The sequence below is a fragment of the Streptomyces sp. NPDC027185 genome, assembly GCF_055567035.1.
Genome location: NZ_JBVHRF010000010.1, coordinates 54,706 through 170,048, shown reverse-complemented (window position 1 = coordinate 170,048; position 115,343 = coordinate 54,706). Strand labels below are relative to the sequence as shown.

Here is a 115,343-nt window from a genome sequence, read left to right as displayed (position 1 = left end):
CCAAAATAGAGCGGAAGGAGCCCAAGTCAGACTCCTTGTCCTATTTTGGCACGAGGATATGGCTTGGGCGCAAGGCCCGTTGTCAGTGCTTTAGGTCACTACTGAGGCAAACGCCCGGATCGGGACCTACGTCCTGGAGAGCACCAGCCTACGCGACGACGCCCGCTTTCAAGATCATCTCGCGTCCCGGCGCCCGCACCCGGACAGGCGCCGCGTTCCGGCCGCGGCGGCGCGAAAGCCGCCACCCGGCCGCGCCCCACTCCGCCGGCCGCACCGCCGGCCGACCGGGGATCAGCTGGAGAACTGCCGCTCCCGCACCGCCCGCCAGCGGTCGCTCAACTTCTCGTACGCGGCGCCCGCCCGCTCACCGTCACCGTCGCGAAGTGCCGCCAGCCCCTCCGCCACCTCCGCCGCCGACCGGTCCTCGGCGAGCTGCCGCTCGGAGACCGTGTGGACCAGCCCGCCGTAATCCAGCTCCACCAGGGAGCGGGGGTGGAACTCCTCCAGCCACCGGCCCACGTCCAGCAGGCCGTCGATCAGCGGACCCTCCTCCAACGCGTCGCGCAGCGTGCGCAGTCCGCGCGCGACCCGGCGGCGGGCCTCGACCATCGGGGTGCGGTAGCGCAGCAGCGGCCCGTCGGCGCCCTTCGGCTCGTACTCGCGCTCGGCGTCGTCGAAGAGGACGAACCAGCGGACCGGGACGTGCCAGGTGGCGCCCCGGATCCACGGGCGGGCGTCCGGGTTGCGCTCCTGCCACTCCTCGTAGTCGGTGGCCGCCTGGAGGCGCACCACCGGGGGCAGCGCGGCGTCCAGCACCGGCGCGGGCAGCAGCTCCGGCAGGCCCTGGAGCGCCTGCCAGCCGCGCAGCCGGGTGCGCCACGGGCAGATGCAGGGCACCTCGTCGACGTGGACGACGAACGCGTCGGCGCTCTCGTGCACCGGGACCGGGACCGGCGGGGTCGGCAGCAGGTCGGCGAGGGCCTTGCGCTGTTCGTCCTGGGCCGTCGGGGTGGACTCGCGCCTGGCGTACCGCGCCCAGTGGGAGCGCTCCGGCTCCGGGAATGCTGCCAGCGGCTCGTAGACCCGCAGGTACGCCGCATACGGGACCGTCACCGACGACGCCAGGGCCACGCGCGCTCCTTCAAAGGGAAGTCCGCCACCGGGAGTTACCGGAGGCCACGGCCCCTCCGGGCCCGGGACACGGCAAATCGTCGCACGTCCGTCCCCCGCGAGTGGGTCATCCCGTGGACGGGGCCGATCTTCGCTCCCCGGAGGTCTTACGCTCTTCCCGACCGGCCCTCCCCACCCCACAGGAGGGCGTCCCTCCGCGGCCTATGGGAGTCACCACCGTGACCGACGTACGTCCCTCCTCCCCCGAGCAGCCCGAGCCGGGGGCACCCCCCGCCGACAGCGCGCTGCACACCCTGTTCCGTACGGAGCAGGGCGGCCATGAGCAAGTCGTGCTCTGCCAGGACCGCGCCAGCGGCCTCAAGGCCGTGATCGCGCTGCACAACACCGCCCTGGGCCCGGCCCTCGGCGGCACCCGCTTCCACGCGTACGCCTCCGAGGAGGAGGCGGTGCGCGACGCGCTGAACCTCTCGCGCGGGATGTCGTACAAGAACGCCCTCGCCGGACTGGACCACGGCGGCGGCAAGGCCGTGATCATCGGCGATCCGGAGACCGTCAAGACCGAGGAGCTGCTGCTCGCCTACGGGCGCGCGGTCGCCTCGCTCGGCGGCCGGTACGTCACCGCCTGCGACGTCGGCACCTACGTCGCGGACATGGACGTCGTGGCGCGCACCAACAAGTGGACCACCGGCCGCTCCCCGGAGAACGGCGGCGCCGGTGACTCCTCGGTGCTGACCGCGTACGGCGTGTTCCAGGGCATGCGCGCCTCGGCGCAGCACCTGTGGGGCGACCCGACGCTGCGCGGCCGGAAGGTCGCCGTGGCCGGGGTGGGCAAGGTGGGGTACCACCTCGTCGGGCACCTGGTGGAGGACGGTGCCGAGGTCGTCGTCACGGATGTGCGCGACGCCTCCGTCGAGCGGGTGCTCGCGGCGTACCCGCAGGTCACCGCGGTCGCCGACACCGATGCGCTGATCCGTACACCGGGTCTGGACATCTACGCGCCGTGTGCGCTGGGCGGTGCGCTGAACGAGGTGTCGGTGCCCGCGCTGACCGCCACGGTGGTCTGCGGCGCCGCCAACAACCAGCTCGCCCACCCCGGCATCGAGAAGGACCTCGCCGACCGCGGCATCCTCTACGCGCCGGACTACGTCGTGAACGCCGGCGGCGTCATCCAGGTCGCCGACGAGCTGCACGGCTTCGACTTCGACCGGTGCAAGACCAAGGCGGCGAAGATCTTCGACACCACGCTGGCGATATTCGCTCGTGCGAAGGCGGACGGCATCCCGCCGGTCGCGGCGGCGGACCGGCTGGCGGAGCAGCGCATGGCGGAGGCGCGGCGCGGCTGACGCCGGCCCCGGCCGCTCCGGGGGTGTGTTTTCACGCAAGGCCGGAAACACACCCTCGCCGGTACCGGAACGTCGCCTGGCGCGGCCGGCCACCGCGGCAGCGCCCGAAATCTGGCTGGAAATTGCCCCTTGTGCGACCCGCCGACAGGGCCCGGGGAGACTTCTCTCACCACCCGTCGGCGGGTCGCCGCAAGGGACGGGTTAAAATCGCAGTTGACCAGCGCGGACAGGGCGCCTCGCAGGTCATGCCGAGCGGCGGGTGATGCGGGCGACGTACCGTATGGCCGCGGAAGCAGGTACCGTTGAAGCCCTACGGACCGGTCTCTCTGTCGAGAGTCCGCTCTGAATCATGAACGCGTGTCAAGACTCTGGGGCCGTCGAGCCCCGTCGTTGAGGGGGTCGAGCCATGGGGCGCGGCCGGGCCAAGGCCAAGCAGACGAAGGTCGCCCGCCAGCTGAAGTACAACAGCGGTGGGACTGATCTCTCACGCCTGGCCGAAGAGCTGGGTGCATCGCCGCAACAGCCGGCACAGCAGCCGCCGAACGGCGAGCCGTTCGAGGATGACGAGGACGACGACCCGTACGCGCGGTACGCCGACCTGTATAACAACGACGACGATGACGAGGACGAGAAGGATTCGTCCCAGCATCGTCGCCGCGCCTGACGACGCACCGTAGACACTTCCGCGGGAAGCCACCCGCGGTGGTTCTGCGGGCCTCTGTGTGTCCGCTCGCGGATCCGCTCATGGCGTGCACAGCTTTTCCACGGACCCGGTCCGGGGTGTCTCACCTCGGACCGGGTTCTGTGCTGCCCGGAGACCGGCGCGTCAGCCCGCGTAGTCACCGGTCAGGGTCACCGCTTCGGCGTGGTCGCCGCGCTCGACGATCTCACCGCTGACCCAGGCGTCCACGCCGCGGTCGGCGAGGGTGGTCAGGGCGACGTCCACGGACTCCTGGGGGACGACGGCGATCATGCCGACGCCCATGTTCAGGGTCTTCTCCAGCTCCAGGCGCTCGACCGCGCCGGCGGTGCCGACCAGGTCGAAGACCGCGCCGGGCGTCCAGGTGGAGCGATCGACGGTGGCGTGCAGTCCGTCGGGGATCACGCGGGCGAGGTTGTTGGCCAGACCACCGCCGGTGATGTGCGAGAAGGCGTGCACCGGGGCCGTACGGGTGAGGGCCAGGCAGTCCAGCGAGTAGATCTTGGTGGGCTCCAGCAGCTCCTCGCCGAGGGTGCGGCCGAACTCGGGGATCTCGCGGTCGAGGGCGAGGCCCGCACGGTCGAAGAGGACGTGGCGGACGAGCGAGTAGCCGTTGGAGTGGAGGCCGGAGGAGGCCATGGCGATCACCGCGTCACCGCTGCGGATGCGGTCGGCGCCGAGGACCTGATCGGCCTCGACGACGCCGGTGCCGGCGCCCGCCACGTCGAACTCGTCCGCGCCGAGCAGCCCGGGGTGCTCGGCGGTCTCGCCGCCGACCAGGGCGCAGCCGGCGAGGACGCAGCCCTCGGCGATGCCCTTGACGATCGCCGCGACCCGCTCGGGGTAGACCTTGCCGACGCAGATGTAGTCGGTCATGAAGAGCGGTTCGGCGCCGCAGACCACCAGGTCGTCGACGACCATGCCGACGAGGTCGTGGCCGATGGTGTCGTAGACGCCCATCTTGCGGGCGATGTCGACCTTGGTGCCGACGCCGTCGGTGGCGGAGGCGAGCAGCGGGCGCTCGTACCGCTTGAGGGCGGAGGCGTCGAAGAGGCCGGCGAAGCCGCCGAGCCCGCCGACGACCTCGGGGCGGGTGGCCTTCTTCACCCACTGCTTCATGAGGTCGACGGCGCGGTCGCCCGCTTCGATGTCGACACCGGCGGCCGCGTAGCTGGCGCCGCTGGTGCGCGCGGGCTCGGAGGACTCAGGAGACATGGCCCAGAACTTTCGTGTGAGGGGTGTGCGGGCTACGGGCGGCGCAGCGCATCGGCGCCGCCGACACCGGCCGTCAGCGTCCCGACGCCGTCGACATCCGGCTTGGCCCCGCCCGCGGTCTCCGATTCCAGGAGGTGCTTGCCGAGCAGCTCGGGGTCGGGCAGCTCCATCGGGTACTCGCCGTCGAAGCAGGCGCGGCAGAGGTTCGGCTTGGCGATGGTGGTCGCCTCGATCATGCCGTCGATGGAGATGTACGCCAGGGAGTCGGCGCCGAGCGACTTGCCGATCTCGTCGACCGTGAGGCCGTTGGCGATCAGCTCGGCGCGGGTGGCGAAGTCGATGCCGAAGAAGCACGGCCACTTGATGGGCGGCGAGGAGATCCGGATGTGGACCTCCTTCGCGCCCGCCTCACGCAACATGCGGACCAGGGCGCGCTGGGTGTTGCCGCGGACGATGGAGTCGTCGACGACCACCAGGCGCTTGCCGCGGATGACTTCCTTGAGCGGGTTGAGCTTGAGGCGGATGCCGAGCTGCCGGATGGTCTGCGAGGGCTGGATGAAGGTCCGGCCGACGTAGGAGTTCTTGACCAGGCCGGAGCCGTACGGGATGCCGCTGGCCTCGGCGTAGCCGACGGCCGCCGGGGTCCCGGACTCGGGCGTCGCTATGACCAGGTCGGCGTCGGCGGGCGCCTCGGCGGCCAGCTTGCGGCCCATCTCCACGCGGGAGAGGTAGACGTTGCGGCCGGCGATGTCGGTGTCCGGGCGGGCGAGGTAGACGTACTCGAAGACGCAGCCCTTGGGGCGGGCCTCGGCGAAGCGCGTGGAGCGCAGGCCGTTCTCGTCGATGGCGACCATCTCGCCGGGCTCGATCTCCCGGATGAAGGACGCGCCGCAGATGTCCAGCGCGGCGGTCTCGGAGGCGACCACCCAGCCGCGCTCCAGCCGGCCGAGGACCAGCGGGCGGATGCCCTGCGGGTCGCGGGCGGCGTAGAGCGTGTGCTCGTCCATGAAGCAGAGCGAGAAGGCGCCCTTGACCTGCGGGAGGACGCGCGGGGCGGCCTCCTCGACGGTCAGCGGCTTGCCGTCCTCGTCGACCTGGCCGGCGAGCAGCGCCGTGACCAGGTCAGTGTCGTTGGTGGCCGCGACCTGGGTCGCGCGGCCGCCCTCACGGGGCAGCGCCGCGACCAGATCCGCCAGCTCGGCGGTGTTCACCAGGTTGCCGTTGTGGCCGAGCGCGATCGAGCCGTGCGCGGTGGCACGGAACGTCGGCTGGGCGTTCTCCCACACCGAGGCACCGGTGGTGGAGTAGCGGGCATGGCCCACGGCGATGTGGCCCTGGAGAGAGCCGAGCGAAGTCTCGTCGAAGACCTGGGACACCAGGCCCATGTCCTTGAAGACGAGGATCTGCGAGCCGTTGCTCACTGCGATGCCCGCGGACTCCTGTCCGCGGTGCTGCAGGGCGTACAGCCCGAAATAGGTGAGTTTGGCGACCTCTTCACCCGGAGCCCAGACACCGAAGACGCCGCAAGCGTCCTGGGGGCCCTTCTCGCCGGGGAGCAGGTCGTGGCTGAGTCGTCCGTCACCACGTGGCACGCCTTGAGTCTAGGGCAGGTCGCTGATTCATCCGAACCGGGGATGGCCGCCGGTCCGGACGGCTGCTCGGCGGCGGCGCGCGGCACCGGGACGCCGGGACGCCGCGCCGCCCGCCCGCCGGGGGCCCGCGGCGGGCGGACGCGGCCGCCCGATCCCTTGTGATGCCTGGGCTGTGGCGGGGTGCGGTCGGGCGGGCGGGGCGCCGCGGGCACGGCCGCGGGCGGCCTCCGGCGTACGCCCCGCGGCGGCGGGCCGCGCGGGCGCCCGCGCCCGCGTGTGAGATGCGCTACGCCGCGGGGCGTTCAGGACAGGATCGGCAGATATCCGCCGATGTCGGCGCGCTCGCCGCTGGCCGTGACCTGGGCGGCTTCCCGGGCCTCGGCCCAGCTCGTCCGGCCGGTGGCCAGGCGTATCCAGGTCAGCGGGTCGGTCTCGACGACGTTGGGCGGGGTGCCGCGGGTGTGGCGGGGGCCCTCGACGCACTGGACGACGGCGAACGGCGGAACGCGGACCTCGACCGATCCGCCCGGCGCCGCGTCTGCCAGCGCGTCCGCCAGCACGCGGGTGGCGGTGGCGAGGGCCTGGCGGTCGTACGGGATCCCGGCGCCGGTCGCGGCGGCGAGATCGTCGGTGTGGGCGATCAGCTCGACGCAGCGGGTGGCCAGGACGTCGGCGAGGCGCATGGCGGCGGGGCGGACGGCGAGGACCTGCTCGGCCGGGGTCCCGTCGGTGACGCGGGCGAACTCCTCGGCGGTGCGCTCCAGCAGCTCCACCGGGTCGTGGGCGGCGGCCAGGGCGCGGGTGCGGTCGTCGACCGAGGCGGCGAGGGCGGCGGAGGCACGCGGCCACTGCGCGGGGGTGGCCGCCGCCTTCGCCGGCGGCGGCTGCTCCAGACCGCGCGCCACACTGCCGGTGGCCATGGCGAGATGCGCGACCAGCTCACGCACCGTCCACGCCCCGAGCCTGGTGGGCAGGGCGAACTGCTCGGGGGTGAGAGCGCGTACGGCGGTGGTGACGTGGTCGAGCTGGGCGAGGGCGGCCGCGCGGGTCTTCGGGCCGTCGTACCTGCGGGCGCGGGCAGTCGGTGGCATGTTGCTCAGCGTAGGCGGCACCACTGACAAGCGGCCGGGCTCTTCCCATACCTCCGCGGCCACCGGTGGAAGCCGCTGACGGCCAAGTGCGCCGTATGCCGGGAAACGGCCGGGAGAAATGTCTCCCGGAACACGTCCCGCGGAACGGGAACGGGAGGGCGCGGCCACCGGGGCGCCCCGGGCGGCGCCGAGCCGCGCACAGGGGTCTCGTCCCCGGACAGAACGGGAGCAGGAACAACAACGCGCGGAGAAACGGGAACGGCCCGCCGGGAGGATGCCCCGGCGGGCCGTTCCGCGCGGCCCGGCCGCCGTACGCGGCCGGGCGTCGAGCAGATGAGCAGGCTCAGGCGATCAGGCCCGGGATCGTCTCCTCGTGCGCCGCCCGCAGCTCGTCCAGCCCGATGCTGAACTGGCCCTGGACGTCGATCGCGTCGCCGTCGACCACACCGATGCGGGTGGCCGGCAGACCGCGCGCCGCGCACATGTCGGTGAAGCGCAGTTCCTCGCTGCGCGGCACCGAGACGACGGCGCGGCCCGCGGACTCGGAGAAGAGGAAGACGAACGGGTCGACGCCCTCGGGGACGACCAGCCGCGCGCCGTTCCCGCCGCGCAGGCACGACTCGACCAGCGCCTGGATCAGACCGCCGTCGGAGAGGTCGTGCGCCGCGTCGGCCATACCGTCGCGGGAGGCCGAGATGAGGATCTCCGCCAGCAGCCGCTCACGCTCCAGGTCGACCTCGGGCGGCAGTCCGCCGAGGTGGTCGTGGACCACCTGCGACCAGGCAGAACCGCCCAGCTCCTCCTTGGTGTCGCCCAGGAGGTAGATCAGCTGCCCCTCCTCGGCGAACGCCACCGGGGTACGGCGGTTGACGTCGTCGATGACGCCGAGCACCGCGACCACCGGCGTCGGGTGGATCGCCACCTCACCGGTCTGGTTGTACAGCGAGACGTTGCCGCCGGTCACCGGCGTGCCCAGGGTCTGGCAGGCGTCGGCGAGACCGCGGGTGGCCTCGGCGAACTGCCACATCACCGCCGGGTCCTCGGGCGAGCCGAAGTTCAGGCAGTCGGAGACCGCCAGCGGCTTGGCGCCCGACGCGGCGACGTTGCGGTACGCCTCGGCCAGCGCCAGCTGCGCGCCGGCGTACGGGTCGAGCTTGGCGAAGCGGCCGTTGCCGTCGGTGGCGAGGGCCACGCCGAGGTTGGTCTCCTCGTCGATGCGGACCATGCCGGAGTCCTCCGGCTGCGCGAGGACGGTGTTGCCCTGCACGAACCGGTCGTACTGGTCGGTGATCCACGCCTTCGACGCCTGGTTCGGCGAGGCCACGACCTGGAGGATCTGCGCCCGCAGCTCCTCCGGGGTGCCCGGCCGGGCCAGCTTGTTCGCGTCGTCGGCCTGGAGGGCGTCCTGCCAGTCGGGGCGGGCGTACGGCCGGTGGTAGGTCGGGCCCTCGTGGGCGACCGAACGCGGCGGGACGTCCACGATCTGCTCGCCGTGCCAGAAGATCTCCAGCCGGGTGCCCTCGGTCACCTCACCGATGACGGTGGCGATGACGTCCCACTTCTCGCAGATCTCCAGGAAGCGGTCGACCTTCTCCGGCTCGACGATCGCGCACATGCGCTCCTGCGACTCGCTCATGAGGATTTCCTCGGGCGAGAGGGAGGAGTCACGCAGCGGAACGGTGTCCAGCTCGACGCGCATACCGCCGGAACCGGCCGACGCCAGCTCGCTGGTGGCGCAGGACAGACCGGCGCCGCCGAGGTCCTGAATGCCGGCGACCAGGTCCTCCTTGAAGACCTCCAGGGTGCACTCGATGAGCAGCTTCTCCTGGAACGGGTCACCGACCTGCACGGCCGGGCGCTTGGCCGGCTTCGTGTCGTCGAACGTCTCCGACGCGAGGACGGAGACGCCGCCGATGCCGTCGCCACCGGTGCGGGCGCCGTAGAGGATGACCTTGTTGCCGGTGCCCGACGCCTTCGCCAGGTGGATGTCCTCATGCTTCATCACACCGATGCAACCGGCGTTGACCAGCGGGTTCCCCTGGTAGCAGGGGTCGAAGACGACCTCGCCGCCGATGTTCGGCAGGCCCAGGCAGTTGCCGTAGCCGCCGATGCCCGCGACGACACCCGGCAGGACGCGCTTGGTGTCGGGGTGGTCGGCGGCGCCGAACCGCAGCGGGTCGACGACCGCGACCGGGCGGGCGCCCATGGCGAGGATGTCGCGGACGATGCCGCCGACACCGGTGGCCGCGCCCTGGTACGGCTCGATGTAGCTGGGGTGGTTGTGCGACTCCACCTTGAAGGTGACGGCGTAGCCCTGGCCGACGTCGACGACACCGGCGTTCTCCCCGATGCCGACGAGCATCGCGTCGTTCTCGGGCGCCTTCTCACCGAACTGCTTGAGGTGGACCTTGCTGCTCTTGTACGAGCAGTGCTCGGACCACATGACGGAGTACATCGCCAGCTCGGCGCCGGTCGGGCGGCGGCCGAGGATCTCGCGGATACGCGCGTACTCGTCCTGCTTCAGCCCCAGCTCGGCCCAGGGCTGCTCGGCCTCGGGGGTCTGCGCGGCGTGCGTGACCGTGTCCAGCGTCATGCGTTGACCAACTTCTTCAGGATCGAGGTGAAGAACCCGAGACCGTCGGTACGGCCCGTGCCGATCAGCGGTTCCACGGCGTGCTCGGGGTGCGGCATGAGGCCGACGACGTTGCCCGCCTCGTTGGTGATACCGGCGATGTCGCGGAGCGAGCCGTTGGGGTTCACGTCGAGGTAGCGGAAGGCGACGCGGCCCTCCGCCTCCAGCATGTCGAGCGTGCGCGCGTCGGCGACGTAACGGCCGTCGATGTTCTTCAGCGGGACGGCGATCTCCTGGCCCGCGCTGTAGTCGGTGGTCCAGGCGGTGTCCGCGTTCTCCACCCGCAGCTTCTGCTCACGGCAGACGAAGTGCAGGCTCTCGTTGCGCAGCATCGCGCCGGGCAGCAGATGCGTCTCGGTGAGCACCTGGAAGCCGTTGCAGATACCGAGGACGGGCATGCCGTCCTTCGCCTGCGCGATGACGGACTCCATCACCGGCGAGAACCGGGAGATCGCCCCGGCCCGCAGATAGTCGCCGTACGAGAAACCGCCGGGCAGCACCACGGCGTCGACCTGCTTGAGGTCCTTGTCCCGGTGCCACAGCGGCACGGCTTCGGCCCCGGCGACCCGGACGGCGCGCTGTGTGTCGCGGTCGTCGAGGGTTCCGGGGAACGTCACGACGCCGATGCGTGCAGTCATGATCCGGCCTCGACGCGGACGGTGAAGTCCTCGATGACGGTGTTGGCGAGGAAGGTCTCGGCCATCTCGCGGATACGGGCGAGGGCGGCGTCGTCGGCCGGGCCCTCCACCTCAAGTTCGAAACGCTTGCCCTGACGGACGTCGGCGATCCCCTCGAATCCCAGGCGTGGCAGTGCGCGCTGCACCGCCTGCCCCTGCGGGTCGAGGATCTCCGGCTTGAGCATGACGTCGACTACGACGCGTGCCACTGGCACTCCCGGTGGTGTGGTGCGTAAGGCGGTTCCCTCACACTACCGTGTGCGAAATTCTACGCGCATAGACAAGTGACCGTCCCCTCACGGTCCGGTATCGGCCGGCCGTGCACAGCGGGGAAAATCCTCGAAAAGATCCACGGTTCGGATTGCGACATGACACGCTGAAGAAATTAACTGGGCTTCACAATGCATTGCCCGCCGCTGTACAAATGAAAAAGCATTGATTCCTGTCAACAGGATCCGAAGCAACGCCCCACGTCAACACGGGGTTGCTGCACGAAAGGACCGATATCCGTGGCGCAGCGCGTAGTAGTAACGCTCTCCGACGACATCGACGGAGGAGAAGCCGCAGAGACGGTCGCCTTCGGATTGGACGGGAAGTCGTACGAGATCGACCTCAATCCCGCCAATGCGAAGAAACTCCGCGACGCCCTGGAGCCGTTCGTCGAGGCCGGCCGCAAGCGGGCCAAGTCCGGCAAGGCGTACCACCGCACGGCGGTGACGCCCGATCCGGCGGCGGTCCGCGCCTGGGCCCGCTCGCACCAGATGGAGGTGCCGCCGCGCGGTCGCATCCCGAAGAAGGTCTACGAAGCCTTCAGCGCGGCCAACCACTGACCCCCGCACAGGGGTGCCGTGCCCCGCACGGAGCCGACTTGCACGGCACCCCCGGTGATCAGCTAGAGTCTGGAGCACGCCGAGGGGCGAGGCCGGAAGGCCGGGCCCCGAGGAGTCACGCGGGTGTAGCTCAGTAGTAGAGCGCCCTCTTTCCAAGAGGGAGGCGCAGTGTGCAATCCCTGTCACCCGCTCTGACAGTTCTCGTCCTTCAGGCTCAAGCAGCCTTTTCGATCAGGTAGAGTAGCTGTCGCGCCGCTCGGTGAAAGCCGGGTGGATGCCTGCGGACGTAGCTCAGTTGGTAGAGCGCAACCTTGCCAAGGTTGAGGTCGCGAGTTCGAGCCTCGTCGTCCGCTCAGTGAAAAGGCCCCCGGCCGGTGGAAACACCGATCGGGGGCCTTTGTCGTGTCCGGTGGTGATCTCCCTCGGGATGTGGCGGCGGACACAGAAAAGCGGCGGTCCACGGGAGTGGTTCGCGGGGGCGCATTCATTGGCTATAGTGGTCCCCGCACCGCGCGGCGGGGACCGGAAACGGTCACCGGATTCGCCCGGAGCATGCGGACGTAGCTCAGTTGGTAGAGCGCAACCTTGCCAAGGTTGAGGTCGCGAGTTCGAGCCTCGTCGTCCGCTCAAGGAAAAGGCCCCGGCCGGTGGAAACACCGGCCGGGGCCTTTCTCGTGCGATCAGCTCCAGGTCAGACCGGTCAGCCGCTCGTACGCCTCGATGTACTTGGCGCGGGTGGCGTCGACGACGTCCTGCGGGAGGCCGGGGGGCGGGAGTTCGCCCTTGCGGTCCCAGCCGGACGCCGGGGACGTCAGGTGGTCGCGGACGAACTGCTTGTCGAAGGAGGGCTGGGCGCGGCCCGGCTGCCACCGGTCGGCGGGCCAGAAGCGCGACGAGTCGGGCGTCAGGACCTCGTCGGCGAGGATCAGTTCGCCGTCCTTGAAGCCGAACTCGAACTTGGTGTCGGCGAGGAGGATGCCGCGGCCGCGGGCGATGTCGCGGGCACGGGAGTAGATGTCGAGGGTGGCGCGGCGCAGCCGGGCGGCGGTCTCCGGACCGACCTGGCGGGCGACCTCCTCGTACGAGACGTTCTCGTCGTGGTCGCCGACCGCCGCCTTGGTGGCGGGGGTGAAGATCGGCGCGGGGAGTTCGGAGCCGTCGACGAGGCCCTCGGGGAGCGCCAGGCCGCAGACGGTGCGGGACTCCTGGTACTCGGCGAGGCCGGAGCCGGTCAGGTAGCCGCGGGCGACGCACTCGACGGGGGCCATGTCCAGGGAGGTGCAGACGAGGGTGCGGCCCTCCCAGTCGGCGGGGGCGCCGGGCGGCAGCTCGGTGCTCAGGACGTGGTTGGGGGCCAGGTCGGCGAGCTGGTCGAACCACCACAGGGAGAGCTGGGTGAGGACGCGGCCCTTGTCCGGGATCTCGGTGGGCAGCACCCAGTCGTACACGGAGATGCGGTCACTGGCGACCATGATCAGTTCGCCGTCGGCGTTCTGGTAGAGGTCACGCACCTTGCCGGTGTGAAGGTGGGTGAGGCCGGGCACCTGCAAGGGCTCGGGCTTTTCTACAAAACCGGACACGCTGCCTCCGCGTAGGTTGGTCCAGGAGTCCTGCCGATTCTCCCGTACGGGGCGGACGGGCGGCGGGGCGGGGGCGACCGGTCAGGTGCGGGCGGCGTTGCGGGCCAGCGCGGCGAGGGTCAGCAGGGCGAGGGCCGCGGTGCCGGTCAGGACGGTCGCCGGGCTCCGGTGGGCACTGAGCAGGGTCACCGCGTACGGGGCGCAGAAACCCAGGTAGCACAGGGCCCAGAAGCGGGCGGTGCGGTGGGCCAGCAGGTGCGGCGGGGTGAGGGCGGCGACCTCCGTCAGGCCGTACGCGACGCTCAGGCCGTAGCCGCCGCCGAGGAGGGCCGCGGCGCACAGGGCCAGGGCCGGGTCGGTGCGGGCCACCGCGAGGGCGCCGAGGAGCAGTCCGGCGGCGATGGCGGCGAGGCCGCAGAAGGCGGTGGCCATGCGGTGGCGGGCGGCGAGGCGGCGGGCGAGCGGGGCGACGAGGAGTCCGGTGCCGGGGGTGACGGCGGTGGCGAGGCCCGCGTAGACGGTGCGCCAGCCGTCGAGGTGGGCGTCGACCAGCCCCGGGAGGGTGGCGAAGGCGATGGTGGGTGCGGCGAAGACCCAGGGGGCGAGAGGAGCGACGAGGCGGCGGAAGGCGGCCCGATCGGCGGCGGGCACGGGGGCGGGTGCGGGGCCGGTGGCGGGCGTGGGACCGGGTGCGGTGGCGGGGGCCGGGCCGGGCCGGTGGGGGGCGGGGCTCGTTTCCGGGGTGTGGGCGGCGCTGAGGGCGGCGGCCGCGGTGAGGGCGAGGTGGGGGACGTAGGCGAGGATCATCGGGTGCGGGGCCCACTCGGCGATGCAGGCGGCGGCCAGGCCGCCGGAGGCGAAGCCGGCGGAGAGGAAGAGTCCGGAGCGGCGGGCCGCGGCGCCCGGGGTGGGGGCGGTGCCGTACGGGGCGGTGGACAGTTCCTTGATCCAGACGCCGCCGGCGGTGAGCAGGGTGCCGGCGCCGAGTCCGGTGAGGAAGCGGCCGGGCCACAGCAGCCAGACGGCGGCCGGTCCGGCCATCAGCAGGCAGGTCGCCAGGGCGGAGACGGCGAGCGCGGCGAAGGTGACCGGGCGGCGCCCGTGGCGCCCGGCGGCCGGGCCGGCGAGCAGCAGGCCGGGGATCAGGCCGAGCACGTAGACCGCGAAGAGGCCGGTGGTGGTGGCGTCGGTCAGGCCCAGGTCGGTGCGGTAGGCACCGAGGAGGGCGGAGAACTGGTTGGCGCTCCAGCCGGAAGCGGTCATCAGCCAGCCCGCGCGCAGCCAGTGGCGGCGCCGGACGGCCGGGGATGCCGGGGCGGCGGGCCGGGCGGCCCGGAGGGAAGGCGTCGTCATACCGGCCGTTCTACGGGAGGCCCGGGGCGGGTGCCGTAGGCGTTCAGGAATCGTGAACGTGTACGGGCCACCGGGGTGTGCGGCCGTATCGTGGCGCCATGGATCTGCGGCGGCTGTCTTCTTTTCTGGCGGTGGTCGAGGAGGGGCATTTCGGGCGGGCGGCGGCCCGGCTGTTCCTGTCTCCGGCCGCGGTGACCGGGCACGTCCAGCAGTTGGAGCGGGAGTTCGGGACCCGGCTGCTGGAGCGTGGCCGGGGCACGGCGGTGCCGACGGCGGCGGGGCGGCGGCTGGTGTCGCACGCCCGGACGCTGCTGGCGGCGGCCAACGCGGCGGTCGAGGACGTCTCCGAGGTGGCCCTCGGCGGCGGGCCGCCCGCGCGGGGGCTGCGGGTCGGGGTGATGGGGCACGGTTCGGGTGAGGTGACGCCCGCCGCGGTCAACGCCTTCCGGCGGGCCCGGCCCGAGGTGGAGCTGCGGCTCGTCCAGTTGAACTTCACGGAACACTGCAGCGCGCTGCGCGAGCACCGGGTGGACGTCGCGTTCGTCCGCCCGGCGATCGAGGCCGAGGGCATCGAGGTGGACGTGCTGACGACGGAGCGGCGGATCGTGGCGGTGCCGGCGGCTTCGGTGTACGCGGACGCGCGGCGGGAGGGGCTGCGCGTCGCCGATGTCCTGGAACTGCCGTATCTGCGGCTGCCGCGCCACACCCCGCGGCCGTTCACCGACTACCTGTACTTCGGCGAGGGCGAGCGGCGGGCGCCGGACTGCGCGCTCACCCCGCAGGACGTGCTGACGAGTGTGGCCGCCGGGCGCGGGGCGGGCTCCGGGCTGGCGTCGTTCGCGCGGTACTACCCGTGGCCGGGGGCGGTGTACGTACCGGTGCTGGACGCGGCGCCCGCGCACAGCGTGCTGGCGACGCGGGCCGGGGACACCCATCCCGAGGTGCGGATCTTCCGGGCGCTGACGGTGGCGCTGGCGCGGGAGACGGCGCCGTTCGCGGAGCGGGGGCCGGGGGCCGCGCCGGAGTGAGCCGGTCCGGGCGGCCGGGGGCTTCCGGGAGGGCCGGCACCCGGGCGTCGGCCTCGTACGGCGGGGCGTGTCCGGTCTGTCAGTCGCGTTTGCAGATGCGGTCGAGGAGGTTGGCCGTGGCGCGTTGGATGCGGGGGTCGATGTGGCCGGGGCGGTCCAGCGCGGGTGACCAGGCGAAGGTGCCGGAGGCGAAGACCAGGGCGCCGCTGGGGGCGCGGTAGAGCGAACTCTCCTGGTGGCGGCGGTGGCCCTCGGTGTCGCGGTACGGGGAGTGGGCGAGCAGTGTGCGGTCGGTGTGCGCGGGGAGGCTGGTGCGCGGGAAGTAGCGGTCGGCCTCGCCCGCGACCAGACCGGGCAGCTTGTCGCCCTCGCCCGCGCCGGTGGCCTCCCACAGCCAGTGGCCGCCGTTGCGGACGACGAGCGGCGCGGGCTCGGGGACCCGCCCCGCGTACTGCACGCCCATCAGCCGCTGCTCCGGCTCGCCCGTCTCGCGCCAGAGGGCGGGGCGTCCCGGGCCCTGGCGTTTGCGGCAGCTGAGCAGTGCGTCCGGGCCGGAGGGCGACGGGGCGAGGTCGACCTTCCAGTACATGGTGTTGGCGGAGAGGAAGACCAGCGAGGTGCCCTGGTCGCGGGCGGATTCGGCGGTGCGGCGCATCGGCGCCGTCCAGTACTCGTCGTGGCCGGGGAAGATCAGGCCGCGGTAGCGGGACGGGTCGACGCGTCCGGCGTGCAGATCGCGGGCGTCGGCGTAGGCGAGGTCGTAGCCGTACCGCTCGGCCCAGCGGATGAAGTCGTAGGCGTGACCGACGTGCAGCGGCAGTCCGGCGCCGGCGTAGGGGCGGTCGAAGGAGACGGTGGTGGCGGCGTCCCGCTCGCCGAGGAGCGCGCCGTCCTCGTCCCAGGCGTGGTAGAGGCTGGCGCCGGTGCGGCCGTCCTCCGGGTAGAGGTTGTACGCCTGCCAGGTGATGTCGGGCAGCAGGAGCAGCAGGTCGGCGGGGTGGTCGTCGCGGACGGTGAAGGGGATGTGGCTGCGGTAGCCGTCGGCGGTGGTCAGCACGGCGACGTACGCGCCGAGGTTCCAGTACGTGGGGACCTGGAGGCGCCAGGAGAGCCACCAGTGGTGGCAGGAGACGGTGCGCTCGGCGGCGAGCGGGGCGGGCTGGACGATGCCGGAGAGCCGCGGGCTGGTGGTGATCTTGAAGGCTCCGGCGCCGCCGTAGTGGCCGATGCGGTAGATGTCGATGCTGAACGGCTGCGGCGGGTCGACGGAGACCCGGAAGTCGATGGCCTCACCCGGGGCGACCGCGCCGGTGGTGGCGAACCCCTTGATCTGCCGGTGGATGTCGTCGGCGGTGCGCGGGCCGTTGTGTTTACGGGGCGGTGGCACCCGCAGGTCGCCGTGGTCGGTGTACCAGGGCGCGGTGTGGCCGGGGTCGGCGTAGCTCTCGTTGCCGCGCAGCCAGGGCAGCGGGCCCTGTCCGAACGGGTCCGTCACCGCGTGGGCCAGGGCGCCCGACTCCCAGCGCCTGATCTGATCCGTCCCCACCATCAGCTCCCCTCCCGTGTCCCCCGTGGGCCGGCCGGTGCTCCGTACGCCGCCGGCCGGGCACCCGCGGCGGGCCGGCGTCACGGGCCGCCCGCGCAGGGCCGCGACGGCGTGCGGGAGCGGCGCCGCAGAGGTCCCATCCGGACCGACGCGGCCGCTCCCAGCACATCACATTAAGCACTCAGTTCGTCACCCTTCGTCGCGAATTCAACGGACTTGACGAGAGAAACAACCCGACAGGTATACGGAACAGGACCTCACGGGGGTCTCCGGGAATGGGTGTTCGGGCCGGTGGGAGGCGTGCGCGGGGTCAGGGGTGAGGCGGTGCTCGGGGCGGGGCCGGTGGTGGGGGGGGCGGTCCGGAGGTGCGGTGGGTGCGGTCCGGGGCGGCCTGGCGGGGGTGCCTGTCGTGGGGTGGACCGCCGTGGTCGTTGGGTCGCGGAGGGGGCAGGCCCCGTCCGGCGTAGGGCCTCGGGGCCCGGGGCGCTGGGAGGTGGGAGGTGGGGACGGCCGGGCGCCGGGGCGGGGCCGTGCGCGTCCGAGGCGCTTCGAGGGACCGCCGTCGAGAGGGCGCCGTGGGGGCGCGAGCACTGCCGTGAGCAGGGGCGATGCCCGGGGCCGGGGCATCGGGCGGGCCGGAAGCGGCCGGAGACCGGGAGCAGGCGCGCCACGGCGGGCGGCGGACCTCCGGGGCCTGGGAGCGGGACGGCCTTACGGGGTGAGCGGCTGCGGGGCGACGGCGAGGCGGAGCGGGCGGGCCGGTCCAGGGCGAACGGGCGGGCCGGCGGTGCGGGGCGGGTGGGTTCAGGGCCGGGGTTCAGGGCAGGCGGACCGGTTTTTCGGGGCGGGCACCTATGGTCGCGAGCCAGGCGCGGAGAGGGGCGGCGTCGCCGTCCTCGACGAGGCTGCGGACGGGGGTGCCGAGGTCGGTGCGGCGGGCGCCGTCGATCAGCAGGGCGGGGCCGTCCAGCCAGTCGAGACCGGGAGCCGCGCCCGCGGTGTCCACGGCGGTGCAGCAGACCATCGCCGTGACATGGTCGGCGAGCAGGTCACGGCCGGTGCGGGGCGGCTGGAGCGGGAAGAGCGGCAGACCGCCGTCGGTGAGCCCGTCCGTACCGCTCAGGTCCGGCAGCTCCGGGAACTCCGGGAGGGCCGGCCCCTCCGCCCGTCCCGTAGGAGCGGGCGCCTCCGCCCGGCCCGGTGCCTCCGGGGATCCAGGGCGGCCTGCCGCCTTCGCGGAGCCGGGGCGCTCCATCGCTTCCGGGGAGCCGGGGCGGTCCGCCGGCCCCGGGTAGCCGGAACGGTCCTTCGCGTCCGGGGAGCCGGAACGGCCCGTGGTCTCCGGCGCTCCGGGCTCGTCCGCCGGCCCCGGGGAGCCGGGGTGGTCCGCGGACTCCGGGGAACCGGCCGGGTCCGCCGGCCCCGGGGCGGCGGAACGGCCCGTCGGCTCCGGGCGGCCCGGAGCCGAGGGGGAGCCCGAGACCTCCGGAGCCCCCGACGCGCCCGGGGAGGCGTGGTGCCGGGCGGCGGTGCGGGCCTCGTGGGCCATTTCGGCGTCCAGACGGGCGGCTACGAGGTCGCCGGCGCCGGGCTCGCCCGACAACTGGTCGATGACCCGCTCCAGGGTCGGGCCCAGGGACGGGGCGGCCGGGAGCGGGGCGGGCGCGGTGGCCACGGCGGAGGAGCGGTGGGCCGGGGCGCCGGTGACCGCATCGCCGGCGCCGGCCACCGGGGCGGACAGCGGCGCGGAGCCGGGCTCCCCGGGCAGGGCGGCAGGGCCCGCGGAGCCCGGCCGGGACACGGGGGCTTCCTGGGTACGGGCCTCGTGCGCGTCGGCGGCGGGCGGGGGTGTGGCGGGCAGGCCGTCCAGGACGCGGTGGAGGCGGGCGGCCTCCAGTCGCCAGGTGCGGTCCACGACCTCGTCCGGATACTCGCTCCAGCCGACGGGGGACCAACCGGGGCCGGCCGTCGCGGGGCCGCCGTGGAAGAGCCGGGCGGCCAGCAGGGACGCCGCGCCGTCGATGAGACCGGGCTCCTCCAGGAGGTCGCAGGCCGGACGCTCGCCGAGGCGGGCGGTGAAGCCGTCGGCCAGGCGGTCGCGGCGGGACAGTTCGGTGAGCGCGGAGACCACACCGGAGTCCAGGTGCGCGGGCCAGCGGCCCAGCCGCCACGCGGGCAGCGCGACCCGGGTCAGCAGGCGGTCCCAGCCCGCGTACGCCAGGCCGACCTGCTCCTGGGCGACGGTCCGCAGCCGGTGGTCGACGTCCTGGGCGCGCTCGGACGCGGCGGTCGCAACCGCCCGCTCCATGAGCGTGGCGTGGTCGCGGCAGGCGCGCAGCATCAGGCGCGCCGCCAGACCGGCGAAGCGGAGCGCGGGGGCCCGTACGCCCCGGGCGCGGGCGGCGACGGCGACCGCGGCGTCCAGCCCGCGGATGAACCGGCGGGCCGCGGCTATGTCCGGGTCGGCGGCGGGGCCCGTACCGGCGACGACGGGGGCGAGGAGGGCGCGCAGCTCACCGACGCGCATCCACCACAGGAACGGGGAGCCGATGACCAGCACCGGGGCCGTGTTCTTACGGGCGGAGCGGGGGGTGCTCCGGGGCGGGCCGTGGGCGCGGTGCGTACGGTCCTCCAGCCAGCTGTCGCAGTCCGGGGTGAGGGCCAGCGCGGACGGCGCGGGGACGTCGAGGCGGTCGGCCAGCTCGCGGACCAGGCGGTACAGGTCGGGGGCGGACTCCTCGGGCACCGGGACGGAGGGGCTGAGCGCCGGTCTGGCCCCGGCGACGACCGCGCCGACCAGCACGGCGAGCGCCAGCGCCAACGCCGCGAGACCGCTCACCACCAGCCGGGCCAGGCCCCAGCCGGAGCCCGCGGCGGCGTCCGGCGTGCCGAGCCGGCCGGTGGCGCCGCCGACGAGCAGCACCACGGCGACGGCGGCGGGCAGCAGCGCCACGGCGAGCGCCGCACCGCGGATCCGCAGCACGGCCAGGGCACGGGAGCGCGCCGCGAGGACGCCTGTTTCCGGACCAGCCATGAGCCTGCACACCCCCTGCTGTCCTCGTGGAGACGGACGGAGACATCGGAGAGATCACGCATTGCGAGCCGTACAGCGGGAGCGCCCGGCGGCCGTGGCCCGCACGGACACCGTGCCCGAGCCGTCGCGCGCTTCCCACCACTGTGGCACCGGCCACTGACATCGCAATGCCGGTGAGCCACTTGCCGGACGTCTCCGTGACCGCCGTACCGGGGCGGGAGAGAACGCCTGCGCGGCACCCTAGTTGGGGGTCAGGCTCCCGTCAGCAGGTCACCGGATCGGTCACTCGATGGTATGGCTTTGGGTAAAGGTGGGAACTTGTTCCCGGCCGGGCCCCTGGGCTGGTGACCTGCGGCGTCCGGGCCTGGGCCGCGCCCGCTCACGAGCCGCCGCACCCGCCCGCGGACCGGCCTCCGGAAATCGTGCGCCGCACCCGCAGCGCCCCCTCACCGTTCGCCCGAGGGCCGCTGCCCGCCCCTCACCCGCCGGAAGGCCCGGCCGCCCCCGGGACACGCCGACGGCCCCGGTGTCCCGCCGTGGTGGGCGGGGCACCGGGGCCGTCGGTGGTGCCGGGTGGTGTTACGCCTGGGCCGTCGCGGCGGACTCGTCCGCCGCGGCCTTGCGGGCGATGTCCGTACGGTGCTGGGAGCCATCCAGGGAGATCCGGCCGACGGCGCGGTAGGCGCGGTCGCGGGCGGCGGTGAGGTCGGCTCCGGTCGCGGTCACCGACAGCACCCGGCCGCCGGCGCTGCGGACCGCGCCGGACTCGTCCCGCACGGTGCCGGCGTGCAGGACGTACGCCTTGGGGCCGTCCTGCTCGGCGACGTCGGCGAGGCCCTCGATCGGGTCGCCGGTGCGCGGGGTGCCCGGGTAGTTGTGCGAGGCGATGACGACGGTGACCGCGGCGCCGTCGCTCCAGCGCAGCGGCGGGAGGGCGGCCAGCGTGCCGGTCGCGGCGGCGTGCAGCAGCCCGGCCAGCGGCGTCTTCAGGCGGGCCAGGACCACCTGGGTCTCCGGGTCGCCGAAGCGGGCGTTGAACTCGATGACCCGCACCCCGCGCGAGGTGATCGCCAGGCCCGCGTAGAGCAGTCCGGAGAAGGGCGTGCCACGGCGGCGCAGTTCGTCGACGGTGGGCTGGAGGACGGTGGCGAGGACCTCGTCGACCAGCTGCGGGTCGGCCCAGGGCAGCGGGCTGTAGGCACCCATGCCGCCGGTGTTGGGGCCGGCGTCGCCGTCGAGGGCGCGCTTGAAGTCCTGGGCGGGCTGGAGCGGCACGACCGTCTCGCCGTCGGTGACCGCGAAGAGGGAGACCTCGGGGCCGTCGAGGAACTCCTCGATGACGGTCTGCCCGCAGGCCAGGGCGTGCGCGCGGGCGGCCGCGACGTCCTCGGTGACGACGACGCCCTTCCCCGCGGCCAGCCCGTCGTCCTTGACGACGTACGGGGCGCCGAAGGCGTCGAGGGCGGCGTCGATCTCCTCCGGGGTGGTGCAGACGTAGCTGCGGGCGGTCGGGACGCCCGCGGCGGCCATCACGTCCTTGGCGAACGCCTTGGAGCCCTCCAGCCGGGCGGCCTGCGCCGAGGGGCCGAAGACCGGGATGCCGCGCTCGCGGACCGCGTCGGCGACGCCCGCCACCAGCGGCGCCTCGGGGCCGACGACGACGAGTCCGGCCCCCAGGTCGGCGGCGAGCGCGGCGACGGCGGCGCCGTCGAGGGCGTCGACGGAGCGGAGTTCGGCCACCTCGGCGATACCGGCGTTGCCGGGGGCGCAGTACAGCGCGGTGACGTCGGGGTCGAGGGACAGGGAGCGGCACAGGGCGTGTTCGCGGGCGCCGCCGCCGATGACGAGGACCTTCACGGGTGGCAGCCTAGCCGTCCGGGGTTCCGGCCCGGCCCGGCGCCCCTCCGGTCCCGCCCGCCCCGCGGGGTCCGGGCGAACGGCCGGAAGTCGCCCCGGCAACCCCGCGCCCCCGGGTGCGGCAACTCTTTCGGGTGAGAGCGCCCGGTGCCCTATACCCGATGGGCGGCCACTTCCGGGCGGGAATCCCGTGATCTTGTGGGCAAGGCCCACCGTTCGGCGGTAGGAAGGGGTGATCGTCCATCCGCTTTTCCTACGCACCGGGCGCACCGTACGTAGCCGCAACGAGGGAGTCCACGGTTGAGTCAGCCGGAGATGCAGCCGGAGGGGACGCCCGGGGACGGCGGGCGGGAGCAGGAGCCGCGGCGCGGCTGGGCACGGGCCGCCGCCCTGCTCGGGGTCGGCGGCCAGGGGCGCGGGCCCGGTGATCTGACCGGGCGGGCGTTCCCGCACGGCGACTGGGGCGAGCCCGCCGACCGGCTGGACGCGCTCTACGCGTGGACGGAGGAGAGCGCGCTGCGCGCCGCCGACTGGTACCTGAACGACCGGCGCGGCAAGCGGCGCGCCGCGCGGGCGCTGCGCGCCGGTGCCGCCGCCGGGGTCTCGGTGGGCGCCGCGCTGCCGCTGGTCGATCTGGCCGGGGCGTGGCACGGCGGGGCGTCCTGGGGGTATCTGACGCTGCTGATAGGCGCCGTCTGCGTGGGGTGCGACCGGTACTTCGGGGTGACGGCGGGCTGGATGCGGGACGTCGCGACGGCGCAGGCGATCCAGCGGCGGCTGGAGGCGCTGCAGTTCGACTGGGCGTCGGAGAGCGTGCGGGAGGTGCTCGGCCCGGCGGAGGGCACGGCGAGCGAGGCGGCGGAGCGGTGTCTGGGGGTGCTGCGCCGCTTCCACGAGGACATCGGGGAGTTGGTGCGCTCCGAGACCGGTGACTGGATGACGCAGTTCCGGGCCGGTCCGGTGCCCCGTACGGACCGGTCGGCGCTGCCGTGGTCCGGGGCGCGGGCGGAAGGCGCGGGTCAGCCGGGCGGCGGGCGGTTCACGCTGCCGCCGGGCGCCCGGCCGAACATGCCGCGCCAGCGTCCGCCGGAGCCGCCGCGCTGAACGGCCCCGGTGGCGCGCCCCGGCGGGGTGCGCCGCCGGGGCCGTTGGGTGCGTCAGCTGAAGACGATCATGGAGCCCTGGCCGAGGCTTCTGGTCGCGGCGGCGTGCAGGCCGAGCCAGACGTGGCGTTCGCGGGCGAACGGGCCGTCGTCGGTGGGCGGGGTCACCGACCGCTCCTCCAGGCCGGTGGGGCCGGTCGGAGGCGCGGGCGGGGCGGGCGGGTTGGCGGGGTCGATGCCGAGGGCCGGGGCGACCAGTTCGAGGTCGCGCAGGAGGCCGTGGGAGGAGCCCAGGGGGCCACCGCCGTCGAGGAGTTCCTCATCGGCCAGCGGGTGCGGGAAATCGACCGGAACGTACGCCCCGGCGTGGTCGTAGTGCCAGACGAGGTGCGACTGCTGGGCCGTCTGCTCGAACATCTCCAGCAACTGCTCGTAGTCGCCGCCCAGTTCGTCGACCGGGGTCACCTCCAGGCCGCACAGGTGCAGCAGGTAGGCGCGGCGCAGGAAGTGCAGCGCGTCGTAGTCGAAACCGGCGACCGGCGCCACGTCGCCGGAGAGTCCCGGCATGTAGCTGAAGACCGGCACCGGTGGCAGACCGGCCTCCGTCAGGGCCTTGTCGTAGGCGGCGATCTCTTCGGAGAACGGGTTGTCGGGGCTGTGGCACAGCACATCGACGAGGGGTACCAGCCACAGGTCACATGCCACGAGTGAGTGCTCGCTTCCGGTCGGGGCCACTGGCACGGGCGCGCGTGGTGCAGAGAGGGCGGACGGGGTGTGACGGGGCCGGGGGTGGTCCGCGGTGGCGGTGGTTCCGGCCGACGGTCGGGACAGCGTAGTGCTACCCGGGCGTTCCCACGAGAGCGAGGGCGTGCGCGTTGTACTCGGCGATCAGGCGACGCGCCTCGGGCGGATCGTGCCGGGCGACCGCGTCGGCGAGGGCGCGGTGGCCCTGCCAGAGGAGGCCGCGCAGCTCGTGCCGCTCGCGCAGGAGCGGCACGGCGAACATCCAGGTCTGCACCCGGAGGCGGTCCAGGAAGTCCCCGATGTACGCGTTGCCGACGAGGCCGCCCAACTCGCGCCAGAAGCGCAGGTCGTAGCCGATGAGCACGTCCAGGTCGCCGGCGCGGGCGGCGCGTTCGGCCTCCTCCGCGCGGCGGCGGAGGGAGAGCAGCGCTTCGCCGGAAGGGCGCGCCTCCATGGCGCCGGAGCCGCGGAAGACGCCCTCGACGACGAGGGTGCGGGCCTCGACCATGGCCCGGTAGTCGTCGGCGCTGAAGGCGCGCACCCGGAAGCCGCGGTGTTCCTCGATGTCGAGCAGCCCTTGGGCGCACAGGTCGAGGAGCGCCTCGCGGACGGGGGTGGCGGAGACGCCGTACTGTTCGGCGATCTCCTTCACCGTGAAGCGGTGGCCGCACGGCAACCGCCCGGCCAGCGCCTCGTCGCGCAGCGCGTCGGCGATCTGGCGGCGCAGGGTGTTGCGCCGTACGACCGCGCCGGGCCGGTCAGCGGCCATGGTGTGCGTCCCCTTCGACGACCGGTCCGGGCCGCAGCGCCCGGTGGCGGGGCCTGCTCCCCGGAGCCGCGCGGCGGGCCGGCGGCCCCGCCCACGATAGGCGAGGGCCGCCGTGACCTGCCCGGGGGCCGGGGCGGGCCGTTTGCCGGTGACCGGCGACGGGCCGGGCGCGGGCCGTTTGCCGGTGGGCGCGCGCCGCGCGGTACGCGCCCCGGCTGGGCCTGTATGTCGTACGGCGCGTACGGTTCGGGCGCGCGCCCCCTGGTGAGGGGAGCGCGCGGCCCCGGCGTACGCGCCGCGGGGGTGGTGCCTCGTCAGACGGTGTGGGCGTCCGCCGTGTCGAGGGCGGTGTCGAGGAGGGCCAGGCCCTTCTCCGCCTCGGCTGCGGTGATGGTGCAGGCCGGAACGACGTGCGTACGGTTCATGTTGACGAACGGCCACAGACCGCCCTGCTTGCAGGCGGCGGCGAACCCCGCCATCGGGGCGTTGTCGGCGCCCGAGGCGTTGTAGGGCACCAGCGGCTCGCGGGTCTCCTTGTTCCGCACCAGGTCGAGGGCCCAGAAGGCGCCCAGACCGCGGACCTCGCCGACGGACGGGTGGCGCTCGGCCATGGCGCGCAGCGCGGGGCCGATGACCGTCTCGCCGATCTCCGCGGCGTTCTCCACGATCCGCTCCTCGGCCATCGCGTTGATCGTGGCGACGGCGGAGGCGCAGGCCAGCGGGTGGCCGGAGTAGGTGAGGCCGCCCGGGTAGGGGCGGGTGTCGAAGGTCGCGGCGATCTCGGCGCTGATCGCGACGCCGCCGAGCGGGACGTATCCGGAGTTGACGCCCTTGGCGAAGGTCAGCAGGTCCGGGGTGACACCGAAGTGGTCGGCGGCGAACCAGTGGCCGGTGCGGCCGAACCCGGCCATCACCTCGTCGAGGATGAAGACGATGCCGTGGCGGTCGCAGATCTCGCGGACACCGGCGAGGTAGCCGGGCGGCGGGACCATGATGCCGGCGGTGCCCGGGATGGTCTCCAGGATGATCGCGGCGATCGACTGCGGGCCCTCGAAGGCGATGGTCGCCTCCAGGTGGGCGAGGGCGCGCTCGCACTCCTGCGCCTCGTTCTCGGCGTGGAACGGCGAGCGGTAGAGGAACGGACCCCAGAAGTGGACGACGCCGGCCGACGCGGTGTCCGAGGGCCAGCGGCGCGGGTCGCCGGTGAGGTTGATCGCGGCGGCGGTGGCGCCGTGGTACGAGCGGTAGGCCGAGAGGACCTTGGCCCGGCCGGTGTGCAGCCGCGCCATACGGACGGCGTTCTCGACGGCTTCCGCGCCGCCGTTGGTGAAGAAGATCTTGTCGAGGTCGCCGGGGGTGCGCTCGGCGATCAGCCGGGCGGCCTCGGACCGGACGTCGACGGCGAAGCCCGGCGCGATCGTGCAGAGCTTCGCGGCCTGCTCCTGGATCGCCGCGACGACCTTCGGGTGCTGGTGCCCGATGTTGGTGTTGACCAGCTGCGACGAGAAGTCGAGGTAGCGGTTGCCGTCGTAGTCCCAGAAGTACGAGCCTTCGGCGCCGGCGACGGGCAGCGGATCGATCAGGCCCTGGGCGGACCAGGAGTGGAAGACATGCGCGCGGTCGGCGGCCTTCACGGCCGCGCCGTCGGTGGCGGAGGGGGCGGTGGGCGTCGTGGTCACGGTCAGTACCTCGGATCGGTCGCTCGGGTCCGCCGGGGACAGGCGCGGCGAACCTCTCCACCCTAGGGATCACCGGCCGTCCACCGGTACCGACAGTCTGTACGGCAGCCGGGGCGGGCACGGACAGTGTGTCGGCGCGGCAGGGGCCGCCACGCCCGTCCGGACCACCGTGGTCACCGCGGTGCGCCGGGCCCGCGCGCTCGCCGTCCGTCCCCCTCTCCGCCGTACGGTCCACCGCCGCGGGCGGCCTCGTGGGCCGTGCCGCGGCGGCCCGTCGGGGCGGGTTCTCGGCCGCGGCCCGACGTCGCCGGGGCGGGGGCTGGCGTGGCACGGTACGTGCATGCCACATCTTCTTGTTGTCGAGGACGATCCCCAGTTGCGCGGTGCGCTGGTGCGGGCGCTGCGCGACCGGGGGCATGCCGTCGCCACCGCGGCGACGGGCATGTCCGGCCTGGACGCCGCCGTCACCGACCGCCCCGACCTCGTCGTCCTGGACCTCGGGCTGCCGGACGTCGACGGGGCGCAGGTGCTGCGGATGCTGCGCGCGGTCAGCGATGTCCCGGTGATCGTGGCGACCGCGCGGGACGAGGAGCCCGACATGGTCGCGGTCCTCGGGGACGGCGCCGACGACTACATCGTCAAACCGTTCGGCGCGGCCCAGCTCGACGCCCGGATCAAGGCCGTCCTGCGCCGCCTGGGCACCGCCGAGCCGGAGCCCGCGGTACGGATCGGGGAGCTGTCCCTGGACATCGCGGCCCGTGAGGTGACGCTCGCCGGGGCGCCGCTGGACCTGACGCCGCGCGAGTTCGACCTGCTGGCGTACCTCGCGCGCCGCCCCGGCCAGGTGGTCTCCCGCCGCGAACTCCTCGCCGAGGTGTGGCAGCAGCCGCTGGGCGGCGCGGACAAGACCGTGGACGTCCATCTGTCGTGGCTGCGGCGGAAGCTGGGCGAGACGGCGCAGCGGCCGCGCTATCTGCACACGGTCCGCACGGTGGGGGTGAAGCTGGCCGCCCCGGAGACGGCGGGGACGGAGGCGGCGGGCGGGCCGGGCGCGTCCGGACCGTCCGGTACGCCGCCGGGCGCGGGCTCCCCCGACGGGTCGGGCTCCCCCGACGGGGCGGGCTCCCCCGACGGCTCCGCGGGCCCCGGGCCGCGCCGTCCCGCTCCGGGCCCGGCGTAGCCGTGCGCCGCAGCATTCTGCTGGTCACCGCGGCCACCACCGCGCTGATCCTGGCCGCGCTCCTGGTGCCGCTGTCGCTGCTGGCACGCAGTCACGCCGCCGACCGGGCCACCGCCGACGCCACCTCGCGGGCGCACGCCCTCGCCTCCGGGCTCGGCCAGGCGCTCGCCGCGGACTCCGGCGCCGCCCCGGCGTCCGGCCGCGCCGCCGCGACGGCGCTGGTCACCGCGGCCAACGGCCCCGGGCTGCCCCGTACCTCGGTGATCCTCGGGAACGGCACCGTCCTGGGACCGCCCGCGCCGCTGTCCGACGCGGTACGGCTGGCACGCTACGGGCGGGCGTTCACCTACGAACCGCCGGGCGGCGGCCGTACCGTCCTGGTGCCCGTCCAGGGTGTCGCCGGTGGCACCGCCGTCATCCACATCGCGATCGGCGACGACCGGCTCTACGACGGCACCCTCGCCTCGTCGCTGGGGTTCGCGGGGCTCGGCGCCGGGCTGATGGTGCTGGGGCTGCTCTTCGCCGACCGGCTCGGCTCGCGGCTCGTCGGCGCCACCCGGCGGCTCGCCGCCGTCGCCGACCGGCTGGCGCGCGGCGATCTGACGGCCCGCGCCGAACCGTCCGGCCCGCCCGAACTCCGGCTGGTGGCCGGGGAGCTGAACCATCTGGCCGAGCGGATCCAGTCCTTCCTGACCGCCGAGCGGGAGAACACCGCCGACCTCGCGCACCGGCTCCGTACCCCCCTCGCCGTGCTGCGGCTGGACGCCGAGGGGCTGCGGGACCCGGCGGAGGCGGAGCGGATCGGGGCGGACGTGGCGGCGCTGGAGCGGAGCGTCGACGAGGTGATCCGCACCGCCCGCAAACCGCTGCGGGAGGACCGGTCGGGCCCGCCCCGGGCCGACCTCGCCGCCGTGGTCCGCGACCGCGCCGCCTTCTGGCTGCCGCTCGCCGAGGACCAGGGCCGCGCCTTGGAGTGCGCGCTCCCGGACGCACCGGGCGGAGCGGCCGTCCCGGTGCCGGTCAGGGCCGAGGAGACGGAGCTGGCCGCCGCCGTCGACGCGCTGCTCGGCAACGTCTTCGGCCACACCCCGGAGGGCACCGGCGTACGGCTCGCGGTGGCCCGCGCCGCCGACGGCGACGGCGGCCGGCTCACCGTCGAGGACGACGGCCCCGGCTTCCCCGAGGGCCACGTCCCCGAACGCGGCCGCAGCGGCGGCGGCTCCACCGGCCTCGGCCTGGACATCGTCCGCCGCGCCGCCCAGGAGGCGGGCGGCACCGTCGAGTTCACCCGCGCCCCCGGCGGCGGCGCCCGCGTGACGGCGGTGTTCGGCGGCGACGACGGACCGGCGGAGTGCCGCGACCGCACGGGGCCCGGCGACCGGACGTAGGGCCGTACGGGGCCGGCGGCCGGACGGGAGCGATCTGCGGGAAGCCCGGCCCCGTACGGAAGACGTGACCGTACGGGCCCTGCGCGGCGATGGGCTACGGCGAACACGGCCCCTCTGAACGGCTCGTCGGGGGCGGCGGCGCGGAGCCGCCCGGTCGCCGCCCCGGCGCGCCGCCGTGTTCAGCGCCTCACGCCGCGCGGGCCGGGAACGGGGTGCCGGCCGTGCGTTGCCAGTGGTTGGCGGCCAGGTCGGGGCGGAGTGCCGACAGGGCGCCGCAGTACTTGGTGAACGCGGCGGCCCGCAGCCCGTAGCCGTGCAGCAGCCGGTCGGCCTCCGACAGCGGGGCGGTGGTCTTCGTCCCGACGAGGACCAGTCCGCCGTCGGCGCGGACACTGCGGCCGGTGCGCGCGTCCCGGCCGACGAGCGCCGCGTCGCAGGTGATGCGCTGGCCGTCGGCGACGAAGGTGGCGCGCTGGTAGTCGGTGGTCAAGGAGTGGTTCAGCTCGGCGGGGGCGTCGATGCCGTAGGCGCGGTCCAGGACACCGGCGAGGAAGTCCCGCTGGCCGTCGCCGAGAGCCGCGTCGTCCGGCAGCAGCGGGCGGCGGTGCTTGACGGTCCGGCCACCGGTGCCGTTCACCTTGACCTCGAACTGCCGCTCGCCGGTGTCCTGGTAGAGCCGCTCACGGATCTTGAAACGGCGCCCGCGCCCGTGCTGGTCGTCATGGAAGGAACGCAGGTCAGGGGTGTCGTAGTGGACGGAGCGGTAGCGGAACCAGCGGCGGCCGTTGATGCACAGCGACGCGAACGGGCCGCCGGGACGGCGCCGGTCGGTCAGTTCGGCGGCGAACTCGGCGAAGACGTCGACCGGTACGAGATAGCGGTTGTCGTAGCGGGCGAGGAGTTCGGCGCGCGCCTGGACATCGGCGAGCGGAACGGGTCGGGCGCCCATGGCGGCGCGGGCGATGGCGCGTACGGCGGGAATCACGCGGTCTCCTTGGCGGTCGTGCGGCGGCGGCCTGCGGAGCGGAGCCGGAAGGCGGATACCGGAGGCAGGGGGGAATCGGCGGAGGTGACAGGGGCGGCTGGTCGCAGGGCGGCGTCCGGTGCGGTGCCGGGCCCCTCCGTCCCCCGCACCGAGGAGGTCGTACAGATCGGGTGCGGGCGGGTGCACACGGCGCCGTTCCGGGGTGGCCGGCCCACCGGGCGAGGACGCTCCGGGCTCCCGCCCGGACCGGTCCGGCCCGTGGGAGGCGCCGCGCAGCAGGCCGCATACCCGCTTTCCGGTGCCGGGCACCCGACCCGGCGGCCGGATATCGGCGCGGTCCGTACGACGCCGGGCGGAAAGGCGGGCGCGGTGGCCACGGACGGCGCCGGATACCTGACCGCCCGGCCCGGTCCCGGCGCCGGACGCGCCGTGCGGTGTCCAGGACGCGTCATGCCGTTCCCCTCTCCGTGTGGTGCGGCCGCTGCCGCGGGCTGTTCCCCGGTACGTGCCGCACGCTAGGCACCGGCGGGTTAAGCGCGCCCCCTTCCCGGGTTAACGGGCCGGGGGAGGCGCACTTGGCCGGGGTGCGTGCCCCGGCCACCGCCCGGCGGTCGATATCCTCGGGGCGGCTCCGGGGGTGGCTTCGGGGGAAAGGGCGGCGATCGTGGAACTGCACCCGGAACGCGCGGGACGGCCGGTACGCACCGGTGGGCCGGTGCCGCTCAGGGACCAGGACCCCCGTCGGATCGGCGAATACCGGCTGATCGGACGCCTCGGGGAAGGCGGCATGGGCCATGTCTTCCTGGCCCGTTCGGACCGTGGCCGGACGGTCGCGGTGAAGCTGGTCCGCGCGGAACTCGCGGGCCGGGAGGAGTTCCGCACCCGCTTCCGGCGCGAGGTACGGGCCGCCCGGCGGGTCGGCGGCGAGTGGACCGCCCCGGTCCTGGACGCCGACACCGAGGCCGAAACCCCCTGGGTGGCCACCGGATACATCGCCGGGCCGTCCCTTCAGCAGACCGTCGGCCGCGGTCCCGGGCTGCCCGAACGGACCGTCCACATCCTGGCGGCGGGGCTGGCCCGCGCGCTGGAGTCGGTGCACGCCGCGGGCATCATCCACCGCGACCTCAAGCCCTCCAACGTCCTGCTGACCCTCGACGGCCCCCGTGTCATCGACTTCGGTATCGCCCGCGCCCTGGAAGCGGTGACCGACCACGGCGTGACGCGCACCGGCGAGGCCGTCGGCTCCCCCGGCTTCATGGCGCCCGAGCAGGTCCGCGGCGACGATCTCACCCCGGCCTGCGACGTGTTCTGCCTCGGCTCGGTACTGGCCTTCGCGGCCACCGGACGCTCACCGTTCGGCACACCGGAGAGCCAGGTGCACGCCGTGATGTACCGGATCGCCGAGTCGGAGCCGGACCTCACCGCGGTGCCCGAGGGGCTGCGCCCGCTGATCGCCGCCTGTCTCGCGAAGGACCCGGCGGCCCGCCCGTCCCCCGCGCAGATCGTCGCCTGGGCCGAGCGGGACGCGGCGGCGCTCGCGACGGCGGACGACGAACCGTGGCTGCCCGGCGCGCTGGTCGCCCGGCTCGGCCGTGGCGCCGTGGAACTGCTGGAGGCGGAACACCCCGACGCCGGCGCCGACCCGGCGGCCCCGGAGCCCGCCCCCGCCGCCCCCAAACGCCGCCGCGGGATGACCACCGCACTGCTGGCCGTGGGCGCGCTGGTGCTGGCCGGTGCCGGTGCGGGCGGCGCGTACCTCCTGCTGAGGAACAGCGACAGCGCGGCGGCGGAGAGCGGCGACGCGGCGGGCGGTACGGGAGGCACCCAGGAGGCCGCCAAGATCCCGGCGGAGTACCTCGGCACCTGGCAGGCGTCGGCCGACGGCTCCCCGGACGTCCGCCGGTTCACCCTCACCCAGGGCGCGGCCGGGGACACCGTCCTGACGATGACCGCGTCCGGCGCCGCCTACAGCTGCACGTTCTCCGCCGCACTCCGCTCCGCGGGCCCGCCGGTCCGGCTCGGCCCCTCCCGCGTCGTCTCCGGTCCGGCCACCAGCTGCCGCCCGGGGGAGCCGAGCACGCTGGAGAAGACCCCCGAGGGGCTGCGCCGCTCCTTCGACGGGGACGGCGGGGCGCCCGCGCTGACCTACCGCAAGGTGCGGTGAGCCGGTCGTCCGATTCGCGTGCGGTGGGGGAAATCCCCCGGTCAGCACGGGTGTTCCGATACCCGCACCGCCACCGATCGTTCTCCCGTCGTAACGCCCCGGCGGCCGGTGTGCGATACGGGGGCACCTACGCTCGGGAGGGCGCCGGAGAGTGACGGCGCGGCGGCCGGCGAGGACGGCGGGCACGGCAACGACACGGGAGGCGCCCGGATGGAGGGCCTGCGCGGGCTGACGGCCGGCGATCCGGCGTGGATCGGGGACTACCGGCTGCTCAGCCGGCTCGGCAGCGGCGGCATGGGCCGGGTCTACCTCGCACGCTCGGAGGGCGGCAGAACCGTCGCGGTGAAGCTGATCCGGACGGAGCTGGCGACCGAGCAGGAGTTCCGTGACCGCTTCCGGGCCGAGGTGGCGGCCGCCCGGAAGGTCGGCGGCCGCTGGACGGCGCCGGTCCTCGACGCCGACACCGAGGCCGAGGTGCCGTGGGTCGCCACCGGCTACATCGCGGGGCCGACGCTGAGCGAGGTGGTCGGCGGCGGCTTCGGCCGCACCGGACTGCACGGTCCGCTCCCGGAGTACGCACTGCGCCGCCTCGCCTACGGCCTCGCCTGCGCGCTGATCGACATCCACGGCGTGGGGCTCATCCACCGCGACCTCAAACCGTCCAACGTCCTGCTGACCATCGACGGCCCCCGCGTCATCGACTTCGGCATCGTCCGGGCGCTGGACGCGGTCGGCGAACAGACCCAGCCGGGCAGTGGAACGGTCGTCGGCTCACCGAGCTTCATGTCGCCCGAGCAGGTCCAGGGCCACCGCATCGGCCCGGCGAGCGACGTCTTCTGCCTCGGTTCGGTGCTGGCGTACGCGGCGACCGGCCGGGCGCCGTTCGGCTCCATGGACTCCGGTGTGCACGCCGTGATGTTCAAGATCGCGCAGGAGATGCCGGACCTGGCGGCGGCGCCCGCGGGCCCGGTGCGCGAGCTGATCCACGCCTGTCTGGCCAAGGACCCGCGGGACCGGCCGGCGCCGCAGGACATCGCCGCCCGGATAGATCCCCTGCGCGACGGCGACCCGGCCGCGCCCTGGCTGCCCGCCGGACTCATCGCCCACCTGGGCCGTCATGCGGTACGCCTCCTCGACACCGACACCCCGCCCGGCGACCAGCGGCGTACGGCGCCCCGGCCCCCGGAGCGCCCCGCGCCCCGGGCGGACGGGGACGCGACCGTACAGCCCGGACAGCAGACACCCGCCGTACCTCCCGTGCCGCCGCTCACCCCCGCCGCGGGCACCGCGACCGCCGTTCCGCGCCCGGCCGACGGCACGGCCCGGCCCGCCCCGCGCCGCCAGCGGCGGGCACTGCTGATCGCCGCGGCCGTGTGCGCACTGGCCGCAGGAGCGTTCGCGCTGCCGGCGGCGCTGCGCGGCGGTGACCAGGCGGACGGCGACGACTCCTCGGACATCACCGGCCGGTACATCGGCGTCTGGGCCGGGCCGGTCCTGCGCGACGGTGTCCCCACCGGCCAGCGGCGCCGGTTCGTGATCAGCCACGGCAAGATCGGCGAGGTGGTCGCCAACAGCACCAGCCTCGGCGGGACGTACGAGTGCCGCAGCGACGCCAAACTGGTCTCCGTTCACGACGCCGCGAACCGGCCCGCGCTGCGGCTCGACACCCAGGTCGTCCGGTCCCTGCCGCCCGGCCGGTGCGCCGCACTGGGCGAACATCTGCTGCGGCCGGGACCGGACGGCACGCTCCGGTGGACGGCGGCGGGACGCACCGCGACGCTCCACCGCGTCCCTCCGGCGGCGGAGCGGGTGCCGGAGGGCTTCCTCGGCACCTGGCAGCGGCCGACCGGCGGAGGCGCCGTCCAGCGGCTGACGATCGTCCGGGCGCCGGTGGGCAGCAAGGCCGTCACGCTCGTCGCCGACGGGCCCGAGGGCCGCTGCACCGCCCACGCCGATCTCTACTCCGGAGGGAACCAGCTGGTCATCGGCCCCACGGTCGTCGACCACCCCGGGCCGGACTGCCGTCCGGGCCATGCCTCCGCACTCCGGCTCACCGGCTCCGGTGATCTGCGCCGTGACTTCCTCGGCCGCGATCTGCGCCCGAGGAACTACTCCCGCACAGGCTGAACGGGCGCGGTGCCCGTCGTTTCACGTGAAACGACGGGCCCCACCCGCCGGTTGGGGTTTCACGTGAAACACCGAGCAGAGCCACGAAGGACCGCGTTTCACGTGAAACACCGGCCAGGGCACGGGAGTTGGCGTTTCACGTGAAACGGCCGGGCCGGTGGACGGGGTACGTCCACCGGCCCGGCCGTTCGAGCCGCCCATGGGCGGCCATCGGGCTCAGGGCTCAGGAGAGGAAGGAGTTGATCTCGATCGTCTCGTCACGACCCGGGCCGACGCCGATCGCGGAGATCGGGGCGCCCGACATCTCCTCCAGCGCCTTCACATACGCCTGCGCGTTCTTCGGCAGGTCGGAGAAGGTCTTGGCCTTGGTGATGTCCTCGGACCAGCCCGGCAGCATCTCGTAGACCGGCTTCGCGTGGTGGAAGTCGCTCTGGCTGTAGGGCAGCTCCTCGACCCGCTTACCGTCGATCTCGTACGCGACGCAGACCGGGATCTGCTCCCAGCCGGTGAGCACGTCGAGCTTGGTGAGGAAGAAGTCGGTCAGACCGTTGACGCGGGTGGCGTAGCGGGCGATGACCGCGTCGAACCAGCCGCAACGGCGGTCACGGCCGGTGGTGACGCCCCGCTCGCCGCCGATGGTGCGCAGCGCCTCGCCGTCCTTGTCGAACAGCTCGGTCGGGAACGGACCGGCACCGACGCGGGTGGTGTACGCCTTGAGGATGCCGATGACGCGGCTGATCTTCGTCGGCCCGACGCCCGCGCCCGTGCAGGCACCACCCGCGGTCGGGTTCGAGGAGGTGACGAAGGGGTACGTGCCGTGGTCGATGTCGAGCAGCGTGCCCTGACCGCCCTCGAAGAGCACGACCTTGTCCTCGTCGAGCGCGTTGTTGAGGATCAGGGTGGTGTCGGCGACATACCCCTTGATCTTCTCCGCGTAGCCCAGCAGCTCCTCGACGACCTGGCCGGCCTCGATCGCGCGGCGGTTGTAGAGCTTGGTGAGCAGCTGGTTCTTGACGTCGAGGGCCGCTTCGACCTTCTGGGTCAGGATCGACTCGTCGTAGAGGTCCTGCACCCGGATGCCGGTGCGGTTGATCTTGTCGGCGTAGGTCGGTCCGATACCGCGGCCGGTCGTACCGATCTTGCGCTTTCCGAGGAAGCGCTCGGTGACCTTGTCGACCGTGATGTTGTACGGCGTGATCAGGTGAGCGTTACCGCTGATCAGCAGCTTGGACGTGTCGACGCCGCGCTCGTTGAGTCCGCTCAGCTCGGAGAGCAGGACCGCCGGGTCGACGACGACGCCGTTGCCGATGACCGGGGTGCACCCCGGCGAGAGGATTCCGGAAGGGAGGAGGTGCAGCGCGTACTTCTGGTCGCCCACGACGACCGTGTGGCCGGCATTGTTGCCGCCCTGGTAACGCACCACGTAGTCAACGGACCCACCGAGCAGATCGGTGGCCTTTCCCTTGCCCTCATCACCCCACTGAGCACCGAGCAGCACAAGTGCGGGCACAGGCGTACACCCCTTCCGGGCGGGGCATGTCCAACGTGCGTGGATGGCGTGAGCATGCGTGTCGCACGCGGATGTCATCACTGCAGCCGTCGAACCGGTGCCCCGGAATAGACGAAGCCCCTGGCGCAATAGCGCAAGGGGCTCTTGCACCGAGATGCTACCTGAGGAAGGACCGAGGTGTCGGCGCAGCCTTCTGGGCACTCTTCACCGGACCCCGTCCGGGGGAACCCGCTGCTCGTGGTCATCGACCCCGCAGCCCGCACGGCGGACGGCGAGTCCGTCCGGATCGCCAAGGACGTGCTGTGTGCGGGCGCGGGGGCGAAAATCTGCCTTCCGGACGGCCCCGAGGAGTTCGCCCGCGCGCTCTCCCGGCGGGGCCGCCGGCGCCCGGTCGTGATCGGCGACGACCGCGCGCTGCTCTTCGCCGTCGGCCTGCTGCACAAGGAACGGGAGCTGGACGGCGTCGCCGTGTCGATGGTGCCGGTCGGCGCGGCGGAGGCGGTGGCGCTGAGCCGGACGCTGGGGGTGCCCGCGGGCACGGTGGCCGCGGCCCGCACCGTCCTGGACGGCGACGCCCGCGCCCTCGACCTGCTCACCGACGACAGCGACGGCATCGTCCTGGGCGGACTGCGCATCCCGTACGGGGACGGCGCCGCGGCGCGCGGGACGTATCCGCCGCCGGGAGCGCCGTCCCCCGCGTCCGGTGACGGCGGGCGGCAGTCCTGGTGGCGTCCGGCGGCGCGCACCGCGCGGGCCGCGCTGTCGGCGCTCGCGGCGCAGGCCACCGGGCGGGAGCGGCCCGCGGTGCCGGGGCAGCGGCTGCGGATCGAGGCGGACGGTGTGCTGCTGGCGGACCTGGACCGGCCGGTGCAGCGGGTCTCCGTGGTGCCGGGCGCCCTGCCCGGAGGGGACGGAGACTCGCCCGCCGCGACGCCCGGCGCGGGTGACGGGCTGGCCGAGGTGGTGGTGGACCGCCCCGGATCCGACCGTCCGGTGCGGGCCCGCGCGCGGGCGGTGACGGTCTCCGGCCCGGACTTCCGCTACCGCGCGGACGCGGTGGTCGGCGGTCCGGTGCGCACCCGTACCTGGACGGTGCAGCCAGGGGCGTGGCGGCTGACGCTGCCCCGGGAATGACGGCGGCGGTGCGCCGTGTGGCGCACCGCCGAAAAACATCCACAGGCTGTGGACGGTTTCACGTGAAACCCACAGGACCCGGCGCACGCCCCGAGCCCGCCGACCCACGCGGGCCGACGGCCCAGAATCCCCCGCACGGCCGCCGGCCGCCCCGAGGACCACCGGCCGCCGCGCGGACGGCCCGGCCCCCGCTCAGCCCCCCGGCGTGACCAGCCGCGCTTCGTACGCGAAGACCGCCGCCTGGGTGCGGTCGCGCAGGCCGAGCTTCACGAGGATGCGGCTGACGTGCGTCTTCACCGTCGACTCGGCGACCACCAGATGTTCGGCGATCTCGCCGTTCGACAGGCCCTGGGCGACGAGGACCAGGACCTCCGTCTCCCGTTCGGTCAGCTCGCCGATGCGTTCCTGGGCGGGCGCGCGGGGTGTCCCCAGGCGGGAGAACTCCGAGATCAGCCGCTTGGTGACGGTCGGTGCGAGCAGCGCCTCGCCGGAGGCGACGACCCGGACGCCGTCGGCGAGCTGCCCGGCCGAGGCGTCCTTGAGCAGGAAGCCGCTCGCCCCGGCGCGGAGCGCCTGGTAGACGTACTCGTCGAGGTCGAAGGTGGTCAGCACGAGCACCTTCGCGTCCGCGTCGGCGGCGACGATCTCGCGGGTGGCCTCCAGACCGTTCATCTCCGGCATCCGGATATCCATCAGGACGACGTCCGGCCGCAGCTCCCCGACCTTCGCGACGGCCTGCCGCCCGTCCACCGCCTCACCGACCACCTCGATGTCCGGCATCGCGTTGAGCAGCACCGAAAAGCCCTCGCGAACCATCACCTGGTCATCGACGATCAGCACCCGGATCATGACTGCGCCTCCCCCGCGGCGGAGACCGGAAGGAACGCCGCGACCTCGAACCCGCCGTCCTCGGTGTGGTCGGCGGTCATCTCCCCGCCCAGCATCTGCACACGTTCCCGCATGCCGAGCACGCCGTGACCCGCGCCCGGTGACGGGGTGGCGAGCCGGCTGGGCTTGCCGTTGACGATACGCAGCCCGATCCCGCCGAGCACGTAGGAGATCTCCACCCGCGCCTCGGCGCCGGGGGCGTGCCGCAGCGTGTTGCTCAGCGCCTCCTGGACGATGCGGTACGCGGAGAGTTCCACGCCCTGCGGCAGCGGACGCGGGGCACCCGTGATCACCGCCTCGACGATCAGTCCGGCACCGCGCACGCTCTTCAGCAGGTCATCGAGGCGGTCGAGGCTCGGCTGCGGCGCCTCCGGGTCGTTCTCGACGAACGCGTCCGGGTCCTCGGAGCGGACGACGCCGAGGATGCGGCGGAGTTCGGTCAGCGCGGCGACGGCGTTCTCCCGGATGGTGGCGAAGGAGGTCGCCAGCTCCGGCGGGGTGTGCTCGACGCGGTACGGCGCGGCCTCGGCCTGAATGGCGATGACCGACATGTGGTGCGCGACGACGTCGTGCAGCTCCCGGGCGATGGTGGCCCGCTCCTCCAGCAGCGTGCGGCGGGAGCGCTCCTCCGCGGTGGCGGTCTGTGTCTCGACGACGTGCCGCCGCTCCTCGCGCCAGGCGCGGACCGCGGCGGCGGCGGTGAGGATGAAGGCCGAGGGGACCGCGAGGGAGAGCAGTTCGCGGTAGCCCAGGCCGCCCAGCACCGTCGCCAGCACCCCGCCGGCGACGATCGTGACCACCCACATCTCCAGCGCGAGCCGCGGCCGGGTGCGCAGCACGACCAGCGCCATCACGACGACGTGGGTGGGCAGCGACACCATCGGCCACGTCGCGTCGTAGGCGCCGAACGCGGCGTCCAGCATCGCGAGGGCGAACCCGGCGAACGACACCCAGAACGCGCCGACCGGCCGGAAGAGCACCAGCACCACCGGCGCCGCGACCAGCAGGGAGAACACCACGGAGGTCGGGGTCTGGAGGACGCTGTAGTCGTAGTCGTCGTGGTCGATCGTGGCGGTGATCCCCAGCAGGAAGTTCGCGACCGCCGCGCACACCAGCAGGATGTGCGGCGCCCACCGCACGTAGTGCCGGATCCGTTTGGGCAGCCGCTGCCGCCAGCCCGGCACGCCGGGATCGTCGAGCGGCAGCATCGGGCGGAAGGCGAAGGCGTCCTCGAAGAGGTCCTTGCGCAGCAACTGCAGTGCGCCACGGGCTATCCGGGCCTCGGAACGCAGGGCATCCTGCGACTGGGTCTCTCTCACCCCACCACGGTAAACAGCGCGCCTCCCCGAATCGTCCCCACGGAAGAGGATCTGCCGGGGTCCGCCTCAAGTACTACGCGGTGCGCGGACCGGGTCCGCGCAGCTCCTCCACAAGGGTGCGGAACGCCGTGGTGGACGGGGTGAACGGCGCGTAGTGCCCCACCCCGGCCAGTTCCCGCAGCACCACCGGCACGCCGACGGCCCGCGCGGCGGCGGCGAAGCTCCGCGAGAGCCTCGGCGGTACCTCCGGATCGTCCGTGCCGTGCAGGACCGTGACCGAGGCGCCCACCGGAGGATGACGTACGGGATCGGCGGCGGCCAGGCGCGCCGCGAAGCCCGGACCGTCGCCGAGCAGGGCGGTGACGGCGTGGTCGCTCAGCCCGAGGCGGTGTGCCGCCGCGAGATCGGCGACCGGTGCGACCGCGACCACCCGCCCGGCCCGTCCGGGCGTCCGCGCCGCGGTCAGCAACGCCAGCTGCCCGCCCGCCGAATGCCCGGCGAGCACGGGCGCGGGCCCGTCCGGCGGCGAACCGTCCGCCCGCCACACCCCACCGGCCGCCGCGACCGCCGCCGCCACGTCGCCGAAGGTGCGCTCCCCGCCGCCGCCCGCGCCGACCCTGCGGTACTCGACGAGGGCGACCGGCAGCCCCTGCCCGGCCAGTGCGGCGGCGGCCGGGGAGAGGTGCGTGCGGTCGTAGGCGGCGCGCCAGAACCCGCCGTGCACGAGGACGACGTGCGGTCCCCGGGCGGCGCCGGGCGCCGGGTCGTACAGGTCGACGCGCTGGTCCGGATGCGGGCCGTACGCCACCGAGCGGTGCGGCGCCACCGGGGCGAGCCCCAGCAGCGCCGCCTCCTCGTCGTCGGCCACGCTCACGCGGTGGACGCGCCGGGCCCGGAATCGCCGGACCCGGCCGCCGGGCCGGAACCGTCCGGATCCGCGCCGGACTCCGCCCGCTCCCGCAGCACCTCGCCCAGGGTCCGGGCGGCGCGGTCCACGTCGGTGAAGGAGGTGTACAGCGGGGTCAGCCCGAAGCGCAGCACATCCGGTTCGCGGAAGTCGCCGACCACCCCGCGCCGGATCAGCTCCGCCATCACCTCACCCGCCCCGGCGCACTCCAACGACACCTGACTGCCGCGCCGCGCGTGCTCGTACGGCGTCACCGAGCGGACCTCGCCGGGCGGGACGTACGCGGCGACGCAGTCGAGGAAGAAGTCGCTCAGCGCCAGGCTCTTGGTGCGGACGGCCTCGATGGTGACGCCGTCCCAGGCGTCGAGCGCCGCCTCCAGGGCGAGCAGCGAGAGGATGTCGGGGGTGCCCACGCGCCCCCGGACGATGCCGTCGGCCGGTTCGTAGCCCGGTGTCATCCCGAACGGTTCGGCGTGCGAGTTCCAGCCCGGCAGCGGCGAGTCGAACCGCTCCTGGAGGCTCTCGCGGATGTAGAGGTACGCGGGCGAGCCGGGGCCGCCGTTGAGGTACTTGTACGTGCAGCCCACCGCGAGGTCGACGCCGTGCGCGTCCAGCCCGACCGGCAGCGCGCCCGCGCTGTGGCAGAGATCCCAGACCGCCAGCGCGCCCGCGGAGTGCAGCGCGGCGGTGATGCCGGGCAGGTCGTGGAGGCGTCCGGTGCGGTAGTCGACGTGGTTGACCAGCGCCAGCGCGGTCCGTTCGGTGACCTCGTCGGCGATCCGCGCGGGCTCGACCGGGCGCACCGCCAGGCCCGTCATCCGCGCCGCGGAGCGGGCGATGTAGCCGTCGGTGGGGAACGTCGTGGCGTCGACCAGGATCTCCGTGCAGCCGGGGCCGGCCATCCGGACGCCCGCGACGACCGCCTTGAAGACGTTGACGCTGGTGGAGTCGCCGACGACGACCCGCCCGGGGGCGGCGCCGATGAGCGGGGCGATGCGGTCGCCGACCCGCTGCGGCGCCTCCCACCAGCCGCCTTCGGTCCAGGACCGGATGCGCATCTCGCCCCACTGCCGGGCGACGGCGTCGGCGACCTTGTCGGGGACGGAGCGGGGCAGCGCGCCCAGGGAGTTGCCGTCGAGGTAGACGGTGTCGTCGAGGACGAAGCGGTCCCGGACGGCGGCCAGCGGGTCGGAGGCGTCGAGGGTGGCGGCCTCCGCACGGTGGTCGCGGGGCGTGTGGGGCTCGTGGTTCTCGCGGTGATCAGACATGGCTGCGTGCCGTCCAGAGCTCGGGGAAGACGTTCTTGCGGGCCCGCTTCTCCAGCCAGGCCACGCCCGCGGAACCGCCGGTACCCATCTTGGCGCCCATCGCCCGCCGGGTCGCGACCAAATGATCGTTGCGCCACCGCCAGACCAGCTCGGCGACGTCGGTCAGCGCCTCCCCCAGCGTGACGAGGTCGGTGTCCTGCTCCCCGCCGTAGATCCCGGCCCAGACCGCCTCGACCGCCGGATCCGGCTCGTACCGCTGGGCCGGATCGCGTTCCAGGACGGCGGCGGGCACCGGATGGCCGCGGCGGGCCAGCAGCCGCAGCACCTCGTCCCACAGGCTCGGCTCGTGCAGCGCCTTCGCCAGCTCGGCGTACTCGCGCGGCGCGCCGCGGTGCGGCACCAGCATCGACGCGGACTTCTCACCGAGCAGGAACTCCAGCCGCCGGTACATCGCGGACTGGAACCCGGAACCCTCGCCCAGCGCCCCTCGGTAGGCGTTGAACTGCGCCGGGGTCAGCCGGGCCAGCGGCTGCCAGGCGGCGTTCAGCGCGGTCAGCTCGTGGGCGCTGCGCCGCAGCGCGTCCAGCGCCACCGGCAGATCGTCGCGGCGCAGCGCCTCACAGGCGGTCTGCCACTCGTGGACGATGACGGTGAACCACAACTCCATCACCTGGGTGGTCACCAGGAACACCATCTCGCCGGGGTCGTCGGAGAGCGGGTGCTGGAGGTGGGTGAGGACGTCGGCGTGGACGTAGTCCTCGTACGGGGTGGTGGTGGCGGCGCCGATGGTGAGATCCGGGGCGAGCGGTGCGTCACCGGGGGCGGCGGGCGAGCTGTGCGCGGACGGCGAAGGGTGCGACATGAGGGACTCCTCAGGCTGCGAACTCCGGGTAGCGGTCCGCCCCTTCCTGATCGGCTCGGGAGCCCCGGTCCCCTCGGGACGGTTCGGCCGCCCCACTCGCATCATCGGTGCTGGTCGCGGGTGGCGCAAGAGCCGACCGGACGGGCGGCGCGCGACGGCGCGGGCCGCCCGGAGGCCGGCCGTCCGCACGGCCGGCCCCGGGTGGGGTCAGGAGAGGGTGTCCGCCGCGGTGGGCGAGGAGTCACGCAGGAAGGTGGTGCAGCGCTCGTACTCCGCGTCCTCGCCGATCGCGCGGGCGGCGCGGGCCAGCGCGTGCAGCGCCCGCAGGAAGCCGCGGTTCGGCTCGTGCTCGAACGGCACCGGACCGTGGCCCTTCCAGCCCGCCCGCCGCAGCGCGTCGAGCCCCCGGTGGTAGCCGGTCCGGGCGTACGCGTACGACTCGACGGTCCGGCCGCCCTGGAACGCGTCGTCGGCGAGCTGCGCCCAGGCCAGCGAGGAGGTCGGGTACTTCGCGGCGACATCGGCGGGAGCCGTACCGGCGGCGAGCAGCTCGCGCGGGCCCGGGTCGTCGGGCAGATGGGTGGGGGGCGGTCCCCCCAGAAGGTTCTCGTGAATGGCCATGCCCCAAGTCTGCCTGGTCGCGGCGGCGGCCCGGCCAGGGCCCGGAGAGCGGGACGGAGAGGGGACGGAGCTGTGACCGGAAAGGGGCGGTACGGGGCGCCGGGGAGCGCGGCCCCGGGGCGTGTCCGGGCGGTTGCCCCGCCGCGCCCGGGGACGGCCGTCCCCGCCCCGGCCACGCTCCCCGGCCGGCTGCCGGGCCACCGGCGGAGGAACCGGGCCGGGGCTCGCGGCCGGTCCGGACGGGGCATGCGGGTGCCGCCGGTCCGGCCGGGTGCCGCCCGGACCGCCGGACGCCCGGTGCCCTACGCCGCCCCGCCGCCCTCCGGCCCCGTTCGCTCCGGGTCCGACCGGCCCGGCGGCTCCGGCGGGCCGGACGCCTCCGCGCCGGGGCCGGGCGAGCCGCCGGGGCCCGGCGGCATTCCCGCACCCGCCACCGGCTCCACCGCCGCGTCCCCCGGGTCGAGCGGCGGCGCCCCCACCCCGCAGTGGTACGTGCACTCCGGGTGGCACGGCGCCCCGTGGCCGGCCCCGGGACCGGCCGCCACCGCCGCTCCTCCGCCCGTCCCGGGGGTCGCCGTCTCCGCCGCCCCGACCGCTTCCGGCGCCGCGACGGGCTCCGGCTCCGCCGGCACCGTCCGTACCGCCACGCACGCGATCACCGCGCCGACCAGCAGCACCCCGGCGCACCACGGCATCGCCCGGCGGAACGCCGCCTCGAACGCGTCGGCCGAGCGGTACGCCTGCGGGCCCATCCCGGCCAGCAGCGGCAGCGCCGCGACGGCCACCAGGCCCGCCGCCCGCGCCGCCGCGTTGTTGATCCCGCTGGCCAGTCCGGCGCGGTCCACGTCGACCGAGGCCAGCACCGTCGCGGTCAGCGGCGCGACCAGCGTCACCATCCCAGCGCCCAGCACCACCAGCGCCGGAAGCACGTCCACCACGTACGACGCCCCGGCGCCCACCCGCGTCATCAGCAGCATCCCCACCGCGCACAGCAGCGGGCCCACGGTCAGCGGGATACGCGGCCCGATGCGCTGTCCCAGCTCGCCCGAGCGGGCGGAGAGCAGCAGCATCAACGCCGTCGTCGGCAACAGCGCCGTGCCCGCCGCCAGCGCCGAGTACCCGGCCACCACCTGGAGCTGCACCACCGCCAGGAAGAAGAACCCGCCGAACGCCGCGTAGACGCACACCGTCACCGCGTTGACCGCGCTGAACTGCCGGATCGCGAACAGCTCCGGCGGCAGCATCGGCGCCGCCCGCCGCCGCTCCACCACGACGAACGCCACGCCCAGCGCCACCCCCACGACGCCCGGCACCACCACCCCCGCCGACAGCCCCCGCCCCGGCGCCGCGATCAGCGCGTACGTCACCCCGGCGAGCGCCAGCGCCCCCAACACCGCGCCCGCCACGTCGAACCCGGCGCGCGCCGCCGCCCGCTCCCGGGTCTCCGGTACGTACCGGAGCGCGACGGGGACGCAGACCGCGGCCAGCGGCACGTTGAGGAAGAAGACCCAGCGCCAGCCCGCGCCGTCCACCAGCCAGCCGCCGACGAACGGGCCGATCGCCGTGGCCACCCCGCCGAGCCCGGACCAGGCGCCGACCGCCCGCGCCCGGTCGTCCGGCCGGAACACCGTCTGGATCAGCGCCAGCGAACCCGGCGTGAGCAGCGCCCCGCCGACGCCCTGGAGCGCCCGCGCGGCGATCAGCACCCCCGACGTCGGCGCCAGCCCGCACAGCAGCGACGCCACCGCGAACCACACCACCCCGGCGAGAAACACCCGACGCCGCCCGTAGCGGTCCCCCAGCGCCCCGCCCAGCAGGATCAGCGAGGCGAGCGTGAGCATGTACGCGGTGATCGTCCACTGGAGAACGCCCAGGTCGGCGTGGAGATCGTCGCCGATGTGGGGCAGCGCGACGTTCACCACCGTGCTGTCGAGCATCGCCATGCCCGATCCCAGGACAGCGGTCAGCAGCACCCAACGGCCCTGCGGTGAGGCCAGGCGGACGCCCCCGGACGGACTCGGCATCGTCATACCGCGAGCATGCCCACCCCGGCCGCGGATTCCCGCCGGGCGCACGCACGAGGGCCCCGCACCACCCGGGTGCGGGGCCCTCGCAGGAGCGGTGTCAGCTCACTTCTGGAGCGTGGTGCCCGTGGAGCGCAGGTTGGCGCACGCCTCGGTGACCCGCTTCGCCATACCGGCCTCGGCGAGCTTGCCCCAGCTGCGGGGGTCGTAGACCTTCTTGTTGCCGACCTCGCCGTCGACCTTCAGGACGCCGTCGTAGTTGCGGAACATGTGGTCCGCGATCGGGCGGCTGAACGCGTACTGGGTGTCGGTGTCGAGGTTCATCTTGACGACGCCGTTCTCCAGCGCGGTGGTGATCTCCTCCTCGGTGGAGCCGGAGCCGCCGTGGAAGACGAAGTCGAACGGCTGCGAACCGGCCGGCTTGCCGTACTTGGCGCTGACGCCCTCCTGGAGGTCCTTGAGCAGCTCCGGGCGGAGCACGACGTTGCCCGGCTTGTAGACACCGTGGACGTTGCCGAAGGAGGCGGCCAGCAGGTAGCGGCCCTTCTCGCCCAGGCCCAGCGCCTCGGCGGTACGCAGCGCGTCGTCGACGGTGGTGTACAGCTCGTCGTTGATCTCGTGGCTGACGCCGTCCTCCTCGCCGCCGGTCGGGGTGATCTCGACCTCAAGGATGATCTTGGCGGCGGCGGCCTTGGCCAGCAGCTCCTGGCCGATGGCGAGGTTGTCGGCGAGCGTCTCGGCCGAGCCGTCCCACATGTGGGACTGGAACAGCGGGTTCTGACCCTTGGCGACCCGCTCCGCGGAGATGTCGATCAGCGGGCGGACATAGCCGTCCAGCTTGTCCTTGGGGCAGTGGTCGGTGTGGAGCGCGACGTTGACGCCGTACTTCCCGGCCACGACGTGCGCGAACTCGGCGAGCGCCACCGCGCCGGTGACCATGTCCTTGCTGTACTGGCCGCCCAGGAACTCCGCACCACCGGTGGAGATCTGGATGATGCCGTCGCTCTCCGCTTCGGCGAAGCCGCGCAGCGCCGCGTGCAGCGTCTGCGTCGAGGTCACGTTGATGGCGGGGTAGGCGAACTTGCCCGCCTTCGCCCGGTCGAGCATCTCGTTGTAGATCTCGGGAGTTGCGATGGGCATCTGTCCGCTCCTTGTGAAGTACGGGTATGCGTTTAGGCCCTGACCTGGGGGCGACGACCGCGCCGCCCTCATCTTCCCAGACGCCCCGGATCGCTCCGCGGCGCCCGCCGGACCGGACACGCCGAAGGCCGGCTGTTTCACGTGAAACAGCCGACCCCCGAAGCAAAAGCACTGGTCAGCGCGGTGGCGTACGGGAGAGCCGACGCCACCTGCCGGGTCCCGGCCACGCGCGGCGGGCCGGGCGGCCCTGGATTATCAGGCCAGTCCGAGGTCACCGAGGCGGTAGCCGGTGAGGTACGGCAGACCGGCCCCGGCGATGGCGTCGGCGGCACCCCGGTCGACGATCGTGGCGACCGCGACGACCTCGGCGCCCGCCTCACGCGCCGCCTCCACCGCGGTCAGCGGCGAACCGCCGGTGGTCGAGGTGTCCTCGACCACGAGCACCCGGCGGCCCTTGATGTCCGGGCCCTCGATCCGGCGCTGCATGCCGTGGGTCTTCTGCGCCTTGCGGACGACGAACGCGTCCAGGCGGCGGCCGCGCGCGGCGGCGGCGTGCAGCATCGAGGCGGCGACGGGGTCGGCGCCCAGCGTCAGACCGCCGACCGCGTCGTACTCCAGCTCCGCGGTCAGGTCCAGCATCACCTGCCCGACCAGCGGCGATGCCGCGCCGTCCAGGGTGATCCGGCGGAGGTCGATGTAGTAATCGGCCTCCTTGCCGGAGGAGAGCGTCACCTTGCCGTGCACCACGGCCTTGTCCTTGATCTGCTGCAGCAGCGCGCCGCGTACGTCCTCGGTCATGGGCACGAGCTTAATTGGGCCGGTACCAGGGGATTCGCGCCGGTCAGGCGAGCGGGCGCCAGCTGAACGTGGTGGAGACCTCCAGCGGATCGATCGGGGTGACCAGCCGCGGCAGGGTGTTGAGGCCGTTGGGCGGGCCGGACTGCGGCTCGACGCAGACCGCCGCCTCCTGCTCGTCGTAGACCACGACCCACTCGGCGCGGCTGGTGACGGTCAGCTCCAGACGTCCGGGCCAGGTCACGGTCGCGGCGACGCCCTGCGGCATACCGAAGCAGTCGTCCCAGGGGCCGGGCCGCGGATCGATCCGGCGGCCGGTCGGCAGGTGGTCCTCGCCCCGCTCCTCCTGCCACGCCGCGTCGAAGGACAGCTCCACGGGCGCGCCGCCGTCGTCGAGCCGCCGGACGAACCACGGGTGCCAGCCCGCCTGCGCGGGGAACGAGTCGGCCGTCGCCTCCACCCCCAGCGTCAGGGTGAGCGACCGGCCGTCCTCCGCCAGCTCCACGAGCTGCGTGACGGTGCCGGGGTAGGGCCAGGGGGCGGCCGGGTCGGTGAGGTCGTAGGTGAAGGTGGCGGCCCGCTCGCTTCGGCGGACGGTGCGCCAGCGCAGGTCACGGCCGGTGCCGTGGATGGCGTGCGGCGGGGAGTTGACCGGCATCCGGTGCAGCTCGGCGCCGTTGCGGAACTCCCCGTGGTCGATCCGCCCGCACCACGGGACCATCGGGAAACAGCCGTACTTCGCGCCCTGCCGCAGCAGTTCGATGCCACCGGTGCGCAGACCGGAGAGGCGGCAGCCGTTGTCCGGCTCGATGTCGACCTCGGCGTCGCCCGCGGTCAGCCGTACGGCGTTCCGCCGCGCCTGGGAGGTGTTGTCCGTACTCACACCGCCCGACCCTAGGCGATGCCGCCGCGTCCGCCGCGGAACGGCCGTCGCCCGGGGCCGGCCCCGGGGTCAGCGGCGGCGGCGCAGCGCCCGGCCGACGACGACCGCGCCCGCCAGCGCCACGGCGGCGGCCGGCGCCGCCCAGCGCAGCGCCGCGGAGGCGGTACGGGTCTCCGGCGCGGGCACCGGCGCGTACCGGCCGCGTGGCGGGGCGTGGTCGACCTCCTCGGCGCTGCGGCCGATCATCGTGCGCCGTGCGTGCGCCGCCTCGGCGGGCACCGCGTCCTCGTCGTCGCCGTCGAAGTGCTGCCCGTCGTACGTCTGCCCGTCGTAGTTCTCCCCGTCGACGACGCCGTCGGGGCCGTCGGGGAACGCCTCGTCGTCCGCGTCCGGCCCGGAGTCCGCCTCCCGGGCGAGCGAGGACGGCGGGACCTCGGCGTCGAAGATGCCGCCGTGCGGGCGGTCGCCGTCGGACGGGCCGGGTGCGCCGGTCGCGGAGCCCTCGTCCCCGGAGACCCCGGGGCCCTCGGCCTCCGGCCCGGAGGCGGGGGCGGGCGGTACGGCGTCGTCGGGCGCGTCCGCCGCACCGGTGTCCGTCACCGGGTGGCGGGCCAGATCGGCGGCGAGATGGTCGGCGAAGCGGTCGAGGAGGCGGCGGCCGGCGGTCAGCGCCTGCTGGGTACCGGCCTCGGCGAGCCGCCCCTCGCTGCGCACCGTGCCGGAGCAGGAGAGCGCCGTACCGGACTCGGCGGGCGCCAGCCGGACGGACAGGGTGACGGCGACGGTCCCGGCGCCGCGCGCCTCCGTGCCGCGCGCCTCGACCGTGGCGTCCGCGCCCGCCCGGCCCGGGGACGCGACCGTCAGCGTGCCCCGGTAGGTGATGGTGGAGCCGCCGACGCGCAGCCGCAGCCGGCCCTCGGGGCGGTCCGGGTCGGCCTCGGCGTCGAGCTGGGCGCCGGGCACGCAGCGCGCGACCCGCGGCGCCTCGCCGAGCGCCCGCCGGACCGCCGGGACGGGGAACGGAACGTACATCTCGTGCTCCATGGCTGGGAGCCTAATTCCTTTGCCCGCACCGCGGGGAGCCGTCAACGGGTGTCCGCGGTGATGTGGTCCGGACCGTCCGGCGGCCCCGGGGCCCGTTCCGGCGTGGTCGCCCGGCCGCTCGCCGCGCCGCCGTCAGCCGTAGCGCGGATGCATCAGCGTCGACGGCGGCAGCCCGTCGATGCGGGCGCGGGTCAGCGCCCGCGCCCCGGCGCGCAGGGTGGCGCGGAGCCCGGCCGGGAGCCGGGGCGCGGGCGCCGCCGCCTCCCGCGCGCGGTGCCCGGCCAGGATGAAGCCCCAGTCCCCGGAGCCGTCCGGCCCGGGGCCCGGGGGCGCGCCGTCCGGCCCGGGGCAGCGGTACGGCATCGTCGCCAGCCCCGCCGCCCGCAGCGTCGCCTCGACCGTCCAGAACACCCGGGGCCGGACCCCCGGCGGCCCGGCGTGCACCGCGAACCGCCCGTCCGGCGCCAGCAGCCGCGCCACCAGACCGTAGAACTCCTGGGAGTAGAGCTTCGTCCCGGCGGTCGCCCGGGGGTCCGGCAGGTCGGAGACGATGACGTCGTACGGGCCGCGGCACCGGCGTCCGCAGCGGGTGCTCGCCGTGCGCAGCCAGTCGAAGGCGTCGGCGGTGACGAGGTGGACGCGCGGGTCGTCCAGGGCGTGATGGTTGAGCGCGGCGAGTCCGGGGTCGGTGCGCGCCAGGCGGGTCATCCCGGGGTCGAGTTCGACGACGGTGACCGAGCGGACCGCGCGGTGGCGCAGCACCTCGCGGACGGCCAGCCCGTCGCCGCCGCCGAGGACCACGACGCGGCCGTGCGGTCCGCCGGCGAGCGCGGGGTCCACCAGGGCCCGGTGGTAGCGGAATTCGTTGTCCGCGCGGACCTCCAGCCGGCCGTCCAGATAGAGCGCGAGCGGTCCGCCGGAACCTTTCCTCCCGTGTCCCGCACCGCCCGGCTCCCCCACGCCGCCGGTCATCACGACCTCCTGGACGCCGGTCTGCACCACGACCCGGGCGGCCGAGCCGTACACCGCGTGCCGGGCGGCGCGCTCGAACGGCGCGACCAGCAGGACGGCCACCGCGAGCAGCGCCAGCACCAGCGCGTTGACGGCCAGCAGCCGGCGGCGGGCGCGCCGGGTCAGATCACGGCGGAAGAGCCACAGCACCAGCGCGCCGCCCGCGACCGCGTTGACCGAGCCGGTGACGAGCGCCCCGGTGAGCTGGCCGAGCACCGGCAGCAGCAGGAAGGGGAACGCCAGCCCGCCGACGAGGGCGCCCACGTAGTCGGCGGCGAAGAGATCGGCGACCGCGCCGCCCGCGTCCTGCTGCCGCACCCGCTGGATCAGCGTCATCAGCAGCGGCACCTCGGCACCGATGAGTACCCCGATGACCAACGAGAAGCCGACGAGCGCGGGGCGGGACTGGCCGCACCACGCGAAGCAGGCGTACAGCGCCATCGCCGAACAGCCGCCGACCAGTGCGAGCCCCGCCTCGATCGCGCCGAAGCCGACCGCCGCCCGGCAGCGCAGCCGCTTCGCGAGCAGCGCCCCGATCCCCATCGCGAAGACCATCACCGACAGCACGACGGACGACTGGGTGACCGAGTCGCCGGTCAAGTAGGAGGCCAGGGCGACCAGTTCGAGTTCGTAGACCAGGCCGCAGGCGGCGCAGACGAAGACCGCGGCGAGGACGAGCAGCCGGCCGGGCCCGGACCGTACCGGCAGCCGCGCCGGGCGCAGGACCTCCGGCGGCCCGAAGGGGGTGATTGGGACGGGCTCCTGCGGATCGATCATGAAATGAACGCTACGTGACGGTTCCGTGCGCATTCGTCACCCACAAGAGTGCAGTAAGCCTGCTACACACGGGAGTTGGATGATTGTGGTGCACAGGGGGCGCCCGCCCGCCGCCGTGCGCGGGCCCCGCACTTCCCCCGCCGCGCCCCCCGTCCGCCGGACACACCCCGCCCCCGCCCCCGCCGCATCCGGCGGGCTCCGGCTCACACCGGTGCGGGGATCCGCACGCCCACTCTCGTACGGGTGGTGACCAGGCGCCCCTCCTGGGGGTAGGAGTGCCAGGTACGCCAGCACACCTCGCCGTGGCGACGCTGGGCGAGCATCGCGGTGAAGGCGTGCGGTGAGCCGGGGAACGTCCCGGCCAGACCGTGCGGGTGCTCGGAGACCAGCGCGAGCAGCTCCTGTGCGCGCCCGGCGAACGAGCCGCGCGACAGCGTCTCGACATGGGCGGCGAATTCGTACTCCCAGTCACCCAGGCGCTTGGCCACGCCGAGCGGGAGGGGGGTGCTGCTGCCCGGCATGCAGGCGACGGTCTCGGAGCACGTACCGCGCTCCTCCTCCAGCAGCACCTGGTGGGAGGCCCCCAGAAGCCTCAACTGCACCTGGGAGTCGTTCAGTTGGAGATCGAGAACGGCCAGGGCGGGCAGGGGTTCCCTGCCGAGCGCCCAGGCAAGATCTGATGCACGGGTATCGGTATAGGCCGTTGTCAGGGTCGTGAGCATGGGTCGGCTCCGCAAGCACGCAGTGGATGGGTGGGCCGGCCCGCCCCGGAAAACGTCAGGGAATCTGTCTGCCGGCTCGCGCCCACGCGGTATGAGAACTGGGGGATTCTCACTGAAGAGGGAACCACGAATGCCCGGCCCCCACAGCGGAATTTCCCGTCTTCACCGGGTTTCCATCCCTCAGAGGGCCCATCAGATCATTTGTTCAACCGCCAAGCACACAAGGGGTCTTGTGCCGATGAACGGGCCGCCACGACGAGGCGGGCGCCGCGTTCGCGCGGCGGGCCGGGACGAAGACGGTGGCCACGGCGCGTACGCGGGCCCGCGGGACGGACGCCGCCCGGCGGGCGGACGGGCGTGACACCGGCGATACCGCGGCCCCCGGGCCGCCCGGCGCTCCCCGCGACACACCCCAGCGCACGCCGGTGCCCCGTGCGACGGCTCCGCGCCCCGGGCGGAGCGCCCCGCCCCGGGAGCCGCCTCAGGACGAGCCGCCACCACAGGACGAACCGCCACCGCCGCCGCAGGAGGAACCGCCCCCGCAGCCGTGGTGCCCGCCACCGCCGCAGCCGTGGTGCCCGTGATGTCCGCCGAGGTGGCCGGAGCCGGAGTCACCGCCCGCGACCCACCAGCTGCCCGACCGGCTCCGGCCCCGGCCGGAGCCGCGGGACGCGGCGGACACGATGCCGACCACCGCCACCACGATCAGCAGGAAAAGCGCCACACCCATCCGCCCGCACCCCTTTTCCGTTCCCCCGAGCGGGAGCCCCGCGGGCGCGTCGCCGCGCACCGGTGATCCCTCCGTGCCGGGGCTGATGCCCTGGCCTCCGGTGGCTCAAAGCGCAGTTGAGGAAGACCAGAGGTTCGGCGGAGGATGGCGCACATGGACCGACCGCTGCTCAACCGCCGCCTGGCCGAATTCGGTACGACGATCTTCGCCGAGATGTCCGCGCTCGCCACGCGGACCGGCGCGATCAACCTCGGCCAGGGCTTCCCCGACACCGACGGCCCGGAGGAGGTCCGCGAGGCCGCGGTGCGCGCGCTGCGCGACGGCCGCGGCAACCAGTACCCGCCCGCCCCCGGCGTCCCCGAGCTGCGCACCGCGATCGCCGCCCACCAGGAGCGCTTCTACGGCCACCTCGGCCTGAGCCACGACCCCGACACCGAGGTCCTGGTCACCACCGGGGCCACCGAGGCGATCGCCGCCGCGCTGCTCGCGCTGGTGGAGCCCGGCGACGAGGTCATCGCCCTGGAGCCGTACTACGACTCGTACGCCGCGTGCGTCGCGCTGGCCGGTGGCCGGCGGGTGCCGGTGACGCTGCGCCCGCGGCCGGAGTCCGGGACGTACGCGCTCGATCTGGACGAGCTGCGGGACGCGGTCACCGACCGCACCCGGCTCATCATGCTCAACTCCCCGCACAACCCCACCGGGACGGTGCTCTCGCGCGAGGAGCTGGCCGAGATCGCCCGGCTCGCCTGTGAGCGGGATCTGCTGGTCGTCACCGACGAGGTCTACGAGCATCTGGTCTTCGAGGGTGCGCACGTGCCGATCGCGTCGTTCCCGGGGATGCGGGAGCGGACGGTGACGATCAGCTCGGCGGGCAAGACGTTCTCGTTCACCGGCTGGAAGGTCGGCTGGGTCACCGCCGCCCCGGAGCTGGTGGCCGCGGTCCGCGCCGCGAAGCAGTTCCTCACCTTCTCCTCCGCCGGGCCGTTCCAGCACGCGCTGGCCGAGGCGCTGGCGCTGCCCGACAGCTACTACACCGGGCTCCTGGAGGACCTGCGCGCCAAGCGCGATCTGCTCGCCGACGGACTGCGCGCGGCCGGGTTCGCGGTCTACCCGCCGCAGGGCACGTACTTCGTCACCGCCGACGTCCGGCCGCTGGGCCACACCGACGGCCACGCCTTCTGCCGGGCGCTGCCCGAGCGCGCCGGTGTCGTCGCCATCCCCAACGCGGTCTTCTACGACCACCGGGACCAGGGCGCGCCCTTCATCCGGTTCGCGTTCTGCAAGAAGACCGAGGTGCTCGAAGAGGCCGTGGTCCGGCTCAAGGGGCTGACCGCCTGACGGGGCGCGCGGGCGCGCCCCGTCAGGGTGCGGTTCAGCCGGTGACCGTGACCGGGCGGTCCGCGCGCAGTTCGGCGAAGAGGCGGCGGGACTTCGCCTTGTCCCAGACGACGACGCTGCCCTTCCTCGTGCCCACGCCGAAGCCGGAGATGGGCACGTTGAGCTGCTTGCCGCGGCCCGAGGACGCGTCGTGCAGCGCCTCGAAGAGGCGGGTCAGCCGGGGCAGCCCGGTGGACGAGTCCACGATCAGGGTGCCGAGGCCCGCACCGGCGGTGCCGATGAGGGCGGACGGGTTGAGCAGGACGTCCCGGGAGGCCGCCTTCGCGGCGAGGGCGGCCAGGAACTTCCGCTGGTTGCGGGAGCGCCCGAGGTCGCCCTGTTTCTCCTGGTGGCGCTGGCGTACGAAGGCCAGGGCCTGGCGGCCGGAGAGGGTGTGGCAGCCGCGGGTGAGGTCGAGCCCGGACTTCTCGTCGACCACGTGGCGGTCCACGCACATCCGCACCCCGCCGACCGCGTCCACGATGTTGACGAACCCGGCGAAGCCGATCTCGGTGTAGTGATCGACCCGGAGGCCGGTGTTGGACTCGATGGTGCGGACGAGGAGTTCGGGCCCGCCCAGCGAGAACGCCGCGTTGAGCTTGTTGCGGGCGGCCCGGTGGTGGATGCCGGTGCGCGGGTCGACGTAGGCGGGGATCACCACCCAGGAGTCGCGCGGCAGGCTGGTGATCGTGGTGCCGTGGGCGCCGGTGTGCAGCACCATCATCGAGTCGGTGCGGCGGCCCTCCGCGTCGATGCCGGAGCCGGTGTGCATCTCCTCGGCCTGCCGTGCGGTGAGCCCGGCGCGGCTGTCGGAGCCGACGATCAGATAGTTGGTGCCCTTGCCGGGCGCGGGCCGGCCGGGCAGTGCGGACAGGTCGAGCCGGTCGTCCAGCCGGGAGTCGGCCCAGGCGTACGCCCCGGCGCTGCCGCCCAGCACCAGGACGAGCAGGGCGCAGCAGGCCCGGACGGCGCGCCCCACCCGGGTCCGGCGGCGCCGGGACGGGCGGCGCCCGCGCCGGGGCAGCCCGACCGGCGGCGCGTCCGGCAGCACCGCCTCCGCGTCCGCCGGGTCCAGCGGATGCGGCTCGGGCACCCCGGCGGCCCCGGCGTCGTGCGGCGCCAGGGGCTCGGGCACGTACCCGCCGGGCTCCGGGCCGTACGGCACCACCTCACCCGTGGCGGGCGCCGGATACTCCGGGGCGTACGGCGCCGGCGGGTCGGGGGCGTATCCGACGGGGTCCGGGGCGTACGGCGCCGGGGGCTCGGGCGCGTACCCGACGAGGTCCGGGCCGTGCGGTGGCCGGGTGCCGGTGGCGGGGCCGGCAGGGGCGGGTGCGTACGCCGTCAGCGGTTCGCGGGCGCAGGTGCCGGGGCGGTGGGGCGCCGCGGGCTGCGCGAAGTACCCGGTTCCGGTCGGGAACGCGGCGGACAGGGGGTCGGCGGCGGGGGCGTACCCCGGGCCGTACGTTCCGGCGGGGCCCGGTCCGTACTCCCGGCCGTACTCCTGGCCGTACTCCCGGACGTACTCCTGGTGCCCTGCGAAGTGGGGGGTCGCAGGCCACCGGTCGTATCCGGCGGGAGGCAGGTGGGGGTCGGCGGGGGGTGGTGGGTCCGTAGGGGATGTGGGGGATGTGGGGGATGTGGGGGGATACAGGGTCGTCACCTCGTAACGGTCAGACTGCGGCGGTCGTGGGGGCCGCCGATGTGCTGGGCCGCCGCGGCGGCCGTACCGGAGCGGTGCATGCGCTGCCACTTCAGCCGGCTGCCGGTCACGAAGGCGACCACCGACTGGAGGACCACGAGGTACATCAGCTGCCGGTAGACCAGCAGTTGGAAGGGGAGGGCCCACAGCGGACGCCGGGACTCCCCGTCCAGCCGCAGCGCGTACGCCGCCACGGCGATCTGCACCGCCAGGAACCCGAACCACGTCACGACCGACTTCACCGGGCTGTCCGTGAACAGCACGCTGTAGAGCATGAAGACGTCGATGACGGGCGCGAGCAACGGCAGCAGAACCTGGAAGAGCAGGAGATACGACAGCCCGCGGCGTCCGAAGCGGCCGGCGTGGCCGACCTCCCGGAGGGCGCGGCGGTGCTTCCACATCGCCTGGAGGGTGCCGTAGCACCAGCGGTAGCGCTGGCGCCACAGCTGCCGCAGCGTGGTCGGCACCTCGGTCCAGGCGATGGCGTTCTCCTCGTAGACCACCCGCCAGCCGGCCCGCCACAGCGCCATGGTCAGGTCGGTGTCCTCGGCGAGGGTGTCCTCGCTCAGACCGCCGACGCCCATGAGCGCGTCGATCCGGAACGCGCCGATGGCGCCGGGCACCGTCGGCATGCACTCCAGGACCTCGAACATCCGGCGGTCGAGGTTGAACCCGAAGACGTACTCCAGGTGCTGCCAGCGGCCCAGGAGGCGGGTGCGGTTGCCGACCTTGGTGTTGCCGCTCACCGCGCCGACCGCCGGATGGGCCAGCGGCTGGATCAGCCGCTCGATCGCGTCCGCCTCGAAGACGGTGTCCGCGTCGACCATCACCACGTACGGGGAGCGGGTGTACGCCAGCCCGTGGTTGAGGGCGGCGGCCTTGCCGGAGTTGGGCTGGCAGAGCACCCGCACCCGCGGGTCGCGCTCCGCGTACCCCTCCGCGATCTCCACGGTGCGGTCGGTGGAGCCGTCGTCGATGACGAGGATCTGGAGCCGCTCGTGGGTGGAGGCGAGGAGGGAGCGGAGGGTGGTGCCGATGCCCGCCTCCTCGTTGTACGCCGGGACGAGGACGGTCACCGGGTCGGTGATCTGCCGCAGCCGGGGCGCGCCGGGCCGTTCCCGCTCCAGCCGTCTGACGTGTGCGCGGGCGAAGAGCACCAGCGTCACCAGCCGGAACAGGCCGAGGGCGGCGGCGATCGTCAGCACCCAGGTCAGGGCGGAGACGGAGCCGCGGCCCAGCTGCTGGAACCAGATCAGCGCGGTGCCCAGCCAGCGCTGCGGGGCGGCCACCTCGGTCATGGCGGGTTCGGTGGCGCCGGTGCCCGCCGAGACGGTGGTGAAGCGGCGGGCGCCCGGGTCGGCGAGCAGCTGCTGGGTCTCGCGGTAGGCGAGCGAGGTCAGGCTGAACTGCCGCACCAGCCCCTGGGCGGGCTTGCGGCTGGAGCGGTCCGCCGCGACCAGTGTGTAGCCGTGGGCGGAGGCGCGCTGCGCCGCCTGCCATTCGCGACCGCACAGGGTGGCGACCGTGGTGGTCATCGGCATCCGCAGCAGTGTCGTGCGGAATCCGGCCGCCCCGGCGAACGCGCCCTGGGTGAGCCGGAACTCCAGGGCGCGGCGCACCCCGGAGGCGTTGCCGAGGTCGGCGCCGGTGTAGGAGTGGGAGCCGATCTCGTGGCCCTCGGCCCGGATCCGCCGGACGAGGTCGGGGTACTGCGCGGCGTCCGCCCCTTCGAGGAAGAAGGTGGCGTGCGCGTGGTGCTTCTTCAGCAGGTCGAGCAGTTTCGGCGTCCAGTACGGGTCCGGGCCGCCGTCGTAGGTGAGGGCGACGGTGCCGGCGGGCATCGAGGTGGAGCGCGCCGTGTCGCCGTTGACGGTGAGGACGGGGCCGGCGTCCGCCGCGGCGGCGGGCACCGGGCGGGTGCAGTCCTGTTTGGTCTTGGAGCCGTCCACCTCGTTCTCGGTCCAGCCCTGGAAGAGCAGGGCCCCGAAGAGGACGGGCAGGGTCAGGGCGAGGAGGAGCCAGTGGGCCCGGGGGTCCCTCGCCTGTTTGTGGCGGGCCGCGCCGTTACCGGTCGCTTTGCCGCGGGCCGCCATCAGCGGCGGACATCACGGCTGTGCGGGTCACCGTCGGCGCCGCCCGATCTGCTCCGGTCCTGCCGCGGCGCCCGTATTCGCCACCTGGTATCCACTGTCCGTTCACGCATGGCAGGGGAGTGTATCCGGGGCCTACCGGCGAGTTGGAGATCCGGTTCCCGCCATGGTGCGCCGGTACGTTGCGGAACGGGCACCGGCTTCCATATGCGGGGAAAAGCGGGTGTTCACCGCCTGCCGGACATGCCGCGGGCCCCCGGAACGGAGGCGTTCCGGGGGCCCGCGGCAGGCGTCGGGGGCGGGTCAGCCCTCGTCGTCCGGCTTGTCGTCGCCGGAGTCGTCGATCTCGGACTCCAGACCGAGCTGCTCGATGACCCACTTGTCGAACTCGATGGAGGCGCGGACCCAGCTGACGGTGCTCGACACGAAGTGTTCGAGCGCGACACCGGTGCCGACCAGCATCGACGCCTCACCGATCAGCCGGACGGTGCCGTCGTCGTGGGTGTGGGTGTACGCCTTGGGCCACAGGGTGCGGCGGTTCCAGTCGTCGATCGCCTCCAGCAGCTTGGCCTTGTCCTCCAGGCCGTGCGGGCGGTCGTAGAAGGTGCGGACGGAGAAGATCTGCTGCTCCTCCTCGCCGCGGAACATGAAGTACGTGCGGAACTGCTCCCACGGGGCGGCGAGGTCACCTTCCTCGTCGACGACGTACTTCAGCTCCATCTGGTCGAGGAGCTGCTTGACCAGATCCTGGTCGGGCACGACGGGACCCTCAGGCCCGGTCGGCTGCGGTTCGGGCTGGCCCCCGAAATTCGGAATCGAGGACGGGTCGATGCTCACCGTGGAATTCCCTTCGTATGGTCTGCGTCATCCTCCACCATGCCCGCCCCGTCCTGGCAACCCCCGGCGGGGCGGGGCACGGCGCGTCAGTCCCGGGCGGCGGGGACGGACGTCACGGCGAGGTGGTCGCCGTCGACGTCGACGGTGACGGTGTCGCCGTCCAGCACGTCGCCCGCGAGGATGGCGCGCGCCAGCTGATCGCCGATGGCGGTCTGCACCAGGCGGCGCAGCGGCCGGGCACCGTACGAGAGGTCCGGCGCCGGGGCGTCCGCGACCGGCTCCTGGCCGAGCCAGGCGAGCCAGGTCAGGGCCGCGTCGGTGACGTCGAGGGTGAGGCGGCGGTCGGCGAGGCGCTTTTGCAGGTGGTCGATCTGGATGCGGGCGATCCGCTGGAGCTGGTCGGTGCCGAGCGGGTGGAAGACCACGAGGTCGTCGAGGCGGTTGAGGAACTCCGGCCGGAACGACGCCCGGACACTCTCCAGCACCTTCTCCTTCTTCTGCTCCTCCTTGAGCAGCGGGTCCATCAGGAAGTTCGAGCCGAGGTTGGAGGTGAGGATGAGGATGGTGTTCCGGAAATCGACGGTACGGCCCTGGCCGTCGGTGAGCCGCCCGTCGTCGAGGACCTGAAGCAGGACGTCGAAGACCTCGTGGTGGGCCTTCTCCACCTCGTCCAGCAGCACCACGGAGTACGGGCGGCGGCGGACCGCCTCGGTCAGCTGACCGCCCTCCTCGTAGCCGACGTAGCCGGGAGGCGCGCCGACGAGACGGGCGACGGAGTGCTTCTCGCCGTACTCCGACATGTCGATGCGGACCATGGCCCGCTCGTCGTCGAAGAGGAAGTCGGCGAGCGCCTTCGCCAGCTCGGTCTTGCCGACGCCGGTGGGGCCGAGGAAGAGGAACGAGCCGGTGGGCCGGTCCGGGTCGGCGATGCCGGCGCGGGTGCGGCGCACCGCGTCGGAGACGGCGCGCACCGCCTCGCCCTGGCCGATGAGCCGCTTGCCCAGCTCGTCCTCCATGCGCAGCAGCTTCTGCGTCTCGCCCTCCAGGAGGCGGCCGGCGGGGATGCCGGTCCAGGACCCGACGACGTCGGCGATGTCGTCCGGCCCGACCTCCTCCTTCACCATCGACTCGGCGGACGCCTCCTGCTCCGCCTCGGCCGCCGCGGCCGCCTCCAGCTCCTGCTCCAGGCCGGGGATCTCGCCGTAGAGCAGCTTGGAGGCGGTGTCGAAGTCGCCGTCGCGCTGCGCCCGCTCGGCCTGTCCGCGCAGGTCGTCGAGGCGTTCCTTCAGCTCACCGACGCGGTTGAGGCCCTGCTTCTCCTTCTCCCAGCGGGCGGTCAGTCCGCGCAGCTCCTCCTCCTTGTCGGCGAGGTCGCGGCGGAGCTTGGCCAGCCGGGCGACGGAGCCGGCGTCGGTCTCGTTCCGCAGCGCCAGCTCCTCCATCTTCAGCCGGTCCACGGACCGCTGGAGCTCGTCGATCTCGACGGGCGAGGAGTCGATCTCCATCCGCAGCCGGGACGCGGCCTCGTCCACGAGGTCGATGGCCTTGTCCGGCAGGAAGCGGGAGGTGATGTAGCGGTCGGAGAGGGTGGCGGCGGCGACCAGCGCGGAGTCGGCGATGGCGACCTTGTGGTGCGCCTCGTAGCGTCCCTTGAGCCCGCGCAGGATCGCGACGGTGTCCTCGACGGTCGGCTCGGCGACCAGCACCTGCTGGAAGCGGCGCTCCAGCGCCGGGTCCTTCTCGATCCGCTCGCGGTACTCGTCGAGCGTGGTCGCGCCGACCATCCGCAGCTCACCGCGGGCCAGCATCGGCTTGAGCATGTTGCCGGCGTCCATCGCGGAGTCGCCGCCGGCGCCCGCGCCGACGACGGTGTGCAGTTCGTCGATGAAGGTGATGATCTGGCCGTCGCTGGCCTTGATCTCCGCGAGGACGGTCTTCAGCCGCTCCTCGAACTCACCGCGGTACTTCGCGCCCGCGACCATCGCGCCGAGGTCCAGTGCGACCAGCCGCTTGTTCCGCAGCGACTCGGGGACGTCGCCCTTGACGATGCGCTGGGCCAGCCCCTCGACGACGGCGGTCTTGCCGACGCCGGGCTCGCCGATCAGCACCGGGTTGTTCTTCGTCCGGCGGGAGAGGACCTGCACCACCCGGCGGATCTCGTGGTCCCGCCCGATGACCGGGTCGAGCTTGCCCTCGCGCGCCGCCGCCGTGAAGTCCGTACCGAACTTCTCCAGCGCCTTGTACGTGCCCTCCGGGTCGGCGTTGGTGACCCGGCGGTCCCCCCGGGACGCCTCGAACGCGGCGAGCAGCTTCTTCGCGGACGCGCCCTGTTCGTCGAGGAGGGTGCCGGTGGCGCCACCCTTGGCCGCGATGCCGATGAGCAGGTGCTCGGTGGAGACGTAGGCGTCGCCCAGCTCCTTGGCGCGGCGGGCGGCGTCGGTGAGGACGGCCAGCAGCTCACGGTCGGGCTGCGGCGGCGCGACCGTCGAGCCCTGCACGCTGGGCAGCGCGGCCAGGCGCCGCTCGGCGCCGCCGCGCAGCACCGCGGCGTCCGCGCCGACGGCGGCCAGCAGATCGATGATGTTGGCGTTGCTGTCGGCGGGTCCGGCCAGCAGCGCGAGCAGCAGATGGGCGGATGTCATGTCCGCGTGCCCGGCGGTGATCGCCCGCTCGTTGGCGGCGCTCAGCGCCTCCCGGCTCTTGTTGGTCAGCTCGGCGTCCACGGTCGCGGGGTCCTCCTCGTGCTCGGCGTTCTCGTCCTGTACTGCCGGTCCGCCCGGCGGCGGGCGCGTACGGGGCGTATGACGCGTCCGGTACATGCCCTGGTTGGCGTCCAGTAAGTTGAGTATACTTCACTCAAGGCGGAAGTTGAGCGGGATCGACTCAAGAACGCGGGAAAGGGCGGGCCCGGCCGAAGCCTCCGCGGCGGGCCGGACGGGACCCTCGCGTCGGCCACGGCGCCCGGGTTCCCCGGCCCGCGCCTTGCCACACCTACGGGTGAACCGTCCGCATATGCCAATGGCACCCCATGCCCGGCGCCGACACTGGCCTCGACCGCAATGGAGGTGCAGCATGACAGCTATGGCATATGAGCCGACGGCGACCGACCGACAGAACCTCCTGAACGACTTCCTCGGCATGGAAACCCCCCGCGGGTTCCGCGCCGAGTTGATCGAGGGGCAAATTGTTGTGTCACCGCCGACCGACGGGGATCACGAGGACTACCTGGACCTCATCAACGACCAGGTGAAAGCGGCGTCCGCGACCCGCATGCAGATCTCGGGCGGAAAGGGTCTCGTCCTTCCCGGTGCCGATCCCGGCCTCACGAACCGAGTCATCCCGGACGCCACGATGGCCCCCTGGGCCCTACGTCTCTTCCGGGGCGCTCCCCCGTGGATGCCGCCCGACGGCGTCGCGCTGGTGGTGGAGGTGACCAGCAGCAACGCCGAGCGGGACCGCATCGCCAAACGCCACTGCTACGCCCGCGCCGCCCTCCCCCTCTACCTCCTCGTCGACCGCGAGACCTCCACGGTCACGCTGTTCAGCGACCCCGAGGGGGACGACTACCGCGAGTCCCACTCGATCCCCTTCGGCAAACCGCTGCCGCTGCCCGCGCCGTTCTCCTTCACTCTGGAGACCGGCGACTTCCTCTGAGGCAGGCACCCCGAGGAGCCGGGCCGCCCGCACGGGGCCCGGCCCCTCGCCGTACGCGAGCAGGAACCCACCGCCGTACGGGCAGCGGCCCGCCCGTCGGGACGCCTGCGGACACCTCCCGCCCTACGGGGAAACAGGCGCCCCCGACCCCCTCGCTACGCTTCCCCCATGGCCCACGATCTCGCCGACCTCAGCCCCGCCTACCTCGCCTTCTGGAGCGAGCGCGTCGTTGCGACGCTGACCACGCCGCGGGCCGACGGCTCCCCGCACGTCGTGCCGGTCGGGGTGACGTACGACGCGGAGCAGCGGATCGCGCGGATCATCACGCGCGGCGGCAGCACCAAGGCGCGGAACGTCCGGGCCGCCGGGACCGATGGCGCACGGGCCGCGGTCTGCCAGTTCGCGGGGCGGCGCTGGGCGACGCTGGAAGGCACCGCCCGGGTCCGGGACAGCGCGACGGCGGTCGCGGACGCCGAGCGGCGGTACGCCGAGCGGTACGGCCGGACGCCGACCCCCAACCCGGAGCGCGTGGTGATCGAGATCGCCGTGACCCGGGCACTCGGCCGGGCCTGAGCCGACGGGACCAGGCAGCACGGCCACCCCCGGCCCACCCGGAACGCGGCAGGCCCACCGGTCCGGAACGGGCCGCCGACCGGCCCGGACCCCGGGCACCCGGCAGGTGACGGGCTGTTACGACGGCCTCCGTGCGCCGGTATTCTCGCCCGCACACCGACCCCGCCCGGAGGGCACGATGAACCCGGTCCGCGCCACCGCCCTCGCCGCTCTGATGCCGCTGTCCGAACTGGGCGACGAGCCGTTCCTCGTCGACGACCGCGGCCAGCACGCCATGTGCGAACGGTGGGCGGCGGCCCGCGGCTACGACCTCACCGTCCGGCTGAGCCTGCACCGGCTGCCCGCCGGGCACCCCACCCTCTGGCGCGACGCGGAACGCGGACTGGTCGATGTCTTCGTCACGCCGCACCGCCGCGCACTGGAACACGCCGTGGACGACGCCGACGCGTTCACCGCCCGCTGCGCCACCGCCGGCATCCGCCTGGCCACCGCCGACCTCGACGAACCGGTCTACGACCTCGCGATGACCTCGGACGTCCACCGCCGCCTCTCGATGCCGACGGCGGGCTACAGCGGACACTGAACGGACGGCCACCGGGGCGCCGGGCAGCCACCGGACGGCCGGCTGACCGGGCAGCCGGCGCACGGCCGGGACCGACGGGCCGAGCGGCCGAGCAGAAACGGCGCCTCGCACCACAGCCCCGCGCGCCCCGGCCCGGCCCGGTCCGGTCCCGGACATGCGAAAGGGCCAGGTCGCCCCGGCCCTCTCCGCTCACCTCGGCGCTCCTCGGTGGTGGTCACTCGCCCCGCTTGGGGCGCCACACCACCAGCGCGCTGGTCTGCTGCACATCCTGGTACGGGACCAGGTCGCGGCGGTAGGACGCGTGGACCGCGGCCTCCCGCTGCTGCATCGCGCTGGCGGCGCCCTCCAGGGCGCCCTGGAGTTCGGCGACGCGCTGCTGGAGCGCCGCGACCTGGTTCTCCAGCTCGATGATGCGCTTGATACCGGCGAGGTTGATGCCCTCGTCCTGGGACAGCTGCTGCACCGTGCGGAGCAGTTCGATGTCCCGGGCGGAGTACCGGCGGCCCCGCCCGGCCGTGCGGTCGGGCGAGACCAGTCCGAGCCGGTCGTACTGGCGCAGGGTCTGCGGATGCAGGCCGGAGAGCTGGGCCGCGACGGAGATGACGTACACCGGTGAATCTTCGGTCAGTTCATACGGATTCCGACGGTGACCCCGGCTGTCCATCTCATGCTCCCTTCGCGGCCTGGAAAAGCTCCGCCCGCGGATCCTGATCCGCGGTCGCCTCGCGGTAGGACTCCAGCGACTCCTTCGCCTTGTCGCCGAGATCCTTGGGAACGATCACCTCGACGGTGACCAGCAGGTCACCCCGGGTGCCGTCCTTGCGCACCGAGCCCTTGCCCCGGGCCCGCATGGTGCGGCCGTTGGGGGTGCCCGGTGCGATCTTGAGCGTGACGGGCGGGCCGCCCAGCGTCGGCACCCGCACCTCGCCGCCGAGCGCCGCCTCCGGGAAGGTGACGGGCACCGTGACGGTGAGGTTGTCGCCCTTGCGGCCGAAGACGGGGTGCGGCTGGACGTGCACCACGACGTAGAGGTCACCGGCCGGACCGCCGTGCTCGCCGGGCGTGCCCTTGCCGCGCAGCCGGATGCGCTGCCCGTCCGAGACGCCCGCCGGGATGCGGACCTGCATCGTCCGGGCGCTGGTGGCCCGGCCGCTGCCCTTGCAGACCTCGCAGGGGTTCTCCGCGATCAGGCCGCGGCCCTTGCAGTCGGCGCACGGATCGGTGAGCGAGAAGCCGCCGCCCGCGCCCCGGCTGACCTGACCGGTGCCCACACAGGTCGGGCAGACCCGCGGGGTGCCGTTCTTGTCGCCGGTGCCCGAGCACGCCTTGCACGGCTCCTTGCTGGACATCCGCAGCGGGACCGTGGCCCCGTCCACCGCCTCGGTGAAGCTGAGCGTCACCTCGGACTCGATGTCCTGCCCGCGCCGCGGCTGGGTGCGGGCCCCCGCACCGCCGCCGCGGTTGAACAGGCCGCCGAAGACGTCCCCGAGGCCACCGCCGAAGCCGCCGGCGCTCCCCTGCCCCTGCGCACCTCCGAAGAGGTCGCCGAGGTCGAAGTTGAAGCTGCCGCCGCCCCCGCCGGGACCGGGCCGGAAGCCGCCGTTGCCGAAGAGCGCCCGCGCCTCGTCGTACTCCTTGCGCCGCTTGGGGTCGCCGAGTACGTCGTTGGCCTCGGAGATCTCCTTGAAGCGCGCCTCGGCGCCGGAGTCACCGGTGTTGGCGTCCGGGTGGTTCTCCCGGGCCAGCTTGCGGTACGCCTTCTTGATCTCGGCGTCGGTGGCGTCCTTCGGGACGCCGAGGACCTTGTAGTAGTCCTTCTCGACGAAGTCCTTCGTGCTCATCCCCGACGTCCCTCCTTCCGCATCTTCTTCGCTGCCGTCCGCACGTCAGCCCTCGTCCGGGCCACCGTTCTCCTCGTCCGAAGCCTTGGCACCGTCCTCGGAGGCGGACTTGCCGCCCTGGGCGCCGGGCTGCGGCTCGGCGACGGCGACCCGCGCGGGGCGGATCGTCCGCTCACCGATGCGATACCCGGGCTGCAGGATGGCCACGCACGTGGTCTCCGTGACGTCCGGTGCGTACGAGTGCATCAGGGCTTCGTGGATCGTCGGGTCGAAGGGCTCGCCCTCCTTGCCGAACTGCATCAGGCCCAGCTTGGCGACGACGGTCTCCAGCGATTCGGCCACCGACTTGAAACCGCCGACCAGCTCGCCGTGCTCGCGGGCGCGGCCCACGTCGTCGAGGACCGGGAGCAGCTCGGACAGGAGGTTCGCCGCGGCGATCTCCTTGACCGCGACGCGGTCCCGCTCCACCCGGCGCCGGTAGTTCTGGTACTCGGCTTGGAGCCGCTGGAGGTCCGCCGTGCGCTCGGTGAGCGCCGAACGCACCTGGTCCAGCTGCGCGGTGAGCGCGATGTCCTGCGCGCCCTGCTTGTCGTCCCCGGCCGGGGCCGAGCCCGCCTTGTCGGCGGACTCGGCTCGCGCCGCGTCGTCAGCGTTGCCTGCGGACTCGGCGCCGGAGACGTCGGGCTTCTCCTCGAAGCCCGGGGTCTCCTCCGTCACGCCGCACCGTCCTTCTTGGGCTTCTCGTCGTCGACGATCTCGGCGTCCACGACGTCGTCCTCGGCCTTGGCCTCGCCCGCACCGGCACCCGCGGCGCCCGCGGCACCGGCGTCCGCGCCCGCGGCCTGGGCGTCGGCGTACATGGCCTGGCCCAGCTTCTGCGAGACGGCGGCGACCTTCTCGGTGGCGGTACGGATCTCGGCGGAGTCCTCGCCCTTGAGCTTCTCCTTCAGCTCGCCGACGGCGGTCTCGACCTCGGTCTTCACCTCGGCGGGGACCTTCTCCTCGTTGTCCTTGAGGAACTTCTCCGTCTGGTAGACGAGCTGCTCGCCCTGGTTACGGGACTCGGCGGCCTCGCGGCGCTTCGCGTCCTCGTCCGCGTACTGCTCCGCCTCCTGGCGCATGCGGTCGACCTCGTCCTTCGGCAGCGAGGAGCCGCCGGTGACGGTCATCTTCTGCTCCTTGCCCGTGCCCAGGTCCTTGGCGGTCACGTGCATGATGCCGTTGGCGTCGATGTCGAAGGAGACCTCGATCTGCGGGACACCACGCGGGGCCGGCGGCAGACCCGTCAGCTCGAACATCCCGAGCTTCTTGTTGTACGCCGCGATCTCGCGCTCGCCCTGGTAGACCTGGATCTGGACGGACGGCTGGTTGTCCTCGGCCGTCGTGAAGATCTCGGAGCGCTTCGTCGGAATCGTGGTGTTCCGCTCGATGAGCTTGGTCATGATGCCGCCCTTGGTCTCGATACCGAGGGACAGCGGGGTGACGTCGAGGAGCAGAACGTCCTTGACCTCGCCCTTGAGGACACCGGCCTGGAGGGTGGCGCCCATGGCGACGACCTCGTCCGGGTTGACGCCCTTGTTGGCCTCCTTGCCGCCGGTCAGCTCCTTGACGAGCTCGGCGACGGCCGGCATACGGGTCGAACCGCCGACCAGGACCACGTGGTCGATCTCGGACAGCGAGATGCCGGCGTCCTTGATGACGTTGTGGAACGGGGTCTTGCAGCGGTCGAGGAGGTCCGCGGTCAGCTGCTGGAACTGCGAGCGCGTGAGCTTCTCGTCCAGGTGCAGCGGGCCCTCGGCGGAGGCGGTGATGTAGGGAAGGTTGATCGTCGTCTCGGTGGAGGACGACAGCTCGATCTTCGCCTTCTCGGCGGCCTCGCGCAGCCGCTGGAGCGCCATCTTGTCCTTGGACAGGTCGACGCCGTGGCCGTTCTGGAACTGCTTGACCAGGTGGTCGACGACGCGCTGGTCCCAGTCGTCACCACCGAGGTGGTTGTCACCGTTGGTGGCCTTCACCTCGACGACGCCGTCGCCGATCTCCAGCAGCGAGACGTCGAAGGTGCCGCCACCGAGGTCGAAGACCAGAATGGTCTGGTCGTCCTTCTCCAGGCCGTACGCCAGGGCGGCGGCGGTGGGCTCGTTGACGATGCGCAGGACGTTCAGACCCGCGATCTCACCGGCCTCCTTGGTGGCCTGGCGCTCGGAGTCGTTGAAGTAGGCCGGGACGGTGATGACCGCGTCCACAACCTTCTCGCCCAGGTACGCCTCGGCGTCACGCTTGAGCTTCTGCAGGATGAAGGCGCTCATCTGCTGCGAGTTGAAGCCCTTGCCGTCGATGTCCACCTTCCAGTCGGTGCCCATGTGGCGCTTGACCGACCGGATGGTCCTGTCGACGTTGGTGACCGCCTGGCGCTTCGCGACCTCGCCGACCAGCACCTCGCCGTTCTTGGCGAAGGCGACGACGGACGGCGTGGTCCTGGCGCCCTCGGCGTTGGTGATGACGGTGGGCTCACCGCCTTCGAGAACACTGACGACGGAGTTCGTCGTACCCAGGTCGATGCCGACCGCACGTGCCATGTCGATTCCTCCAGTGACTTGAGTGGAACGGACTCAAGCATGCACCAGCCCCCAGAACCTGTCAACAGAGTTGAGTCTTGAGCGCTCAAGTTTTATGTCGGTCTTATCCTCAGCGGAGCAATCAAGGGCGGCGCGCCCCGCGCCCCGGCACCGCCCGGGGCCCGCGCGGCGCCTCACGCGGGGGCGCCCGCGCGACGCAGATCACCGGCCGGGCGGCTTCATGGGGCCCGGGATACTGGGTAACCTCAGCGCAGACCCGAAAAGTTACTGCTTAGTAGTCGCAGTAGTCCCCGCTCTCGCAGGCCCGAGGAGCCATCAATGCAACTCGCCGCGATCATCGTGTCGCTGGTCCTAATCGCGGTCGGCGTCGCGCTGTTCGGCCGTGCCATCGCACAGATCTACCGCTTCGTACGGCTCGGCCAGAACGTCCCCGCCGGCTCCCGGACCGACGACCCGAAGCAGCGCACCGTCACCGTGGTCAAGGAGTTCCTCGGCCACACCCGCATGAACCGCTGGGGCGTCGTCGGCGTGGCGCACTGGTTCGTGGCGGTGGGCTTCTTCTCCCTGCTGCTGACCATCGTCAACGCCATCGGCCAGCTCTTCAAGGCGGACTGGATCCTGCCGGTCATCGGCGACTGGGCCCCGTACAACGTCTTCGTCGAGTTCCTCGGCACGATGACGGCGCTCGGCATCGCCGTGCTGATCGTGATCCGCCAGCTGAGCAAGCCGGACAAGCCGGGGCGCAAGTCCCGTTTCGCGGGCTCCAACTTCGGCCAGGCGTACTTCGTCGAGGCGGTCATCCTCATCGTCGGCGTCTGCATCTTCATGCTGCACGCGCTGGAGGGCGCCCAGCACCATGTGGACGGCTACGAGGCGTCGTTCTTCATCTCCTACCCGGTCGTCAGCTGGCTGGAGGGGATGGACGTCGCGACGCTCCAGAACCTCACCTACTTCTTCGCCGGGCTGAAGATCGCGACGTCCTTCATCTGGATGATCACCGTCGCGCTCAAGACCGACATGGGCGTCGCCTGGCACCGCTTCCTCGCCTTCCCCAACATCTGGTTCAAGCGCGAGGCGGACGGCGATGTCGCCCTCGGCGCGCTGCAGCCGATGACCAGCGAGGGCAAGGAGATCGACTTCGAGGACCCGGGCGAGGACGACCAGTTCGGCGTCTCGCAGATCGAGCACTTCTCCTGGAAGGGCCTGCTCGACTTCTCCACCTGCACCGAGTGCGGTCGCTGCCAGTCGCAGTGCCCCGCCTGGAACACCGGTAAGCCGCTGTCGCCGAAGCTGCTGATCATGGCGCTGCGCGACCATGCCCACGCCAAGGCGCCGTACCTGCTCGCGGGTGGCGGGAAGGACGCCGAGGGCGCGGAGAAGGCGACCGCCGAGCAGCTGGCGGACGTCCCGGCGGCGGCGCTGGCCGAGGCCGAGCGGCCGCTGATCGGCACCCTCGAAGAGGGCGGTGTGATCGACCCGGACGTGCTGTGGTCCTGCACCACCTGCGGCGCCTGCGTCGAGCAGTGCCCGGTCGACATCGAGCACATCGACCACATCGTCGACATGCGCCGCTACCAGGTCATGATCGAGTCCAGCTTCCCCAGCGAGGCGGGCACGATGCTGAAGAACCTGGAGAAGAAGGGCAACCCCTGGGGTCTGGCCAAGAAGCAGCGTCTGGCCTGGACGAAGGAGGTCGACTTCGAGGTCCCGGTCGTCGGCAAGGACGTCGAGGACCTGACCGAGGTCGACTACCTCTACTGGGTCGGCTGCGCCGGCGCCCTGGAGGACCGTGCGAAGAAGACCACCAAGGCGTTCGCCGAGCTGCTGCACATCGCGGGCGTCAACTTCGCGATCATGGGCGGCGACGAGAAGTGCACCGGTGACTCCCCGCGCCGGCTGGGCAACGAATTCCTCTTCCAGCAGCTCGGCGCGGAGAACGTCGCCACGCTGAACGCCGCGTTCGGCGAGGACGACGAGGACCCGGAGACCAAGAAGCCGAAGTCCGCCAAGAAGATCGTCGCGACCTGCCCGCACTGCTTCAACACGATCGCCAACGAGTACCCGCAGCTCGGCGGCGAGTACGAGGTCATCCACCACACGCAGCTGCTCCAGCACCTCGTGGACGAGGGCAAGCTGGTGCCGGTCACGCCCGTCGAGGGCCTGATCACGTACCACGACCCCTGCTACCTCGGCCGGCACAACAAGGTCTACACACCGCCGCGCGAGATCATCGCCAAGGTGCCGGGCCTGCGGAACGAGGAGATGCACCGCCACAAGGAGCGCGGCTTCTGCTGCGGCGCCGGCGGCGCCCGTATGTGGATGGAGGAGCGCATCGGCAAGCGGATCAACAACGAGCGGGTCGACGAGGCGCTCTCCCTCAACCCCGACATCGTCTCGACCGCCTGCCCGTTCTGCCTCGTCATGCTGACCGACTCGGTCAACGGCAAGAAGAACGACGGCAAGGCCAAGGAGTCGGTCCAGGTCGTGGACGTCGCGCAGCTGCTGCTCGACTCCGTCAAGACCCCCGCCGACCCGGCCGACGACGCCCCCGCCGAGGACGCCCCGGAGCCGGAACCGGCGAAGTGAGACCGCTGCCCCGGGTGGCCCCTGGGCGCGCCCCGACGGCCCCCTGACGGCAGGTCCGCCGACGGCCGGTCCGTACCGATACCGCGAGAGCGGTCCCGGGCGGACCGGCCGTCGGCGTTTCCGGCCTTCGTGTCCGGCTCCGTGTCCGGGCCTCCCCTACGGGTTGCGCCCGCCGGGCCGGGGCGGAAATCCGGGCGACGTCCGGGGCGCGGTCCGGCACGATGGCGGCCATGACCTCAGCCCCGGCACCCGACGCCCGGTCCGGCGACGCCGGCGACACCGCGTCCGGTCGCGGCACCGCCGTCCCCGAGGGCACCGCGCCCGACGGCGTCCGCGTCCGCCGCGCCGGCGCCGCCGACGCCCGCGCCATCGCCCACGTCCACCGCGAATCCCGGCGGGTCACCATGCCCTACCTCCCGCCGCAGCGACGCGATCTCGACGCCGTCACCGCCTGGGTCCGCGACCGGCTGCTGCCTACCTGCACCACCTGGGTGGCCGAACGCGGCACGGACGTCATCGGCTACGCCGCCGTCCACGGTGACGTGCTCGAAGACCTCTACCTCCACCCGGACGAACTGCGCCGCGGGCTCGGCACCCGGCTCCTGGAAACGGCGCTCGCCCACCGGCCCGGCGGCCTCACCCTGCACGTCTTCGAGGCCAACACCGGTGCCCGCGCCTTCTACGCCCACCACGGCTTCACCACCGTCGCCACCGGCTCCGACAACATGGAGGGCCTGCCCGAGCTGACCCTCCACCGGGGGCCGGCTCACTGAGGCGCGCCTCCCCTTCGGGGCGTCCCCTAGGGGTCATGGCCGGTTTGGGCAGGTAGCGGTGTCCGGTTACCCCTAGGGGATGTCACAGCTCGGCAGCAAACCCCCTCCCGCCGTCCCGGGCCGTCACCGGTCCGGTGCGGAGCAGGTACGTTCGTGGGCGTGGCTGGATTCAGGATGGGTCGCGGACAAGATCCCCGCGCCGCACAGGACAGGCAGCAGCAGGGGCAGCAGGCACCGTACGGGCAGGGCCCCTACGGGCAGCAGCCCCCGCCCCCGCACGCCCAGTGGCAGCAGCCGCAGTCCGGGCCGTACGGCGGCGGGCCCGGCGCCACGCAGCCGGACCGCCCCGGCGAGCCGGAGTACTTCGGCGACGGCGGCTACCAACAGCAGCCGTACCACCCCCCGTACTCCACCGCCGACGCCCCCGGCCACACCCAGCAGTTCAGCCTCGGCGAGGCCCCGGACGCGTACGGGCAGCAGCCCTACGGGGACGACGACCGGCAGTACGACGACGGCGGCGTCTACCGCGCCGGGCAGAACACCGCCCCGTCCGGCCCCCGGCTGCACTGGAAGCAGCTGCTCTCCGGCATCGTGCTGCGGCCGGTGGCGACGTTCTGGCAGATGCGCGACCACCAGGTCTGGGCGCCCGCGCTGATCGTCTCGTTCCTCTACGGACTGCTCGCCGTCTTCGGCTTCGACAAGGCGCGCGAGGACGTCCTCAACGCCACGCTCGCACAGAGCATCCCGTGGGTGCTGATCACCGCCGTGATGTTCATCGTCGGCGGACTGATCCTCGGCGCGGTCACCCACACCCTCGCCCGTCAGCTCGGCGGCGATGGTGCCTGGGCGCCCACCATCGGCCTGTCGATGCTGATCACGGCCGTGACGGATGCGCCCCGGCTGCTCTTCGCGATGTTCCTCGGCGGCGACAGCCCGCTGGTGACGGTCCTGGGCTGGCTGACCTGGCTGGCCTCCGGCTTCCTGCTGACGCAGATGGTCAGCAAGTCCCACGACCTGCCGTGGCCCAAGGCGCTGGGCGCCGCCGCGATCCAACTGGTCGCCCTGCTCGCCCTGGTCAAGCTCGGCACGCTCTGACCGTACGACCGGCCGGGTGACTGTTTCACGTGAAACAGGCCCGTGGCCCGTACGGACCGAAGGGCCCCGCCCCCGGATCTCTCCGGGGGCGGGGCCCTTCGGCGTCGGCGTGCGCGCCGGAACGCCGGAGGGGCCGCGGCGCTCCGCCACGGCCCCTCCGGGATCAGCTCGTCCGTCAGGCGTCCAGCACCTGGTTGTCCCGGCGGACCACCGGCGGCTGCACGGACCACGGGAAGTTGATCCAGTCGTCGGTGCGCTTCCACACGTACTCGCACTTCACCAGCGAGTGCGACTTCTCGTAGATCACCGCGCTGCGGACCTCGGCGACGGTGTCCTTGCAGAAGTCGTGCACCAGCTTGAGCGTCTTACCGGTATCGGCGACGTCGTCGGCGATCAGCACCTTCTTGTCGCTGAAGTCGATGGCGTTCGGCACCGGCGCCAGCATGACCGGCATCTCCAACGTGGTGCCCACACCGGTGTAGAACTCCACATTCACCAAGTGGATGTTCTTGCAGTCCAGCGCGTACGCCAGGCCACCGGCGACGAAGACTCCGCCACGCGCGATCGACAGCACGACGTCGGGCTCGAAGCCGTCGTCGGCGATCGTCTGCGCCAGTTCGCGGATGGCTCCGCCGAACCGCTCGTACGTCAGGTTTTCCCGTACGTCACTCACGAATCTCTCTCAGACCTTCTCTGTCTTACGCCCTGTGCGCGCCACGCCCCGGGGCGCAAGCCCCGCCTTCGCACGCCGTACGCCACCCCCGCCGCGCACGCTCGCTCCGGCGGGCATGCCTTCACACCTGAGTACGGTGGAAATTCTTGAAGGACCGCGACGGGGTCGGCCCCCGCTGGCCCTGATACCGGGAGCCGTACCGCTCCGACCCGTAGGGGTGCTCGGCCGCCGAGGACAGGCGGAACATGCACAGCTGCCCGATCTTCATCCCCGGCCACAGCTTGATCGGCAGCGTCGCCACATTGCTCAGCTCCAGGGTCACGTGCCCGCTGAACCCCGGGTCGATGAATCCGGCCGTCGAGTGCGTCAGCAGCCCCAGCCGCCCCAGCGAGCTCTTGCCTTCGAGCCGGGAGGCCAGATCGTCCGGCAACGTGATGACCTCGTACGTCGAGGCCAGTACGAACTCGCCGGGGTGCAGGATGAACGCCTCGTCACCCTCCGGCACGACCTCACGCGTCAGGTCTGCCTGCTCCATGGCGGGGTCGATGTGCGGGTAGCGGTGGTTCTCGAACACCCGGAAGTAGCGGTCGAGACGCACGTCAATGCTGGACGGCTGCACCATCGACTCGTCGTAGGGGTCGATGCGCACCCGACCGGCGTCGATCTCGGCCCGGATGTCCTTGTCTGAGAGAAGCACGGGGACGAGGATACGCGCCCGCCCACCTGGACCCCACCTGTGGCGGACGGGCGTGACCTGCGCAACTCCGGCCGGTGATCCCCCCGCGCCATCCGGCGGCCACGGGACCGGGACACGAGGACGGCCCGGCCCCACCGGGACCGGGCCGCCACCCGTCACTCCTGCTTCCGTCGGTTCCGGCCCGCCCCGACACCTGCCGGGCGGGCCGCCGGGCTACCGCTTCGCGTACTCCACCGGAACCGCGTTGCGCAGCCGTGCGCAGCGCGGGCACCGCAGCAGCCGTCCGGGGCCGAGCCGGTCGGTGGTCTGCATCGGGAACGAAGCGGTGCTGAACACGTGCCCCTCGGCACAACGGACGACGGTGCGCTCCATCAAGTCCTCTCCCAACTGCGTGGACAACGAAAGCCACATTAGGGGATCAACCGGGCGCCTTCTCCAGTGGCACTCCGCCACCGGAAAGCACCGCCGAGGACCATGGACGCACCCCGCTCAGCAACCGGGGAACCACCCCACCGTACGCCCCAACTCCCGCCCCCACAGCAGCTTCACACCATCGGAGCCACCGCCCCGCACCGCGGCGCCGCACGCGCCGGCCGGGCCATGGGGTAGAGTGTCCGCAGATATCTCGCCGCACATGCTGGCGATTTCGCGGGTGTAGTTTAATGGTAGAACATGAGCTTCCCAAGCTCAGAGCGCGGGTTCGATTCCCGTCACCCGCTCCAACTGCTCAGGCCCAGCTCAGGGGCACAACCCCCAAGCTGGGCCTTCGTGTTGTCTAAACCAATTCAGGCACCGCGCACCACTTCCGCACCACTTCCGCCTTCCTTCGCCGCCTCAGACGCCTTCTTGCGCGCCTCGCGGACCATCCGGTCAAGGCCACCGGCCACTTCCCGCTGACGGTCAAGATCGGAATGTTGGTAGATGAGAGCAGCCCGCTCGGTGGACTGACCAGCCCGCACCATCGTGTCCTTCAGCGTCGCCCCGGATCGTGTCGAGAGCGTGTGGCCGGTGTGACGAAGGTCGTAGGGCCGGAAGTTGTCCGGCATCCCGACCGCCTTACGAGCCTTCCGCCACTTCCGGCCGAAGGAGGAGCGCCGGAAGGGGGCGCCCTTCTCCCCGACGAACAGCAAGCCGTCCTGGGGCTTCTCCGCGTACCAGTCGAGATGGCGCCGCAAGTCCTTGTGGAGGAACCCCGGGAGCACGATGAGCCGTCGGCCGGCGTCCGACTTGGTCTCCCCGAGTGCGCGCTTCCCGTTCGTCAGCTCCGGCGCCGCCGCCCGGACCCGGATCGTCATCGCGTCCAGGTCCACGTCCTTCCGGCGTAGCTCCGCCTGTTCCTCCGGCCGCATCGGGCCGTAGGCGCCGAGGAAGACCATCAGCCGCCAGCGCGGGCCCACGGCATCGGCCAGCGCGTCCACCTGCTCAACGGTGGCCGTCGGCCGCTCGGCCGCCGATTCCTTGCCCGCGCCACGGATACGGCATGGGTTCCGGCGGATCAGCTCATCATCGACCGCCGTCTCCAGGATGCCCTTCAGCAAGCGGTAGGACTTGGCGACGGTGGTCGCGCCGGTCGCCTTCAGCCGCTCCGTCCTCCACTTTCGGACGCCCGGCGCGGTGATCTCGTCCAGATCGAGTTCGCCGAGCTGCGGCAGCAGATGGAGCCGGAGGAGCCGCCGGTAAAGCTCCTCGGTGGTCTCGGCGAGATCGTGGTCTTCCACCCACTCCAGCGCGTACTCCTGGAAGTTGACCGCGCCCGCGTCGGGCGCCCGCCAGTCTCCTCGGGTGAGGTCCGCCTCGACCTGCGACAGCCAGATCTCCGCGTCCGCCTTTCTGGCAAAGGTCTCGGGTGCGCGGTGCCGCTCGCCGGAGTGGTCCAAGTAGGTGGCCGTCCAGCGGCCGGAGCGGTACTGCCGCACCGTGCCGAACCGCCGCTTGTTCGCGCCGGGCTCCGGGCCCATCTTCGCCATCAGGCGGCCCTCCTGCGGGAGGAGGGGCCCAGGGCCGGGACGGTGCGGGCTTTCAGGTACTCCTCGATGGCGCTCTCCGGGATGAAGATGAGCCGCTTGTCCTTCACGTACGTGATGCGCCGCTCCGCGATGAGACGCCGTACGAACCGTTCGCCGCCAAGGAACTCTGCGGCTTCGCGTACCGACAGGTGACGTTCAAGCACAGCGCTCCCCCTTGGGCGACAGGTCTTCTTGAGCTGGAAAGACATCGGTGAATGGCTCCTGGTCGTACCTGGTGGCGCTGCTGCCGAAGCGCGGGGAGGTCTCCCCGGAACGGGCTCGGTCGCCCCCGAAACGGACTGCGGTGCGCCCGAAACGGCGCGGTCCGCCCCCGAAACGAGGGTCAGTGAGCCCGAAGCAGCGTCCGGACTTCTGCGGGGTTCGGGGGACGCGATTCGAAGTGGTGCAGCGCGGCCCCGAAACGAGTTCGGGTGTTCTCGGAATCCCGGCCGGTGGCCCCGAAACGGTTCGAGGTGAGCCCGAAGTGGGCCTGCCGGCCGGGAGGGGTGACGCGTCCGGGCCGCTGTGTGCGGCCCGGCCCGGTGTCGGCTGCGTCAGGCGGGGAGGCGTGCCGGTTCGCACGTGGGGTGCGTGGTCTGGCCCGGCTCGATGGGGTGGAAGGGCTGACCGCATCCGGCGCACAGCGCGCTCTGCTGCGGGGGCGCCGGGCGGCCAGGAGCGGCCACGGGCGGCCACTCGACAGCCGGACGTGGAGCGGCGCGGGGCGGCGGCGCCTGGTCGGCGTCAGCGGTGGCGAGCGCGACGCCGGTGTAGATGGGCACTTGGCGGCCGTCGGCCCCGCGGGGCCTGCTGCGGCGCAGCTGGGGGACGACGGAGAGGAGGTTGCGCCCGAAGAGGGCCTTCGTGCCGGGCGGAACACCGCTGTCTTCCGCCCACTCCTTCCACGCCGCCCACAAGGCGTCGATGGTGACGGTGTGGTCGGGGCCGGTGGTGCAGCGCTCCCGCAGGAACGCCGACGTCGGGGACGCGGTGTCCTGCATGACGGTGATCTCGTCGCGGGAGGCGGCCGGGACGGTCAGCCGCCCGGTGCTCTCCAGGCGGTCCAGGCCGTCGAGGGCCCAGTTGAGGATGCCGGGCATCTCCGCGTTCAGCTTGTCCCCGAGGCCGGAGTCTTCCCGGCCGAGCCAGGAGGCGGTGGTGCGCAGGACGATGAACCGGTTCGCGATGACCCCGGAGGAGTCCCCGAAGTTGGGCAGTTCGTTGGAGCTGATCATGATCCGGGTGGGCAGCTTCCCCGTCCACGGAACGCGGAACTTGCGGTCCACGTCGATGGTGTCCTGCCCGGAGATGGTCAGGAGGCGTTCCACCACCTGCTGACCGTCCCGGCCGGACAGGCGGGCGTCGGAGATGAGCGCGAGGGACTTCCCCAGGAGCGGGGAGAGACCGAAGTTCGTCGCCAGGCTCGCCAGCGTCGGACCGGCCTTGTTCCCCTCGCCCACCAGCGTCTCCAGGACGCGGGTGATGGTGCCCTTCCCGGACCGCGTCGGGCCGACGAGGAGGAGAATCTTCTGCTGGTCGGTGCGGCCGGACAGGATGTAGCCGAACCACTCCTGCAGGGCATCGACGGACTCAGGGTCCTCGGACCAGACCTGGGCCAGGAAGCTCTCCCAGGCGGGGGCGGTGGCGGTGGGGTCGTAGTCGAACGGGACCGACACCAGGTTGAAGAACCGTGGCGTGAGCGGCGTCAACGAGCGGTCCGCGACGCGCAGCAGGCCGTTGGTGCACGCCACCACCGGCTCCCCCACCGGCCGCCCGCCGCCGTCCCCGCCGTCGGTGAGCCACGCGGGGGCGTCGACGCGGGGGGAGAGGTGGGTGACGGCCGTCATCGCCTGCGTCAAGTTGGCCACCTTCGGGATCGTCGGGGCCCAGTCGCGCACCTCCGGCTCTCCCTTGGGCGTGACGGCCTCGTAGGTGGCGTGCTCCATCTGCTTGTACAGCCAGGCGCGAAGCTCCTGGTCATCCATCTCGCGCCAGTGCACGTCCTCCCACCGCATCCACGTGCCACACCAGTGCCGCAGCACCAGCACACCGCCGCTCTGCCAGTGCTCCACCAGCTGCCGGGCCACCGCCATCGGGTTCGACGGCGGAGGGAACATCTCCTCGCTCATGCCGCGTCTCCCTTCCGGGCGGGGGCGTCGACGGTCCCGTTGACGGGCGTCGGAGTCGGGTCGACGGGCGTCGAACTCTGGTTGACGGGCGTCGACGGGCACACCGCACCGGCGCCGCTCCGGCGGCCGGAGGAGCGGTTCGCGGATGGCCGCGTCGAGGGTCGGCGGCTGGGGGCGTTGACGCCCGTCGAGCACGGATTGACGGGCGTCGAAGGACCGTTGACGGGCGTCGGCGGCGCCTTGACGGGCGTCGAGCGGCAGGCGTGGGCGAGGCGGGCCAACAGCGCCCAGTCGACCGTCCACGGCTGTTCACGGCGCGGGGCAGCGTGTTCACGGTGGAGGGCGGGGTGTTCATCCGTCCGTTCACGAGCCTGCCCGGCGGCCACCGGGCCGTTCACGGCGGCGCCCGGCTGTTCACCGGTGCACGGCCGCTGTTCACGACCGGCCGACCGCCGTTCACGGCAGGCGCCGGGGTGTTCACCAGTGTCCGTGGGGTGTTCACGGGCGGGCCAGTGGGCGCACAGCAGCAGCGCCATCGACAGCGGCAGCCTGTTGCCCTTGGCCTTGTTGCACACGCGGCAGGCAAGGACCAGGTGCCGGGTGTCCCACGTCCGCATCAGGGACATCGGGACGACGTGGTCGAGGGTGGCGTCGCGCAGGTCGGCGGCGAACGGGGTGCGGCAGTAGGTGCAGCGGCGGCCGTCCCGCCGGGCGAGGAAGCTCTTCCTCGCCCGGCGACGGGCCGCGTTCAGGTGCGGCCGGGTGTACTGGGTCACGCGCGCTCCCCCACCGCGACACCGGCACCGGTCGGCGCGTCACCGTCAGGACCCATGACCGAGCTGGGCGGCGTGATGCCGATCGCGTACCGGCCGTCGTTGCGCCACACCATCAGCGGGCGGGTCGTAGCGTCGAACGGCATGTTCACGGCCGCCTCGAAGGCGACGCGGCGGCGCCGCCGGTCGGGCATGGCGGCCAGGTACTCCCGCCGCAGGTCGGCGTCCGGCGCCGGGGTCCACGACGGGCCGAACTCCGCCTTCATGGCCGCGCCCAGGCGCACCATGGTGTCGACCCCGACCCGCGCGATGCCCTCGGCGAGGAGGCCATGGAACTCAGGGGCCTTCAGGAAGGAGCCGACCTTGTGGTTCTGCGGCAGGCTCGCGTGGAAGGCGACGGCCATCAGGTGCTGGGGGATCGGCTCCGAGCTGGCGTCCTGGTACCAGTGCCGCACGCACAGGCTGTACGCGAAGCACCACGCCGTCTGTGCGGCCCGCGCCAGCGACCCGCCGAGGTCGAGGTAGCTGACCCGGTCGTTCACCCCCTCCAGGCCGAACATCAACAGGGCCCGCGACACCGCCCGCAGCAACTGCTCCTCCGTGGGCAGCACCGGCAACGAACCCCGCTGAGTGAACAGAGCAGCGGCCACCTGCTCACGCGTCAACTGCACCCCATCCACCGGCACCCGGGGAAACCGCTCACCGGGAAGACGACGCTCCACCAGCAGCGGCGCCGAGACAGGCCCGACGGGACGTTCTACGAGAGTTGCAGGCATCATGGAGACACCCCTTCGTGGGTCGGGGAGCGGCGTCTTGCTTGGCGGTAGGTGCGCCGCTCCTTGCTGTTTCGGGTCATGACGGCGTAAGCCAGTCGTGGCCCGCTTTCGCGTTCCAATCTGGTGCGCACCAACAGAATGCATCTGGTGCGCACCAGATGCAAGGGGGCTGGTCCCGTGGAGCTCTGAGCCGCGCCCTCCTGGCTGCTTCAAGGGAAGCGCTGAGAGGGGGCTGGCGGTAGCCAACAGTCCTTAACAGTTGACCTGTTAAGGCCCCATGACCTGCGGCTTTAGGGCATGCTGGGTGCAGTTCGTCTGCACCGTGAGGGGGTTGGTAGAGGTGAGTGAGCGACTGAGGGACGCGCGAAGCGCACGAGGGTGGTCGCAGGAACGTTTGGTGCGCGAGATCGAGGCGTACGCCCGGCGTCACGTGCTCGATGTGCCGTCGACCGCCAGCCTTCGCGTCTATGTCTCCGACTGGGAGAACAGCAAGCGCCGAATCACCGCGCGGTTCGCCGCCATCCTGCGGCCGCTGCTTGGGCTCACCGACGATGAGCTGACGGAGAAGAAAACGGCGGTATTCCCGTCGGCCGATGGGTACGGCGAGCTCCTCGCTCGTATCGACTCGGCCGGGAGCGTCAGCCTGGACATGGTGAAGGCGTTCACCGATCAGACTGAGCTGCTGCGCACGATGGACCGGCAGATGGGCGCCGCTGGCCTGGTCGACCAGATGACGGGGCACCTGGGCAGGCTCGAAGACGCGCTGACCTTCGCGGTCCTCCCTGAAACCCGCCGGCCGGTCGCTCAGGCGCTCGCGGCGGCGGCGACACTTGCGGCCTGGCAGGCCCTGGACGCCGGAGCTGTCGAACGGGCTTGGCGGAACTACGAGCTGGGCAAGCGCGCCGCCCAGGAAGCCGAAGAGCCCATGTATCTGGCCCATGCCATGGCAGAGCAGGCGTACGTGCTGTGCGACGCCGGGCGTCCGGAGATGGCCGTATCGCTGGTTCGAGAGGCGCAGAAAGCAGGGCGGGGCCGCATCTCACCGCGTCTTCAAGCGTGGCTCCACGCAGCCGAGGCGGAGATCTGCGCGAAGGCGGGACTACCGGATGACTGCCGTCGCTCGCTCGACAGGGCTGCGGATGTCCTCCCGCCCGGCGTAGAGGCGCGAGACCCCGACATGCTGAGCATCTTCCTGAACGGCACGCACCTGTCCCGATGGCAGGGAAACGCCCTGGCCTTGATCGGAGATGGTGAAGCGGTCAGCAGCCTCTACGCTGCGCTCGACGCGCTCGACGCGACGTTCATCCGCGCCGAATCGGGGCTCCGCTGCGACCTGGCGCAAGCCCACATTGCCCGCGGCGAGTACGACCAGGCGCAAGAGCAGTTGCGGGCCGCGCGGCGGCTGGCGAGTCGCACCGGATCGGTGCGACAACGCCGCCGCATCGACCAGCTCAGCCAACGGCTGTAGATGCTCCCGCCTTGCGTTCCGCCAGCACGTGGAGCAGCGCCACGAGCGTGCCGGAACCCATGAGTTGGCCGCCCGCCATCAGCGCCGGAATCTCCGCAAGAGGCACCCACTCCACGCGGCCGGCCTCTTCAACATCGGTGGGCTCGCCAACCCTCTCCGCGCCCTGGCTGACGAAGATTTCGTGGGGAGAATCGACCATGCCCACCATCGGTTGGTAGGTGGTGACGTGCTTCAGGGCAGTAGGGCGCCACCCCGTCTCTTCCTCGACTTCCCGGCCAGCGCACGTCTTGGCGTCCTCACCCGCGTCGACAATGCCGCCGGGAAGCTCCCACCCCCATTGATCGGGCACGAACCGATAGCGCCACAGCATGAGCACTCGATCCTGGTCGTCCAGCACGGCGGTGATCGCCACGTGCTGGAGCCGCACGACGTGGTGTTCGAAGCGCTCGACTCCCGGCGGTTCGACGTCCATCAGCTCCAACCGGACCCAACGGTTGTTGTAGACCGGCCGATCTCCGTAGATACGCCACGGCTCCAGCTCCCCGGACTTCGCACCCGTGCGCTTCTGGGCCGCGTCCGGTTCAGGGACTCGATACGAACTCCGGCCGCGCACCTCCAGCACCCCTTCGGCCACAAGCCTCGCCAGCACCTGCCGAAGAGCGGTACGGCCGATGCCAAGCTCTTCGGTCAAGGCGCGCTCGGACGGCATCTTGTCGCCGGGAGCCAGCTTCCCGTCACCGCCGACCCATTCCCGGATCGTGCGTTCCACCCGAGCTGTCTTGGTCTCTGCCATTCGTGGCACGCTCCCTGATCGCCATCTGGTGCACACCAGCGTAACGAGTAGAGCTGACGCTCGGCAGGGCGACAGCATCTTCGCATTACGCCAGGGACTTCTCGAATTTTCCCGTCTCACCCGACTCAACCCGTCTCACCGCAGGTCAGAGGCGTGATGAGTGAGTTCGGTTGCCCGTCTCATGCCCGGCTCACTGCCCGTCTCACCCGACTCACCCCCTCCCGCCGGCCGCCGACCGCCCCGCCGCGCCACTCAGGTGGCCTTCCAAGGGGGAGCGTCCCCGTGCTCGTCGTGGGCGGGGTGCTCAGGGGTCGCTCGGTACCCGCTCGAAGGGCGCTCTGAGGACGCTCGCACCCCGCTCGGCACCCGCTCAACCGACCCCGCGTCGAGCGGGTCGCGAGCGGGGTGCGAGCGGGTGTCGAGCGGGTTCCCGAGCAGGGCCCGAGCGACCGCGATGGTCACTTTCCGTGACTCTACTGGGTAGTGGGTACTGGGTACTGGGTAGTGAGGAATCCCCAGTAGATATGCCCTCCGAACAGCCCTAGGGGCGGCGTGAGGGGGTTTAGTGGGTAGTGGGGTGTCACGCCCCACTACCCACTACCCAGTAGCTTTCCGTCACCATCACCCCATGGCGCCGCAGCATCGAGCGGGTAGAGCCGGGAGACGCCTCCCCGGCCCGGAAATGCCCCGCTGGGCCCGTGTCGCTCGCAGGTCTCCGCTCACCCGCTCGCCGGGCGGCCGGCGGGACCGCTCGTCCGGCGCGGTTCCGCCGAGTCGGAGGCGCGGAAGGACGGCTGCAACACGGGGGCGCCCCGCCATGTTGCAGCCGTTGGCACAGCCAATCCCGGCGGACACCACGCGGACGACGTCCCGGCGCCACCTGCCCCGTCCGCGTACATCCGCCCTGTTCGGGGGCTCCAGCGGGCGGCGCGGGATCGGCGGCCGATCGGCTGGCCATCGGCTCCTGATCGGCGCTGATCGGCTGGCAGATGCCGATCAACGCCAATCCCCGGTCGATCAGCGCGCCGATGCTGACCTGCGGAAAGCCGATCAATCCAATCGACCGCTCGCCCCCGCCGGTCGGGGCCGGTGGGCTGCCCGGCGGCGTCCCGGCTCCCGGCCGGCCGATCCGTTGAGGGCTCCCGGGTGACGTACGGCGGTCGACTGTGCGTCACCCCACGGTGGTTACGGTGTGTGCTTGTTGTCGCTTGTAGCGACAAGGCAGAAAGGGCCGTCCGGCAGCCTTGTGTGGGGTGTGGAGGGGGGTTGCTTGTTGTCGCTACAAGCGACAACAAGCGGTTCTAGTGACTCTTAGTTGCCGGATTTCCGGTCGGTGACGTAGCTGAGGTCGCCCAGAAAGGCGTGAGGAGAAAGTCCTCCCGGGCCGCCCCCCTTGGAAGGCCATCCGTACCGCCACGGCGGTCAGGTCTCCGGCGGCCGGCGGGAGGGGTTGAGCCGGGTGAGCCGGGCAGTGAGCCGGGCATGAGACGGGCAACCAGACTCACCCACCATGGCCCTGACCTGCGGTGAGACGGGCTGAGCCGGGTGAGACGGGCAAATTCAAAAAGTTTTCTCCATAGAGCCTGAAACAGCTCTCAAGCTCGCCCGCGACGACAGGCAAGAAGAGCACCGCGGGCGCCGGTGCTCTTCTTCTCCCGGCCGACCGGCGACCGGTGCTTGTGGCGCAGCTTGTGGCTTGTCACCGAACACGCCCCAGGACGGCCGCCAGGCGCCGAAACCGCCCCTGATCTGCGCCGCCACAAGCCACAAGTTGTGGCGCCACAAGCCACGCCACAAGCCGACTACACAAGCCACAAGCGGAAGGACAAGAAGGAGCGGCCTACGGCCGCACGACCCTCAGCCGCCCAGCCGGACACCCCGCCCGCCCCGTCGGCGACTGCGGCCCGCAGACAGCTGCCGGGAGGCTCTTAAGGGGAGCGGCCCCGCCCCTTAAGAGCCTCCGCAGAACGACGCACCCGCAGACGGACACACGCCCCGCAGCTCCCGCCGCGCCCGGCCGCCGTCACGGCCCCCGTGACGGCGTCACACCCCCGTCACACCCCACCGTGACACCCGTGACAACCGCCGTGACGGGCGTGACAGCCCCCGCGACGCCGTGACGGAACCCGTGACGCCCTTGACGTCACGACGAAGAAGAGACCACCCCGCCCCCGCGCCGCGGTGGTCTCTTCTCCACACCGCGCCGCACCCGCCGACGGACCGCACCGCCGGACAACCGCCGCGGCGCCGAGCGCACCCCGGGAGCGGGCCAGCGAGGCTCTTAGTAGGGGCGCCCTCCACTAAGAGCCTCGCTGCGGGACCACCGGGCCGCACCATCCCCACGAGCTGCCCGCAGACGCCCACCAGGCGCCGCCCCGGCACCCCGTAGGCGCCCGAAGGACGCGCGGCCGAAGGCCGCTCCTTCATGCTCTTCCTCTTGTCGCTTGTCGCTTGTCTTGTCGCTTGTCGCCCCGCAGGTCAGAGCCACCACCCCACCGCCAGCACCCCCACGCCGGCCGCAGACGACAAGCGACAAGACAAGCGCGAGAGAAGGGGCGAAAGGGTCTCTGGCATATGCCACTGTCACATGTAAGTTCGAGTTCGTTCACGGTAAAGTGCCCGCGCGCCTAGAGATCTAGATACCGTGTTGGCACAAGAACCAGCATTGACAGGCTGGTTCTTGTGCCGGATGCGCATGATCCGGGGAAGGCCACACCAGGTTGGCAGCAGAACGGGGCCATGGTGGTCGCTCACCATGACCCCGCGCCGACCATTCACATGGTCGATTGGGTTGGCTCGTGGGGTGTCCCTAGTGCCTGATCAGCTCCAACGCGAGGCGTAGAAGAGCGACCAGGAACGTTAAGGGCCCCCACGGGCCTCGCTCCCTTTTCCTTCGACATGGCATCCGCTGTCACCTCCCCTCATGTGCGGAGGTTGAGCGTGACTGCTGCCACTGCCAGGCACGACCATACGGTGTGATCACGGAGCCCATGGCCCGTTTGCAAGATCTGCGAACAAGCACTCCTACGCCGCGCGGAAGCTGCGCGGCAAGCGCGCGGTAGCGCGCGGAAAGCCACCGCCGGGCGCGCGGCACCGTCCAGTTTTCTGGACACCAGCGCGCGGCACCGCGCGGCAGCACACCCACACCGCGCGGCACCCGCGCGGCAGACCCCGGGCACCCGCGCGGCAGGCGCGCGGCAGCGCGCGGCAGGCGCGCGGCAGCCGACCGCACCACGTCGCACCACTTCCGCACCACATCCCACGGGGACTTGCGGTGAACAGCGGTAAATTGCGCGCCCGCGCAGAAGCCCTGTAGCCCGTGTTCGTGCAGGTCAGCACGGGTAACCGCCGTAGTGATCAGGGATTCCCAAGCTCAGAGCGCGGGTTCGATTCCCGTCACCCGCTCCAGAGAAAAGCCCCAGGTCAGTGACCTGGGGCTTGTGTGTTACCCACACTCTGACCTGTGGCAACGCCGAACGGGCAGGTGCTGATCCCGCCCGGACCTCGTTCGGGACGAATGTGGCTGTGGGCCATAACGCACCCACTACCGAGCCGAATTGACGCTCACGCGCCGGATCGGGTGCGAAGAGGCCGGTGTCCGCGGAGCCGGCCCTCCCGTTCGGTTATGGATCTCGCGCTGCCTCTACGTTCCTTTCGCCTGATCTCGTGCGTGACCGCATCTGCTGGACGTGCTCCTGGAGGAAACGGGCGGTCTCAGGGCCGCTGAGATCGTCTACGGCGGTCTTCAACTCGTTCACCCTTCTTCGGGTGTTCCCGGATGCGTAAGGGGCGGTCACTCCGCGGAGACTTCGTCGGGGGGCGCCGAACGCGGCGGAGTTGCCGTACGCCCCGTGCGTTGCGAAAGAGCCGCGCCGGCCAGGATGACGACGGCGCCCACCGGCTGGTGCCAGTTCAGCGCCTCGTCCAGGACGATGACGCCCGCCAGTGTGGAGACGACGGGGACCAGGTAGGTCACCATCGATGCGATGGTGACGCCGGCGTCGCGCACCAGACCGTACTGAATCAGGAACGCCGCTCCCGTGCCCAGCGCACCCAGGATCAGGAGGGAGAGCACCTGCGTGGCCGGGAAGGCCGTGGGCGCCGAGGTGAGGAAGGGGGTGACCACGGCGAGCTCGACGGCACCCGCGATCAGTTGGGCGGCCGCCAGGGGCAGCGCGGAGTGGCCGCAGCCGGTGACGAAGCGCCGGACGTATACCCACCCCGCGCCCATGCTCATGGCTGCCCCCAGAGCCATGCCCGCACCCGCCGGGTCTCCCACGTCGGCACCGTTCCAGATGCCGAAGACCACCAGCACTCCGGCGAATCCGAGGGCCATCCCGACCATCTGGTTACGGTGGGGACGCTCCCCCGGCAGCGCGCTGACCGCCACCAGCAGTGTGAACAGAGGGGTGGTGGCGTTGCAGATGCCGGCGAGCGCGGAGGTGATCCGCTCCTCGGAGTAGGCGAAGAGCGTGAAGGGGATGGCGTTCAGCAAGAGCGCAGCCACGGCGAGATGGCCCCACAGGAGCCCGAACCGAGGAAGCGGCTGCCGTCGGACCACGAGGACGGCCAGCAGGGCGAGGGCACCGAAGGCGACGCGTCCCAGAGACACCTGGAGCGGCGCGAACGCCTGCCCGCTGATTTTGACGAAGAGGAAGCTCAGCCCCCAGACCAATGCGAGGAGAGCGAAGCGCACCCGCCAGTCGAGAGGCGAGTGGGAGGCGCCGGGGCGTTGCGGAGCACCGGGACCGACGCGGTGGACGGCGGCCGCGGGAGCGGCGTGGGGAGAGGAGCGTGGGGCGGGGCGGGGCAAGGAGGTGGCTGCCTCGTCGGCCCCGGGGCGTAGCGAGTCCATGGAGGAAACCCTGCGATCACCGCCCGTCAACGACAAGCAATAAAATGTGATCCGCCGATGTAGGAGTCCTTCACCGTGCTCAATCTCGACCGCCTCCGAACCCTGCGAGCCCTCGCTCAGTACGGCTCCGTCAGCGCGGCAGCGGACGTCCTGTACGTATCGGCGTCCGCCGTCTCCCAGCAGATCCGCAAGCTGGAGCACGAGTGCGGGCACCGCATCGTGATCCGCAGCGGGCGCGGCGTGGAACTGACGCCTGTGGCCCGCCTGCTGGCGGACCGTGCCGCACACATCCTGGAGCTGGTGGACCGTACCGAGGCCGAGTTGCAGGCACACCGGGCAGAGGTAGTGGGCACGCTGACGTTGGGTGCCTTCCCCACGGCGGCCCGGGGCCTGGTCCCTCACGCCTTGCGCCTGCTGGGCGAGCGTGCGCCCGACCTCGAAGTGCGGATCAACGAGCTCGACTCCGCGTCGCCTCTGGTACAGGTGGAACGTGGCGACCTGGATGTCGGAGTGGTCCAGGACTGGGCCCACTCGCCTCTGGCCTGGCCCTCCGACGTGGCAAAGCGGCTCGTGGTGACGGACACCGCCAAGGTGGCCCTGCCCGAAGAACACCCCCTTGCCGGGCGCGCCTCGGTGGGCATCGGTGACCTCGTTGACGAACCGTGGATCAGCCGGGCGCGACGCTCGACATGCCACGAGTGGCTGGTACTCACCATGCGCAGTCACGGTGCGGAGCCCCGCATCGTGCACACCGTCGACGAGCACCCCACCCAGCTGGCCCTTGTCTCGGCGGGAGTGGGTCTGGCTGTAGTGCCCACGCTGGGCCTGGGGCCGCTTCCCGACGGCATCCGGGTCGTAGACGTCGAGCCGACGCTGATCCGCCGGGTGTACGCGACGTGGCGCACGGACAGGTCGGTCCGCCCCTCGGTCCTCGCCGTCGTCGAAGCCCTGGCCGAGGCCGGCGGCACGGGGTGCCGGTGACGCAGAACGCGGCGGCCCGCAGGGAGCCGCCGACGGTGTCGCCGGGTGCACCTCACGCCTTGCGGTAGTACCCCAGGAACATGTCCACCCCGCCTTCCACCAGGCGGTCCGCGAGGTCGGGGGAGAGGCGTTCGCCGTATCCGCTGTGGACGAGGTGCGGGTGGAGGACCAGGGCGTAGAACTGGAGGATCGCCAGTTCCATGTCCGGGATGTCCAGGTCCGGGTGGGACCTCAGGGCGGTGGCGAGCGGTTCGGCGAAGCGGTCCGGGCCCTGGGTGCGCCAGGCGCGGCCCAGTTGGGGGAAGCGGCGGGACTCTGCGGCGATGAGCGCGCGCAGGGCCAGGACCTCGTCCTGGGCGATCCCCTCGACCCAGCCGCGGGCCGCCGCGGTGAGTACCTCGCGGATGTCGTCGTCCGCCGCCAGTTGCCGGTCCATCGCTCGGGCCGAGTCGCCCAGGGCCTGGTCGAGCGCGTCGCCGACCACCTCGGTGAACAGGTCCTCCTTGCTGCCGAAGTGGTTGTAGATCGTCACCTTCGACACGCCTGCCTCGGTGGCGATCTGGTCCACGCCGATGCCGAATCCGTGCCGGAGGAACTGCTCCCGGGCGGCTTCGATGATCGCCGCGCGCTTGCGGGCCGCGCGCTCCCCCGACGGCGGCTTCCGCTTGTTCGTGGAGTCCTTCACCCGTCTCACGTTAGCAAGCAGATGCACTGAACAGTTGAGTTCACATGAACTGCACCGTACAGTTCTGGCCATCTCATCGGACGGCGTCGGCGCCGTCATCCCCACACGCGCCTGTCATGGGCGGGCCGGCCGGCCCGACGTGCCGGTACATCAACGGAGTTGAGAATCCATGAGTCGTCACATCGATACCGCCCCGCCGGCCGCGCCCGCACCGGCCGCCCTGTCGTCGGTCGTCGTGCACGGGGAGGCCGATGACCGATTCGCCGCCGTACGCGCCGCGTTCGCCGCGACAGCCGCCGAAGAGCCGGGGCTGAGCGCGCAGTTGGCCGTACGGCTGGACGGGCGCCCGGTCGTCGACCTGTGGACCGGGCCGGGGGTCACCCGGGATTCGCTGTTCGCCCTGTACTCCTCGGGCAAGGGCGCCGCGCACCTGGTCACGGCGCTGCTCGTCCAGGACGGCGTACTGGAACTCGACCGGCCCGTGGCGCGCGACTGGCCCGAGTTCGCCGCCGGCGGGAAAGCCGGACTGACACTGCGCGACCTGCTGGCCCACCGGGCCGGACTCCTCGGCACGCCGGACGGGCTGAGCATCGCCGAACTCGCCGACGAACGGCGCCTGGCGGAACTGCTCGCAGCGCTCCCCCCGGCCTGGACACCGGGCGAGGGCTACGGCTACCACGCCTTCACCGTCACGGCGCTGACCGGCGAGGTCGTACGCCGGATCACCGGCCGCACGCTCCAGGAGCACTACGGCGAGCGGCTGCGGATCCCCTACGGGCTCGACTTCCACCTCGGGCTGCCCGCGAGCGAGGAGAGCCGCTACCTGCCCGCACAACCCGGCCGGGCGGACACGGACCGGGGGCCCGCCCCCACCGGCCTGACCGCTCTCGCCTTCAACGCGCACGCCGGGCCGCCCACCGACCTGGTGGCGTACGCCAACACCCGTGAGGTGCGCGCCCGGGGTTCGGCCTCCTCGGGCAGCGTCGGTACGGCGCGGGGGCTGGCCAAGATGTACGCCGCGGCGATCTCGCCGGTCGACGGCCGCGCCCCGCTGCTCGGCCCGGACGTACTCGCGGAGTTCACCACCCCGCACACCCCCGGGACGGACCTGGTCACCGGCGAGGTGGACCACTTCCTGCTGGGCTTCGAGGCCCAAGGTGTGCGGTACGGCCGGTCGTTGAGCGCGCGGGCGTTCGGCCACAGCGGGGCGGTCGGCGCGCAGTCCTTCGCGGACCCCGCCACCGGGATCGCCTACAGCTACACCCGCCGCAGCTTCGCGCCGGGAGGCGGTGGCGCCCCGGAGAACCACCGCCTGATCGCGGCGGTCACCGCCGCGGTCGAGGCCGTCGACCGGACGGGACGCCTACCGGAGAGCCGGGCCTGATGCCGATGCCCCGGCCCGGAGCGAGCACCCGCCGAGGGCACCGCTCACGGCCCGACCGGAGAGCGGTGCCCCACCGCGGACCGCGCCGGGAACCGGTGACGGGCGCCACTCCACCGGCCCTTGATCTGGAGCGCACTCCAAGTTCTACGGTCTCTCCATGACCGACGAAAGCGCCGCTCACCAGCGGGAACCGACCCTCACGATCGCTCAGGTCGCCGAGCGGACGGGACTGTCCCCCGACACCCTGCGCTACTACGAGCGCGCCGGGCTGATCGAGCGGGTCGGCCGTACCACCGGCAATCAGCGCCGCTACGCGGCCGCCGACCTCGCCTGGCTGGAGTTCCTGCTGCGGCTGCGCGAGACCGGCATGCCCATCAGTGACATGCAGCGCTACGCGACGCTGCGGGCGGCCGGCGACGCCACCGTCACCGACCGGCTCGCCATGCTCCGCGAGCACCAGGCCGAGCTGGCGGAGCGCATCCGCGGGCTGCGCCGCAACGCCGCCGCGCTCGACGACAAGATCAAGCACTACGAGGCGCTGCTCACCCAGCAGCCGGAGACGGACCGCCCATGAACGCCACCCCCGCCGCGACCACCCGCCAGGACCGTTTCGAGCACGGCATGGAGATCCTCACCGAGGTCGACGGCGAAGCCGGCCGGCGCGTCATCGACGCCCTCGCCGACATCAGCCCCGAACTCGGCCACCAGGTCGTCTCCTGGGCCTTCGGTGAGATCTACGACCGTCCCGCCCTGCCCCCGCGCGACCGCCAACTCGTCACCCTCGGCATGCTCACCGCCCTCGGCGGCTGCGAACCGCAGCTGGAGGTCCACATCAACGCCGCCCTCAACGTCGGCCTCACCCCCGAGGAGATCGTCGAGGCGCTGCTGCACTCCGCCGTCTACTGCGGCATGCCCAAGGCGCTCAACGCCACCTTCGTCGCCAAGAAGGTCTTCGGCGAGCGCGGACTCCTGCCCGTCGAGGGCCGGTAGCCGCAGCCGCACCGGGCGGCCCCGGTACACCGTCCGGGGCCGCCGCCGCGCCGCCTGCCGTACGCACGTCGCTCCCCGAGTGCCGCCGTTGGAGGTGAGTGCGCCCGCCTCCTACGGCGATTCCCGGCCGTAGTGAGGCGGTGCCGGAACGGCCCGAACTCACGGTGTGACGCCCGGTGTTCCGGTCGGGGGCGGGATACGGCGCTGGGGCGGCGGGGCGGTGGCCACGGGCCGGGAAGGGTGGGGAACGCGCAGGTCAGCGAGGTGGCGGGCGGGCCGGGGCGGGAGCGGTTCGTCCGGTGTTCAGGTGGGCTTCGCGTGCGGTGTGGCGGGGTGTCGCCCGGTGGCCGGCGGGCGGTACGCCGGGGCGCGGGTGCGGGCCGCGGGATTCGGCGATCATTCCCGACCCCATTTTGACGGATACCTTATGTGAGGGATCGGGTACGTTGAGCGACGTGATCTCCGGGGTGTTACGAGCCGCACGGCGGCGCGGGCGGTGGCCCGTGGCCGGTCTGTTCGTCGTGCTCGCCGCCCTGGTGCATCTGCTGGGGTGCGCGCACGGGCCGGCGCCGGAGGCGGGGGCGCGGGTCGATTCCCTCGTCGCGTCCGCCCGCTGGGCCGTGGACGCCGTGACGCCCACCGCCGACGCCGTCCACCGCTGCCCCGGGCCGGAGCGGGAGCACTGCCCCGGAGCGGATGTGCCGCCGCGGCTCCAGCCGGGGCAGTCGCTGGTCTTTCCCGACGGTGTGCCGGACGAGCCGGTCGTGGCCGCGTCCGGGGCGGCGCCGTCGGGCCGGGCGGTCCCGGCCGCCGGCGGGACGCGGGCTCCGCCGCCGTGGGAGCGGGCCGTGCTGGGAGTGTGGCGGATCTAGAAGGGGCCGGTCGGCCGGTGGGGTGCGCAAGCGGCGCGCACACCGGGCGACGACGACGCGCAGGCCACCCTTCCTCCCGGCCGTGTGCGGCCGTGTGCCGCGCCGGCCGGCCGTCGGAAAGAGAACGACGATGAACACCGTCAGTGCCATGACGTCCCCCTGCCCGCCCGCCGCGCTGCCGACCGTGTCCGCCCCGTCGGCGCGGACGCCCGCGGGGCTGGTCGGCAACACCCCGCTGATCTGGGTGGGTGAGCCCTTCACCGGCCCGGAGCGCGGGTTCTGGGCGAAGCTGGAGGGCGCGAACCCCGGCGGGATCAAGGACCGTACCGCCCTGCACATGGTGGGTGAGGCCCGGCGCCGGGGCGAACTGCGCCCCGGGGCGCCGATCGTGGAGTCCACCTCCGGCACCCTCGGGCTGGGGCTCGCCCTGGCCGGGATCACCTACGGACACCCCGTCCATGTGGTGACCGACCCGGGCATGGAGCCGATGATGCGGGAGCTGCTGGCCGCGTACGGTGCGGAGGTCCACCTGGTGGACGCGCCGCATCCGGTCGGCGGCTGGCAGCAGGCCCGCCGGGAGCGGGTCGCCGAGCTGATGTCCGGACGGCCCGACGCATGGTGCCCGGATCAGTACCACAACCCCGACAACGTGGCCGCGTACCGGCCGCTCGCCCATGAACTCGTCGCCCAACTGGGCCGGATCGACGCGCTGGTGGTGAGCGTCGGCACCGGCGGGCACTCCGCCGGGGTGGGGTCCGTGCTGCGGGAGTTCTTCCCCGGGCTGCGGATCGTCGGGGTGGACACCACCGGGTCCACGATCTTCGGGCAGCCCGCCGCACCCCGGCTGATGCGCGGGCTGGGCAGCAGCATCCATCCGCGGAACGTCGCCTACGGCCTCTTCGACGAGGTCCACTGGGTGGCCGCCCCCGAGGCGGTGTGGGCGGCGCGGCGGCTGGCCCGCTGCCACTACGCGACCGGGGGCTGGAGCGTCGGCGCGGTGGCGCTGACGGCGCGGTGGCTGGCGTCCGTGCTGCCCGCCGAGGCGCGGATCGCGGCGGTCTTCCCGGACGGTCCGCAGCGCTACACCGGCACCGTCTTCTCCGACCCGTACTGCCGGGAGCACGGGCTGCTGGGCGCCGCGCCGCCGGACGCGCCGGAGGAGATCGGCCACACCGGGGAGCGCGCCGTCATCTCCTGGACGCGGTGCACCACCGTGACCGATCCGCTGGGTCCGGGCGCGGTGGCGGACCCGGCGCGTACCCCGGTGGTGGCGCCGTGACGACGCTGCTGAGGACGATCCGTTCGTTCCCGCCGAGCGCCCAGCTGCTGATGGCGAATCAGTTCGCGATCAACCTCGCGTTCTACATGCTGATGCCCTATCTGGCCGCGCATCTCGCCGGTGAACTGGGGCTCGCCGCCTGGGCGGTGGGCCTGGTGCTCGGCGTACGGAACCTCTCCCAGCAGGGGATGTTCCTCATCGGCGGCACCCTCGCCGACCGCTTCGGCTACAAGGTGCCGATCATGGCCGGGTGCCTGCTGCGCACCGGCGGGTTCGCCCTGCTGGGGTGGGTGGACGCGCTGCCCGCGCTGATCGTCGCGTCGGCGGCGACCGGGTTCGCCGGGGCGCTGTTCAACCCGGCCGTGCGGGCGTATCTCGCGGCCGAGACCGGGGAGCGGCGGGTGGAGGGTTTCGCCGCCTTCAACGTCTGCTACCAGGGCGGCATGCTGCTGGGCCCGCTGGTCGGACTGGCGCTGCTGGCGGTGGACTTCCGGCTGGTGTGCACGGTGGCGGCCACCGTCTTCGCGGCGCTGACGGCGCTCCAGTGGCGGGCGCTGCCGCAGCGCCGTGGCGACGGCGGGGCCGCGGGCGCGGCGCCCGAGGGCGTGCTGCGGCAGTGGCGGCAGGTGGTCGCCAACCGTCCGTTCCTGCTGTTCTCGCTGGCCATGATCGGTTCGTACGTGCTGACCTTCCAGATCTATCTGGCGCTGCCGCTGGCCGCCGACGCCGCCCTGGGGTCGGCGGGGACGAAGGCCACCAGCGGGCTCTTCGTCGTCTCCGCGGCGGTGGCGGTCTGCGGGCAGCTGCGGCTGACCGGCTGGGCGCGGAAGCGGTGGAGTCCGCAGGGCGCGCTGGTGTGGGGGCTGGCGTTGATGGGCGCGGCGTTCGTGCCCCTGGCGGTCGTGGGCGGTTCGCCCGTGGCGGTGCTCGCCGCGCTGGTGGCGGCGGTGGTGGTGCTGGCGGCGGCCGGGGCGGTGGTCTATCCGTTCGAGATGGAGACCGTCGTCTCGCTGTCCGGCAACCGCCTGGTGGCCACGCACTACGGCCTCTACAACACCGTCTCCGGACTGGGTATCACCCTGGGCAACCTCGCCACCGGCGCCCTGTGGGACTGGGCGGTACGCCATGACGCCCGCTGGCTGACCTGGGCGGTGCTGACCACGACCGGCCTGGGCTGCGCCGCCGCCGTCGCGGCCCTGGCCCGCACGGGCCGGCTCCGGGCGGCGGATCCGGAGCCGGTGGCGGCCTGAGGAGAGGACGGGCGGACGGCCCGGGGGCCGGCGGACCGCCAGGCCGGCGGGGGGCGGCTGACGGCTCGCGGCTGACGGCCAGCGGCCACTGGCGGCTGGCGGCTGGCGGCTGGCGGCTGGCGGCTGGCGGCTGGCGGACCCAAGGGTCGCGGGTCGGCGGGCCGGCAGGTCGGCAGGTCGGCAGGTCGGCAGGTCGGCAGGTCGGCAGGTCGGCAGGTCGGCAGCCGACGGTGGCCTGCGGTGGGGTGGGTGAGTACCTGCCCCGCCGCGGGTGTGCGGGCTTCCCGGCGGGGCGGGGCGGCTCCCCCGTCATGGGCCCGTGCGGCCCTCGTCGTGGGGGCGCGGCCTGCCCGGTGGCAGGCCCCGGACACGCCCGGCCGTGCTCCGCACGTCCGCCGGTGCGGTTGCGCCGCACGCGGCTCCCGGGCCCGCGTGAGGACGGGGGCCCGCGCGAGGATGCGGTCCTCCGGTGGCGCGTCCGGCCCCGCGCCCCGGCCCGCTCTCCCGCCGCCCCAGGTCACCGGCCGTGCCCGTGCCGTGCCGCGCCCCGTTACGCCCTCCGTATACCCCCTCCCGGTACGATCCAGGGACGACGGGTCGACGGAGGCAGGGGAGGTCGCGCAGTGGCCGGGCAGTGGAGGGTCACCGCTTGGTGCGGGCGGCTGCTGCTCTTCGCCGCGTTGGTCTTCGGCATCGTCGCGATGCACAGCCTCGGCCACTGCGCCGAGCATCCCGCCTCCCCGGCCTCCGGGAGCGGCGCCGCGGCACACCACGGCCCGGGGCCGGCAGCGATGACGTCCGGCCGTATGTCCCCCATGCCTCTCACCCACGGGACCGTGCACGCGGACGGCGCCGCGGCGGGACGGGACTCCGGCGCCACGGCGGCGGACACGGGCCCGGCCCGCCTCTCCGACGGCGCCGTGCCACGGGCGCACGCGCCGCTGCCTCCGGGCGGGACCGACCCGGCAGCCATCTGTCTGGCGGTGCTCACCGCCGCCTCCCTCGTACTGCTCGGCGCCGCCTTCGCGCGTCGGTCGGCGGACGGGCCCGCCGGAACGCTCGCCCGGCCGGCGCACGCGCTGCGGCCGATCCCGCCGCCCCCGCACGGCATACTCCTCGCCCGAGCCTCGGTGCTGCGCCTGTAGGAGCGCGCCCCGCCGCCCCCGGCCGCCGTCCCGGCAGGCCGCGGGGGCCGGCGTACGCGTCCGCCCACTCTTTCGCAGCACACCGATACGAGGTGCATTTCCCCATGCGTACCCCCACCCGCCGGACCGCGCTCGGCGCCGGCATCGCCCTGGCCGGCGGCGGTCTGCTCGCCGCCTGTTCCGGCTCCGGCTCCGGCTCGGACCACTCCGGGCACGGCGGCCCGGCCGCCCGCGACTACGTCTTGCCGGACGGCAAGGAGGTCGCCGCCGCGGAGTCCGCACGCGAGCCCGGCGCCGTCCGCAAGGTGCGGCTCACCGCCACGCCGTCCGCCCTCGACCTCGGCGGGCGTACCGTCCGCAGCTGGTCGTACGGGGAGGAGCTGCCCGGTAAGGAGATCCGGGTGACGGCCGGCGACACCCTGGAGGCCACACTCGCCAACCACCTGCCGCAGTCCACCTCCGTCCACTGGCACGGGCTCGCCCTCCGCAACGACATGGACGGCACACCGGGGCTCTCCCAGGCGCCGGTCAAGGCGGGCGCGTCGTTCACCTACCGCTTCGCCACCGCGCACCCCGGCACGTACTGGCTCCACCCGCACTCGGGCGTCCAGCAGGACCGCGGGCTGTACGCGCCGCTGATCGTCGAGGACCCCAAGGAGCCGCTGCGGTACGACAAGGAGTGGGTCGTCGTCCTCGACGACTGGGTGGACGGGGTCGACGGCAGCACCCCCGACGCGGTCCTCGCCGAGCTGCGCAAGGGCATGCCGGGCATGGACCACGACGGTATGGACCACGGCGGCATGGACATGGAGCACGAGGGCATGGACATGGGCCTGGGCCGCCCCGGAGGCGCGGGCCGGGTGACCACCGCGTCGTGGGCCGCCGCCCGGAAGGGGCCCGGTCCGTCCGGCCCGCCCCGGATGATGATGGGCGCGACCAGTGACCTGCTCGGCGGGGACGCCGGGGACGTCGCCTACCCGTACTACCTGGTCAACGGGAGGACGGCGGACGATCCGCAGACCTTCCGCGCCGAGCCCGGCGACCGCGTCCGGATCCGCCTGATCAACGCCGGGGGCGACACCGCCTTCCGCGTCGCCCTCGGCGGCCACCGGATGACCGTCACCCACACCGACGGCTTCCCCGTCACCCACGCCGGGACGGACGCTCTCCTGCTGGGCATGGGCGAGCGGTACGACGTGCTCGTCACCGTCAAGGACGGGGTCTTCCCGCTCACCGCGCTCGCCGAGGGCAAGAAGCAGGCGGCGCGGGCACTGCTGCGCTCCGGCGGGGGCGCGGCGCCGAAGGCTTCGGCGCGCCCGAAGGAGCTGGACGGCAAACTGCTCCGGGCCGATCAGCTGACGGCGGACGCGTCGGTGCGGCTCAAGGGCGGCAAGCCGGACCGGACGATCGAACTGCGGCTGACCGGCTCGATGGAGAAGTACGACTGGGCCATCAACGGAGAGCGCTACGACCCGGCGCGGCGCCACCCCGTCCGCGCGGGCGAACGCGTCCGGCTGTCGTTCGTCAACAACACCACGATGTGGCATCCGATGCACCTGCACGGCCACACCTTCTCCCTCGGCTCCTCGGGCCCCCGCAAGGACACCGCGATCGTGCTTCCCGGCCGGACCGTCCACGCCGACTTCGACGCGGACAACCCCGGTCTGTGGATGCTCCACTGCCACAACGTCTATCACTCGGAGTCGGGGATGATGACAGTGCTCGGGTACCTGAAGTAACCCTGAAATCAAGGGAGTTGACCCCTAGGGGGCGCGGGCGGGCCGGGGCTTCCCGGTCCGCCCGCGCCCTCGGTCGGGGCGCCGCCGTACACAGGGGAGGCGGGCGGCGCCCCGGGTGAAGGGGGTCACCAGTCGAGGAGGATGACCCCCATGCTCGCGCCGCTGGCGATGCCGAAGAGCGCCACCCGCGAGCCCGGACGCAGCAGCCCCTGCTCCTGAGCGCGGACGAGCTGGAGGGGGAGGGTCGCCGAGGCGATGTTGCCGGTGTGCGGGAAGGTCGGCAGGATCCGGTCCGCGGAGATGCCGACCCGGTCGCAGAAGGCGCCGACGAAGGCGACGGACGGCTGGTGCACGCAGATCAGGTCGACGTCGTCGAGCGAGTCGCCCCGCTCCTTCATCCACTGCATGATCCCCTCGGGCAGCCCGTCGAAGGAGGCGAGCAGCCGCCCGGAGTCGATGCTCAGATGCGCCGGCTCGTCCATGACCTGGTACGGGTTGAAGACCGTCGCGGCGGTCCAGCCCTGGGAGTTGGCGAGGGAGGTGCCGGCGGTGATGCCCGGGGTGTCCGACGCCTCCACCAGCACCGCGGCACCGGCGTCACCACAGGTCAGCGACGCGGCGCCGGTGCGGAACTCCTCGGTGTCGGCGAACGACCAGCGGGTGACGCGGGTGCACATCTCACCGGAGGCGATGAGGACGCGGCGGTAGCCGCCGCCGCGGATGAGGGCGTCGGCGACCTCCACGGCGTTCAGCACGCTGTTGCAGGCGTTGGTGACGTCGAAGACCGGGCAGGTCAGGCCGGTCTTGGCGGCCACGATGTGGGCGTTGGCGGGCTCGATGGTGTCGATGCCCACCGCGGAGTAGATCAGCAGGTCGATGTCGTCGGGCGCGGTGCCCGCCTCCGCCATCAGCTTCCTGACCGCGTGGGCGGCGAGATCGGACGGGCGCTCCCCCTCGGGCGCGACCCGCCGCTCGACCATCCCGTACATCCGGCGCAGCAGTCCGGACGGGACGCGGATGCCGGGGCTGTTCGCGCGGACCCGCTCCTCGATCTCCTCCACGGTCTCCACGGTCTCCGGGAGATGGACGGTCACCTGGGAGATCCGGCTGTACGGGGCGGGCCTGTCACCGCCGCGCCCCGGAAGGCCGTCCACCGCGTCCCGCGGGGCGCCGTCCGTCTCGGATATCCGGCCCGCCACACCATTCACCGCCGTCATCGCACATCTCTCCTCGGTCCGTACGGCACGCACGTCACGTGCCGTCGTGCGGGGAAGAACGAGCCGGAACGGCGGAGGTACCGCCCTTCCACCCCCTGTCCTCCCCCTATCCGCGCACCCGCCGTCCACTAGGGGGTGCGCCCATCACCCCTAGTGGAAGCGGGAGTTCAAGCCGCCCGGCGCGCACCGGGGCCCGCCGTTCACAGCCGCGGCAGCCGGAACGCCCCGGCCAGGGCGCGGGTCGCCGGCCGCGGGGTGGTGAGGCCGAGGAGGGCGCGCTTGAGGGGGTCGCCCCAGCGGTAGGGCAGGCAGGCGTCGAGGGCCGCGCCGACACGTGCGTCGCGACCCACCACGTAACGGGCCGCCGGGCGCGGTGCGGTGAGGGCGCGGTGCACGGCGGCGGCGGGCTCACCGGCGGGGGTGTACCGGGCGCGGTCGCGCAGCGCCGCGGCAGCCGCCCGGTAGGAGCGGGTGAAGTCGGGCGAGACGGTGCTGGGGCGCTCCAGGGATCCGGCCGCCTCCTCCAGCAGCCCGGTGAGGTGCACACCGTGTTCGAGCAGCACCACCCGGATCCCCGTCCCGGCGGTCTCCATCCGCAGGGCGTGCGTCATCGCCGTGACGGCCGCCCGGCTCGCGCTGTACCAGCCCAGCCACGGCAGCACGGCCCGGCCGGACACCGACGAGACGGTGACGATGCGGCCCGCCCCACGGGCGCGCATCCCGGGCAGGACCAGCCGCGCGAGGCGTCCGGCGGCGAGGAGGTTCAGCTCCAGCAGCCGGTGGATCTCCGCCTCGTCGGTCTCCTCCACCGCCCGCGCCGTCACCGCCGCGGCGGCGTTGACCAGGCCCCACGGGCCGGCGCCGGTACGGTCGCCGATCTCCGCGACCGCCGCCGCGCACGCCTCGGCGTCGGTCACGTCGAGGACGAAGGTGTGCAGCCGCGCCGCACCCTGTGCCGCCTCGTCCGTGAGCCGCTCGGCCTCCTCCGGGGTACGGACGGCCGCGAACACCTCGTATCCGGCATCGGCCAGCCGCAGCGACGACGCCCGGCCGATGCCGTTCCCGGCCCCGGTCACCAGCACGCTCTTCAACGGGAACTCCTCACGCCCAACGGCCCGCGACGTGCTCCTCACGACGGGCTCCGCAGAGGTAACCAACCTCCCGAAAGCGCCGTACGAGACCCCTGTCCACCCCCTAAGCACCCCCTACCTCTCCGGTCGTCGGCGGGCCTCGGCTCCGGCGGGCGGGGCCGCGGCCCGTCCGCACCGGCGGATACCGGACAGGGCCGACGGCCGGTCCTGACCTCCCGTACGGGCGGGGCCCGGGGGTACGGACCGGGCCCCTCGCGCCGACGGAACGCCCCGGTCCGGCGCCGGTTCGCAGGTGAGGAGATTCCGGGAGAGGCCCGCACGCAGGTGGCCGGCCCGCCCGCCGCGGACCGCGACGGGTGGGGCGCGGGGAGCCACGGAGGCGGACGCGATGGCCGAATGTGCCTGCTGTGCACGGCAGTTGAAGATCGTCCGCGACGAGGGAGGTTGCCCGCCGCGGACCGCGCGTTACTGTGCCCGCGTGAGCATTCATGTCGTCATTGGGTACGGGCCCGCCGGGGCGGCCACCGCACGGCTGCTCGTCGAGAAGGGCCACACGGTACGGGTCGTCACCCGCACGGGACGCGGTCCGGAGGACGGGATCGAGCACGTCGCGTGCGACGCGGCCGACACCGAGCGGCTGAAGGAGGCCGTGCGGGGCGCCGAGGTGATCCACCAGTGCGCCGCGCCGCCCTATCAGCGGTGGGGGCGCGAGTGGCCCGCGCTCACCGCGTCGGTCTGCGCGGCGGCCGAGGACAGCGGCGCGGTCCTCGTCATGCTGGGCAACCTCTACGGATACGGGCCGGTCGACGGGGTGCTGACCGAGCAGCTGCCGTTGGCGGCCACAGGCGTCAAGGGCCGGGCGCGGGCCGCCGGTTGGGAGCAGGCGAAGAAGCTGCACGACGCCGGGCGGATCCGGGCGGTCGAGGTGCGCGCCTCGGACTTCTTCGGGCCGGGTGTCACCGACGGCGGCCATCTGGCCGGGCGGGTGCTGCCCCGGCTGCTGGCCGCCAAGGCGGTCTCGGCGCTCGGCGACCCGGACGCCGCGCACAGCTGGACGTACCTTCCCGACGTGGCGCGGGCGATGGTCGAGGTGGCGGGTGAGGAGCGGGCCCTGGGCCGCGCCTGGCACGTACCGACGTCGACCGCCCGCTCGGCGCGGGAGATGGTCGAGCGGCTGACCGGGCACGCCGGTACGGAGCCGGTCGAGGTGAAGAAGGTGCCGCCGCTCGCGCTCTTCCTCGGGGGGCTGTTCTCCCCGATGCTGCGGGAGTTGAAGGAGGTCAGGTACCAGTTCGACCGCGGCTTCGTGATGGACGCGTCGGCCTACGAGGCGGAGTTCAGCGTCCGGCACACGCCGATCGACGAGCAGGTCGGGGCGACGGTGGACTGGTGGCGCGACCGCCTGGAGCGGACCGCAGGGAAGTGAGATCTCCGGCGCCCCCGACAGGTCGGGGGCGCTCCGGGGAACGGCTCAGGGGCGTGCGTCATACCGGCGCACGCCCCTGACGGCGTTCCGGCCCGGGACGGCGCCGACACGGGCCGGGCCGGCGGCTCAGCCCATGCTCTTCGCACCGTCGAGGGTCTCGCGGATGATGTCGGCGTGCCCGGCGTGCTGGGCGGTCTCGGCGATCAGGTGGAACAGCACCCGGCGGGCCGACCAGCGGGCGCCCGGCTCGAACCACGGCGCCTCCGGGAGCGGGTGGTCGGCGCCGAGGTCCGGCAGGGTGGCCACCAGCCCGTCGGTGTGCCCGGCCACCTTCGCGTAGTCGTCGAGGATGCCGGCCAGCGTCTCGCCGGGCAGCACGCGGAACTCATCGGCGCGGCGGGCCAGATCGGCCTCGGTCAGCGCGGTGAAGTCGGGCATCGCGGACGGGCCTTCGACGATGAAGCCGGCCCAGGCCCGTTCGACGGCGGTGACGTGCTTGATCAGCCCGCCGATGCACAGTTCGCTCGCGGTGGGCCGCGCTCCGGCCTGCTCGTCGGTGAGGTCGCGGGCGGTGAAGCGCAGGAAGTGCCGCTGCTTGGCGAGGGCGGCCAGCAGGTCGGCGCGCTCCCCGGTCACGGCCTGTGCGGCGGTCTGCTCGGTGGTGTGCTGCTGTTCGGCGGTCATGTCCGCGCCCTTTCGTCGGCGGGCGTCCGGGCGGCGCGCGTCCGGACGAGGTGTGCGGCGGGGCCACCGGACGGCGCGTGCGGGCGGGCCGTCCGAGCGGTTCGTTCCTCGGTACGCCGACCACGTTAGGAGCCATTGCGGCCACTTTCCGTCCGCAATGGCGGGGAGAATCGCGGGCATGGCGAACACCAGCTCCCGCACCCTGCGCCTGCTCTCCCTCCTCCAGACCCACCGCTACTGGCCGGGCGCCGAACTCGCCGACCGGCTGGAGGTCTCCCCCCGCACCCTCCGGCGCGACGTCGACCGGCTGCGGGAGCTGGGCTATCCGGTCGAGGCGCGGCGCGGCGTCGACGGCGGCTACCAGCTCGCGGCGGGCGCGGCGCTGCCACCGCTGCTGATCGACGACGAGGAGGCGGTGGCGCTCGCCGTCGGGCTCCAGGCGGCGGCGCAGGGCGCGGTGGAGGGCATCGCGGAATCGTCGGTCCGGGTGCTGGCCAAAGTGGTGCAGGTGATGCCGGCGCGGCTGCGGCGGCGGGTGGAGGCGCTGCGGGCCATGACGGTCCCGGCGGACTGGGGCGGTCCGGCCGCCGCGGGCGTCGAGCCGGGGGCGCTCACCACGGTGGCGCTGGCCTGCCGGGACAGCGAGGCACTGCGGTTCTCCTACACCGCCGCCGACGGCCGCCGCACCGAACGCCACGTCGAACCGCACCGGCTGGTCTGCCCCGGGCGCCGCTGGTACCTCGTCGCGTACGACCTGATGCGGCACGACTGGCGCAGTTTCCGGGTGGACCGGATGACCGGGCCGCGCTGCACGGGGGAACGGTTCCGGCCACGGGAGCTGCCCGCCGAGGACGCCGCCGCGTTCGTCCGCGCCGGACTGGACAAACGGCCGGGCCCCTACCGCGCCGAGGCGCTGATCGAGGCCCCGGCGGAGACCGTACGGGCCCGGATCGGCCGGTGGGGCACGGTCGAGGAGACGGACGACGGGCGCTGCCGGGTGGTGTTCTCGGCGGACGCGCTGGAGTGGCCGGCGATGGTCCTGGGCACGCTCGGGGCGGATTTCCAGATCGTCGGGCCTCCCGAACTGCGCGTGGCGGCAAGGGAGTTGAGTGCGCGCTTCGGACGGGCCGCGGAGCCCGAGGGCCGGGCGCCGGACGCGGAAGGCCGGGCGCCGGACGCGGAAGGCCGGGCGCCGGACGCGGAAGGCTGAGCCGTTACCCGCGGCCCGGCCCCGCCGTCTCAGCGCAGCAGGAAGGCCGCGTCCCACGGGGTGCGCGGCGGGGCGTCCGTGGCGTACGCGTGGAGGGCGAGGGCGATCCCGGCGGCGCCGGTGAGGAGACCGGGGCCGGCGGGGGCGTCCGTGGCGCCGTCGCCTTCCGTGGCCGATTCCGGGAAGCCGTAGGGAAGCCCGGGGTCGTACGCGGCGAGGAGCCTGGCGGCGAGGGCGTCGCGGTGGGCGGTGAGCCGGGGGTGCCCGGTCTCCTCGGTGAGGGTGTGGCACAGGTGGAGCAGACCGGCGTGGCCGTGGCAGAAGGCGTGGTCGGTGACGCCGCGCGGCCGGTCGAGATCGTCGGCGAGGGCGTCGGCGGCGAGGGCGCACAGCTCCGCGTCGTCCAGGGCGCGCCCCGCCCGGTGGAGGGCGGCGGCGGTGCCCGGGGTGCCGTAGCACCAGGCGGTCCGGCCGGGCTCGGGCGGTTCGGTGCCGTACCGCTCCAAAGGGATCAGCGCGGGCCAGCCACCCGCCTCGGTGCGGTGGGCGAGGAGTTCGGCGGTGAGGTCGGTGACGGCGGTGCGCAGTCCGGGGACGACGGCCCCCTCGCGCAGCGCGGTCGCCAGGACGGCGAGGGGGCCGCTGATGCCGTGGGCGAGGCCGAAGTTGACGTGGCCGTGGGGGTGTTCGGGATGCGGTTCCCCGGGAGCGCCGGGGCCTTCGTGGCACCACCAGCCCGGTACGGAGACGCCGTCACGGGCCAGCGGGCGGGTGAGCCGGATCAGATAGGTCAGCGCCTCGGACACCGTCTCACGGTGGGTGTCGTACCGGAGCAGCAGCAGGCGGGCCAGTCCGGTGATGCCGTTGATCAGGTCGTACCGCCAGTAGCCGACCCCGGCGCGGCCCACGTCCAAGCGGGCGTTCTCCTCGTGCAGGGCATGGGTGGTGATGCGGTCGAGCGCCGTGTCGAGACGGGCGAGGAGACCGGCGTAGTCGTCCAGGGTCCGGCGGGCCGCATGGGCCGCGAAGGCGAGGGTCGGTACGCCACCGCGGAAGAGTGCCTGCGGCGGGACGGCGGTCAGCAGGGCCGCCCCGGCGGACAGGTGAGCATGCGCGGCGTGGCGCAACTCCTCTTTTTCATGGCCCAGTTCGGCACAGAGCAGGGCCATCGCGGGATGGCCGTCGTCCAGGCTCGACGGTGCCGGGCCGGGGGTCCGCCCGACCGGGCTCTGCGGGTCGGCGAGCCGCTCGGCGATCTCGAACGCCGCGGCGGCGGAGCGGGCACGGAGGTCCTGGGCGGCGGGGGCGCCGGTCGAAGTCACCGGATGTGCCTCCTGCGGTCGGTGTGGGCCTGCGCGGCGCCGCGGGCGATGGCGTGCGCGAGCAGTTCGCCGGGGCGGTCGACGCCGACGAGGCGGTTGTGGTGCATGTGCAGCAGGGAGCTGAGGACGTGGTCGGGGTCCGACCAGTTCTCCTCCCCCAGGTCCCGGAGGAGGGCCCCGTAGCGGGTGGTGGCCTCGGCGCGCCGCTGCCACAGGGCGCGCAGCGCGTCGTCGGCGCCGTCCTCCGGGCCTGCCCGGTAGGGGTCCACCAGCGGCAGGGCCTTCGTACGGCGTTCGCGGAAGGCGCGCTGCCGCTCCTCGTCCTTGGTGATCATCCGCAGCAGCCAGTCGGCCCCGGCGGAGGGCGCCGTCCCGTCCACCGGGTGGAAGGCGCGGGCGAGATCGGCGAAGCCCGCGGCGGCGACCAGCAGCGGTTCGGTCCGCTCGCGCCGGGTGTGGCGGCGGCGCAGGTGCTCCAGAACGGCGACGCTGTCGGCGTGGAAGACCCGCTCGGCGTCCGCCATCGCCTCCGGGCCGCCGTACCGCTCCAGCTCCGGGTCGTAGGTGTCCCAGAGCGCCCGTCGGGTCAGTCCGGCGGTGTGGAGTGCGGTGGTGACCTCGTGGAGCCGCGGCTGGAGGTCGCGGGCGAGCGCGGCGGCCGGGCCGTGGAAGCGCAGCCGCAGGTGGGGGCCGTTCTCGTCGATGTAGCGGAGGAAGAACCAGCGGTCCACCTCGTCCGGCAGCTCTTCCAGGAGCGGGGAGAGGTGGGCGGCGAGGAGTTCGTCGTGGCGGTCCGCGGGAGCGTAGAGGGAGAGGTACAGCCATTCGCCGCCGGGGAGGTGGACGGTGCCCGGCGCGCGGCGGGGTGCGGGACGGCGTGCGGTACGCGGCTTCGCGTCCTCGGCGAGCGCCCCGGGGGCGGCGCGCAGCGGGACGACGACCTCCGCGTGGTGCGGGCCGTCCGGCCCCTGGAGCCAGCCGTCGGGTAGTCCGGCGGAGCCGGCGGGGGTCTCGCGTATCTCGCAGGGTTCCTTACGGGTCAGCTCGTGCCGCAGCAGCCGCGGGTGGCCGGGCGAGGTCAGGTCGAGCTGGACGAAGCGGTCGGACCGGCCGACCTGCACCTGGTCGGGGACGCGCCACCGCGCTTGCCAGGCACGGAACAGCTCCCACCACCGTTCGAAGGGCAGGGTCCTGTCGCGCAGGGTCTCCTCGGGCCGCCAGCGCGCGGGGGAGAGTACGACGCGGCCGTAGCGGACGCGCGGCACCCGTGGCAGGACGAGCGCGCCGCCCCAGTTCCACGACTGCCAGCGGCGCCGCCCGCTGTCGGCGATCTCGCAGAGGAAGCGGGCCATGTTGGGCATGTCCCACTCCTGGTTGAGGACGTGGAAGACGGCCGGTCGCACGGGCCGGCCGGTGGTCCGCTCCACCAGGTGGAGGCGTTCGAGATCGGTCCGTACGGCCAGGTCACGCGGGTCCAGGACGGCCGGGTCGCCGGGGTCGGCGAAGCAGCCGACGGGCAGCAGGCGATCCAGCCACCGCGGGGCCTGGGAGACGTTGGCGACGCGCGGACGGCTGGGCCGGAAGGCGACCTGGGCGGAGAGGGCTTCCGGATCGGCCGCGGTGCCGCCGGAGCGGGCCAGCGCGGCGACGGCGTCCCCGTCCGGCCCGTCGAAGAGGTAGCCGAACCGGCCGGGCAGCCGTCCGGCCTGGGGCACGGCGTTGGCCAGTACGAACCGGAAGTCTCCCCGGGCCAGCGCCTCCGGGTCGGCGGCGTGCAGATGGCCGAGGAGTTCCAGCGACTCCGGCGGCCTGCCGGTGTCCTTCGCCAGGAGCCGTACTGCGGGGTGGTCGTCGTCCAGCACCACCTCGGACGCGCCGGACAGCAGCGCTTCCTGCGCGAGGGCGGCGAGGATCCGGTCCCGGTCCCGGTCGGGCTCCCACGGCGGCACGGCGCGGGTGCTCGAAGGGCGCCGGTAGCCCGCGGGCGCCCCCAGCCCGGTGTCCGGGTCGAGGAGTTCGGTGAGCGGGACGTCCCGTTCGGTGCCGTAGCGGTCCAGGAACGCCTGCTGGTATTCGTGCAGGTGGGCGGGGCCGCCATCGTCCGGGCAGAGCCGCCACAGCAGCGCCGCGGCACGGGCGGCCTCCTCCGCGACGGAGGCCGGCAGCCGCACCCGGGCGTCGAGCGCCACATCGACATGGAGCAGATCGGTGCCGGGGCGCAGCCTGCGCATCCGGTCGGTGACCGCCCGCAGTTCGGCCCGCCCGTCCCCGAAAGGCCGCCCGGCGTAATACGCCATCTCCTTCTGGACGGCGGCGAGTTCCACCAGCTCGGGCAGCGCCTCGGAGTCCACCGCGGCGCAGGACCGCAGTACGTGGCCGAGCGGGTCGGTCTCCTCCAACGGCGGCCGGGCACCGGTCAGCAGGACCTCTTTGCCGATGAGTTGGGCGAGGAGGTTGTCGACGGCCTCCTCGGTGGCCCCCGGGAAACGCTTCCCCAGCTCCGCCGCCAGCGCTGAGCCCGGGACGGGCCGGTGGGCCAGCTCCAGGACGGCGGCGACCACCCGCGAATATTTCAGGCTGACGCCCTGAGCGTGCCGGGCGCCGTGCTCCGCGCCGTCCTCGTCGGCGGACTGCGGCAGGTAAGGCAGGATCAGGCGGTCGCCGCGGACCCGGCACAGGGCGTTGGCCACGAGGGGGAGCCGCCGGAACACGCCGGGGCGCCGCTCCCATTCGGTGACGAGACCGGTCAGCCAGGCGCGGTCGGGGCGGACCGCGCGGCGGTGCGCGGTGCCCAGGCGCGTGCCGGAGGGGTCGGCGGGGGTCCCGGCGGGAGCGCCGAAGGAGGCCGGGGCGACACCGGCCATCAGGCCGAAGGGCGTGGCGCGGGTGCTCATCCGGAGGCGGTAGGCGGCGAGCGCGCGGACGGCGCGGTGCGTCCGCTCCGGGTCGATGTCCTGCCCGTCGTCGACGATCCGGGCGAGCAGCCCGGCGAGGGACGGGCTGGCGACCTCGACAGCCTCCCGGAGCAGCGGGTCGGCGGCGAGCGTGCGCAGGGCGGTCGCCGGGGCGACGGTCCGGTCGTCCCCCTCGGCCCCCGGCACGGGGACGGTGGCGCGCGCCGCCGCCACCGGACGGACGGGGGCACGCAGCATGCCGATACCGGCGGGATGAAAGAGGGACTGCTGGGACACCTGAGCGTGCTCCTCGTCTGAGGGGCGGCCCGGCACCGGGGCCCGGGCCGCTACCGGGTACGGCTCAAAAAGGTCCGGGGCCCGGCGGCGCTGTGCCGATGGGCCCCGGTACTGCCGGTGGTTCAGCAGCAGCAGGTCATGAGCGTGGCGGACGGGGCGGTCTCGGCGCGAGCACCGGTCTCGACGCCGGCCTCCTCGTCGAAGAGCTCACGGATGTCGAGGTCGAAGTCTTCCAGCAGAGCGGCGGGCATATCAGTTCTCCTGTCGTGGGAAATGAGTGGTGCACGCGGCGGATAAAGGGAATGCACGGGTGGGAGGAAAGCCCTGCTCGCCTTTACCGGAAACCGCGCTGCCAGCCAGGTGACCGGGCGCCGTAACCGTAGGACTGGCCAATCTTGACTGTCAACAGTTCTCCGGGAGTTAACGCCCTGCTTACTTCTCGCCGTGCCACGCATCCCCCCATGTGCTGCTATCGAACAGGAGAGCCAAAGCAGCAAAAACCGGGCGCGGAGGCCCGGTGGAATTCACTTCCCGAAATGCCGGTACGGCACATCCGAATACCCCCTCACGCTCCGCGAGCAATTCATCCACCGCTTTCCTGGTACGCGCACAAAGCCACCCTCCAGGGACATGACCGAACCCACATGCCCTCTTTCAGGGACATGCCCCCGTCCCCTCTTCCGACGGCCCCGGAACACCGGCCGCGCAGGCGACGGCGGCGCGGGGAGACCGCTCCCGCCTTGCGGCACCTGGCAGCTTCCCCGCAGGTCAGAGACATAATCCGGGGCGGGGTGGCCGTAAATCCCCACTCGGAGCGGACCTGGATCCGGCAGCGGACGGGAGCGCCATGCGCCGACGACGCCTCACCGGCGGACGTTGACAGATTCCTAATTCTCGATACCGCATTGCCTCCCCGGCGAATCCCGATAACCGCGTTCGGATGACGAGCGAGAACCTGACGGGGTGACGCGCGAGGGCCACGCGACTCCTTACCCGACAGTAAGGAAGAACGCTTCAGCCACGCAAGGTGGAACCGGCGTTACGGTGGGTAATGCGACGGCGGGATTCGCGCCGGATTTACCAGTTGGGCGGATGGCGAAGGGCGGCACCAGAGGTCCACCATTTCCCTTCGAGTCGACCGGAGGGCCCGGCAGCAGAAGCCGGAAGAACGCGCCCGTCTCACCACCCGTCGTAGCTTTATATGCAGAGCCTGGGGAGCGGAATATATCTATGCAGGTGACGGTGGCCGGTATTTCCGGAGGATTTCCGGGAGTGCGTCCCGCATCAGGGGCTTTCCCGGACCGGACCGGGCCGCGGAAGCCCTGGACCAGACCGGGGCGGGCCGGGAGAGCCCTGGACCGGGGCGGGGCGGAGCGGCGAAGAGGTGCGGCGAGCAGAGCGGTGAGCACAGGTGCACCGGCAGCACGGGCCGCCTCCGGCGCCGGGCGGAGCGCCGGAGGGCAGGCCGGTGAGCGCGGACGGAACGGGCAGGCGGAACGGCAGGCACAGGACCACCGGACGGGCACCGGATCGCGCGGCCCCGGCGCACGGCCGGGCGGCTCAGGCCCGAGCCAGGCGGACCCGGGCAGCGGGTCGCGCGCCCGCCCCGCCGGTCAGGCGGTCACGCGCCCGCCCGGCCGTCAGGCGGATTCCTCCGGCGCGGCGAGGGCCGTCTCGACGAGGTGGTCGGCGTAGGCGGTGGTCAGCGGGTCCGGGCGGAAGAGGATGCGGTACATCATCGGGGCGACCACGAGGTCCATGACCGTCTCCACGGGCGGTGCGGTCTCGCCGCGCTCCAGCGCACGGGCGAGAATCGTCTCTACCTGGCCGGCGGCGTAGGCCGAGCACTGCCCGGCGTGCGAGCCGTCGGGATCACCCAGCAGCGCGTCGCGGACGTAGGCGCGGCCGGGCGGCGAGGCCATCTCGTCGAGGAACTGCCGGGCCCAGGCGGTCAGATCGGCGCGGAGCGCACCGTGGTCGGACGGTGGCGCCTCGGGGCGCAGCCGCTCGACCGCGACGTCCGACAGCAGCTCGTGGAGATCGCCCCAGCGGCGGTAGATCGTCGACGGGGTGACGCCCGCACGGGCCGCGATCGCCGGGACGGTCAGCTTGGCGCGGCCCTGCTCCGCTTCGAGTTCCCGCACAGCGGTGTGCACCGCCTCCTGGACGCGCGCACTGCGCCCACCGGGGCGCGCCATGGCCTTGGGACTCATGACGCCACCTTAAAGCAACGTCGTTGCGTTCCGCCCGCCCTGGACGCCCCGGATCACGGCGCCACGGCGGCCGGCGCGCCGTACCGGACGGCGTAGGCGTGCCCGGTGCGCAGCACCAGCGGCTCTCCCAGGGGAGGGCCCATCAGCTGCATCCCTATGGGCAGCCCGGCGGTGTCCTCACCGACGGGCAGGGTCAGGGCAGGTATCCCGGTGATGTTGGCGGGCGCGCAGAGGCGTACGTATGCGTCGGAGACGCTCTCCACCGTGCCGTCCGGCCAGGTCACGGCGGACCGGCCCACCTCGGTGGCGGTCATCGGGACGGTGGGCGCGGCGACGACGTCGACCCGCTCGAAGAGACGTATCCACTCCTCCCGCATCAGCGCCTGGGCCCGCCGGGCCCGCAGATGGTCCGCCGCGGCGACCGTCGTCCCGGCCTCCAGCAGCACCCGGACGTCCGGCCCGTACAGCTCGGGCGAGGTCCGCAGGGTGGCCTCGTGGCACGCGGTCGCCTCCGGGACCATCAGCCCCCAGTGGACGGCCTGGACGTAGCGCGCCATCGGGGTCCGCACGGCGACGAGTTCGGCGCCGAGTCCGGCCATCCGGTCGAGCGCGGCGCGGACGGCGGTCTCGACCTCGGGGCTGACGTGGTCGAAGTAGTAGCTGTCCGGCACGCCGATCCGCAGGCCGGTCAGGTCGCCGTCCGGGAGCGGCGCGAGGGGGGCGTGCCCGGGGCCGGTCAGCTCGCCGAGGACGAGGGCGGCATCGGACACCGTGCGGGTGAGCGGGCCGACGTGGTCCAGCGACCAGGAGAGCGAGGTCACCCCGCGTCGGGGGATGAGGCCGTAGGTCGGCTTGAGTCCGACGACGCCGTTGAGCGCGGCGGGGACGCGGATGGACCCGCCGGTGTCGGTGCCCAGGGCGAAGGTGGCGGCGCCGGTGGCCACGGCGACCGCGGACCCGCCGCTCGACCCGCCGGCTATCCGGCTGACGTCCCGGGCGTTCCGGGTCTGCGGGGTGACGAGCCCGTAGGCGAACTCATGGGTGTGTGTCTTGCCCAGGAGGACGGCGCCGGCATCGGCGAGACGGGCCGCCACCGCGCTGTCGGTGGTCGCGCGGTGACCGGCCCGCACGCGGGATCCGGCGGCCGTCGCCATCCCCGCGACGTCCATCAGGTCCTTCAGCCCGAACGGGATGCCGTGCAGCGGGCCCCGGTGGCGCCCGGCCGCGGTCTCGGACGCGGCGCGGGCGGCGGCCGCACGCGCCGCGTCCCGGCTGACGGCGGCGTAAGGCCCGAGGCGGGGCTGTACGGCGTCGAGGCGGTCGAGCACGGCGGTGGTCAGCTCGACCGGGGACAGCTCCCGCGCCCGCACGGCGGCGGACGCCTCGGTGAGCGTCAGGTCAGCGGGGTGCATCGGCGGGCTCCCGTTCGGTGGTGTGGTGGGCCGGGGGCGTCTCTGCGAGGTCCAGTTCGCGCAGGGTGCGCAGGACGGTGTGGAGGTGGCTCGCGACGGCGGCGACCTCGGCCTGCCGCTCCACAGGCAGCCACACCCCGGCCCGCGCCGCCGCCCGCGCGGTCTCCTCGGCGGTGAAGCCGGGAGAGGACGGCCGGCCCTCCCCCGCCGTCGTGGGGGACGCGGCCGATGTGACGGCCACGGCAGGGGCGCCGCCGCCCGCCCCCTCGTTCGCGATTTCCATGAACTCCCCTCCGTACAGGCGTAGTTGGACCGGTCAGCGACCCGACACCCGACACCCGATCGAGTTAAAGCTAAATCATTGCGTTAGTCGAGAGTAGGCGCTAGCGTCTTCTAACGCAAACAGATTGCTTTTACGGAGAACGGAAGAGGTGCGAGAGATGGTTCCCACCACCCCCACGCCCCGGCGGACCACGACACCCCCGCAGCACCACACCCGCCCCACGCCCGGCCGCAGCGGGACAGAAGAGAGGAAGAGGCCGGGAGGAGAAGGCGGAGAAGGAGAGGAGGCGACGGGCACCGCACCGGCGCCGCCGCCGCCCGGACGTCCGGCACCCGCGCCCCATCCGCCCCTGCCTCCCGCGCCCGCCTGGGAGTTGGGCGGTCTCACCCTCCACCGCGTCGACGAGGTGGCACTGCCCTCGCGGACGGGCCCCTGGCTGCTGCCCTCCGCCACCCCGGAGCTGGTGCACAACACCCCATGGCTGAGGCCGGACTTCGCCGACGAGGCCGGGATCCTCCGCCTGAGCAGCCACACCTTCGCCTGCACCGTCGGCGGTCTGCGCGTACTGATCGACACCGGCATCGGCAACGGCAAAACCCGCGCCAATCCCGCCTGGGACGGCCTGCGGACCGACTACCTCGCCCGCCTGGAGGCAGCCGGATTCCCGCCGGACGCCGTCGATCTGGTCCTCCTCACCCATCTGCACACCGACCACGTCGGCTGGAACACCCGCTTCGAGGACGGCGAGTGGCGCCCCACGTTCCCCCGCGCCCGCTATGTGACGTCCCGCCGCGAGTGGGACCACTGGGCAACGGCCAAGATGGACGACGCCCGGCGGCAGATGTTCCGCGACTCCGTCCACCCGGTCCGGGACGCCGGACAGTTCGACCTCGTCGACGTCCCGGCGGCGGGCACACAGATCGCGCCGGGCATCCGCCTGCTCCCCACCCCCGGCCACACCCCGGGCCACGTCGCCGTCGAGCTGCGCGGCCGCACGGGCACCGCCCTGGTCACCGGCGACTGCGTCCACCACCCCGTCCAGCTGGGCCACCCCGCGCTGGGCAGCTGCGTGGACACCGACCCGGAGCTGGCCGTGGCCACCCGGCGCACCCTCCTCGCCTCCCTCGCCGGGACCGACACCCTGCTCCTGGGCACCCACTTCCCGCCGCCCACCGGCGGACTGGTCCGGGCCCAGGGCGACGCCTACCGCCTGATACCGGTCCCCGGCCGCCCGGCCGATACCCCCGCGCAGAAGTGACGCCGAGCTCCGCCGGGACCGCCCGCGCCCCGCTCGCGGCACCCGCCAAGCCATGCGCGGGCGGTGACCAACGGCACACATACTGATCAGTAGCATCCGCGGGACGCCCGCCTAGAGTGAGCCGCACGCCGTCGGCGTTCGTGCGCGCGGGCGGCCCCCCGGAACCCTCGATCCGACCAGGGAGACTGCATGCGCTCTCCGAAGGACTTCTTCCGCCCGCTGGCTGTCGGGGCGCCGACGCCGGTACGGGAGGTGCCGTTCCGCCCGTCACGGATGATCCACTTCTTCGATCCGGGCAACGCGAAGATGGCCGCGAAGATCCCCGCCATCGCCCCCACCGTCGACATCCTGCTCGGCAATCTGGAGGACGCCGTCGCCGCCGACCGCAAGGAGGCCGCGCGGGAGGGACTGGTGGAGATCGCCCGCGCCACCGACTTCGGCGACACCCAGCTGTGGACGCGGATCAACAGCCTCGATTCGCCGTGGGCCCTCGACGATCTGCTGACGCTGGTCACCGCGATAGGCGACAAGCTCGACGTCATCATGGTGCCGAAGGTCGAGAGCGCCGCCGACATCCACTACATCGACCGGCTGCTGGCGCAGTTGGAGGCGAAGGCCGGAATCCGGCGGCCGATCCTGGTGCACGCCATCCTGGAGACCGCCACCGGCGTCGCAGGCGTCGAGGAGATCGCCGGGGCCAGCCCCCGGATGCAGGGCATCTCCCTCGGCCCCGCCGACCTCGCCGCCAGCCGCCGGATGAAGACCACCCGCGTCGGCGGCGGCCACCCCGGCTACCTCGTCCGCGAGGACCCCGACGCGCAGGACGCGGACGCGCCCCGGGCCACGTACCAGCAGGATCTGTGGCACTACACCCTCGCGCGGATGGTCGACGCCTGTGCGGCGCACGGGATCCTGCCGTACTACGGGCCGTTCGGGGACATCAAGGACACCACCGCCTGCGAGGACCAGTTCCGTAACGCGTTCCTGCTGGGCTGCGTCGGGGCGTGGAGCCTGCACCCGGTGCAGATCGGCATCGCGAAGAAGGTGTTCTCACCGTCGCCGGACGAGGTCCGCTGGGCCCGCCGGGTCATCGAGGCGATGGGCGACGGCACCGGTGCGGTGATGCTCGACGGCAAGATGCAGGACGACGCGACATTCAAGCAGTGCCAGGTGGTGGTCGAGCTGGCGGAGGCGCTCGCCGCCCGCGACCCCGAGCTGCGCGCCGCGTACGACGCGGCCGGAGAGGAGTGAGTACGGTGACCGGTCCCGCGCTGCGGCCCCGCCGCTCCGTGCTGTACATGCCCGGCGCCAACGAACGCGCCCTGGAGAAGGCCAAGTCGATCCCCGCCGACGCGCTCATCCTCGATCTGGAGGACGCGGTGGCCCCGGACGCGAAGGCCGCCGCCCGCGAGCGGGTCGCCGCGGCCGCCGCCTCGGGTGCGTACGGCCACCGCGAGGTGACGATCCGGGTCAACGGCCCCGGCACCGCCTGGCACGCCGACGATCTGCGGGCCGCCGCCGCGGCCGGTCCGGACGCCGTCGTGGTGCCGAAGGTCGAATCGGCCGCGACCGTACGGGAGGTGGAGCGGGCCCTGGAGGCGGCCGGCGCGCCCGCGCACACGGCGGTCTGGGCGATGCTCGAAACGCCCCGGGCGATGCTGGACGCGCGGGAGGTGGCGGCTGCCGGGGAGCGGCTGTCCGTGCTGGTCATGGGCACCAACGACCTGGCGAAGGAGCTGCACGCCGAGCATGTCCCGGGCCGGGCGCCGCTGTTGACCGGCCTCTCCCTGGCGCTGCTGGCGGCCCGGGAGAGCGGCAAGGTGATCCTGGACGGCGTCTTCAACGATGTGAAGGACCTCGCCGGTTTCGAGGCGGAGTGCGTCCAGGGGCGTCAGCTGGGCTTCGACGGCAAGACGTTGATTCATCCCGCGCAGGTCGGTCCGTGCAACGAGGTGTTCGCGCCGTCGGAGGCGCAGATCGAGCGGTCCCGGCGGATCATCGAGGCGTTCGACGAGGCGGCGCGGGAGGGCCGTGGCGTCGTCACCGTCGACGGCCGCATGATCGAGAACCTCCATGTGGAGGACGCCCGCCGCATCCTGGCACTGGCGGAGGCGGTCGCGGGACGGTAGCGGCTCCCGGGGCGGTGGCGGTGGCGACCGTCCCGGTCGTCGGGCCGGGCAGCCCGGGGCCCGGTCCCTGCCGGGTCTCCGAACGGCTCCCGTCAGGAGGCGGACGCGATGCGGCTTCCGGCACCGTGCGGGCGCGGAGCGGCTCCCGTCAGGAGGCAAGTACGGAGCAGCGTTCTCCTCGGGAAACAGCTGGGAGCGGCTCTTCCCAGGGGGCGATCGCGACACGGGCGGCGGAGTGGGAACGCGCGGTGACGCTTCGCCGTCTTCCTCGTGGGAGAGGGGAATCGTCGCTGTTCAGCGGTGTGGCGGGGTGCTGAGCGGGGTGGGGTCGGTGTGCTGTCCGGACGTTAGCGCGCTGTTAGTGGATCACCAGCGCGCGGCGGCAATGTGGTGGGTGCGGAACGAAGGAACGGGCCGCAGCACCAGCACCGAACACGAGGGGAACCCCATGTCGCGCCACGCCACGCTCCGTCTGGCCCGCAAGACCGCCATCGCCTCCCTGATCGCCGCTGCCGCGATCGGCCTGACCGCCTGCCAGGAGGGCGGTTCGGACAAGGCTTCGTCGACCACCGCCGCGGACTCGACCACCGCAGCGGACTCGACCACCGGTAAGGGTGCCCCGGCGCAGGCGAACGGTGCGGGTGCCGGCAAGTCCGCCGACGAGGGCGCGCCCGCCTCCGCGGGGAAGCCCGCGCAGTCCGGGGAATCGGCCTCGCGCGGTACGGAGCGCTGCCACACCGACGGTCTCCAGGCCGGCTGGGGCGCCGACGGTGGCGGTCGGCCCGACATGAAGAGCGGCGAGCAGCAGACCGCGGCGGTCTGGCTGAAGAACATCGGCAGCTCGACCTGCACCCTCAAGGGCTTCCCGGGTGTCAGCATCAGCGGCACCGAGGGCGACTCCTGGGACCTGCGTCGTTCCAACCAGGCGACCCCCACCGTCACCCTCAAGCCCGGTGAGCACACCAGCTTCACCTTCGCGCTGCTGCCGGACGTCGACTCCAGCGGCAACAGTTTCACTCCCGGCATGGTGACGATCACTCCGCCGAACGAGACCCAGCACTTCCAGCTGCAGTGGCCCTTCGGCGGCAAGATCCTCGACCAGTCCGCCGCCACGCACCCCGGCACCTTCGTCAACCCGGTCGGCGGCCACTGACCCCGGAGTGCCGATTCCTTCGGCGGGATCCGCTCCCGGCCCACCGGTCTCCCCGGTCCCCGGTTCCAGGGCGGTCGGCTCCACGGCCCCGGTCACCTCTCCTCGGCTCATGCGCGCAGCTTCAGACGCTGGCCCGGGTAGATGTGGTCGGGGCCTTCGTCGAGCGTGTGGCGGTTGAGTTCGTACAGCTTCGGGGTGCCGCCGGGGGTGTGGGCACGCTGGGCGATGACGGAGAGGCAGTCGCCGGGCTGGACCACGTAGCTGCTGCCGGTGAGGGAGCTCTGCTGCCGGTGCGCGGTGGTGCCGTGCTGGCGGTGGGCCTGGGAGTGCGAGGGACGCTGGGCCTGCGGGCCCGGGGCGGGCTTGGTGACCGGGCGTTCCGGGGTGGCCTTGCTGACGCCGTCGGACGAGCCGGTCACTCCGAGGCGGCCGCAGTTGGGCCAGGGCTGGAGACCGCGGTCGCTGCGGATGCGTTCCCCGACGGCGATCTGCTGGGACTTCGTGGCGAGGTCGGGGCGCGGGGCGTATTTCTTGCCGCCGTAGGCCCGCCAGGTGGAGGGGGCGATCTGGAGGCCGCCGTGGTAGCCGTTGCCGGTGTTGATGTGCCAGTTTCCGCTGCTCTCGCAGTGGGCGATGCGGTCCCAGTCGGTGCCCGCGGGGGCGACCGGTCCGGCAGGTGCCGCGGTGGCCGCGGCGGTGGCGCTCTGGCCGCCGAGGCCGAGCGTGCTCAGGACAACGACCAGCATGTACAGGACGGTTCCGACGGACCGTTTGGCAAGAGCTGACGACATGACGGCTTTCCTCCATGCTCCGGCGACGCCGTGACGCGATGTCCGCCACGGCCGTGGGCACGACCCAAGAAACCGGGCAATATGCTTTTCGGCACGTCTGCTGAGCCTGAAATGCGCGTGTTTCACCCGGCTGGCCGCTGTTGCGGAAGCACCCCGGACGTTCCGGAGAGCGACTCTTCCGGCGCGGGGGCCGCATCGGAGCAACGGGCGGAGAAAAACTCCAAGCCCCTTATCCATAAGGCGAGTTGAGCTGATTCTTCTTTCCGCTCCCGCCGTAACGGGAGGCCGCCGCCGGGGGTGGCGGCGAGGGCCGGGTGGCAGGGCCGCGGGCCCGGGTGTAGAGACGCGCGCCGTGTGGCGCGTACGGGGTCCGCGTGGCGGGAAACGGCGGCCGCGCG

General features: G+C 73.1%; 92 protein-coding genes, 4 tRNA genes and 1 pseudogene. 37 read left to right on the top strand and 60 right to left on the bottom strand.

Annotation, left to right across the window (positions count from 1 at the left end; all coding sequences use genetic code 11):
* Positions 1 to 291 precede the first annotated feature (291 nt).
* Positions 292 to 1,131, bottom strand: coding sequence for a DUF8083 family protein (locus ACZ4M8_RS28125; protein ID WP_467612261.1), 840 nt, complete (start codon positions 1,129 to 1,131; stop codon positions 292 to 294).
* Positions 1,132 to 1,334: 203 nt separating this feature from the next.
* Between ACZ4M8_RS28125 and ACZ4M8_RS28120 the strand changes: the two genes are divergently transcribed.
* Both ACZ4M8_RS28120 and ACZ4M8_RS28115 read left to right on the top strand, forming a co-directional pair.
* The gene (locus ACZ4M8_RS28120) at positions 1,335 to 2,474 is read left to right on the top strand and encodes a Leu/Phe/Val dehydrogenase (RefSeq protein ID WP_467612258.1); all 1,140 of its coding nucleotides are present in this window, start codon (positions 1,335 to 1,337) and stop codon (positions 2,472 to 2,474) included.
* 406 nt (positions 2,475 to 2,880) lie between these two features.
* The gene (locus tag ACZ4M8_RS28115) at positions 2,881 to 3,138 is read left to right on the top strand and encodes a DUF3073 domain-containing protein (RefSeq protein WP_399088856.1); all 258 of its coding nucleotides are present in this window, start codon (positions 2,881 to 2,883) and stop codon (positions 3,136 to 3,138) included.
* 162 nt (positions 3,139 to 3,300) lie between these two features.
* Here the strand turns inward: ACZ4M8_RS28115 and purM are convergent, their stop codons facing one another.
* The 6 genes from purM to purS form a co-directional block, all read right to left on the bottom strand.
* Positions 3,301 to 4,389, bottom strand: a complete 1,089-nt coding sequence (gene purM, locus ACZ4M8_RS28110; RefSeq protein WP_399088854.1) for a phosphoribosylformylglycinamidine cyclo-ligase — start codon at positions 4,387 to 4,389, stop codon at positions 3,301 to 3,303.
* A 32-nt stretch (positions 4,390 to 4,421) separates the two neighbouring features.
* Positions 4,422 to 5,981: an amidophosphoribosyltransferase gene (gene purF / locus ACZ4M8_RS28105; RefSeq protein ID WP_399088852.1), complete on the bottom strand. Its 1,560-nt coding sequence runs from the start codon at positions 5,979 to 5,981 to the stop codon at positions 4,422 to 4,424.
* A 302-nt stretch (positions 5,982 to 6,283) separates the two neighbouring features.
* A complete protein-coding gene (locus tag ACZ4M8_RS28100; RefSeq protein ID WP_467612254.1) occupies positions 6,284 to 7,072 on the bottom strand; it encodes a maleylpyruvate isomerase family mycothiol-dependent enzyme in 789 nt (262 codons plus the stop codon).
* 343 nt (positions 7,073 to 7,415) lie between these two features.
* On the bottom strand, positions 7,416 to 9,665 hold the full coding sequence (purL, locus tag ACZ4M8_RS28095; protein WP_467612251.1) for a phosphoribosylformylglycinamidine synthase subunit PurL: 2,250 nt from the start codon (positions 9,663 to 9,665) through the stop codon (positions 7,416 to 7,418).
* Positions 9,662 to 10,342 (bottom strand): phosphoribosylformylglycinamidine synthase subunit PurQ, encoded by a 681-nt coding sequence (purQ, locus tag ACZ4M8_RS28090; RefSeq protein ID WP_467612248.1) that lies wholly within the window; start codon positions 10,340 to 10,342, stop codon positions 9,662 to 9,664. Before purQ ends, purL begins: the two co-directional genes overlap by 4 nt.
* Entirely contained in the window at positions 10,339 to 10,590 is a 252-nt protein-coding gene (purS, locus tag ACZ4M8_RS28085) for a phosphoribosylformylglycinamidine synthase subunit PurS (RefSeq protein WP_030284318.1), read from the bottom strand. The genes purQ and purS overlap by 4 nt, the downstream gene beginning before the upstream one ends.
* 300 nt (positions 10,591 to 10,890) lie before the next feature.
* Between purS and ACZ4M8_RS28080 the strand changes: the two genes are divergently transcribed.
* The 4 genes from ACZ4M8_RS28080 to ACZ4M8_RS28065 all read left to right on the top strand — a co-directional run bounded on the left by ACZ4M8_RS28080 (position 10,891) and on the right by ACZ4M8_RS28065 (position 11,838).
* Entirely contained in the window at positions 10,891 to 11,211 is a 321-nt protein-coding gene (locus tag ACZ4M8_RS28080) for a histone-like nucleoid-structuring protein Lsr2 (protein WP_399088844.1), read from the top strand.
* Between the two features lie 119 nt (positions 11,212 to 11,330).
* Positions 11,331 to 11,402 (top strand) — tRNA-Gly (locus ACZ4M8_RS28075).
* A gap of 89 nt (positions 11,403 to 11,491) precedes the next feature.
* Positions 11,492 to 11,564: transfer RNA gene (locus tag ACZ4M8_RS28070), tRNA-Gly, on the top strand.
* Between the two features lie 201 nt (positions 11,565 to 11,765).
* Positions 11,766 to 11,838 (top strand) — tRNA-Gly (locus ACZ4M8_RS28065).
* A 53-nt stretch (positions 11,839 to 11,891) separates the two neighbouring features.
* Here the strand turns inward: ACZ4M8_RS28065 and ACZ4M8_RS28060 are convergent.
* A complete protein-coding gene (locus ACZ4M8_RS28060) occupies positions 11,892 to 12,791 on the bottom strand; it encodes a phosphoribosylaminoimidazolesuccinocarboxamide synthase (protein WP_467612244.1) in 900 nt (299 codons plus the stop codon).
* Positions 12,792 to 12,872: 81 nt separating this feature from the next.
* The gene (locus ACZ4M8_RS28055; RefSeq protein ID WP_467612241.1) at positions 12,873 to 14,144 is read right to left on the bottom strand and encodes an MFS transporter; all 1,272 of its coding nucleotides are present in this window, start codon (positions 14,142 to 14,144) and stop codon (positions 12,873 to 12,875) included.
* Positions 14,145 to 14,242: 98 nt separating this feature from the next.
* Between ACZ4M8_RS28055 and ACZ4M8_RS28050 the strand changes: the two genes are divergently transcribed.
* Complete coding sequence (locus ACZ4M8_RS28050) at positions 14,243 to 15,172, top strand: LysR family transcriptional regulator (protein ID WP_467612238.1); 930 nt, start codon at positions 14,243 to 14,245, stop codon at positions 15,170 to 15,172.
* A gap of 79 nt (positions 15,173 to 15,251) precedes the next feature.
* Here the strand turns inward: ACZ4M8_RS28050 and ACZ4M8_RS28045 are convergent, their stop codons facing one another.
* The 3 genes from ACZ4M8_RS28045 to purD form a co-directional block, all read right to left on the bottom strand.
* Positions 15,252 to 16,718: a N,N-dimethylformamidase beta subunit family domain-containing protein gene (locus ACZ4M8_RS28045; protein WP_467612333.1), complete on the bottom strand. Its 1,467-nt coding sequence runs from the start codon at positions 16,716 to 16,718 to the stop codon at positions 15,252 to 15,254.
* A gap of 817 nt (positions 16,719 to 17,535) precedes the next feature.
* Positions 17,536 to 19,752: a hypothetical protein gene (locus tag ACZ4M8_RS28040; protein WP_467612235.1), complete on the bottom strand. Its 2,217-nt coding sequence runs from the start codon at positions 19,750 to 19,752 to the stop codon at positions 17,536 to 17,538.
* 579 nt (positions 19,753 to 20,331) lie between these two features.
* A complete protein-coding gene (gene purD / locus ACZ4M8_RS28035; RefSeq protein WP_467612232.1) occupies positions 20,332 to 21,609 on the bottom strand; it encodes a phosphoribosylamine--glycine ligase in 1,278 nt (425 codons plus the stop codon).
* Positions 21,610 to 21,909: 300 nt separating this feature from the next.
* Between purD and ACZ4M8_RS28030 the strand changes: the two genes are divergently transcribed.
* Entirely contained in the window at positions 21,910 to 22,713 is an 804-nt protein-coding gene (locus ACZ4M8_RS28030; RefSeq protein ID WP_467612229.1) for an SLATT domain-containing protein, read from the top strand.
* A gap of 53 nt (positions 22,714 to 22,766) precedes the next feature.
* On the opposite strand, the gene ACZ4M8_RS28025 is transcribed toward ACZ4M8_RS28030, so the two are convergent.
* From ACZ4M8_RS28025 to ACZ4M8_RS28015, 3 genes are all read right to left on the bottom strand, one after another.
* Entirely contained in the window at positions 22,767 to 23,417 is a 651-nt protein-coding gene (locus ACZ4M8_RS28025) for a hypothetical protein (RefSeq protein WP_399088830.1), read from the bottom strand.
* 133 nt (positions 23,418 to 23,550) lie between these two features.
* On the bottom strand, positions 23,551 to 24,225 hold the full coding sequence (locus ACZ4M8_RS28020) for a GntR family transcriptional regulator (protein ID WP_467612226.1): 675 nt from the start codon (positions 24,223 to 24,225) through the stop codon (positions 23,551 to 23,553).
* Between the two features lie 314 nt (positions 24,226 to 24,539).
* Entirely contained in the window at positions 24,540 to 25,904 is a 1,365-nt protein-coding gene (locus ACZ4M8_RS28015) for an aminotransferase class III-fold pyridoxal phosphate-dependent enzyme (RefSeq protein ID WP_467612223.1), read from the bottom strand.
* Positions 25,905 to 26,244: 340 nt separating this feature from the next.
* On the opposite strand from ACZ4M8_RS28015, the pseudogene ACZ4M8_RS28010 reads away from it, so the two are divergent.
* A pseudogene (locus ACZ4M8_RS28010) lies at positions 26,245 to 26,934 on the top strand (response regulator transcription factor); the annotation flags it as partial.
* 152 nt (positions 26,935 to 27,086) lie between these two features.
* Positions 27,087 to 28,472 carry a sensor histidine kinase gene (locus ACZ4M8_RS28005; protein ID WP_467612220.1) on the top strand — a complete coding sequence of 462 codons (1,386 nt, stop codon included), beginning with the start codon at positions 27,087 to 27,089 and terminating at the stop codon, positions 28,470 to 28,472.
* A gap of 187 nt (positions 28,473 to 28,659) precedes the next feature.
* Here ACZ4M8_RS28005 and ACZ4M8_RS28000 read toward each other — a convergent pair whose 3' ends face one another.
* Complete coding sequence (locus ACZ4M8_RS28000) at positions 28,660 to 29,457, bottom strand: polyphosphate polymerase domain-containing protein (protein ID WP_467612217.1); 798 nt, start codon at positions 29,455 to 29,457, stop codon at positions 28,660 to 28,662.
* 664 nt (positions 29,458 to 30,121) lie between these two features.
* Here ACZ4M8_RS28000 and ACZ4M8_RS27995 point away from each other — a divergent pair.
* Positions 30,122 to 31,621, top strand: coding sequence for a serine/threonine-protein kinase (locus ACZ4M8_RS27995; protein ID WP_467612214.1), 1,500 nt, complete (start codon positions 30,122 to 30,124; stop codon positions 31,619 to 31,621).
* 210 nt (positions 31,622 to 31,831) lie between these two features.
* On the top strand, positions 31,832 to 33,748 hold the full coding sequence (locus tag ACZ4M8_RS27990) for a serine/threonine-protein kinase (RefSeq protein ID WP_467612211.1): 1,917 nt from the start codon (positions 31,832 to 31,834) through the stop codon (positions 33,746 to 33,748).
* Between the two features lie 223 nt (positions 33,749 to 33,971).
* Here the strand turns inward: ACZ4M8_RS27990 and ACZ4M8_RS27985 are convergent, their stop codons facing one another.
* On the bottom strand, positions 33,972 to 35,258 hold the full coding sequence (locus tag ACZ4M8_RS27985) for an adenylosuccinate synthase (RefSeq protein WP_467612208.1): 1,287 nt from the start codon (positions 35,256 to 35,258) through the stop codon (positions 33,972 to 33,974).
* A 237-nt stretch (positions 35,259 to 35,495) separates the two neighbouring features.
* Between ACZ4M8_RS27985 and ACZ4M8_RS27980 the strand changes: the two genes are divergently transcribed.
* Positions 35,496 to 36,392 carry a hypothetical protein gene (locus ACZ4M8_RS27980; protein ID WP_467612205.1) on the top strand — a complete coding sequence of 299 codons (897 nt, stop codon included), beginning with the start codon at positions 35,496 to 35,498 and terminating at the stop codon, positions 36,390 to 36,392.
* A 192-nt stretch (positions 36,393 to 36,584) separates the two neighbouring features.
* Here the strand turns inward: ACZ4M8_RS27980 and ACZ4M8_RS27975 are convergent, their stop codons facing one another.
* The 14 genes from ACZ4M8_RS27975 to ACZ4M8_RS27910 form a co-directional block, all read right to left on the bottom strand.
* Positions 36,585 to 37,241, bottom strand: a complete 657-nt coding sequence (locus tag ACZ4M8_RS27975) for a response regulator (protein WP_391646847.1) — start codon at positions 37,239 to 37,241, stop codon at positions 36,585 to 36,587.
* Positions 37,238 to 38,599 carry a sensor histidine kinase gene (locus ACZ4M8_RS27970; RefSeq protein WP_467612202.1) on the bottom strand — a complete coding sequence of 454 codons (1,362 nt, stop codon included), beginning with the start codon at positions 38,597 to 38,599 and terminating at the stop codon, positions 37,238 to 37,240. Before ACZ4M8_RS27970 ends, ACZ4M8_RS27975 begins: the two co-directional genes overlap by 4 nt.
* Before the next feature lie 73 nt (positions 38,600 to 38,672).
* Complete coding sequence (locus ACZ4M8_RS27965; protein WP_467612199.1) at positions 38,673 to 39,473, bottom strand: alpha/beta hydrolase family protein; 801 nt, start codon at positions 39,471 to 39,473, stop codon at positions 38,673 to 38,675.
* A complete protein-coding gene (kynU, locus tag ACZ4M8_RS27960; RefSeq protein WP_467612196.1) occupies positions 39,470 to 40,774 on the bottom strand; it encodes a kynureninase in 1,305 nt (434 codons plus the stop codon). Before kynU ends, ACZ4M8_RS27965 begins: the two co-directional genes overlap by 4 nt.
* Positions 40,767 to 41,636 (bottom strand): tryptophan 2,3-dioxygenase family protein, encoded by an 870-nt coding sequence (locus ACZ4M8_RS27955; protein ID WP_467612193.1) that lies wholly within the window; start codon positions 41,634 to 41,636, stop codon positions 40,767 to 40,769. Before ACZ4M8_RS27955 ends, kynU begins: the two co-directional genes overlap by 8 nt.
* A gap of 207 nt (positions 41,637 to 41,843) precedes the next feature.
* A complete protein-coding gene (locus ACZ4M8_RS27950) occupies positions 41,844 to 42,257 on the bottom strand; it encodes a DUF3151 domain-containing protein (protein ID WP_467612190.1) in 414 nt (137 codons plus the stop codon).
* 302 nt (positions 42,258 to 42,559) lie between these two features.
* Complete coding sequence (locus ACZ4M8_RS27945) at positions 42,560 to 44,287, bottom strand: MFS transporter (protein ID WP_467612187.1); 1,728 nt, start codon at positions 44,285 to 44,287, stop codon at positions 42,560 to 42,562.
* A gap of 99 nt (positions 44,288 to 44,386) precedes the next feature.
* Positions 44,387 to 45,421: a class II fructose-bisphosphate aldolase gene (gene fbaA / locus ACZ4M8_RS27940; RefSeq protein WP_467612184.1), complete on the bottom strand. Its 1,035-nt coding sequence runs from the start codon at positions 45,419 to 45,421 to the stop codon at positions 44,387 to 44,389.
* 255 nt (positions 45,422 to 45,676) lie between these two features.
* Positions 45,677 to 46,219 (bottom strand): orotate phosphoribosyltransferase, encoded by a 543-nt coding sequence (gene pyrE, locus ACZ4M8_RS27935; protein WP_399088798.1) that lies wholly within the window; start codon positions 46,217 to 46,219, stop codon positions 45,677 to 45,679.
* 43 nt (positions 46,220 to 46,262) lie between these two features.
* Positions 46,263 to 47,099, bottom strand: coding sequence for an aldose epimerase family protein (locus ACZ4M8_RS27930; RefSeq protein ID WP_467612180.1), 837 nt, complete (start codon positions 47,097 to 47,099; stop codon positions 46,263 to 46,265).
* Between the two features lie 69 nt (positions 47,100 to 47,168).
* Positions 47,169 to 48,143, bottom strand: a complete 975-nt coding sequence (locus ACZ4M8_RS27925; protein WP_467612177.1) for an SRPBCC domain-containing protein — start codon at positions 48,141 to 48,143, stop codon at positions 47,169 to 47,171.
* A 132-nt stretch (positions 48,144 to 48,275) separates the two neighbouring features.
* Positions 48,276 to 49,931, bottom strand: a complete 1,656-nt coding sequence (locus ACZ4M8_RS27920; RefSeq protein WP_467612174.1) for a polyamine aminopropyltransferase — start codon at positions 49,929 to 49,931, stop codon at positions 48,276 to 48,278.
* A gap of 203 nt (positions 49,932 to 50,134) precedes the next feature.
* Positions 50,135 to 50,653: a DUF2617 family protein gene (locus ACZ4M8_RS27915; RefSeq protein WP_467612171.1), complete on the bottom strand. Its 519-nt coding sequence runs from the start codon at positions 50,651 to 50,653 to the stop codon at positions 50,135 to 50,137.
* A 481-nt stretch (positions 50,654 to 51,134) separates the two neighbouring features.
* Positions 51,135 to 51,383: a hypothetical protein gene (locus ACZ4M8_RS27910; RefSeq protein WP_467612168.1), complete on the bottom strand. Its 249-nt coding sequence runs from the start codon at positions 51,381 to 51,383 to the stop codon at positions 51,135 to 51,137.
* Positions 51,384 to 51,536: 153 nt separating this feature from the next.
* Between ACZ4M8_RS27910 and ACZ4M8_RS27905 the strand changes: the two genes are divergently transcribed.
* Complete coding sequence (locus tag ACZ4M8_RS27905) at positions 51,537 to 52,721, top strand: pyridoxal phosphate-dependent aminotransferase (protein WP_467612165.1); 1,185 nt, start codon at positions 51,537 to 51,539, stop codon at positions 52,719 to 52,721.
* Between the two features lie 34 nt (positions 52,722 to 52,755).
* On the opposite strand, the gene ACZ4M8_RS27900 is transcribed toward ACZ4M8_RS27905, so the two are convergent.
* From ACZ4M8_RS27900 to clpB, 4 genes are all read right to left on the bottom strand, one after another.
* Positions 52,756 to 54,423 (bottom strand): LCP family protein, encoded by a 1,668-nt coding sequence (locus tag ACZ4M8_RS27900; protein WP_467612162.1) that lies wholly within the window; start codon positions 54,421 to 54,423, stop codon positions 52,756 to 52,758.
* Complete coding sequence (locus ACZ4M8_RS27895) at positions 54,420 to 56,555, bottom strand: bifunctional polysaccharide deacetylase/glycosyltransferase family 2 protein (protein ID WP_467612158.1); 2,136 nt, start codon at positions 56,553 to 56,555, stop codon at positions 54,420 to 54,422. The genes ACZ4M8_RS27900 and ACZ4M8_RS27895 overlap by 4 nt, the downstream gene beginning before the upstream one ends.
* A gap of 300 nt (positions 56,556 to 56,855) precedes the next feature.
* Positions 56,856 to 57,389 carry a YbjN domain-containing protein gene (locus tag ACZ4M8_RS27890; protein ID WP_467612155.1) on the bottom strand — a complete coding sequence of 178 codons (534 nt, stop codon included), beginning with the start codon at positions 57,387 to 57,389 and terminating at the stop codon, positions 56,856 to 56,858.
* Between the two features lie 86 nt (positions 57,390 to 57,475).
* Positions 57,476 to 60,112: an ATP-dependent chaperone ClpB gene (gene clpB, locus ACZ4M8_RS27885; protein ID WP_467612152.1), complete on the bottom strand. Its 2,637-nt coding sequence runs from the start codon at positions 60,110 to 60,112 to the stop codon at positions 57,476 to 57,478.
* Between the two features lie 349 nt (positions 60,113 to 60,461).
* Here clpB and ACZ4M8_RS27880 point away from each other — a divergent pair, with 349 nt between their 5' ends.
* The 3 genes from ACZ4M8_RS27880 to ACZ4M8_RS27870 all read left to right on the top strand — a co-directional run bounded on the left by ACZ4M8_RS27880 (position 60,462) and on the right by ACZ4M8_RS27870 (position 62,199).
* Complete coding sequence (locus ACZ4M8_RS27880; RefSeq protein ID WP_467612149.1) at positions 60,462 to 61,043, top strand: Uma2 family endonuclease; 582 nt, start codon at positions 60,462 to 60,464, stop codon at positions 61,041 to 61,043.
* A 168-nt stretch (positions 61,044 to 61,211) separates the two neighbouring features.
* A complete protein-coding gene (locus tag ACZ4M8_RS27875; RefSeq protein WP_467612146.1) occupies positions 61,212 to 61,616 on the top strand; it encodes a TIGR03618 family F420-dependent PPOX class oxidoreductase in 405 nt (134 codons plus the stop codon).
* A 178-nt stretch (positions 61,617 to 61,794) separates the two neighbouring features.
* The gene (locus tag ACZ4M8_RS27870) at positions 61,795 to 62,199 is read left to right on the top strand and encodes a hypothetical protein (protein ID WP_467612143.1); all 405 of its coding nucleotides are present in this window, start codon (positions 61,795 to 61,797) and stop codon (positions 62,197 to 62,199) included.
* A gap of 214 nt (positions 62,200 to 62,413) precedes the next feature.
* On the opposite strand, the gene ACZ4M8_RS27865 is transcribed toward ACZ4M8_RS27870, so the two are convergent.
* From ACZ4M8_RS27865 to dnaK, 4 genes are read right to left on the bottom strand one after another with little or no spacing between them, the layout of a single operon-like run.
* Entirely contained in the window at positions 62,414 to 62,863 is a 450-nt protein-coding gene (locus tag ACZ4M8_RS27865; protein WP_399088774.1) for a heat shock protein transcriptional repressor HspR, read from the bottom strand.
* Position 62,864: 1 nt separating this feature from the next.
* Positions 62,865 to 64,040: a molecular chaperone DnaJ gene (dnaJ, locus tag ACZ4M8_RS27860; RefSeq protein ID WP_467612140.1), complete on the bottom strand. Its 1,176-nt coding sequence runs from the start codon at positions 64,038 to 64,040 to the stop codon at positions 62,865 to 62,867.
* 45 nt (positions 64,041 to 64,085) lie between these two features.
* Entirely contained in the window at positions 64,086 to 64,757 is a 672-nt protein-coding gene (gene grpE / locus ACZ4M8_RS27855) for a nucleotide exchange factor GrpE (RefSeq protein WP_467612137.1), read from the bottom strand.
* Entirely contained in the window at positions 64,754 to 66,616 is a 1,863-nt protein-coding gene (dnaK, locus tag ACZ4M8_RS27850) for a molecular chaperone DnaK (protein ID WP_467612134.1), read from the bottom strand. The genes grpE and dnaK overlap by 4 nt, the downstream gene beginning before the upstream one ends.
* A gap of 318 nt (positions 66,617 to 66,934) precedes the next feature.
* Here dnaK and ACZ4M8_RS27845 point away from each other — a divergent pair, with 318 nt between their 5' ends.
* The 3 genes from ACZ4M8_RS27845 (at position 66,935) to ACZ4M8_RS27835 (ending at position 71,070) form a co-directional block, all read left to right on the top strand.
* Entirely contained in the window at positions 66,935 to 69,202 is a 2,268-nt protein-coding gene (locus ACZ4M8_RS27845) for a heterodisulfide reductase-related iron-sulfur binding cluster (RefSeq protein WP_467612131.1), read from the top strand.
* 230 nt (positions 69,203 to 69,432) lie between these two features.
* On the top strand, positions 69,433 to 69,975 hold the full coding sequence (locus ACZ4M8_RS27840; RefSeq protein WP_467612128.1) for a GNAT family N-acetyltransferase: 543 nt from the start codon (positions 69,433 to 69,435) through the stop codon (positions 69,973 to 69,975).
* 174 nt (positions 69,976 to 70,149) lie between these two features.
* On the top strand, positions 70,150 to 71,070 hold the full coding sequence (locus ACZ4M8_RS27835; protein WP_467612125.1) for a Yip1 family protein: 921 nt from the start codon (positions 70,150 to 70,152) through the stop codon (positions 71,068 to 71,070).
* A 175-nt stretch (positions 71,071 to 71,245) separates the two neighbouring features.
* Here ACZ4M8_RS27835 and ACZ4M8_RS27830 read toward each other — a convergent pair whose 3' ends face one another.
* The 3 genes from ACZ4M8_RS27830 to ACZ4M8_RS27820 all read right to left on the bottom strand — a co-directional run bounded on the left by ACZ4M8_RS27830 (position 71,246) and on the right by ACZ4M8_RS27820 (position 72,839).
* The gene (locus tag ACZ4M8_RS27830; protein ID WP_467612122.1) at positions 71,246 to 71,743 is read right to left on the bottom strand and encodes a phosphoribosyltransferase; all 498 of its coding nucleotides are present in this window, start codon (positions 71,741 to 71,743) and stop codon (positions 71,246 to 71,248) included.
* 121 nt (positions 71,744 to 71,864) lie between these two features.
* Entirely contained in the window at positions 71,865 to 72,440 is a 576-nt protein-coding gene (gene dcd, locus ACZ4M8_RS27825) for a dCTP deaminase (RefSeq protein ID WP_467612119.1), read from the bottom strand.
* 213 nt (positions 72,441 to 72,653) lie between these two features.
* Positions 72,654 to 72,839, bottom strand: a complete 186-nt coding sequence (locus ACZ4M8_RS27820) for a hypothetical protein (RefSeq protein WP_345089704.1) — start codon at positions 72,837 to 72,839, stop codon at positions 72,654 to 72,656.
* A 249-nt stretch (positions 72,840 to 73,088) separates the two neighbouring features.
* Here ACZ4M8_RS27820 and ACZ4M8_RS27815 point away from each other — a divergent pair.
* Positions 73,089 to 73,162, top strand: a tRNA-Gly gene (locus tag ACZ4M8_RS27815).
* Positions 73,163 to 73,225: 63 nt separating this feature from the next.
* On the opposite strand, the gene ACZ4M8_RS27810 is transcribed toward ACZ4M8_RS27815, so the two are convergent.
* The 5 genes from ACZ4M8_RS27810 to ACZ4M8_RS27790 form a co-directional block, all read right to left on the bottom strand.
* On the bottom strand, positions 73,226 to 74,398 hold the full coding sequence (locus ACZ4M8_RS27810) for a tyrosine-type recombinase/integrase (protein WP_467612329.1): 1,173 nt from the start codon (positions 74,396 to 74,398) through the stop codon (positions 73,226 to 73,228).
* Between the two features lie 8 nt (positions 74,399 to 74,406).
* Positions 74,407 to 74,610, bottom strand: coding sequence for a helix-turn-helix domain-containing protein (locus ACZ4M8_RS27805; protein WP_467612116.1), 204 nt, complete (start codon positions 74,608 to 74,610; stop codon positions 74,407 to 74,409).
* A 390-nt stretch (positions 74,611 to 75,000) separates the two neighbouring features.
* Positions 75,001 to 76,575, bottom strand: a complete 1,575-nt coding sequence (locus ACZ4M8_RS27800; RefSeq protein WP_467612113.1) for a DNA primase family protein — start codon at positions 76,573 to 76,575, stop codon at positions 75,001 to 75,003.
* The gene (locus ACZ4M8_RS27795) at positions 76,572 to 77,351 is read right to left on the bottom strand and encodes an HNH endonuclease (RefSeq protein ID WP_467612110.1); all 780 of its coding nucleotides are present in this window, start codon (positions 77,349 to 77,351) and stop codon (positions 76,572 to 76,574) included. Before ACZ4M8_RS27795 ends, ACZ4M8_RS27800 begins: the two co-directional genes overlap by 4 nt.
* On the bottom strand, positions 77,348 to 78,127 hold the full coding sequence (locus ACZ4M8_RS27790; protein ID WP_467612108.1) for a hypothetical protein: 780 nt from the start codon (positions 78,125 to 78,127) through the stop codon (positions 77,348 to 77,350). The genes ACZ4M8_RS27795 and ACZ4M8_RS27790 overlap by 4 nt, the downstream gene beginning before the upstream one ends.
* 394 nt (positions 78,128 to 78,521) lie before the next feature.
* Here ACZ4M8_RS27790 and ACZ4M8_RS27785 point away from each other — a divergent pair, with 394 nt between their 5' ends.
* Positions 78,522 to 79,592, top strand: coding sequence for an XRE family transcriptional regulator (locus tag ACZ4M8_RS27785; protein ID WP_467612105.1), 1,071 nt, complete (start codon positions 78,522 to 78,524; stop codon positions 79,590 to 79,592).
* Here ACZ4M8_RS27785 and ACZ4M8_RS27780 read toward each other — a convergent pair.
* Together ACZ4M8_RS27780 and ACZ4M8_RS27775 are read right to left on the bottom strand one after the other, a co-directional pair.
* Positions 79,576 to 80,385 carry an NUDIX domain-containing protein gene (locus ACZ4M8_RS27780; protein ID WP_467612102.1) on the bottom strand — a complete coding sequence of 270 codons (810 nt, stop codon included), beginning with the start codon at positions 80,383 to 80,385 and terminating at the stop codon, positions 79,576 to 79,578. The two genes, ACZ4M8_RS27785 and ACZ4M8_RS27780, sit on opposite strands and share 17 nt — an antisense overlap.
* A 3,793-nt stretch (positions 80,386 to 84,178) precedes the next feature.
* Entirely contained in the window at positions 84,179 to 85,240 is a 1,062-nt protein-coding gene (locus tag ACZ4M8_RS27775; protein WP_467612099.1) for a DMT family transporter, read from the bottom strand.
* Between the two features lie 75 nt (positions 85,241 to 85,315).
* Here ACZ4M8_RS27775 and ACZ4M8_RS27770 point away from each other — a divergent pair, with 75 nt between their 5' ends.
* On the top strand, positions 85,316 to 86,221 hold the full coding sequence (locus ACZ4M8_RS27770) for a LysR family transcriptional regulator (protein WP_467612096.1): 906 nt from the start codon (positions 85,316 to 85,318) through the stop codon (positions 86,219 to 86,221).
* Positions 86,222 to 86,273: 52 nt separating this feature from the next.
* On the opposite strand, the gene ACZ4M8_RS27765 is transcribed toward ACZ4M8_RS27770, so the two are convergent.
* Positions 86,274 to 86,906, bottom strand: coding sequence for a TetR/AcrR family transcriptional regulator (locus tag ACZ4M8_RS27765; RefSeq protein WP_467612093.1), 633 nt, complete (start codon positions 86,904 to 86,906; stop codon positions 86,274 to 86,276).
* A 169-nt stretch (positions 86,907 to 87,075) separates the two neighbouring features.
* Between ACZ4M8_RS27765 and ACZ4M8_RS27760 the strand changes: the two genes are divergently transcribed.
* The 8 genes from ACZ4M8_RS27760 to ACZ4M8_RS27725 all read left to right on the top strand — a co-directional run bounded on the left by ACZ4M8_RS27760 (position 87,076) and on the right by ACZ4M8_RS27725 (position 95,565).
* Entirely contained in the window at positions 87,076 to 88,290 is a 1,215-nt protein-coding gene (locus ACZ4M8_RS27760) for a serine hydrolase domain-containing protein (RefSeq protein WP_467612090.1), read from the top strand.
* 157 nt (positions 88,291 to 88,447) lie between these two features.
* Entirely contained in the window at positions 88,448 to 88,864 is a 417-nt protein-coding gene (locus ACZ4M8_RS27755) for a MerR family transcriptional regulator (RefSeq protein WP_467612087.1), read from the top strand.
* Entirely contained in the window at positions 88,861 to 89,280 is a 420-nt protein-coding gene (locus tag ACZ4M8_RS27750; protein ID WP_467612084.1) for a carboxymuconolactone decarboxylase family protein, read from the top strand. Before ACZ4M8_RS27755 ends, ACZ4M8_RS27750 begins: the two co-directional genes overlap by 4 nt.
* 446 nt (positions 89,281 to 89,726) lie before the next feature.
* Entirely contained in the window at positions 89,727 to 90,152 is a 426-nt protein-coding gene (locus ACZ4M8_RS27745) for a hypothetical protein (protein WP_467612081.1), read from the top strand.
* Between the two features lie 148 nt (positions 90,153 to 90,300).
* On the top strand, positions 90,301 to 91,431 hold the full coding sequence (locus ACZ4M8_RS27740) for a PLP-dependent cysteine synthase family protein (RefSeq protein WP_467612326.1): 1,131 nt from the start codon (positions 90,301 to 90,303) through the stop codon (positions 91,429 to 91,431).
* The gene (locus tag ACZ4M8_RS27735) at positions 91,428 to 92,681 is read left to right on the top strand and encodes an MFS transporter (protein WP_467612078.1); all 1,254 of its coding nucleotides are present in this window, start codon (positions 91,428 to 91,430) and stop codon (positions 92,679 to 92,681) included. Before ACZ4M8_RS27740 ends, ACZ4M8_RS27735 begins: the two co-directional genes overlap by 4 nt.
* Positions 92,682 to 93,304: 623 nt before the next feature.
* Positions 93,305 to 93,826, top strand: coding sequence for a hypothetical protein (locus ACZ4M8_RS27730; RefSeq protein ID WP_467612075.1), 522 nt, complete (start codon positions 93,305 to 93,307; stop codon positions 93,824 to 93,826).
* A 104-nt stretch (positions 93,827 to 93,930) separates the two neighbouring features.
* Positions 93,931 to 95,565 (top strand): multicopper oxidase family protein, encoded by a 1,635-nt coding sequence (locus ACZ4M8_RS27725; RefSeq protein WP_467612072.1) that lies wholly within the window; start codon positions 93,931 to 93,933, stop codon positions 95,563 to 95,565.
* 125 nt (positions 95,566 to 95,690) lie between these two features.
* On the opposite strand, the gene ACZ4M8_RS27720 is transcribed toward ACZ4M8_RS27725, so the two are convergent.
* Positions 95,691 to 96,782 carry a 3-oxoacyl-ACP synthase III family protein gene (locus tag ACZ4M8_RS27720; protein ID WP_467612069.1) on the bottom strand — a complete coding sequence of 364 codons (1,092 nt, stop codon included), beginning with the start codon at positions 96,780 to 96,782 and terminating at the stop codon, positions 95,691 to 95,693.
* A 200-nt stretch (positions 96,783 to 96,982) separates the two neighbouring features.
* Complete coding sequence (locus ACZ4M8_RS27715) at positions 96,983 to 97,864, bottom strand: SDR family NAD(P)-dependent oxidoreductase (RefSeq protein WP_467612323.1); 882 nt, start codon at positions 97,862 to 97,864, stop codon at positions 96,983 to 96,985.
* A 487-nt stretch (positions 97,865 to 98,351) separates the two neighbouring features.
* Here ACZ4M8_RS27715 and ACZ4M8_RS27710 point away from each other — a divergent pair, with 487 nt between their 5' ends.
* Positions 98,352 to 99,299, top strand: a complete 948-nt coding sequence (locus tag ACZ4M8_RS27710) for an NAD-dependent epimerase/dehydratase family protein (RefSeq protein WP_467612066.1) — start codon at positions 98,352 to 98,354, stop codon at positions 99,297 to 99,299.
* Between the two features lie 126 nt (positions 99,300 to 99,425).
* Here the strand turns inward: ACZ4M8_RS27710 and ACZ4M8_RS27705 are convergent, their stop codons facing one another.
* Positions 99,426 to 99,983, bottom strand: coding sequence for a DinB family protein (locus ACZ4M8_RS27705; RefSeq protein WP_467612063.1), 558 nt, complete (start codon positions 99,981 to 99,983; stop codon positions 99,426 to 99,428).
* Positions 99,984 to 100,161: 178 nt separating this feature from the next.
* Here ACZ4M8_RS27705 and ACZ4M8_RS27700 point away from each other — a divergent pair, with 178 nt between their 5' ends.
* Positions 100,162 to 101,193: a helix-turn-helix transcriptional regulator gene (locus tag ACZ4M8_RS27700; protein WP_467612060.1), complete on the top strand. Its 1,032-nt coding sequence runs from the start codon at positions 100,162 to 100,164 to the stop codon at positions 101,191 to 101,193.
* 29 nt (positions 101,194 to 101,222) lie between these two features.
* Here the strand turns inward: ACZ4M8_RS27700 and ACZ4M8_RS27695 are convergent, their stop codons facing one another.
* The 6 genes from ACZ4M8_RS27695 to ACZ4M8_RS27670 form a co-directional block, all read right to left on the bottom strand.
* Entirely contained in the window at positions 101,223 to 102,515 is a 1,293-nt protein-coding gene (locus ACZ4M8_RS27695; protein WP_467612057.1) for a lanthionine synthetase C family protein, read from the bottom strand.
* On the bottom strand, positions 102,512 to 105,706 hold the full coding sequence (locus tag ACZ4M8_RS27690) for a lantibiotic dehydratase (RefSeq protein WP_467612054.1): 3,195 nt from the start codon (positions 105,704 to 105,706) through the stop codon (positions 102,512 to 102,514). The genes ACZ4M8_RS27695 and ACZ4M8_RS27690 overlap by 4 nt, the downstream gene beginning before the upstream one ends.
* A gap of 122 nt (positions 105,707 to 105,828) precedes the next feature.
* The gene (locus ACZ4M8_RS27685; RefSeq protein WP_467612051.1) at positions 105,829 to 105,957 is read right to left on the bottom strand and encodes a hypothetical protein; all 129 of its coding nucleotides are present in this window, start codon (positions 105,955 to 105,957) and stop codon (positions 105,829 to 105,831) included.
* 1,389 nt (positions 105,958 to 107,346) lie between these two features.
* Positions 107,347 to 107,919 carry a TetR/AcrR family transcriptional regulator gene (locus tag ACZ4M8_RS27680; protein ID WP_467612048.1) on the bottom strand — a complete coding sequence of 191 codons (573 nt, stop codon included), beginning with the start codon at positions 107,917 to 107,919 and terminating at the stop codon, positions 107,347 to 107,349.
* A 53-nt stretch (positions 107,920 to 107,972) separates the two neighbouring features.
* On the bottom strand, positions 107,973 to 109,331 hold the full coding sequence (locus tag ACZ4M8_RS27675) for an amidase (protein ID WP_467612045.1): 1,359 nt from the start codon (positions 109,329 to 109,331) through the stop codon (positions 107,973 to 107,975).
* The gene (locus ACZ4M8_RS27670; RefSeq protein WP_467612042.1) at positions 109,318 to 109,614 is read right to left on the bottom strand and encodes a hypothetical protein; all 297 of its coding nucleotides are present in this window, start codon (positions 109,612 to 109,614) and stop codon (positions 109,318 to 109,320) included. The genes ACZ4M8_RS27675 and ACZ4M8_RS27670 overlap by 14 nt, the downstream gene beginning before the upstream one ends.
* Positions 109,615 to 109,987: 373 nt before the next feature.
* Between ACZ4M8_RS27670 and ACZ4M8_RS27665 the strand changes: the two genes are divergently transcribed.
* The 4 genes from ACZ4M8_RS27665 (at position 109,988) to ACZ4M8_RS27650 (ending at position 114,154) form a co-directional block, all read left to right on the top strand.
* A complete protein-coding gene (locus ACZ4M8_RS27665) occupies positions 109,988 to 110,872 on the top strand; it encodes an MBL fold metallo-hydrolase (RefSeq protein WP_467612039.1) in 885 nt (294 codons plus the stop codon).
* Positions 110,873 to 111,061: 189 nt separating this feature from the next.
* Complete coding sequence (locus tag ACZ4M8_RS27660; protein ID WP_467612036.1) at positions 111,062 to 112,123, top strand: HpcH/HpaI aldolase/citrate lyase family protein; 1,062 nt, start codon at positions 111,062 to 111,064, stop codon at positions 112,121 to 112,123.
* Between the two features lie 5 nt (positions 112,124 to 112,128).
* Entirely contained in the window at positions 112,129 to 113,001 is an 873-nt protein-coding gene (locus ACZ4M8_RS27655; RefSeq protein WP_467612033.1) for an HpcH/HpaI aldolase/citrate lyase family protein, read from the top strand.
* A gap of 448 nt (positions 113,002 to 113,449) precedes the next feature.
* Positions 113,450 to 114,154 (top strand): DUF4232 domain-containing protein, encoded by a 705-nt coding sequence (locus tag ACZ4M8_RS27650; RefSeq protein ID WP_467612030.1) that lies wholly within the window; start codon positions 113,450 to 113,452, stop codon positions 114,152 to 114,154.
* Between the two features lie 107 nt (positions 114,155 to 114,261).
* Here the strand turns inward: ACZ4M8_RS27650 and ACZ4M8_RS27645 are convergent, their stop codons facing one another.
* Positions 114,262 to 114,945, bottom strand: coding sequence for a transglycosylase family protein (locus ACZ4M8_RS27645; RefSeq protein WP_467612027.1), 684 nt, complete (start codon positions 114,943 to 114,945; stop codon positions 114,262 to 114,264).
* Positions 114,946 to 115,343: the final 398 nt, after the last annotated feature.

Coding starts and splice junctions, on each gene's coding strand:
- ACZ4M8_RS27950 (WP_467612190.1), bottom strand. CDS start 42,257: ATGGCCATTCACGAGAACCTTCTGGGGGGACCGCCCCCCACCCATCTG.
- ACZ4M8_RS27775 (WP_467612099.1), bottom strand. CDS start 85,240: ATGGACTCGCTACGCCCCGGGGCCGACGAGGCAGCCACCTCCTTGCCC.
- ACZ4M8_RS27870 (WP_467612143.1), top strand. CDS start 61,795: ATGAACCCGGTCCGCGCCACCGCCCTCGCCGCTCTGATGCCGCTGTCC.
- purQ (WP_467612248.1), bottom strand. CDS start 10,342: ATGACTGCACGCATCGGCGTCGTGACGTTCCCCGGAACCCTCGACGAC.
- ACZ4M8_RS27845 (WP_467612131.1), top strand. CDS start 66,935: ATGCAACTCGCCGCGATCATCGTGTCGCTGGTCCTAATCGCGGTCGGC.
- kynU (WP_467612196.1), bottom strand. CDS start 40,774: ATGTCTGATCACCGCGAGAACCACGAGCCCCACACGCCCCGCGACCAC.
- ACZ4M8_RS27835 (WP_467612125.1), top strand. CDS start 70,150: ATGGGTCGCGGACAAGATCCCCGCGCCGCACAGGACAGGCAGCAGCAG.
- ACZ4M8_RS27670 (WP_467612042.1), bottom strand. CDS start 109,614: ATGGAAATCGCGAACGAGGGGGCGGGCGGCGGCGCCCCTGCCGTGGCC.
- ACZ4M8_RS27800 (WP_467612113.1), bottom strand. CDS start 76,575: ATGAGCGAGGAGATGTTCCCTCCGCCGTCGAACCCGATGGCGGTGGCC.
- ACZ4M8_RS27810 (WP_467612329.1), bottom strand. CDS start 74,398: ATGGGCCCGGAGCCCGGCGCGAACAAGCGGCGGTTCGGCACGGTGCGG.
- ACZ4M8_RS28100 (WP_467612254.1), bottom strand. CDS start 7,072: ATGCCACCGACTGCCCGCGCCCGCAGGTACGACGGCCCGAAGACCCGC.
- ACZ4M8_RS27780 (WP_467612102.1), bottom strand. CDS start 80,385: ATGGCAGAGACCAAGACAGCTCGGGTGGAACGCACGATCCGGGAATGG.
- ACZ4M8_RS27915 (WP_467612171.1), bottom strand. CDS start 50,653: ATGCTCACGACCCTGACAACGGCCTATACCGATACCCGTGCATCAGAT.
- ACZ4M8_RS27755 (WP_467612087.1), top strand. CDS start 88,448: ATGACCGACGAAAGCGCCGCTCACCAGCGGGAACCGACCCTCACGATC.
- ACZ4M8_RS27895 (WP_467612158.1), bottom strand. CDS start 56,555: ATGGCGGCCCGCGGCAAAGCGACCGGTAACGGCGCGGCCCGCCACAAA.
- ACZ4M8_RS27920 (WP_467612174.1), bottom strand. CDS start 49,931: ATGATCGATCCGCAGGAGCCCGTCCCAATCACCCCCTTCGGGCCGCCG.
- ACZ4M8_RS28055 (WP_467612241.1), bottom strand. CDS start 14,144: ATGACGACGCCTTCCCTCCGGGCCGCCCGGCCCGCCGCCCCGGCATCC.
- ACZ4M8_RS27700 (WP_467612060.1), top strand. CDS start 100,162: ATGGCGAACACCAGCTCCCGCACCCTGCGCCTGCTCTCCCTCCTCCAG.
- dnaJ (WP_467612140.1), bottom strand. CDS start 64,040: ATGAGCACGAAGGACTTCGTCGAGAAGGACTACTACAAGGTCCTCGGC.
- ACZ4M8_RS27645 (WP_467612027.1), bottom strand. CDS start 114,945: ATGTCGTCAGCTCTTGCCAAACGGTCCGTCGGAACCGTCCTGTACATG.
- ACZ4M8_RS27725 (WP_467612072.1), top strand. CDS start 93,931: ATGCGTACCCCCACCCGCCGGACCGCGCTCGGCGCCGGCATCGCCCTG.
- ACZ4M8_RS27740 (WP_467612326.1), top strand. CDS start 90,301: ATGACGTCCCCCTGCCCGCCCGCCGCGCTGCCGACCGTGTCCGCCCCG.
- ACZ4M8_RS27990 (WP_467612211.1), top strand. CDS start 31,832: ATGGAGGGCCTGCGCGGGCTGACGGCCGGCGATCCGGCGTGGATCGGG.
- ACZ4M8_RS27650 (WP_467612030.1), top strand. CDS start 113,450: ATGTCGCGCCACGCCACGCTCCGTCTGGCCCGCAAGACCGCCATCGCC.
- ACZ4M8_RS27660 (WP_467612036.1), top strand. CDS start 111,062: ATGCGCTCTCCGAAGGACTTCTTCCGCCCGCTGGCTGTCGGGGCGCCG.
- ACZ4M8_RS28020 (WP_467612226.1), bottom strand. CDS start 24,225: ATGGCCGCTGACCGGCCCGGCGCGGTCGTACGGCGCAACACCCTGCGC.
- ACZ4M8_RS27955 (WP_467612193.1), bottom strand. CDS start 41,636: ATGTCGCACCCTTCGCCGTCCGCGCACAGCTCGCCCGCCGCCCCCGGT.
- purL (WP_467612251.1), bottom strand. CDS start 9,665: ATGACGCTGGACACGGTCACGCACGCCGCGCAGACCCCCGAGGCCGAG.
- ACZ4M8_RS27680 (WP_467612048.1), bottom strand. CDS start 107,919: ATGAGTCCCAAGGCCATGGCGCGCCCCGGTGGGCGCAGTGCGCGCGTC.
- ACZ4M8_RS27945 (WP_467612187.1), bottom strand. CDS start 44,287: ATGACGATGCCGAGTCCGTCCGGGGGCGTCCGCCTGGCCTCACCGCAG.
- ACZ4M8_RS27975 (WP_391646847.1), bottom strand. CDS start 37,241: ATGATCCGGGTGCTGATCGTCGATGACCAGGTGATGGTTCGCGAGGGC.
- ACZ4M8_RS28115 (WP_399088856.1), top strand. CDS start 2,881: ATGGGGCGCGGCCGGGCCAAGGCCAAGCAGACGAAGGTCGCCCGCCAG.
- pyrE (WP_399088798.1), bottom strand. CDS start 46,219: ATGACCGAGGACGTACGCGGCGCGCTGCTGCAGCAGATCAAGGACAAG.
- ACZ4M8_RS27840 (WP_467612128.1), top strand. CDS start 69,433: ATGACCTCAGCCCCGGCACCCGACGCCCGGTCCGGCGACGCCGGCGAC.
- ACZ4M8_RS27705 (WP_467612063.1), bottom strand. CDS start 99,983: ATGACCGCCGAACAGCAGCACACCACCGAGCAGACCGCCGCACAGGCC.
- ACZ4M8_RS28120 (WP_467612258.1), top strand. CDS start 1,335: ATGGGAGTCACCACCGTGACCGACGTACGTCCCTCCTCCCCCGAGCAG.
- ACZ4M8_RS27760 (WP_467612090.1), top strand. CDS start 87,076: ATGAGTCGTCACATCGATACCGCCCCGCCGGCCGCGCCCGCACCGGCC.
- ACZ4M8_RS28050 (WP_467612238.1), top strand. CDS start 14,243: ATGGATCTGCGGCGGCTGTCTTCTTTTCTGGCGGTGGTCGAGGAGGGG.
- ACZ4M8_RS27910 (WP_467612168.1), bottom strand. CDS start 51,383: ATGGGTGTGGCGCTTTTCCTGCTGATCGTGGTGGCGGTGGTCGGCATC.
- ACZ4M8_RS27790 (WP_467612108.1), bottom strand. CDS start 78,127: ATGATGCCTGCAACTCTCGTAGAACGTCCCGTCGGGCCTGTCTCGGCG.
- dnaK (WP_467612134.1), bottom strand. CDS start 66,616: ATGGCACGTGCGGTCGGCATCGACCTGGGTACGACGAACTCCGTCGTC.
- ACZ4M8_RS27875 (WP_467612146.1), top strand. CDS start 61,212: ATGGCCCACGATCTCGCCGACCTCAGCCCCGCCTACCTCGCCTTCTGG.
- ACZ4M8_RS27865 (WP_399088774.1), bottom strand. CDS start 62,863: ATGGACAGCCGGGGTCACCGTCGGAATCCGTATGAACTGACCGAAGAT.
- purM (WP_399088854.1), bottom strand. CDS start 4,389: ATGTCTCCTGAGTCCTCCGAGCCCGCGCGCACCAGCGGCGCCAGCTAC.
- fbaA (WP_467612184.1), bottom strand. CDS start 45,421: ATGCCCATCGCAACTCCCGAGATCTACAACGAGATGCTCGACCGGGCG.
- ACZ4M8_RS27675 (WP_467612045.1), bottom strand. CDS start 109,331: ATGCACCCCGCTGACCTGACGCTCACCGAGGCGTCCGCCGCCGTGCGG.
- ACZ4M8_RS27925 (WP_467612177.1), bottom strand. CDS start 48,143: ATGGAGCACGAGATGTACGTTCCGTTCCCCGTCCCGGCGGTCCGGCGG.
- ACZ4M8_RS28040 (WP_467612235.1), bottom strand. CDS start 19,752: ATGGCTGGTCCGGAAACAGGCGTCCTCGCGGCGCGCTCCCGTGCCCTG.
- ACZ4M8_RS27750 (WP_467612084.1), top strand. CDS start 88,861: ATGAACGCCACCCCCGCCGCGACCACCCGCCAGGACCGTTTCGAGCAC.
- ACZ4M8_RS27905 (WP_467612165.1), top strand. CDS start 51,537: ATGGACCGACCGCTGCTCAACCGCCGCCTGGCCGAATTCGGTACGACG.
- ACZ4M8_RS27880 (WP_467612149.1), top strand. CDS start 60,462: ATGACAGCTATGGCATATGAGCCGACGGCGACCGACCGACAGAACCTC.
- ACZ4M8_RS27685 (WP_467612051.1), bottom strand. CDS start 105,957: ATGCCCGCCGCTCTGCTGGAAGACTTCGACCTCGACATCCGTGAGCTC.
- ACZ4M8_RS27720 (WP_467612069.1), bottom strand. CDS start 96,782: ATGACGGCGGTGAATGGTGTGGCGGGCCGGATATCCGAGACGGACGGC.